Source organism: Leptolyngbya sp. KIOST-1, from assembly GCF_000763385.1.
Taxonomy (GTDB): Bacteria; Cyanobacteriota; Cyanobacteriia; order Phormidesmidales; family Phormidesmidaceae; genus Nodosilinea.
This window is the reverse complement of the sequence record NZ_JQFA01000002.1, coordinates 57672-170820: the sequence shown is the minus strand read 5'-3', so window position 1 is coordinate 170820 and position 113149 is coordinate 57672. Positions and strand designations below refer to the sequence as shown.

The following is a 113149-nucleotide window of genomic DNA, read 5'->3' as shown; positions in this document are numbered from 1 at the left end:
AGCAGTAGTAGAATACGAACAAGTTATTAACGTTTGTAACAGACCTCTCAGGAGTCAAGCATGGGCCGCAAACAGGCGATCGTGATCGGGGCGGGTGTCGGCGGGCTGGCCATGGGCATTCGCCTGCAAAGCCTGGGGTTTGACACCACCATCGTCGAGGCGCTGGATGCTCCCGGCGGGCGGGCCTACGTGCGCCGCGAGCAGGGCTTTACCTTCGACATGGGGCCGACGGTGATTACGGTGCCCCACTTTATTGAAGAGCTATTCTCGCTGGAGCGCGATCGCGCCAACCTGCTCTCCGAAGACTTCCCCTCCACCATCGTCGATGAGAACAAGCGGATCAAGGAAGGGGTTTCCGGAGGCCCTAACACCAGCCGCTACGTCAAAATTGTCCCCATCCTGCCCTTCTACCGCATCTACTTCGACGACGGCACCTTTTTTGACTACGACGGCGACGATGCCCACACCCGCGAGCAAATCCTCGCCCTGGGGGAACCCGGTGACCTGGAGGGCTACAAGCGCTTCCACGAGCAGTCCCGCGCCATCTTCGAGCGGGGCTTTTTGGAGCTGGGCTACACCCACTTTGGCGACCCAGTCACCATGCTCAAAGTCGCCCCCGATTTGCTAAAGCTGGATGCGGTGCGCAATCTGTTTCGCTTCAGCAGCCGCTACTTCAAGAGCGACAAACTGCGTCAGGTGTTCACCTTTGAGCCGCTGCTGGTGGGGGGCAACCCCCTGTCGGTGCCCGCCATCTACGCCATGATCCACTTTGTGGAGAAAACCTGGGGCATCCACTTTGCCATGGGCGGCACTGGGGCGCTGGTGCAGGGGTTCGTGAAAAAATTCCAGGACCTGGGCGGCCAGATTCGGTACAACGCTCCGGCGACCCAGATCAACGTCACCCGTAGGGAGGGCAAAAAGGTAGCCACGGGGGTCACCCTGAAGGATGGCACGGTGCTGAACGCCGACGCTGTGGTTTCCAATGCCGACTGGGCCACCACCTACGGCAAGCTGATCGAACCCCAGTACCGCTTCTGGAACAGCGACCTGCGGGTGAAGCTGTCTCAGCAGTCGATGTCGGTGTTTGTGATCTACTTTGGCTTCAAGGCCGACGGCAACGAGACCGACAAACTCTGCCACCACACCATCATCCTTGGCCCCCGCTACGAGGAGCTGTTGAAGGATATCTTTGGCCGCAAGATCTTTCCTAAGGATTTCTCCCAGTACGTTCACCTGCCCAGCCTCACGGACCCGTCTTTGGCCCCGCCCGGTCACCACGCCGCCTACACCCTGCTGCCCATGCCCAACAACAAGTCGGGCATCGACTGGAACGAAATGGGCGATCGCCTGCGTGATATCGTCTTCGACTTCCTCGAAGAGCGCGGCTACCTGCCCAACCTGCGTGAGCGGCTGGTGTGCCACAGCTACATCACCCCCGACTACTTCGAGGGCACCCTCGATGCCTACGTGGGCAATGCCTTTGGCCTGGAACCGCTGCTGGTGCAGTCGGCCTTTTTCCGGCCCCACAACCGCAGCGAAGACATCAACGGGCTATACCTGGTCGGGGCCGGTACCCAGCCCGGTGCGGGCACCCCCAGCGTGATGATGTCCGCCAAAATGACGGCCCGGCTGGTGGCCGAAGACTACGGGGTCGATGGGGCGATCGTCGGCGGTAAGGCCAGCTCCGAGCGCACGCCCCAGATCGTGTAGGGTACATTCGCGGCCTGGGGACTCGATGGAACCAATAACCCTGGGCCTGGGCCGCAATGCACCGTCCGCAGTGCGTGAAGGTGTATTGCGGCTTTAAGGCATAGGTGGGTCGCTTCTGCCAGAGGATGTAAAGCCGCGAATGCACCTTACGGGATGGGCAGGGCCGATCGCGGGGCTGGCCTAAATTTCGGGCAATATCGACGGTTCCCGGTCTAAACTTATTGAGCCAGAGCTATCGTGTGGGAGTAAGCAAGTCATGAAACGGCGAAAACTACTGGGTTATGCCGGAGCCGGGTTAGGGGCCAGCCTGGGAATGGGGATGATCGACCAGGCCCAGGCCCAAACCACAGGAGTCACAATCCGCAGCCTGGGCCATACGTCCTTCCTGTTTACCGGCGGCGGGCGACGCATTTTGGTTAACCCCTTTCGGCGAATCGGCTGTACCGCGGGGTTTCCTTCCCCAGCCCAACCCGCCGACATTGTGATGATCAGCAGCCGCCTGTTTGATGAGGGCTACCTCAATGAACTGCCCGGCGAGCCTCGCGTGCTGACTGACCCCGGTGTCTACGACTTTGAAAACCTTCGTATTCAAGGCATTCTCACCCCCCACGATCGCCAGGGGGGGCGACACTTCGGCAACAATACGGTCTGGCGGTGGGCCCAGGGCGGGGTGAATATCGTCCACATGGGCGGTGCCGCTGCGCCCCTGCGGGTAGAAGAGCAGATTCTGCTGGGTCGTCCCGACATCATGCTGGTGCCCGTGGGCGGTGGTCCCAAGGCTTTTGATGCTGCCGAAGCGGTACAGGCCGTACAGGTGCTGCGACCCAAAATTGTGATTCCCACCCACTACCTGACCACCGTGGCCGGGGCAAGCTGCGAACTTGACCCGGTGGACAACTTCCTGGCCCTCATGCCGGGTACCCCGGTGACTCGGGCGGGGCAGGGGGCGCTAACGGTGCGGCCCAACGACTTGCCCAGCCAGGGTATGCGGATTCAGGTCTACCAGTATCCAAGGGCCTGAGGCGCGTTAGAACGGTAAGAGGGAAGAGTGGATTAACTGCATCGCTCTTTGCATCCACCCTTCCACCCATCCACCCCCTACCCCCTACCCTTCCACCCATGCCCACTCCCTATGCCCATCGTCGTCAGCGTGTCATGGACCTCATTGGCCACGGTACCGCTGTCTTTGCCAGCGCCCCCCCGGTGGTGATGCACAACGATGTCGACTACCCCTTTCGCCAGGACAGCAATTTTTACTACCTGACGGGGTTTAATGAGCCGGGGGCGGTGGCAGTGCTGGCTCCCCACCATGACGAGCACCGGTTTGTGCTGTTTGTGCGGCCCAAGGACCCGGAAAAGGAGACCTGGTCGGGCTACCGGCTGGGGGTGGAAAAAGCAAAGGAGCAGTTGGGGGCCGATCAGGTTTACCCCATTGCCGAACTGGACGAGCACCTGCCCAAGTACCTGGAAAAGGCCGATCGCCTCTACTTTCGCTTTGGCCACGACGAGGCGCTAAATCAGCGGATTCTGAAGCACTGGCAACGGCTATTGGCTACCTACTACAAGCGCGGCACCGGCCCAGTGGCGATCGAAGATGCCACGCTGATGATGCAGACCCTGCGTCGGGTGAAGTCTGCGGAGGAGCTGGATGCGCTGCGGCGGGCGATCGCGATCGCTGCCAAGGCCCACAACCACGCCCTTGAGATCGCCCGGCCCGGTCGCTATGAGTACGAAATTCAGGCGGAGATGGAGCACATCTTTCGCCTGGAGGGGGCGATGGGGCCTGCCTACACCTCGATCGTGGCGGCGGGGGCCAACGCCTGCATCCTGCATTACGTGGAAAACAACTGCCAGATGCAGGATGGCGATTTGCTGCTAATCGATGCGGGCTGCGCGGTGGACTACTACAACGCCGACATCACCCGCACCTTCCCCGTGGGGGGGCGATTCAGCGACGAGCAGCGGATTTTGTACGAACTGGTGCTGGAGGCGCAGGAGCGTGCGATCGCCGCCGTCAAGCCCGGTGCCCCCTTCAACGAGTTCCACGACGCTGCCACCCGCACCATCACCGCAGGGCTGGTGGACCTGGGCCTGCTAGCGGGCGATATCGACACCCTGATCGAAGAGAAAAAGCACAAAGCTTTCTTCATGCACGGCACCGGCCACTTTCTGGGCCTAGACGTCCACGATGCAGGCATCCTCCGCAACCCCGACAAAACCTGGAAACCTTTTGAAGTGGGCAATGTGGTTACCGTTGAACCGGGAATTTACATTTCCCCCACCTATGAACCCGTCGAAGGGCAGCCTGCCATTGACGATCGCTGGCGAGGTATCGGCATTCGCATTGAAGACGATGTATTGGTAACCGAAACGGGCTGCGAGGTGCTCACCGAGGCGGTGCCCAAAGCCCTGGAGGCGATGGAACGATAGACGCGTGTTCGTTCTACCGCCTGCCCCCGAGAACCCGTTGCGTCGCTCTTGGGCAGGCTTTGTCGCCAGTACCCATCAACAACAGCATTAGCCGCTAGCAACCCATCGGAAACCCATAGTAGAGCCGAGATAGCCTGAGAATTGACCACTGATTTAAAATCCCCATGGGAAAACCCCGATTCAAAATTGGGATCATGTAGGGGAAATCAATTTTGAGTTTCTAAAACTGCCCTATCCTCTGCTAAGATGTAAAACTGCAAATGCAGCACGGGCGATTAGCTCAGTTGGTAGAGCGCCTGCCTTACAAGCAGGATGTCACTGGTTCGAGTCCAGTATCGCCCATACGTTTCAGCCCTCAGCAAAAAGCGTGAACTAAATATGAACTACTTTTTGTGGCCAACTATCCTGTATCGGAGGATGGTTGTTTACTAAGCGTGGTTTGGCTACAGAGGTCATATCGAGTTCGAGTTCATGCTTGTAAGACAGTAACTCGTAGCTCGAAAAGCTTGCTGGGCAAGGCTTTCAGAGTCAGGATTTTTTTGAACTAACTAAGGATTCTTGGTTTGAGGTTTGGCAAGCCGTAGAAGTGGTGGCTGCCAGGCACCTCTCTATTGGACTCGTACCTTTCATAGAAATTCTTGACCGTTAACCTTTTGTCATGTGAGTTAGCTTTCAACCCACGGCAACCTGGTTGGAGGACTCTATGATGATTGGAAATTGTGGGTGCCTGTGATTGATGATTCAACGTCCCGTACAGATCCTCAGTGGCCAGGGGCAAGTCGTCAGTGGGCTGATTTGTACCATGCAGCAGCGTCATCAGGATGACTTTCAATCCACCTGGCAAGGCATTCTGGATGTGACAGACCAGCCCGATGCAGGGTGGTTATGGGACTACAAGCGCCGCCAGTCAGAACAGGAGGGCCGCTATGAGGCCTATGCGCTGGAAGCCGAGGAACTGACCCAAGGGCTCATGTTCCTTGAAACCCAATGGCACCGATCGCAGGTGCAGCCATCCTCCCGTCTGGTTTATGTGGAAGCCCTAGCCTCTGCCCCGTGGAATCGGAGCAGTCTGGAGCAGCCGCCTTTTTTCCAGGGTGTAGGGCGGTCGCTCTTGTTATTTGCCCGCCAACGCAGCCTGGAACTGGGCTACGGAGGCCGAGTGGGACTCCATGCCCTGCCCGAATCGGAAGCGTTTTACCACCGTCTGCAAATGCCGGACTATGGGGCTGACCCAGAAAAAGAGGGCTTGGTATACTTCGAGTACGGCGCGATGCGGCAATGAACGGTTCAATAATCCAGATTCTTCCTATGGATGAGCGCAGACTAGCAGAACAATTCGCCCAGACCGGCAACCTAATGGATCTATGCGCTAGCGAAGACTGGCTCAAGGAATCGGCCCAGGCTGAAGCGGATTGTGGCGGCAGAGTCGAAGCTGGTTTGACCTTGCGAGAGTATGCCGCTCGCCTGGGCGCACCTACGATAGAGCAGCTTCAGATGGTCAAACTGCAATCTACTCTGTTCTCAGTACTTCGCACCTGGATGGAATCGTGGGAGCTGGGCCTGAGTTTTGAGACCACCTACACAGAAGCGCGTCGGCTCATTCGCCACCGTCTCCAGCACCTCAGCCCAGAACAACAGGACTGGGCCAAGAGGCTACTCGCTGGTCCAGAGCAAAATCTGGCTTTTGACCAACAATCGGTGCGCTCAGAGGCGATCGCAATGCTGGGCGATATTTTGACCCAGGATGACTGGCAAACCCTAGCCAACACGGCTGCCCAAGGAATGGCGATCGGGGTTCTGCAAATGCGCCAGCTTGATATTGTGAGCGCAAAAGCCAGCTAAGCCAACGAACTCAGCTGGCCTTCTCGAGCAAGCAGCTAACCTTGCTGACTTGGCGGTGTAAGCCATAGCATCTTTGGCTGGCTCATTACCAACACTACGATAGAGCGGGCATAGCAGGCCATGGACATGAAGAAAAATAGGTAGATGCCACCCTTGCTTTAGTTACTGCTGGATGGGCCGGTGCTGCTAAGCACCTGGGCCAAGTCCCCCAGTTCACTACCATCCATATCTACTCCTTGCTCAAGGTTAGGCGCAGCCGTAGCCCGAGGAATTGGCGCACCAGACTGCAAGGCATCAGCAATCCTGGACAGGCACTGTTCAAGAACAGCTTCCAGACGGCTGAAGTCTCCAGCGGGTGCAGTAGGGCTGTTAGCCGTTGGATTGGTAATGTGGTAGCGATCGCACAAATCAGCAATCTGCTTCGCCAGTCGCTCCACACAATGCCGCGCCATTTCTTGAATCTCCGAGACCGATAGCTCGCCGTGGAACTCCTCCGCTAGGGGACGGTAGAACGCCATCATGGCATCCATCCCCTGCTGTCGGCCCTGACGACCGGTGAAGTGCGGATTGTTTAGCAGGTAATTCAGCACCACCGCTGTCGCCGCCGGGAACTGGGCGTTATAGATAAACTTGACCCGATCCGAATGGGTTTGTCCGTCCTGACTCATGACGCCACCCGCATCCGGTTCACATCGCCAAGCAGCGCCTGGAACAGACCAAAGCCATCGGTCATCCGCATCGGCAGTGAGGGCATTTCCACCGCTTCTGGCAGTTGAGCTTTGACCAGTTGAGTCAACGCTTCTTGATGCTCCCAGGCAAACGAGAGGCGGAGCGCAAACCCACGCTCTTCAAAGAACTGCCGCAACGGTTCTCGCATCAGGTAAGCGGCCCCGCCCGCTAACACCACATCCCCCTTGCCAGTGGCCAGACTCGGCAGCAGGTGATCGGTAAAGTGGGATTCTAAACTGGCCAGATACGCCGCTTCCACCTGGGCGATCGCCGCCGAGAAATCAACTGCCGTTCCTTTGGCCACCGAATACTGCTGCGCTTGCCCTGTCTCCAGCGCCCTCAGCAGCACGTCGTATTCTGTCACTGACACCCCCACCGCATTAGCCGCCTTCTCAAAGGACTCCCAAAAGCCAGGAAACTTGGAGGTGGATTTGGCTGAGTTCAGTGTCCCCGTTTCAAAGGCCAACTGAGTGCCATTGCGGTGTCCCAGCATCTCAATCCAGGTGGTGCGCTGGGCAATGGATACCCCAGATTGCTGAAGCTGAGCTTTGCGCTGGACGTAGATGCCATAGCCCTCGGGGCGGAAGCTGAGCGTTAGATTGACTCGATACTCTACCTCATCTTGAAATCGGAATCCTTGAGCCAAGGTCGTTAGTCGAGACGCGATCTGCTGACGGGTGGCCAATTCATTAATCGGCAACAGCACCCAGATCACTGCATCAAACCGAGCTGGAAAGCTTTCGGTTTTGGCGATCGCCCCCAGCGCCCCCACAATTCGTTCAGGAGCCTTCAGGCTCTTGTCTTCCTTGAAACTGTTGTAGTCGAGAAACCGCTGAGCTGCCTTGCCCACAAACGTCAACACCTCTCCATCCCTGTACCAAGCACAATCTTGCGGACGGCCTCCAGGGCTGATCGATTCGACCCCAGCGGCTTCGCGTTGGGCTACTTCCGCCTCCATCCACAGGGCATGGGTTTGCCCGTGGAGCAGCTTGTAGAAGAACTTGCCGCCCGACTTACCCAGGTCACAGGCCAATAAAAGCATCGGAGCATGAGAATTCATAGGACATTACCTAATCACTGACCCAATTATCAGCATTAAATCAGCTAAAACCGTGCAACTTTGCGAAACTTTGTGAAAAGCGCGAATCCAAACAAGAGAGAATGTGACCCTTTGGGATTGATGCCCGCAATGCTGACTGAGTGGAATATAATTTGTTGTATCAGGATGCTGCGCCCCTATCGGGGGCTTCGCGGAGAGGCCACACAGTACGCCAAGGTTTTGGCAAAAACCGGGCAACGGCCCTCCCCCTAGGGTTTCTACCGCTTTTGAAGACGCTATCGCTTTCGCTCCAGGGTGGCGTCATCTTTTTAACCCAGCTTCTCCATGCTTTCCACGAGCAACCTCTCTGCGGCTCAGGCGGAGACCTATTACACCCACGAGGACTATTACTCGGCGGAAGAAGCGGCTCACCCGACGAAGTGGGTGGGAAAGGGGGCTGCGTCGTTGGGGTTGGCTGGGGTTGTCAATCAGCAGGAATTCAGCCAAATGCTATCCGCGCAGGCTCCCGATGGGCGATCGCTGACGGGGAAAGTGGTTAACCCAGAAAAGCGGCGGGCGGCGACAGACTTTACCTTTAGCGCCCCCAAGAGTGTCAGCATTGCGGCTTTGGTGCAGCAGGACGAGCGGGTGTTGGAGGCGCATCATCAGGCGGTGGCGAAGACACTATCAGTTTTGGAGGAGCGCTACGCCCAGACGAGGGTTTCAACCGAGGCCGGACGGGCGAAGGTGACGACGGGGAATATCGCCGCAGCAGTGTTTACTCATTCCACCAGTCGGGAGGCGGAGCCGCAGCTGCACAGCCATTGTGTGGTGATGAATGCGACGCAGTTGGCCGATGGACGGTGGTTTAGTTTAAGCAATGAGGGGGCGATCGCCAACCAAAAGCTCCTGGGCCAGATTTACCAGAATGAGCTAGCCGTAGCCTTGAGGCAGCAGGGGTACCAGATTGAGCCCAAAGCCCATGGGCAGTTTGAACTGGCGGGATATTCGCCAGAGTTGCTAAAGGCCTTTTCGACCCGCAGACAACAAATCCTGAAGCTGATTGAGAAGTGGGAGACGACCGGCTCTGAGAACAACTGGGCCATGCGGGAGACAGCGACGTTGGTGTCACGGAAGCGGAAGCCCAAGGAGGTGGACGAGGGATTGCTACAGCGGGGGTGGAATGCGCTAATTCAGCTCAAGGGGCTAGAACTGCCGGAGCTGCCAGAAGGCAGTACCCCAGCAATTGGCGATCAGCCATCGGCTACTTCAGTAATTGACGCGGCAATCCAGCACTGTGGGGAACGGGAGTCGGTGTTTCGGCGGACGACGCTGGAGCGCTTTGTGTTTGAGCACGAGTTAGGGGTGCAGGGGTTTGAGGCGATTGAGGGAGCGATCGCCAACAGCCCTGAACTCATCCGGGTCGCCGACGGCAAATTCACAACCCAAACGGCGCTGAATCTGGAACTCGACACCATCCGCCTGATGCAGCAAGGACAGGGGCAGGTGGTACCGATTGTCCCCAGCAGTACCCAGGTGGACAGCCTGCTTAGCCATTCCCTGAACCCGGAGCAGCAAAACGCGGTGGAGATCGCAGCAACCACGCCGGATAACGTGATGGCCTGGCAGGGAGTAGCGGGGGCAGGCAAGACCTGAAGTGACCCCCGATTTTCGGACACAAGGCTAAGAGCAGTATCCTTGTTCCACAGGAGGGGGCAACTATGAGCGCAAACCGACGACAGTACACAGCTGAATTTAAGGCCAAAGTGGTGTTGCAAATGCTAATGGGAGAGAAAACGTCAGCCGAGATTTGCCGAAGCCACAAACTCCATTCCAGCGTGCTTAATCGCTGGCGAAAGGAATTTTTAGATCACGCGACCACGATATTTGAGGCCGATTCAGGCCATGAGGCTGACCAACAACGGATTGCCGAGCTGGAGCGATTGGTGGGCCAATTGACGATGAAATTAGAGATTGCAAAAAAAGCCTCGCAGTCCTTCAATCAACTGGCCCAGCGAGGCCACAATGCTATCTTTGCTGATGCCCTGGAGTACGACTTTGGCCTGCTCGATCGCATGTACAAAGAGCACGAGCCTGGTCAGGTTCCAGTCAAAATGGAGGAACTGGCTGAGCACATTCGTAGCGCCGATGGGTTTGTGGTGGTAACGGGCGAATACAACCACTCTGTTCAGCCGGGGCTGAGCAATTTGATGGATCACTTTCTGGAAGAGTACTACTTTCGCCCGGCGGGGATTGTGTCGTACTCGGTGGGGGGATTTGGCGGGGTGCGGGCCGCTGTGCACCTGCGGGTGATGCTGGGGGAGATGGGTATGCCCACCATTTCGTCGATGTTTGCGATCTCAAAGATTACCGAGGCGATCGACGCCGATGGCAAGGCCCAGGATGAGTCATTGATCAAACGCCTGGGTTCCTTTTTAGACGAGCTGGAGTGGTACGAAGAGGCCCTCAAGCGGCAGCGCGACGAAAAGGGAAGGCCCTTTTAGACAACTTGCGAGAGGGATGGTTTTCGACTCGAACCCTTCCAAAGAGGGAGGGTAGCTCTAAATTCCTACGGAATCATGAAAATTGTGGGCAATGAGAAGGTTGCGCCCAGGCTGGCCGAGCAGAGGTAGTGAATGTTGGGAGCAGCGGCGATCGCCCCTTGCAGCGCGGCCATTAGCACCCCGTGCTCGGCCCCGTAATACACGGCATCGGTGCCCAGGTCGGTGGGTAAAAACTGCACCACCCGACCGTAGTCCCCGTCGGAGAGCTGCACTTTGTCAAAGTGGCAAATGTGCGGCCCGATCTGGGGCCACAGCCCCAGGCCCTTAAAAATATCGGCTGAGGTCAGTGAAAAGGCGTAGGCCCGCTGCCGGGAAGCGGCCCCCGCCGCCGTTTGGGCTTCGATCACCGCCACCTGCAGGCCGCTGGGGGCCAGCGTTGCCGCCAGAGTCAGCCCCACAATGCCGCCGCCGACAATGGCCACATCGACCGCCAGTTCAGAGCGTAGATCCGCCGGGCGATCGGCGGAGACCGGAGAGCGAAAGTGAGGAGTGGTAGCGGTCATAGGGGCAGGGTTCACCGTGGCTATAGATCTATTCTGGCCCCATGATCTATCAGAAATCAAGGCTAGCCAGGGCAATGGCGAGGTTCGGATCGGCGGTTGAAAGGAGTTTCCCCAACGGTGGGCAATGCCTAATCCTGACCATACAACAGGTCCATATCCGGGGCTTCTGTGCAGTAGAAGTGCACCCAGACGTAGGCGTGTTGAAACAGGGCCACCGCCAGGGCCGCCTGAGACCCGATCAACAGAGCGATCGCCAATACGAACAAAAATGGAATGAACAACAAAAGAAAAAGCATGATATAAAAGAGTAGATCTCTTAATTCCCTTGATCTACTGTCCGAATCTAAGGGTTCACTTCAAGTTATGCGCTAGAGATGGGTGACTGAAGCCACTGTGGTACCTCTAAGTTTTGAATTATCGACTGGGAAAGAGGGGCGATCGCCTTCCATAGCGCCCAGGGGCAGTGGCTTAGCAATGGGGCCGTCTCAGCGTTGCCGAGGGTTTTACCCCCGCAACAGCCGTAATCCGCTCAGGGTGACCATCACCGTTGAGCCTTCATGGCCCAATACCCCAAAGGGCAGCGTGATATTTCCGGCAAAATTGAGCCCGAGCAAACCCACCACAAAACCGAGGGCAAAGACAATGTTTTGCTTCACCACCCGCTGGGCGCGACGCCCCAAAATGTGGGACATGCTTAAACCCTTGACGTCTAGGCTATTGAGATAGTGGAAATAGCGTCACCGTGGGGTGCCAGTGCAGATTAGCGGTTGGGGGTGGCCCAGGCCGTAGCCCTGGGCAAAGTCTACGCCGAGGGCGGTGATGCAATCGAAAATGGCGGTGTTTTCGACATACTCAGCGATGGTTTTGAGGCCCATGACGCCACCGATGGTGCTGATGGCTTTGACCATAGCGTGGTCAACCTGGTCTTCGAGGATGTCTTTGACAAAGCCGCCGTCGATTTTGAGGTAGTCCACGGGCAGGGTTTTGAGGTAGGCAAAGGAGGACATTGAAGTGACCCCCGATTTTCGGACACAAGGCTAAGAGCAGTATCCTTGTTCCACAGGAGGGGGCAACTATGAGCGCAAACCGACGACAGTACACAGCTGAATTTAAGGCCAAAGTGGTGTTGCAAATGCTAATGGGAGAGAAAACGTCAGCCGAGATTTGCCGAAGCCACAAACTCCATTCCAGCGTGCTTAATCGCTGGCGAAAGGAATTTTTAGATCACGCGACCACGATATTTGAGGCCGATTCAGGCCATGAGGCTGACCAACAACGGATTGCCGAGCTGGAGCGATTGGTGGGCCAATTGACGATGAAATTAGAGATTGCAAAAAAAGCCTCGCAGTCCTTCAATCAACTGGCCCAGCGAGGCCACAATGCTATCTTTGCTGATGCCCTGGAGTACGACTTTGGCCTGCTCGATCGCATGTACAAAGAGCACGAGCCTGGTCAGGTTCCAGTCAAAATGGAGGAACTGGCTGAGCACATTCGTAGCGCCGATGGGTTTGTGGTGGTAACGGGCGAATACAACCACTCTGTTCAGCCGGGGCTGAGCAATTTGATGGATCACTTTCTGGAAGAGTACTACTTTCGCCCGGCGGGGATTGTGTCGTACTCGGTGGGGGGATTTGGCGGGGTGCGGGCCGCTGTGCACCTGCGGGTGATGCTGGGGGAGATGGGTATGCCCACCATTTCGTCGATGTTTGCGATCTCAAAGATTACCGAGGCGATCGACGCCGATGGCAAGGCCCAGGATGAGTCATTGATCAAACGCCTGGGTTCCTTTTTAGACGAGCTGGAGTGGTACGAAGAGGCCCTCAAGCGGCAGCGCGACGAAAAGGGAAGGCCCTTTTAGACAACTTGCGAGAGGGATGGTTTTCGACTCGAACCCTTCCAAAGAGGGAGGGTAGCTCTAAATTCCTACGGAATCATGAAAATTGTGGGCAATGAGAAGGTTGCGCCCAGGCTGGCCGAGCAGAGGTAGTGAATGTTGGGAGCAGCGGCGATCGCCCCTTGCAGCGCGGCCATTAGCACCCCGTGCTCGGCCCCGTAATACACGGCATCGGTGCCCAGGTCGGTGGGTAAAAACTGCACCACCCGACCGTAGTCCCCGTCGGAGAGCTGCACTTTGTCAAAGTGGCAAATGTGCGGCCCGATCTGGGGCCACAGCCCCAGGCCCTTAAAAATATCGGCTGAGGTCAGTGAAAAGGCGTAGGCCCGCTGCCGGGAAGCGGCCCCCGCCGCCGTTTGGGCTTCGATCACCGCCACCTGCAGGCCGCTGGGGGCCAGCGTTGCCGCCAGAGTCAGCCCCACAATGCCGCCGCCGACAATGGCCACATCGACCGCCAGTTCAGAGCGTAGATCCGCCGGGCGATCGGCGGAGACCGGAGAGCGAAAGTGAGGAGTGGTAGCGGTCATAGGGGCAGGGTTCACCGTGGCTATAGATCTATTCTGGCCCCATGATCTATCAGAAATCAAGGCTAGCCAGGGCAATGGCGAGGTTCGGATCGGCGGTTGAAAGGAGTTTCCCCAACGGTGGGCAATGCCTAATCCTGACCATACAACAGGTCCATATCCGGGGCTTCTGTGCAGTAGAAGTGCACCCAGACGTAGGCGTGTTGAAACAGGGCCACCGCCAGGGCCGCCTGAGACCCGATCAACAGAGCGATCGCCCACAGGCCCAGAAAGGCAAAGACATACATGGCATTGCCGCTCCAGGCAAAGGCTCCCTGCTGTACCAGCGGCATGGTCCGGTAGTGCGATCGAAAGTGGTCGCCGCCAATGGCGCGGGGAAAGAATACGAACAAAAATGGAATGAACAACAAAAGAAAAAGCATGATATAAAAGAGTAGATCTCTTAATTCCCTTGATCTACTGTCCGAATCTAAGGGTTCACTTCAAAGATCGCCCCTTCGATAGTGGTAGAGCACTTGACTGTCAATCGAGTGGTCATCAGTAATTTGCTGCGCAAGGGGTAGGATTATAAGGCTTCAGCTAGGCTAAGCCCCCAAAATGCCTCAGTTACCCGAATCACAATCTATATTGAACCTTTCTGAATTGGAGAAGGGCTTACCGGCTATCACCCCGGCTTTTGGAGCCGCCCTCGCAGAAGCCGGGGCAATTTGCCTCAGTGAGCAGGGGCATCAGCCTGGCGTTGCCCTTGAGGTAGAAGGCAGCTTTTCCGACGCCTTTGTACTCTTGTGGCCCCAGGTCACCGATCAAATGCGTCGCTGCTGGAATGATCAGGATTACACCACTGAGCAAGGGGCTTATGGTGTTGCACTGATTTTGATCCAGCGACTTACCAGCTTCACGGTTGTGGAGCGCTCTCGTCGGGGAACCGGCTTTGATTATTGGTTGGGGAATGTGTCCGATTCAGCTGAATTGCCCTTTGAGAAATCTGCTCGACTGGAGGTGTCCGGCATTCGTCGGGGCGAACGGCGGCAGGTTCGCTCCAGAGTTACACTGAAAGGGGGACAGGTACAGGCCGTCGACGACCTCTCACTAGCCTACGTTGCGGTCATTGAGTTTAGTCAGCCTTTAGCTTGGGTTGTGGAGCAATGAGTCAGGTTCAAGACCTTCACCGGCAAGCGATGGATTTGGCCGAGCAGGCCGACCTAAAAAGGCTGCGCGGAGATACGTCCCAGGTTCAGGATCTGCTGCGGCAAGCGTTGGAATTAGAAGCCGAGGCAGCGGACATGGTAGCTAATGATGTGACGGCTGAGCCGACCCGCTCTGTCTTGCACCGTAGTGCAGCCACCCTAGCCGTCGAGTGTGGCGAGTTGTCCTTGGCGGAGAAGTTAATAGCCAGAGCTTTAGCTGGTGCGCCTCCATCGGATATTGCTTCAGAACTGAAAGACTTGTTTATTCAGATTAACCTGCGCAATTATCTCGATCGCCAGGGGGTGACGCTGACAGAAGATCAGTTGCAACTTTTGTCGCGCTGATTGGGCTGCGATCGCCCTTAACTGGCCAATAACTCCCCCTGGCCGTGAATGCGGTCGCACCACTGCTGAGCCAGCACCGCCATCTCCTGACGCTTAGCCTCATTGGCCCACAACTCAGACCAGCCCAGCTTCCATCGACTCAGCAACCGTTGCAGGTCAACTAAATCACTGGCAAAGGCGATGTCGGTTTCCAGATTAATGCCAAGCACCGCCCACTCAATAAAGAACTGACTTTCCCTAACCAGGTGCTGGGCCACTGACTCCTGGGTACAACTGCGAGCCAGAACCTGAATGCGCGTCAAGTTCAGCGCCAGACTGTCGAACTGAGTCGCCTGGCTAGCCTGGAGGTACTGCGCCTTGAGAATGTCCCAGTTTATGGCCATTGAACGTCGCCCAACAGAGACTGCACTAGCTGACGGATATCATCCCGCAAACCAGAATCTTGAATCGTCATCGAACGGTTATTGGCGCTAGGGCGAATGTTGATCAGCGCCTCATAGCCCACCGTCTGGCTGAGCGGATACCAATCTGCCCCCCAGACATAGCGCTGCTGGCTGCCATCCTCTAGCAGAACTATCTCGCAATCGGCGTGCAATTCGCCTCCTCCAGCCAGGATGAGGCTTTCAACATAATGTAAATTCCCAACGCCTCCAGCATCTGACGCATCTGCTCAGGTTCCGCTCTTTGGCGAATGATGTGGACCATAACGCACTAACTCACAGTACTGAACAAGTGTACTGCTTCCCATCCATCTCGGGTGCATTCGTTCCTGCACCATAGCCCCATCCAAAGCTTCGCAGCATTTCCGGAACCAGGCTCCAAGCCGACTCCTAATTCAGCACCAAAACTACTATCGTTTTCGCTGCTGATTGCTCAAAAGTCCTTGCTGATAGGTCTGGATGGCCTTCAGGTGAGCATTTGGGTTACCCCGATTCTGCACCCAATCCTTGAGCAGATCCAGGTTATGGCGCACACAGCGACTATTAATCCTGACCCAATGGACGCCCTCAATCCACTCGCCATTGAGCCGATACTTTTTCAACGTCGAATCACTCAGGCTCAAGCATTCGGAAGCCTGACGCTTATTGACAAAGAGCTGCATCACTCCAACTCCTGACTAACGTACTGGGACACAATTCCTGAAGGGTGGGTAGAACCTGATTTGAAAAACTCTGTGGATAGAAATGGTTAGAACAGCTGAAATCAAAGCTGTCCTAGTCCAACTCCATCCCCGGTTGCTGCTGCGGTCTGGGTCTGGACACCTGCTGCTGAGCCGACGGCGTCACCCGCAACTGCTGCAGCATCTTAATCACCGTTCCCTTGGCATACTGCGTCATCGGCGCAGCCGGTACGCGATTGTGATGGATCTGGTGCTGAATGTACGGGCTCTGAAGCAACAGCACCGCCACCTCTTTTGGGGTAAGCCCCGCCTTGAGGCCTTGGAGCGCTACTGCATCATCCAGCTTGATGGCCGCCCAATCATTGTCCGCAAACTGTTGATAGAGTCTGGTGTAGTCCAGGCTCTCCTCGCCAATCACCTCTCGCGCCAGCGTCAGGTATTGCTGCCGGGCTTGGTGTCCTGCCTCAGTTTCCGGAGTTTTGGGAGTTAGTTCCATCGTCATCCTACTTAGCTGGAGAGGCGGTTAACCCGGCAAACATGGCATCATCGACACCCACTCCTTCGAGCGAAGCAGGAGTGGCAGATCCACCTGATGGGTGACTCTGAGGCATCGTAATCGCTCCTGACTCCACCAGATTCAACATGGCCGCAGTCACCGCCTGCTGAATCATCTCCTGCAGTTGCTCCTGCTGCGGGGTGTTTTCCGTCTTGGGCGGCTCCACCCCAAAGGTGTCGCTAATCAGCGCCATCTGATGGGCCAACGCCTCCATCGACTCTCGCGCCAGGGCATGGAGGTCTTCCTCGGTAGCATCCGTACAGGCCTGGTAGGCAAACGGTTTCCAGAAGGCCGACATCGCATCTAACCCCTTGTGCTTGCCTTCGCGACTCGACATCAGCGGATTGTCGATCAGGTAGCGAAACACCACCCCAATCGCCATCTCCCGGTCAGCATTGTAGGCAAACTGAATGCGCTGGCGATCGCTTTTGGTTCCCGTCCCGGCTTTGCGTGGCATGACCGTCTCCTCTAGGGGGCAACCGGCGTCGATGAGCCGATGAGTCCTAAGAATAAACCATAACCATCCGCCATTCGACCGGCCAGGGTGGGATTCTGGCTAAATTCTGGCAGAGTACTAACCACCTGGGTTAAGGCAGCATCGGTGCCGTCGATGAACTCCACCCGCCCCAGCGACCGAAGGTCGTCAAAGAAGTCCACCAGCGGCTCGTAAATCATGCGAGAGGCCCCACCACTAATCACCACATCGACCGAATGCTCTGTTATCCGCTTTAGCAGGTTATCGCGCAGATAGGTCATTACAGCTTTGCGGTAGAGGGTTTGCACCGCAGAAACGGCCTCTGAGAAATCCACCACCCCAGCCTGGGACGGAGCGACCTGGTGAGGGTCACCCGAACTTAGGGCTCGCATCAAAGCAGGGTAATCGGGGGTGGTTACTCCAGCTGACCGTGCTCCTTTTTCAAAGAAAAACCAAAAGCCAGGGCCATCTGAGTTGGTGCCGTTCATGTTCAGTGTGCCGTTGTCAAAGGCCAGCAGCGACAGGTTACGGTGACCCATCATCATGACCGTGGTGCGGCGTTGCTCAATCACCTCGCCGATTCGAGCCAGGTGCTGCTTACGGATGAGATAGAGGCCAAAGCCTTCGGGATAGCACTTGAAGGTCAGATCCACCTGCTGGAATTTCCCGCGACAGGTAAAGCCCTTTTGACACAGATCTCTGAATCGAGTCACGATCACTGACTGAGTCGAGAATTCACCCAACGGTAGGGCCAGCCAGACCACGGCCTGATAGCGACTGGGCAACTGTTCAAGTTCGGCGATTACCCCCAACGCTGCCGCCAGTTTATAAACCGCCTGCTCATACTTTTTAGCGGACAGGCTATTCATCTCCAAGAACGCTTTAGCCGCTTCACCCACCATTACTACATCATTATCCAACTCTAACCAAGCCATGTCTTGAGGACGACCAGCGGTACTCACCCCGGATAGAACGACTGAAGATAACCCATCTGCCACTTCCGCTCCCATCCAAATCGGAGCGCATTGATCTAATTGGACCTGGTAGAACAGCTTGGAGGCCGACGAGCCTAGATCAGCGGCTAACTGAACCATAGGGGGGATAACTGCAGAAAGTTTCATTGTGAAACCTAGAACGCTACTCCTTCACCATAGGGCTATCTAACCTCAAAGGATTCAAAAGGTTAATTAAATTTACTTTTAAGCCAGAAATGCTCGAAAAATGGTTATACAATGTTAGCTAGATCAGGTCATGTTCTCAGTGCTACGCCCCCTCTGAGGGGCTTCGCGGAAAGGCTACACAGTACGCCAGGGTTTTGGCAAAAACCGGGCAACGGCCCTCCCCCCAGGGTTTCTACCGTTTTTGAAGACGCTGCCGCTCTCGCCTCAGGGTGGCGTCATATTTTTAACCCAGCTTCTCCATGCTTTCCACGAGCAACCTCTCCGCCGCTCAAGCGGAGACCTACTACACCCACGAGGACTATTACTCGGCAGAAGAAGCGGCTCATCCGACAAAGTGGGTGGGGAAAGGGGCTGCGTCGTTGGGGTTGGCTGGGATTGTCAATCAGCAGGAATTCAGCCAGATGCTTTCTGGGCAGGCTCCGGACGGGCGATCGCTGATGGGGAAGGTGGTCGATCCAGAAAAGCGGCGGGCGGCAACAGACTTTACCTTTAGTGCCCCCAAGAGCGTCAGCATCGCAGCCCTGGTGCAGCAGGATGAGCGGGTGTTGGCGGTCCATCATCAGGCGGTCGCGAAGGCGCTGTCGGTGTTGGAAGAGCGCTATGCCCAAACTCGAATTTCGACAGAAGCAGGGAGAACCAAGGTGACGACAGGGAATATCGCCGCAGCGGTGTTCACTCATTCCACCAGCCGGGAGGCGGAGCCGCAGTTGCATAGCCATTGTGTGGTGATGAATGCGACGCAGCTGGAGGATGGGCGGTGGTTTAGTTTGAGCAATGAGGGGGCGATCGCCAACCAAAAGCTCCTCGGCCAGATCTACCAGAATGAACTGGCCGTCGCGCTGAGGCAGCAGGGCTACCAGATTGAGCCGAAGGCTCATGGACAGTTTGAGCTGGCTGGGTATTCTCCAGAACTGCTCAAGGCATTCTCGACCCGCAGGCAGCAAATCCTCAAGCTGATCGAGGAATGGGAGGCGACGGGGTCTGAGAACAACCGAGCCATGCGGGAGACAGCCACATTGGTATCGCGGAAACGGAAGCCCAAAGAGGTGGACGAGGGACTTCTACAGCGGGGATGGAATGCCCTGATTCAATTGAAAGGCTTGGAGCTGCCGGAGTTGCCTGAAGGCGTTGCCCTGTTACCTGAGACATTCTCATCGGCTAAATCGGTAATTGACGCGGCGATCCAGCACTGCGGAGAGCGGGAGTCGGTGTTTCGGCGGACGATGCTGGAGCGGTTTATCTTTGAACACGAGCTGGGGGTGCAGGGGTTTGAGGCGATTGAGGGAGCGATCGCCCACAGCCCCGAACTTATCCGAGTCGCCGACGGCAAGTTCACCACCCAGACAGCACTCAATCTGGAACTCAACACCATTCGTCTGATGCAGCAGGGCCGGGGGCAGGTGGGTGCAATTGTCCCCAGCGGTACCCAGTTGGACAGCCTGGCTAGCCATTCCCTGAACCCGGAGCAGCAAAACGCGGTGGAGATGGCGGCGACTACACCAGATAGCGTGATGGCGTGGCAAGGCGTAGCGGGGGCAGGCAAAACCTATGCCTTGAGTGTGTTGAAAGAGTTGACTCAGGGGCAGGGGTACGACATCCAAGGGCTAGCCCCTAGTGCTGAAGCCGCCCATGTGCTGGGGGAATCGCTAGGAATTGAAACCACTACGGTCGCTGGGCTTTTGGTGTCCCAACCGTTGGATGCCCCCCCAAATCCAACGCTCTGGATTGTGGATGAGGCGGGATTGTTGAGCATGAAGGATGCTCATGCTCTCTTGCGACGAGCGACGTTGGAGCAAGCACGAGTCCTTCTGGTCGGGGACACCCGGCAACTCTCAGCGGTGGAGGCAGGCAATCCCTTCAAGAGTTTGCAGGCGAGGGGGATGGCGACGGCGTATCTGGAGACCCATCGGCGGCAGCAGAATGGGGTGCTGCGATCGGCTGTGGAGCTGGTGGCTCAGGGGCAGGTCAGTGAAGGCATTGAGCTATTGGCCCAAGCGGGCTACGTCAAAGAAGAGGCTCAAGCTCAGTCGAGGATTCAGCAGGTGGCCACCGATTACCTTGCACTGACGGTAGAGGAGCGGGAGGCCTCGCTGGTGCTGGCGGGGACGAATGTGGAACGGTTGGCTCTGACTCAGGCGATGCGATCGGGATTGCAGGAGCAGGGTGCTTTGGGCGCAGATGGCTTTGTGATGCAGAGCTTACGGCGGAAGGATCTGACTACGGCTCAGGCCAGCTATCTCAAGGCTTATGTACCGGGTGATGTGCTGGTGCCAATTCAGGACTATCGGAAGCAGGGGTTGATTCGAGGGGAGCAGTACCGAGTGATTGCAGTGAATCCCGAGGCTCAGCAGGTGGTGCTGGAGACGCCGAGTGGATCAGTACTGTCGGTTGATCCAGCAGCTTGCCCGCGCAAGACAATGTACACGACGCAAGCGATTCCGATCGCAGTGGGCGACAAGCTCAAGTGGACGCGCAATAACTCCAAAGCCGGAATTCGCAATGGGCAGGGGTTCATGGTGACGGGGCTAGATGCCGATGGGACGGCGACGATTCGAGATGCGGCGGGCCAAACCTCCACTGTCAACCTGAGTGGGAACCAGCACATCGACTACGCCTGGGTGAGCACCACCTACAGCAGCCAGGGTAAGACAGCAGAGCGGGTGCTGGCGCTGCTGGGCGAAACAACGAATCGAGAAGCCTTTTATGTAGCGATTTCTAGGGCTAAGCAGGCAGTGACGTTGTACACCACCAGCCAGGCCGACTTGGTGCGGCTGGCCCAGGTGTCGCGGGCCAAGGAGAACGTGAGTGACTACGTGCCCTTAACTCAACAGGTGATTAACCATGGACAATTACTCCAACGGGAACAACGGGAACCAGAGCCTATCCCCAGCTTTGACCCCAGAGCAGTGGGAGAGCGTATTGGGAACCGTGTTGCGGAGCAGCTTAGAGCCGCTGCGGGCCGAGATCTGCGTGAACACGCAGCGAGTGCTCCACCTCGAAGACCACGTCCAGACCTTGGGCGAGGATTTGGCGATGTGGCCGCAGTCCTGGAACCAGAGCTTGGGGTGCTTGGTCGAGCAATTGCAGCGTATCGTCAGCGACGAGACCTCCTCCGATGCACAGGCGACCTTGCAGGAGCAGTTGAGGCTGTTAATTGCGGCTTTGAGCAGTTGGAACGGGCAGCTCAAGACCGAGTTGGCCTTGCAGCAGCAGTTGATCTCGTCGCTAGAGCGGTTGGACGGACGGTTGGACGAGAGCAGCAAAAGCTAGAGGCCCCCGAACCGAAGGTGATAAACATGAGGGAGCAGCTTCTAGCGCGGTGGGAGCGCTACTCGGCGGAGTTGCCGTCAGCGAGTTTGGAGTTGCGGGTGGCCCAGCGAGCGTTGCGGGATGGGTGCTCGGCTAAGGAGGTGACGCTGATGCTGGTGGCAGGGAGTGAGACGGTAAGGCTGATTCACGATCGCCAGGGTAGAAAGGATGCGATCGCATTCGCCCAGCACTTGGTTGCCGTTGCTAGCAATCACCAAACCCTATCGATAGTTACGAAGCACTATAGCTATGGGCTGGAGATAGGTGACTGACAAGATTTGAAAGGTTGATGTGTCCTAACTGTAAATCGAATCCAAGATTAACGGATTCATTACATGAGCTTGACTACATGGTCGCTAGGATGAATGGCAGGTTAAGGTAAAAACTCACTTGTCAACAATGTTTCAGGCTTTTCTGAACATCCCAGTAAACAAGGTATTGAGCTTTTTGAGTGTAAATACTCACTGAAGTATTCTGACTATCCAGGTTTATATCTAGAGTCTGATGCTTTTGCCACCACCATATCTAGTGCTTGACAGAACCTGAAAAAGAGTGACCTGCCACCCATCGGTCGCTAGTGAGACTTCCTCGCACAATGGCCTGTGCTATGGCTGCCCATCGGTCAGTATTTGACCAAGACTCGGGCTTTGATCATATGAGCCAACATATCAGTGGGCTATTGCTGAGTGAAAACAAAACATAGCAAGGGATTCATAGCCAGTGGGTATTTTCGGCGGAGCAGCGGTCAGTCGTCGGGAGCTCTGGAAAGCAGGAGGCGATAGTCAAGACCGGCCCAGAGGGTTATCGCATTTACCCAGCATCATGCTGTACTCATTCCGAACATTAAAGCAAGAAAGCGTCACCCAGGGGTAGGGCGCGATCGCGCCCTACCCCTAGCTAGCCTAGGCGGGCATAAGCACGGTATCGATGATGTGAATAACACCGTTGTCGGCGGCCACATCGGCAGTGGTTACCGTAGAGTCGTTGACTTTTACCCCATTAGAGGCGTCGATGTTAACATCGGTGCCCTGGACGGTAGTGGCGGTCTTGAGCTTAGAGACATCCGTAGCCATGACCTTGCCGGAGACGACATGATAGGTGAGAATTTTCTTCAGCTTAGCGGTGTCTTTTAGCAACCCGTCTACGGTGCCTTCGGGTAGCTTAGCAAAGGCGTCGTCGGTGGGAGCAAAAACGGTGAATGGGCCTTTACCTTTGAGGGTATCGACCAGGCCAGCGGCCTTAACAGCAGCCACAAGGGTACTAAATGAACCAGCACTTACGGCAGTATCTACAATGTCAGCCATGGGGGTTACCTTAGTTTGTACTTCAGTTAACGAGGTCATCTGTCACGAATGAGCGGCTAACAATTACTACTGTGACAGCCCCATGGTTGATTTCGAGGTGTATTCGTTGTCTGAGAAATAAACAGAGCGGATGCCCGCCTGAAGCCCACCGACAAAGCCTGGCCCGCCTAGGTCGTTTCCTAGATCTTGGCTGGCCCCTGAATAGAGGGAGCTATAGCCAGGGTCTGGGCTCCATGCCGCATCGCGGCAATATCTGCCTCTGCTCAGTTACGAGAGATTGGCAGTAGTGGGCAACCAGCAACCCCCAAAGATCGTCGGCATCGCGATCGGAAGGAAAGGGTAGTTGCACAAGTCGAACCGCTGTAACCGCTGGTGAGCTAACGACTGTTTTATTTTAACCAGCCTGGCGGAGACCGTTTGAGCCACACAGCTTTGCGCAGCTTTTTGGCCCCTTGCCCTAGCCGGGGACCAGTGGGCAACAGCAGCCCCTGCTAAAAACCCAGCCCATTGTCTCAATCGATAGCGTTGTCGTCCATCACACCCAACGTTGCGTGCCGTTCAACTCAAAAGCTCATATTTGCCGCCCCGCTCCAGGGCTTTTTGGTAGGCCGGGCGGGTGTGGATACGATCTAAGAATGCCATGAGTTTGGGGCGGCTGGCGTCTAGCCCCGCCCGAGTTGCCGCCGCCTCTAGGGGAAAGCTGAGCTGAATGTCGGCGGCGGTAAAGTCTTCCCCAGCAAACCAGGGGCTCTTGCCCAGTTCCGCCTCCATAAAGTCGAGGTGCTGAGTAATTTGAGGATTGATAAACGAGTCTTTAACTTTGCTGACGATTCCTCGGGCGACGGGTTTGGCAAAGAAGGGCATCGGGCTGTGCTCAATTTTGTCAAAGATGAGCTTGATCAGCAGCGGCGGCATGGCCGACCCCTCGGCGTAGTGCAGCCAGTAGGTGTAGCGCAGGCGCTCAGGGGTTCCAGGAGCCGGAATCAGTCGCCCATCGCCGTAGCGATCGACCAAATATTCGACGATTGCCCCCGATTCGGCCAGGGTCAGGTCGCCATCGGTAATCACTGGCGATTTGCCGAGGGGATGCACCTGCCGCAGCGACGGCGGAGCCAGCATGGTCTCTGGGTCGCGCTCATAGCGCTTGACCTCGTAGGACAGGCCCAGTTCTTCGAGCAGCCAGAGCACCCGCTGGGAGCGGGAGTTGTTTAAGTGGTGAACGGTAATCATCGCGTAGCGTTCCTCGGTTGGTCATTTAGCCATACCCCATCTGACGGCTTTTAACAGCCCTCTAACGGTAGATAGCCCCATGGATGGTGGTTCGAAAGAACTCTCCCTCTAGGCTCAAACCGCTCACGGCCAAAGTATGAGCCCACCCGCTTCTAAAACAGGATATTGGTGAGCTGTGACTGAATTTCAGCCGAATGGCACTGACATAAGAGAGCAGAAAAGGCTTCAAGCGCTTGATCTGTAAAGATCGAAGCGTCGAAGCCCAAAACCATGCCTCTATGATGCCGAATCGTGCGGAAGTCCTCAAGGAGAAATACCAAAACAGTATAATGCTCTGTTATCCGCTTTAGCAGGTTATCGCGCAGATAGGTCATTACAGCTTTGCGGTAGAGGGTTTGCACCGCAGAAACGGCCTCTGAGAAATCCACCACCCCAGCCTGGGACGGAGCGACCTGGTGAGGGTCACCCGAACTTAGGGCTCGCATCAAAGCAGGGTAATCGGGGGTGGTTACTCCAGCTGACCGTGCTCCTTTTTCAAAGAAAAACCAAAAGCCAGGGCCATCTGAGTTGGTGCCGTTCATGTTCAGTGTGCCGTTGTCAAAGGCCAGCAGCGACAGGTTACGGTGACCCATCATCATGACCGTGGTGCGGCGTTGCTCAATCACCTCGCCGATTCGAGCCAGGTGCTGCTTACGGATGAGATAGAGGCCAAAGCCTTCGGGATAGCACTTGAAGGTCAGATCCACCTGCTGGAATTTCCCGCGACAGGTAAAGCCCTTTTGACACAGATCTCTGAATCGAGTCACGATCACTGACTGAGTCGAGAATTCACCCAACGGTAGGGCCAGCCAGACCACGGCCTGATAGCGACTGGGCAACTGTTCAAGTTCGGCGATTACCCCCAACGCTGCCGCCAGTTTATAAACCGCCTGCTCATACTTTTTAGCGGACAGGCTATTCATCTCCAAGAACGCTTTAGCCGCTTCACCCACCATTACTACATCATTATCCAACTCTAACCAAGCCATGTCTTGAGGACGACCAGCGGTACTCACCCCGGATAGAACGACTGAAGATAACCCATCTGCCACTTCCGCTCCCATCCAAATCGGAGCGCATTGATCTAATTGGACCTGGAGGGATTGCTACAGCGGGGGTGGAATGCGCTAATTCAGCTCAAGGGGCTAGAACTGCCGGAGCTGCCAGAAGGCAGTACCCCAGCAATTGGCGATCAGCCATCGGCTACTTCAGTAATTGACGCGGCAATCCAGCACTGTGGGGAACGGGAGTCGGTGTTTCGGCGGACGACGCTGGAGCGCTTTGTGTTTGAGCACGAGTTAGGGGTGCAGGGGTTTGAGGCGATTGAGGGAGCGATCGCCAACAGCCCTGAACTCATCCGGGTCGCCGACGGCAAATTCACAACCCAAACGGCGCTGAATCTAATGAACTGCCCGGCGAGCCTCGCGTGCTGACTGACCCCGGTGTCTACGACTTTGAAAACCTTCGTATTCAAGGCATTCTCACCCCCCACGATCGCCAGGGGGGGCGACACTTCGGCAACAATACGGTCTGGCGGTGGGCCCAGGGCGGGGTGAATATCGTCCACATGGGCGGTGCCGCTGCGCCCCTGCGGGTAGAAGAGCAGATTCTGCTGGGTCGTCCCGACATCATGCTGGTGCCCGTGGGCGGTGGTCCCAAGGCTTTTGATGCTGCCGAAGCGGTACAGGCCGTACAGGTGCTGCGACCCAAAATTGTGATTCCCACCCACTACCTGACCACCGTGGCCGGGGCAAGCTGCGAACTTGACCCGGTGGACCCGAGTCGTCAAACGTCGTCCCAAACCGTTCCCAAGAATGCAGGAACCCCGCTCAGTTCTGAAAGCTAAGCTGGTAGCTTGATAGGGCTTACATCAGTGCCATTCAATTTCAGCCAGGTTTGCATCCTCACGATTGCTCAAAATCACAATCAAGATATGGTCGTAGGGGTAGCGCGTGATCAGGCTAGAAAAGCCGTTGATGCCGCCTACATGACTGGCCATTGAGCGATCGCCCTCTTTACCGATAAACCATCCATAGCCAGGGCCAAACCCTCCACCATTAAAGATCGGCACAAAGGGAGTAAACATCTCGGCAAGTGAGGCTGGGGAGATGAGTTTATCGGTATACAAAGCTTGATCCCAGCGGTAGATATCGGCAACGGTAGAGTACAACCCTCCAGCCGCAAAGGGAACAGACATATCGATAAAATCAGCCTGATGTGATCCATCGCGATAGCCCACCGCCAGGTCGCCCGTATGGTGGTCATAGCCCGAATTGACCATCTGTAGCGGGGCAAAAATGTTGTTTTGAAGAAAGGTTTCGTAGGTGCTGCCCGAGGCCTGCTCAATGATGGCACCGAGCAAAATGTAGCCCGAATTGCTGTAGCGAAACTTTTCGCCGGGCAGAAACTCTAGCGGTTGGTCTCGAAATCGGGCGATCGTCTCGGCAGGTGATGAGGGCAACCTCATGGTGACCTCGTGACCCGGCAAACGAGAAAAGTCTGTAACCCCAGCGGTATGGGTCAAGAGCTGGTGAATCGTGATTGCCTGCCAGCGGGCCGGGCAGTCTGCCAGGTAGGCGCAAATGGGGTCTTGCACCTGGAGGGCACCCCGCTCCTGCAAGATCAAAATCGCCATCGCCGTAAATTGTTTGGTCAGGGAGCCTAGGCGAAATTTGGTTTGGGCGGTGTTCAAACGGTGGCGATCGCGATCGGCCTCGCCATAGCCAGCGCTGAGCAAAATTTCGCCATTGCGAGCCATCAGCACCGCCCCGCTAAAGCCCGCTTCGGTGGCCAGGTCGCTCAGATATTGGTCGGCCTGGGCCGCCATCGTCTGCGCCGACAGAGACGTCAGGGCTGAGGGTGGACTGGTTGCGGTGGATGGCAGTGGCCCACGGCAAACGAGCCATGCGGTGACCAGAACGAGCAGCAGAAAGCGCGTGAAGGTGCCGGAAAAGACTCTACTCATGGTGCGGCCCCCGATTTGGTCCTCGTCTAGAATGTGTCTGGGTTAGCCCCAGCCGACTCCGGCGGGGGGCATAGGCAACGCTACCGGCAATGACGACTAACAAAGCGGGAGCCGCCAGCCAGAGCCAAAAGCCGGGCAGCAGCTGCACTAGCTGAAGCTGGCTAAAGGGGTTGCTGCCGTTGGGTAGCGGAAACCGATAGGCAGACAGGGTACCCGCAAAGCCGATGAAGACGGCGAAGAGAGCAGATGCGATCGCGCCCCCATAACGCCCTCCCACAAATAGCCCGCAGGCCAGCCAATACAGCGGATTTGCCAACCAGGCGATCGCAATAAAGAAGGGTGGGGTGTTCATCGGGTGCCTCTATCGGCGCAATAACGGGCGCGATCGCAGACTACTAGTCAAACAGACCCTCGACGGTTTGGCGAAAGGCAATCAGAGCGTGGGTCTCTTGAAAGGGCTTTAGCTCCTCTAGCAGCTGGTCAGAGAGGGCTGAACTGACGATGGTTTTGATTTCGATATTGGTGTTGTAGCCCGCAATATCGCCCATGCGTCTGCCGTGGCTACCGGCCCCTTTAGCGGGCACAATCGTGTAGCCCGACACCTCTAGCTGACCCAGCAGGTGAATTAGGCGCTCTTGCAAAACCGCTTCGCCAATAATGGTGACGAGATTGCCTTTGGTTAGAGAAGATGACATATAGACCTCCAAGAATTTCTAAAAAAGCAGATTTAAGGATGTTTGTAGATTGGGGAGAGCAACCGTGGCCCAACCGAAATGGGCTTTGTTGGGTTGCACTACGCTTCACCCAACCTACGGATCAATGGGGAACGAAGCCGTTGGCTGCGACTTCGACCGGGATAGCCTGCACCTGATCGAGCAGGTGGTGCAGGGTTTTGCCTTCGATCGCCTCAGTTTCTAGCAGTTGCATCGTGATAGTCTCCATCAGCTCGCGGTTGTGGCGAATGACGTCTAGGGCCTGCTGGTGAGCGGTCTCAACAATGGCTTTGACCTCGCGATCGATCGCCTGGGCAGTCTCTTCGCTGATCGGGCGGCGACCGTTGGCCATGCCCCCGTCGAGAAACATCGGGCGTGCCCCCTGCTGGTAGGCCAGCGGCCCCAGCACCTGGCTCATGCCAAAGGCGGTGACCATCTGCTCGGCCAGATCCGTGGCCCGCTGCAAGTCATTTGAGGCTCCGGTGGTAATGCTGTTGAAGACAATCTCTTCCGCCGATCGCCCGCCCAGCAGGGTGGCAATCTGCCCTCGCAGCTCGGCTTCATCCATCAAAAAGCGGTCTTCGGTGGGCAGTTGCAGGGTGTAGCCTAGGGCCGCCATGCCCCGCGACACGATGGAGATTTTCTCGACCTTGCCGCTGCCGGGCATCAGCGAACCCACCAGAGCATGGCCGACTTCGTGGTAAGCGACAATTTTCTTTTCTTTGTCGTTGAGGATGCGGCTTTTCTTCTCCAGGCCTGCCACTACGCGCTCGATCGCCTCGGCAAAGTCAGTCTGAGCCACAGCTTGACGATGGTTGCGGGCGGCCAGTAATGCCGCTTCGTTGACCAGGTTGGCCAGGTCGGCGCCAGCAAAGCCGGGGGTGCGGGTGGCGATCGCATGTAAATCCACATCGTCCCCTAGCTTCACTGTCTGGGCATGGATAGCGAGAATGGCCTCGCGGCCCGACAGGGCGGGGCGATCGACCAGCACCTGGCGATCAAACCGACCGGGGCGCAGGAGCGCTGGGTCGAGAATTTCGGGCCGGTTGGTGGCCGCCAGCACGATCACCGTGGCACCTTCGGCAGCAAAGCCATCCATTTCAGACAGCAGCTGGTTCAGGGTTTGCTCGCGCTCGTCGTTGCCGCCGTACATGCCGTTGCTGCTGCGCGACTTGCCGATCGCATCGAGCTCATCAATGAACACAATGCAGGGGGCCTGCTTCTGGGCCTGCTCAAACAGGTCGCGCACCCGCGACGAGCCCACCCCCACAAACATCTCCACAAACTCAGAACCCGAAATGCTGAAGAAGGGCACCCCCGCCTCTCCGGCGACGGCCTTGGCCAGCAGGGTTTTGCCCGTGCCCGGCGGCCCCACCAGCAGCACCCCCTTGGGAATGCGCGCCCCAATCTGGGTGTAGCGCCCCGGCGTTTTGAGAAAGTCAACGATTTCGACCAGTTCGGTTTTGGCCTCGTCTACCCCGGCCACATCGGCAAAGGTGATCTTGGCAGCTTCGCCTTCGACATAGACCTTGGCCTTGCTTTTGCCGATGGAGAGCATGCCCTGGGGGCCACCGCCGCCGCTACTGCGACGAATAAAGAACTGCCAGATGCCCACAAAGATCAGCGGCGGAATCACCCAGCTCAGCAGGCTACCCACCCAGCGATTTTTAGGCGGGGCCGTAGCGGCAAACTCAACTCCGTTTGCTTCCAGGGTATTGGGCAGACTCAGGTCAAAAATCGGAGTAGTGGAAAAGACTTGCCCAGCCGCCTCGTCGCCTGTGGGCTTGAGCTGGTACTGAATCTGGTTTTCGCCCACCTGCACCCGCGCCACTTCCCCCTCCTGTACCTGGTGAATAAACAGGCTGTAGGGCACCCCCGGAATCTGCGGCCCGAGGATGCGGGGCAGAATGAAGCTGGCCACCAAAAACACGACGCCCAAAATCAAGAAAATATTGTTGAAGAGGCGAAACTTTGGTAGCGTCGGTCGATCTTTGATGGGCATTTTTTACCTGGAAATGGGGCGAGGGATTCTTTGAGAATGACGGCTTGGTGTTTGATTTCTGGTTTGAATTGATGGAGTGCGATACCAAATTTTAAACACCCAAAAAATCATCGTCCCAGAGGTTAGAACGATGGAAGATGAAAATTTTCGATGTCAATCCTATGTCTCAAGGAGTAGGCACTGCTCACCCCTGAGATATAGGGTTTAAACCCCTTCAACTGGGTAGTGGGCCAATCGCTAGGCGGGCAGTCCGCCGATCAGTTCAGCGATGTTTTGATAACCCGCTGTTCTCAGTTGATTAGCCGCCACGGCGGTTTGGGCATCGGTCTCACCGTAGACGTAGATGTCGCGGATGAGTTCGAGGTTGGCCTGGGCACGGGCGACGAGTTCGCCCAGGGGCATGGCGATCGCCCCCATAATGTGGCCATGGTTAAAGGCGTCTCGATCTCTCACATCTACAATGGTGAGGGCGGGTTCTCCCCAGGTCAGTCGCTGGCGGAGGGCGACGACGAAAGACTTATCTTGCAGAGCGTCGGGAATGGGAATAAACGGAAAGAGACGGGCCATAGGTTCCTAAAAGAATTGAGTAACGTTGAATTTGGAGGTTTAGGAGGGAAAGTCGTAGCGCTTGGGGTCTTTCTTGGCCTTCTTAGCGCTGGCATCAGCCTTCGGCTTTTTAGCTTCCTTATTACCTTTCTTTTCCTTTCCCATAACCACCTACCTTGTTAAAGATTTAAAGCCTCGCTGCTGGGAGCGATGTTATGACCGACGTTATAACGAGCTAGACGCCTAAATTATTGGCCGTCTCCAGGATTTCGTTATGCATTCTGCCGTCAGGCATTTTTGCCCCAGTTAAGTTGGCACCGCTTAGGTTTGCTCCCTTCAGCATGGTCCAGTTGAGGTTGGCATTGAACAGATTGGTGCCACTCAAGTCGGCGTCATTCAAAAGTGCGCCAGCCAAATCGATATTAGTTAAATCGGTCTTGGCCAAATCAAGCCCTCTTAGATCGTGCGATCTAAAATTTCTCTGGCCGTCTGCATATCGTCTTAAAAGTTCATTGGCATCCATACTGGCTGCCTCGCAACGTGTAGCGTTGTCGCTGTGGTTATTTACCATTCTAGTAGGTATTGATTGGTTTAACCGATCGCGTTCAATTCTGAGGAAATATAGTGAGCCAATGCGGAAGGGTGGGTCTGCTCCCCTCGCTCTTTGGGAGATGAGTTGAAGGTGAAGGCGGTCAATTTGCGCAAGTAGGATGCACCCCTGGGGGGACGGAGCTGACAGCCAGACTGGCTCAGCCATGATCTCGGCCGATAGGGGTTTAGGCTTAGTGGTGCAGAAAACTTTTTTGAGTCTTATGATGGACGGCCCATGCGGTTAAAATGGCCTCTGAAACCCATTGCCTTCGTTCGATCTCTTGAGAAATCCTAAATCTGCTGTCTCAGCGAGAATCCTTTATCCATAAGGGTTTCAGGAGTTTTCTGCACCACTAAGGGGGTTTAGGTGATAAATCAAACGCCCACGGCGGGCGGAGTCGTCGTACTGTTTGTATTGAGAGCGGCTTAGCTCGGTTTTCAGCACAATTTGTTTTGGCCCCAGCCCAGGTATGTCTCTTCAACAACCTTTCTCCGCCGATGACGCGCCACCGGTTCCGGCCCAGCCAGAACAGTTTCCGGTGGTGGCGATTGGGGCGTCGGCGGGGGGGCTAGAGGCCTTTACTCAACTGATCAGCCATCTGCCCACTACTACGGGCATGGCTTTTGTGCTGGTGCAGCACCTTGACCCCAGTCAGCCCAGCCTGCTGAGCGAGATCATAGGTCGCACCACCGAGATGCCGGTGCTGGAGGTGACCGACGGCATGGCGATCGCCCCCAACCAGGTCTACGTGATGCCGCCCAACCAGGCGATGACGATTGAAGCAGGGGAGTTGCGGCTGCAGCCTCGACCGCGGCGCACTGCCAGCCGCCTGATCGACAGTTTCTTTAGCGCCCTGGCCCAGGAGCGGGGGGCCAAAGCCATTGGCGTGGTGCTCTCGGGGGCCGATGCCGACGGCACCCTGGGCCTGGAGGCGATCAAGGCGGCGGGGGGCATCACCTTTTCGCAGTCAGAGGCGTCGGCCAAATTTAGCAGCATGCCCCACACGGCGATCGCCACCGGGCAGATCGATTTTATTCAAACCCCCGAAGAGATTGCCCAGACCCTGGCCCACCTCAGCGCCCACCCCTACGTCAGCAGCACCAGCCCGACGGAGCCAGCGCTGCCCCCGGAAAACATCATCAGCACCACCGCCCTGACGGCCATTCTCACCCTGCTGAAACGGACCACCAAAATTGACTTTGCCCAGTACAAGCCCACCACCGTCAAGCGGCGCATCTTTCGCCGCATGGCCCTGCACCACATCGAGGGCCTGGAGAACTACAGTCAATACCTCCAGGCCAATCCCGAGGAGGTGCAGGCCCTGCACCAGGAAATTTTGATCGGGGTGACCAGCTTTTTTCGGGATGGGGAGGTGTTTGCAGCCCTAGAGCAGATCGTGTTTCCGGCCCTGCTGCACGACAGTCAACGGCTGGCCCAAGCGGGCCGGGGCGACTCCAATTTGCCCCTACGCATTTGGGTGGCGGGCTGCTCGACGGGCGAAGAGGCCTACTCGATCGCCATCTGCCTGCTGGAGTACCTGGGCCGCCACAGCACCAGCCCGTCCATTCAAATTTTTGCCACCGATGTCAATGAGCGAGCGATTGAGGTGGCCCGCTTGGGCTGGTACTCGCCCAGCCAGGTGAGCGATGTGTCGCCCGAGCGGTTGCAGCGGTTTTTTGTGCCCGCCGATGGGGGCTATCAAATCAACAAAATGGTGCGGGAACTTTGCATTTTTGCCTGTCAAAATCTGATCACCGACCCGCCCTTTTCGCGCCTCGATCTGATTAGCTGCCGCAATGTGCTGATTTATTTGGGCGCGGCATTGCAGAGCAAGGTGCTGCCCATATTTCACTACGGTCTCAAGCCCGACGGCTTTTTGCTGCTGGGGTCATCAGAGACGGTGGGGGAATGTGGCTACCTGTTTTCTTTGGTCGACAGCCGCTACAAACTCTACACGAAGCAGTCGTCGTCGCTACCCTTGAGCGTTAACTTTGAGCCCACCACCTACACCCCCAGTGTCCAGGCTCCTCGGCCAGAGCCACCCCGCGATCGCGGCCAAGAAATTGACCTCTATGGCCTGGCTGACCAGACAGTGCTCAACCGCTACGGCCCAGCTGGAGCATTGGTGAATGACCGGCTAGAAATTTTGCAGTTTCGGGGGCAGACCGGAGCCTATCTGGAGCCTGCCCCCGGTCGCGCTAGCCTCAATTTGCTATCCATGGCCAAGGAGGGGCTGCGGCTCGACCTGCGCACGGCCTTTTACCAGGCCAAGCAAACTAGCCAGACGGTGCAGCGGCGATCGCTGCTGATCGAAGCAGGCGATCGCCCCCGCCCCGTGCAAATCGAGGTTTTGCCCCTCAGCCCCCAGCTCGCTGACAAAGCCTACTACCTGGTGTGCTTTACCGATTTGGAGCCAGAGAGCATCCCCGCCGAGGTTGATATCCCTGCTGCCGATCTGGAGAACCAGTACCGACAAGCAAACCTCGCCCTCCAGCAGGATCTCGACACCACGCGATCGCACCTGCAATCGATTATTCAGGAGCAGGAGGCCACCAACCAGGATCTGCGGGCCGCCAACGAAGAGATTCTTTCCAGCAACGAAGAGCTGCAAAGCACCAACGAAGAGCTGCAAACCGCCAAGGAAGAAATTCAGGCCACCAACGAAGAACTCAGCACCATCAACGACGAACTCTACAGTCGCAACGCCGAGACCACCCGCATCAGCGACGACTTTCAAAACCTGCTCAGCAGCATTCACATTCCCATTCTGATGCTCGAAGACGACCTCAGGATTCGTCGTTTTACCCCCACGGCGGCGGCCCTGTTTAACCTCATTCCTGGCGATGTGGGCCGCCCCCTGGGCGACATTAACCACCGTCTGTTAGTGGACGACCTAGAGGCCCGCATTGTGGCGGTGATTGACACCCTGGAACAGAGCAGCCAGGAAGTGCAGGATCGCTCAGGCCGCTGGTACGACCTGCGGATTCGCCCCTACCGCACCCTCGACAACCGCATTGATGGAGCGGTGGTGGTGCTGGTAGACATCGACAGCCTTAAGCGCAGCGCCGACCAGCTGCGCCAGGCCCGCGACTACGCCGACGCCATTGTGCAGACCGTGCGCGAAGCCCTGGTGGTGCTCGATCAAGACCTGCGCGTGGTGACGGCCAATCGGCAGTTTTATCAGACCTTTCAGGTCAGCCCCGGCGACACCGAGGGGCAGCTGATTTTTGAGCTGGGCAACGGCCAGTGGGATATCCCTCAGCTGCGATCGCTGCTCCAGGAACTACTCCCCCAAAACCGCCAGGTCGAGAATTTTGAAGTGGTGCACCGCTTTGAGACCATCGGCCTCCAGACCATGCGGCTCAACGCCCGCAAGATGGCCCAGGTCAACGGCGATGACCTGGTGCTGCTGGCGATCGAAACCGTGCCGAGCGACGCTGCCGCCCAGGGCGAGTGAGCAATCTGCTTAACTGACAAACGCTAGTTAAGGGAGAAAACGCTAGAGGTTGGCCGGGTAAAACGCTGTGGCACCCAACGCCAGAGCCAGCGCACTTGAGTGCATTCCCTGGCTGACTGACACAACGCCGAAAAGCTTTGATTGCTCCTAGGTTGGGTGGCGCGATCGCAGAACCCAACCAGCCCAAAATCCTCGGCAGATGTTGGGTTCTGCTGCGCTGCACCCAATCTACATTGGAGATGTGTCAGGCAATCAGGTGCATTCCACGCTGACTCTGGCCGCCCCCTCATCCCCTAACCCATCTCCCAGAAGGTGAAGGGAGTCGATCCGCCCCTCCCCTCCGGTTCCCGCTCCCCACAACAGCCTATGGACTGCAACCTTTGATTTTCATTTATTCAGAGTCAAATTAATGACAGCCCTTAACTGATTTTGTCAGGCAATCAGGAGCTTTTAAAAGTTTGGCTGAGATGGTTTAGCCGCCTGATTGTTGGACTCAGCTTTACAAAAGATTGATTTAGCGTATGAATTGTATAGGTTCATACTCGCCGTGGGGCAACAATAGCCAATGAATCAGCGGCAAATTGGCAGCAATTATGATCTATAGCGGTTCTCACGCGGTTGAAGGACAGAATCGTAGGGTGCGTCATCGCCTGGCGTAATGTACCAAGCCCAGACCCTGTGGTGCGTTGGGCTTCGCCACAACACACCCTACTACGTTAAGATGCACCTCACCCGACAGGGAACCGCTATAAAGTCAATAAATATTAGTGACCATGCTCACAAAAATGTGAAAAGTTCGCTCCATAAGCAACTGTACTTATTGATATATTTTGGTATAATAAAATTAGAAAAGAAAGCGCTATTTCCTAAGCTTAAATCAGGCCATTAACTCAGGCCATTAACTCAGGCCATTAGTTCAGGCCCTTAAATCAAACCCTTGAGGGAGGAGCCAACGGTTACTATTTTGAATGACTGCCCCGTCCCCAGGGAGCCTGGCCTATGAGTATCTCTCGCCAAATCGAGGCAGTCTATCAGCGGGCCCTGCGGCTGCGGGAGCAGGCCACCACCAACCCCGTCGATCCGTCCCTGCTGGAGCTGGCCCTCAAGGATCTGTACTTTGTGCTCGAAGAGCTGCAGGCGGTCGATGCCGAGCTGCACCAGCAAAACCAGGTGCTCAGCGACACCCGCCACCAGGTCGAGCTCGAACGCCAGCGCTACCGCACCCTGTTTGAGCTGGCCCCCGACGGCTACTTGGTCACGGACGAAACCGGCAAAATCTACCACGCCAATCGGGCGGCAGAGCGGTTGTTTGCCCTGCCCCAGGCGGGGCTGGTGGGCAAACCGCTAATGGTGCTGATCGAGCAGAATGACTGGTTAGAGTTTCAGCGGCGGCTGGCCCAGCCCGACCCCAACCGCGCCTGGGAAGTCAGCCTCAAATCGCGGCGGGGAGAGATGGTGCGGGTGGCGATCGCCACCAACATCCTCCAGGACAGCCGCCCCAACAGCCAGCAGAGCGCCACCATTCTCTGGTCGCTGCGGGAGATCTCGCCGCACCGACTAGAGCCCCAGCCACCGGCGGCCCAGGCCGATCTCAAGGCGCTGATCGCCGCCCGCACCGCCGAGCTCACCCAGACCAATGCCCAACTGCGCCAGGCCCTCAGCGACTGCCGCCAAGGGAAGGCCCAATGAACACGCTGTTCGATCGCATCGATGCTGTGCAGCAACAGGCCCTGCTGCTGCAAGAGCGCGCCAGTGCGTCCCCCATCAATGCCGAGCTGCTGGCGGTGGCCCTGGACAACCTCACCCTGGTGATCGAAGAGCTGCGCACCGCCCATGAAGAGATGATGCTGCAAAACCAGGCCCTGGCCGACTACCGCCAGCAGCTGGAGACCGAGCGCCAGCGCTACCAAGATCTGTTTAACCTCGCCCCCGACGGCTACCTGGTGAGCGATGCCAAGGGCATGATTCAGGCGGGCAATGTGGCAATCACTGCCCTGCTGCGCCTGCCCCAGGAGTCACTGGTGGCCAAGCCCATGGTGCTGTTTCTGCCGATTGAGCACCGCCGCGCCTTCTATGCTGTGCTGGCGCAGCTGGGCCGCACCACCCAGGCGCTGCCCACCAAAACCTGGGAGACCAAGCTACTGCCCCGCCAGGGGGCCGCCGTCGATGTCGCTATTACCGTCTCCACCAGCCACGAGAACGGCGAAGCCCGCCTGCACTGGCTGGTGCGCGACATCACCGAAAAAAAGCAGGCCGAGGCCGAAATGCGCCGCCAGGCCTTCTACGATCCGCTCACCGGCCTGCCCAACCGCGCCTTTCTCGACACCTACCTGCCCAAGGTGCTGGCCCAGGCCGATCGCCAGCAGACCCAGGTGGCAGTGGCCTTTTTAGACCTCGACCAGTTCAAAACCATCAACGACAGCCTGGGCCACGGGGTGGGCGACCAGCTGCTGCACCAGGTGGCCCAGCGCCTGGCCCACTGCCTGCGGGGCGAAGACCTGCTGGTGCGCTGGGGCGGCGACGAGTTTATTCTGGTGCTCTCGCAGCTGGCGGCGGCGGAGTCGGTGGGGCGCACCTGCGATCGCATTCTGGCCAGCCTGCAACCCGCCTTTGCGATCGACGGCCAGCCGCTGCACATCGGCACCAGCATTGGCATCGCCCTATTTCCCCAGCACGGCACCGACCCCACCACCCTGCTGCGCCACGCCGACCAGGCCCTCTACCAGGCCAAAAACCAGGGCCGCAACACCTACCGATTCTATAGCGATGGCTATTGCGCCTAGGACATCTACCCTGGTCGTTAGCCAGAACTGGGGTGACGCAATGGTGTATAGCGGGCTTAACAGAATGTCCTGGCGGTTATGGCGATGGCTATGTGGCGCTCAATGACGCTAACTGGCAATGGTGCCGTCGGGCAGAATGGTGTGATCCAGCTGCGCCTTGTTGAGGGTGCCCCCAGTCAGGGTGGCCCCAGTGAGGTCGGCTTTGCCCAGGTAGGCCCCTTCCAGATTGGCATCGCTGAGGTCGGTATCCCTAAGGTTGGCCCCCGTCAGGTCGGCACAGCGCAGATCTACGCCGCTTAGATCGGCCTGGTACAGGTTGGCATTTTGCAGCTCTGCTCCCCCCAGACAGGCCCCACTCAGGTCTGCCCCACTCAGGTCTGCCCCGCTCAGATTGGCCGCGTTCAAATTGGCCCCGCTCAAATCTGCGCCGCTCAAATCGGCATGGGTTAAGCAGGCCTGCACCAGGGCCGTCTGGGACAGCTTAGCCTGGTTGAGCTTGGCTTTGTCAAAGCGGGTTTCTGTCAGCTGTGCCCCACTTAAGTTAGCATTCGCCAGTTCCGCCCCAACCAGCTTAGCCCCAGCCAACTGAGCATTGACCAGGCAAACTTCCACCAGATTGGCGTGGCTAAAATCTCGATGCCCTGTGGCGTACAGAGCAAGAATTTCCTGGGCATTCATTGCAATCCTCCAGTTTTAGGGCAACCATCCGCCAAGTTCTAGCTCACAGAAAATGAAATCCAGACCAAAACAGCCACAAATACAATGGCTGTCGCACCCAAAACAAGGTATCGGCGCTGCTGCCGGGGCGAAGGGTAGGTTGCAGGGTACACTCTGGGCTCGGTAGCGAAATTATTAATTAGCCCCTCATCGTCCACCGTCGTACCCGGAATCGCCTCCCCTTGAGTGGCCTGCTCGGCATCGTGATGACGAATATTAGCCTGAATCTCAGCGGGAATCAGCTCGCTACCGTCGCTGGCAGATTTTGGATCTACAGGCTTTGGATTTAAATTTGCATTAGTCATGGAACCTCCTGATTAGGCACTTTAAACGTTCAACAAAAAAAACTAGACACCGATGAAAATCATTCTATTGCCTTACAAACATCTACAGTAAATCCCAATTGAGTGAGGACATATTGGCTAAGTTTTAGCCCCCTACTTCTTGCTGCAAAGATTCATTCTGCACCCCCATAATAAGGGGAAGAGAGAATCATCACGACGCACCTCACCCGACTGAAACCTGCCATAGACGCTGCTTAGAGAGGCAACAGCCTACTGTTCACTGACCTGCAATAGCCTACACTCAGATCGAGTGATTCGATTCCTGCCGAGGTGGGGCGAATGGATTTCCAGATAAGATTCTAGAAAAGCCTCAAACAAAACTCGCTCCTTGGGAAAAACAATCCGCTCAAAATGGTATTCTGACTCGCTTACAATGCGAATGATTTGCGTATCTACTGTGTCGTTAATGTAGTAGCAAAGGATGGGCGATTCGCCTTGTCTCTGAACTGGAGCTAGCGGTTTAGACTTCAAGAGAGAAAGAATGTAAGTCATGGTTTTGAAAAATTTTCATCATATAGGCAACCGCCTATACACTTCCCATCCACGTGTCTGTTTTGATGTATGATTTGCTTGAGAATGTAGTCAATATTCACATTGCCACAGACAGATCCAATCAGGCACCGCTATAGGACAGCATGGTGGCGATGGCGCGCTGTTTTGTCCAGACTTTTCGCTTTTCCACCCAGTCCTGGATGTTGACTTTTCTTGTGGATTTTGATAAGTGAACCAAATTCCAAACCTCATCGACTAAGTGATCGATATCAATCGGCTTGGGCAGATAGTCTTCGACCATTGTGAGCAGGCTTTGGGCAAATTTGGCTGCGCAATAGGCTGAAACTATCAGCACTGGAATGGTTCTATCGCGGCCCAGAGCTAAGATTTTAATTTTCTGGATCAGCAGCAACACATCCTCCTCAAAAAATCTGACTTCACAGATCACGATATCGGGAGTTAGCCACTCTAGGAAGGTCATGGCACTGGCAATAGACTCAGTTTCTGTCACCAGTGCGCCGTAGATCTCAAACAAAACCTTGTAGAGATATCGGCTATCAGCATCGTTGTCAACGATCAGTATCCGCACATCCTTGAGTATTCCAGGGTTAAAGGCGATCTGACTTTCACTGGACATATTAATGACACTACAGGAATGAATGATCAGGACGAAAAACTGCTACAGAGTTCTAGTTGATCTAGGCCATGAATGAGCCGCTATCCCCCACTAAAGGCATGGCTTGGTAGCAGTGGCTACAGCGCCAATACACCTGGTTTGAGCTGGCATGCCGAAGCAATACATTTGAGCAGCAGAGGCACAGGTGTCTCACACCTAGGGAGCGCTTTGGGGCGATCGCACTGGGGTAACCGTAGGTTTTCTCTAAAGTCGATACAGCTGTGGAAACGTTGGTGGTCATAAAATCATCTGTTTAAAGGTCAGGCTAGGATAGCCTACTGAAATACCTGAATCAGGTAGTCGAAATACGCGCCCACCTCACCGCTGTCTGCGGCTGACAGCAGCTTGGCGGTGGCGGTTTTCATGGCGCGAATGCTTTCGCCTACTTCCGCCAGCGGGGTGCCCAGGGAGTTGTACATCTGGCGGACGCCAATTACACCAATCTCTTCGATGGGGGTGGTGTCTCCGGCGGCGACGCCGTAGCTGACCAACCGCAGGTAATAGTCCATATCCCGCAGGCAGGTGGCGGTCATGTCATTGCCATAGGCGTTGCCGCCGGGGGCCACTAAACTGGGGTTCCTTTGAAAGAGTTGGTTGGCCGCCTGTTTGACAATGCGATCGCGGCCATCCGCCAATGTCTGCACCAACCGCACCCGCCGGGCACCGCTGGCCACAAAGAGCTTGATTTGATCCACTTCCCCAGGGGTCAGGTAGCGGCATTCGGCATCGGCATTGACAATTAGCGTTTTAACAATGCTCATTTTTTTAGGGCCTTTTCGATCTGTTTGACCACAGGCAGTTTGGTCTCGCGATCGCTAAACATTTTGTCGCGATCGGCCGTACCTTGCACCTCGTTAATTCCCCCCTCAGCGGGCTTATCCAGTGGGTTCATCTCCATCGCTGGGGTGTCAGCCGTAGCTTCACTTTTCTGGGTGATTTCATCCAGTTGTACAGTGCCGTTGTTGGAGCCTTCACCGGACAGGCTTTGGGCCGCGAAGGCGGGGAAAGCCAGGGTTAGGGCGATCGCCACAAAAATTAGCGCAGAGGCCAAAATTCGTGCCGGACGCAGGTGAGAGAACCAATCAGAAATATATTTCATAAAACGCTTCCTCAAGAAATAAAGTTGGCTCCGGATCAAGGGCAGCAGGGGTGCAGCAAAGGGAGCACACATCGATAGAACTGTGACCCACCAGGGGTAGGGGCATGGGGTATAGCTCAGATTGTCCACCCCAGCTAATTGATGACAGCCGAGGGTCTTTTTGTCCGCAAGCCCCTCCACCCAGGCGGAGGCTAAACCTTGGCCATCGCTTTTTTCGGCTGGGGCTTTAATCCATCGGATTCCAGGGCCTCGCCCTCAATAAATGAGCGCAAAGTCCAGGCAATTTCTTCGTGCTGCACCATTAGCCCGGTGAGAAAGTCGGCGGTGCCGTCATCCTTGAAGTCATCGCTACACTGCTCGATGTGCTCCCGCAGGTTGCGCACAATGTGCTCATGGTCAGCCAGCAGGTAAGATACCATGCCGGTGGTGTTGGGTACGTCACCGCCGTGCTCCTTGAGAGAGCAAATCTTTAAGAAGCCCTCCATGGTGCCAATGGGATAACCACCCAGGGTTCTGACCCGTTCAGCAATGACATCGGCGTTAATGGTGAGCGCTTCGTAGTGGTCTTTCCACAGCTGATGTAGGGTCATAAATTGTGGCCCCACCACATCCCAGTGATATTTCTTAGTTTTGACTAGAAGTAGGTAGGTGTCCGCTAGGTTGCGGTTCAGCAAATTAATGACACCCTGGCGCTGTTCGCCGTTGAGCCCAATGTTGACTTTTTGCATTGATAAATCTCCTAATTTGAGTGGTCTATGATCTCACGATATAGGGCTGATGATTTACTTCCTGAATGAGTTGATTGAGTAGGTCACAAAAGGCAATCCCAGTTTATGGAACAACAAACTGAGCGGCGGCTAGGAACCCAGCAATTGCCGAGGCTGCTAGGGAGAATACAGCTGAGCCAAAGACCCACCAAGCTGCCCCCGCCGCCATTTTGCGGGTTGCTCGCACTTGTCGTTGGGCTTCATCTTTGATGGATTGCAGTCGCCGTTGGGTTTCCTGCTGCACCCGCTCGACCTGGTGAAGCACGTTGTCCCGGGCAGCTTCTATCTGGTCAATAATGCCGTTGGCATCGGCCTCAGAGATGTCGTCGCGGGAGCTGAGCACTGCCACGAGGGTGGCTCGGTCGAACTGGGTGAGGCGATCGCGCAGGGCATCTAACCCCAGCTGCGGATCATCAAACAGCTGGCTAAAGTCTCGCTTAATGCCGTCGTAGTTGAGCTCGGGGCGTTCTAACCCATTTAGGTAGCTGCGGACGTTGTCGAACCCCTGGTCGATGGTGGACTGCACCGCGCGCTGTACGTTCTGAAGCTGTTCCACCACCGCCCGGAAGTTTGCTTCCACCTGATCGGCAATGCGATTGGCCTCTTCTTCGGTCATGTCATCCCGTTGGGCCAGCAGGGCTACAAAGGTAGAGCGGTCGAAGTGGGAAATGCGATCGCCCAGGCTGCTTAGCCCTGCCTGGGGATGCTGCAACAACAGTTTCAGGTCGCGCTTAATACTCTCAGGATTTAGCTCGTCTTTCTCGGTGTTTTGCAGGTAGCTTTCCAGGTTTGCTTCAAAGTCCACGGCCTGCTGCTGAACTCGGCTGGCCAGGCGGCGGGGCGCTTTGATTAGGCTGCGAATGGCGGCTAGCACTTGGTCAATGGCGCGATTCACTTGCTCCTCCGACAGGTCATCCCGCTGACTCAGCAATTTGACCAGGGTTTCGCGGTCCACATGGGACAAGCGCTCCTGAAGGGCCGCGCCGCCCGCCTTTGGATCATTTAGCAATGTAGACAGATCCTGCTGAATCCCTTCGGGGTCGAGTTCATCCAAGTTGGTGTTGCGGAGATAGTCAGCCAGGGCTTGGGTGGTCTCGTCGTACTGCGCTTTGGCTTGGTGGGCCAGCTTGTGCGGAGCCTGCAACAGGGTATCCCGCACTGATTCCACTTGATCGATCACCTCGTTCACCTGGGCTTCGCTGAGGTCTTGGCGCTGACTCAGCAGCTGCACGAGGGTCTCGCGATCGAACTGCGACAGACGCGCCCGCAGAGCACTCACACCGGCTTCTGGATCGTCAAACAGCGTTTTGAAGTCCCGCTGAATGCCCTCTGGGTTGAGTTCGTCCTGGTGGGTATGGCGCAGATAGTCGGCCACCTTCTGGCGAAGTTCTTGGGTTTTTGCCTGCGCCTGGGTTTGCCCGGCCTGGGCCTCAGACAGCAGGCGATCGCGGCTTTCCTCCAGCCGATTCGCTAGCTGATTGGCCTCTTCGTCGCCCAAGTCCGATCGCTGACTCAGCATTGCCGCTAGCGTGCCATGGTCAAATTGCCGGAGGCGATCACCCCAGTCATCCACCTCCGCGTTGGGGTCGGCTAGCAAGGTGGGAAAATCGTGGGCGATCGCCTCCGGGTTGAGATTTGCCTTGTCAGTATTGTGTAAATAGGTCTCAACCCGTCTCCGGAGGGCCGCGGCGCTTTCCTGGGCGGCTGCCCCCTGCACCTGGTTAAACACCTCAGTCCGAATGGCGTCTAAGTAGTCCGCCAAGTCCTGGATTTTGTCCGCCGTAAAGTCGTCCCGCAGGCTGAGTACCCGGACGAAATAATCGCGATCGATCAGCAGCAGCTCCTGGCGGATGATGCCGGCATCGGCATCGGCATCGTAAATCACGTCGCGAAATTCCTGCTTCACCGTTTCCCGGTTTAGTTTCCAAGGGGCGGACAACAGCAGGTAGTTTTCGATGTCTGCCTGAATCACACTAAACGGCTGACTCGCAGATTTGCCGTTGGCGTTACCGTTATCACTGGACCGCAATACATTGCTGCCAAAGGTCCGCAGTTGGCCAGCAATTTTCTCGACATCGATATCCGACAAATCGACATTTTGCAGCACTTGGTTGAGCAGCGCTGTCGTGCCAAACTGAAGGGCTTGGCTGGTCAGGCTACCGCTGGGCTGGCGCTGGGCTGATGTGGTGGTGATCAGGTCATTTAACTGCTTACTCAGTTCACCCGATTGCAGATCTTCTGGAGTCGCCGACTTTAGCTGCGTCAGCAAGGCCTGCGGATCGAGCTGATCTTTAGAACCGACCACCTTTTTCCAGGCGGCTTCGAGCTGATCGGTGATGTGGTTGACATCGCGCTTTGAGAGATCGGTGCGACTGCTCACCAGCTGCACAAAGGTGTCGCGATTGACCTGTTTAAGCAGATCACTGTCGGCGATCGCCCCTAAATTCGCATCCTTTAGCAAGGTTTCAAACTGTCTGCCCAGCTGATCAACATTCAACTTCGGTAGCTGCGCCTTGTCTAAGGAACTTTGCAGCGTTGCCCGAACCGTGTCAGGATCAAGCCCTGCGGTCAATTCCCGCCGTACCGCCGCCGTAATGTCTTCGGCGCTGGAAACCATCTGGCTCTTCGCCATGGTTGCCCCCACCATCGCTGCACCTGCGCCCAGCAAGCTCTGCACGCCAGCCGTCGCGGTGCTGATCACCGAGCCCAGCAGGGAACCCAAGGCTGTGGAGCTCAGCCAAGTCAGGGCCGTGAAGAAAACGGCCCAGATGATCACCCCGGCGATCGCCCCCAGTCCAGGACTGCTCAGCAGACTGAGCTGGATCGCCAGAAAACACGCGGCAAATAGGGCAATGCTGACGCTTACCAGTAGACCCAGTCCGATTTTGGTTTCAATGCCGCGAACGGTATCGCCCAGACTCTCAGCATCACTACCGCTAGAAGAACTATCCGGGGCGGCAATGACGGCGATCGCCAGGTTGGTCAAGAGCAGTTGAAAGGCAAAGGCCATCACCACCCCTGCTACCAAAGCCAGCAAAACATTTGGGCTTGAAAACAAAGCGACAGACTGCCCTGGAGATAGCTGCCCAAGCACCTGACTGGGCGCTAATGTGGCCGCCCAGCTACCAGAGTTGCCAACATCGAAAGCCAAGGTAATTACTGTCATGATCGCCACACTCGTTACTAGGAAAAACCTACGCATTCGCCGCCGTGAAAGCATCCTCTTAGCTCCAAAAATAAAGTTAAACCCCAGTCTTATGCATGCCTAAACAGTCAATTCCAGCTGTCCTTCTAGTTGATATCTAGTCAACAGCGGTGCAGATTCGCACCAGAGAAAAAAGCAAGATTGTCTTTCAGTTTTGGCTCAGGCTCTCGCTCTTCTTAGCCAGCGTGAACCTGAATTTTACGTTCGCTTTCCATGGGATTAACAAGGATTTGAAACGCCATGGCTAGCCTCAATTATCTCAACAGTTTTCTCGATTTCCTAAGCTAACTAGCAGCCGTTGATCCCCCTATTCCAGCGCCGACGATAGCCACATCCACTGAAATAGAGTTGCTAAAAGCTGGATAGGTCGCGGTGGGCGTTGAGTCATCTCAAAAAGAGACTTGCTTTCCCGATGAGTTGGTCATCATAGTTTATGACCCAGTTCTAAAAGAACCCATGGCTCGATGATCACGGCTATCTGCGTCAGTTCGGGTCTCTTACCTAACCTACAGAGGCTGGGAATGATAAAGGCTTCATTCCTAAGCTGAGACGCGCAGCAGCGTCTCTGAACATTGAAAAAGCTGCGCGTCTCAGCATTGGTGGGGTCAGTTGGGATCAACTGTTGCTTGGACATCGACTGACTGAACACCCTCAAAGGCCATCACTAGGGGTTCAATCTCGTCAAACTGTTCTTGGCTCCGCACGGTGCCATCGATCGTTGCCCTGCCATTGCTATCGTCAACACTGACAGCCAATCGACTGCCTGGCAGGGCACTTTCCAAGGAATTGCGCACATCAACCGCTAAATCCCCTGTGGTTTGCTGTTCACCCTCGGCCGCAGGATTCATGCCATCGCGCTGGTCACGGGCGCGGGCATCAGATTCCCTTTGGTCGGTGCGTATGCCATCATCTGTGGCGGTGGTGTCAGACCTATCGCTACAGGCCGTAGCCCCCAGCAACAGCAGACTACCCAACACTAGCGGGATTATTTTTTTCATGACTGAAACCTTTTCTCTGGGGGGATCATTGAAATCAAAATTGCGATCGCTAGGGTGGGCATTGCCCACCCGACGTCGTCTGTCATGGCTAGAGCTAAGGTTGGCTATTCAGCCAGCCACCCCTAACGCGAGCCCGAGGGCATGCCGGCAGCATCTCTTGGATCGACGCCTCTTGAATCGACGCCTCTCGGTGGGGTAGGGCGGTTGTGGGTCGTGGCCGATCGATCGGCCATCGTGTAGACATTCCATTCGCGAATGTCTCGGCGCTTGAGGATGGGTTCAGCGCGGGCCATGTCGCCAGCTGTGCCATCGATGATGACGAGATACTTACCCTGTGACAGGTGCTCGTCGTAGACCTTAGCTCGGTCTTCAGGAATACCCATGCCCACCAGTCCGCCCACCAAGCCACCGGTAGCCGCGCCGATTGCTCCACCGGCAACCGTTGAGGCCAAAGCCGTAGCGGCGGCTCCAGCTAGCATAATCGGGCCGACGCCAGGAATGGCTAGCGTACCGAGCCCCACCAGCAGACCCGTAAGTCCGCCCACCGCGCCGCCGGAGAGCGCGCCGGTTGTAGCCCCATCGTCGGCGTGGTTACCGTCATCGGCCTGGATATCTTGAACCTGAACGGTGCCGGTTCGACCCGATTGGTTGAGATGCTCGGAGTCTTGGCCAATAATGGATACGTTATCCATCCCATAGCCTATATCTTTTAGTTCTCTGAGCGCTTTCTCAGTAGTTGGATAGTCAGCAAAGACGCCGACGCCACGCTTGTCATTCAAAACAGCCATTTTATGTGCCTTATGTTAAAAACTTAGCTAGTGCTATGACATCCCCACGGGATCGTAGGGTGAATTCAGCTTTGCAGCCTGTACCTAATCTCTTTCCCCGGGGGGGGAGGCCCTGAAATTTCAGAGCTCTTTCTCCAGAGGGGAAAGGGGACGGGCCAATGTGCCAAGCTAGAACGCCCTCGACCCTGGTTGAACATCAATGGTTAGTCAACCATTTTTCTGACCTTATCTTTGCCATCTTCCACGGTGTTGCGCACGTCTCCCTCGGCTTGCTTAGCTTTGCCCTTGGCCTGGGCCTCATGGTTGCCGGTTAAGTCACCCGCAGTTTCTTCAATTTTGCCTTCAACTTTTTTGGCGTTGGCCTTGGCTCTATTTTCAATGCTCATGGAGGTATCCTTTTTTAGGTGTTCTAGATAGATTTGATGGAGTCATCTCATCCATCTATGACTCCATTGTGATAGACGGAAGTTCTATTTAATGGATGAGTTGTTTGAGGCGTAGCTATGGTTTGCTAAATTGATAAATTCAGTAATCAAACATGCCATTGCCTCAGAGCTTTATCAAGTCCTATCCAGACTTTTCCTGCGTAGAACCCTTGATAAACAAGGGTGTAGACAAGGGTTCTAAAAGGTGCTCTGCCTGGCAGGGCAGGGCCGCTAGAATTTAAATAGTACGACGCCCAACTAGCACGTTATAAACGATGCCAATCAGCGCCAGAACCAGCAGCAGATGGATTAAGCCGCCGCCGATATTGACAGCAAATCCTAAGGCCCAAAGCACAACCAGAATAGCCACAACGGTCCAAACTAGGTTCAACATCTTTCTACCTCTACTAAATTAAGAGTTGGCGAAAACGTTTCGGCCATTCAATCAGGGATTTAGGTATGGCGAGCAAGCATCTTATCACTTGCCTAGAATTGTCTGATCCACGGGCAGACGGGGCTAAAAACTCTAGTTAAAAAGGGATTGAATCCTGTCTTTGATGGTTTCGATGACGCTGCGATCGCGGCCTTGGGCTTGCTTGACTTTGCCCATCATTTGATCTTTGGCATTGCCCGTCGCATTGCCAACCGCCTCTTGAACCTGACCTTCGACCTGTTTGGCCGCGGCTTTGGTTCTGCTGGGTAACTCGAACTGATCCCTGACATCTTCAGCCGCGTTGCGCATCTGGCTTTCCGCCTGCTTGGCTTTGCCCATCATCTGGTCTTTTGGATCGCCCGTCACGTTGCCGATGGCTTCTTGAGCTTTGCCTTCTAGGTTTTTGGTGATCGCTTCGGCTCGGTTCATGGCTGCGATCTGAGGCGGGCTAGCCTGGGATTCAGGCAGGGTTGCGGCCCAGGCGCTGGAGGTGCCAAAGTTAAACACCACCGTGGCTATCAGCATGACGGTTAAAGCCGCTATCACAAAAATGTTTCTAACTTGTCGGAATGAGATCATGGTTTCCTCTGACACAAAAATGTTCACGAAACTCAGTAGATCACAGAGCTCCCATAGCCCACCCTGCGGGAAGCAAGCTACCCCCCCTCTCCAAGGGCTACTACATACACATAAGTCATAGACTGACCGAATTGCCTTCGTTCTGGCCCCCTAAATCCCCCAATTCTGGGGGACTTTGAAGTCCGGTTCCCCCGAAATCGGGGGCGCAGGGGGGCCAAAGTCGGCAAAGTGGGGCGTTTCGTGAGATGTGTGTACTTAGTAGCTCTCCAAAGGGGAGAGGGGAGCAGGAAAATCTCTCAAAGTCCCTGATTTAGTCAATGATTCGTTTGATGTCATCTTTGACATCTTCTGTGGCGTTGCGGAGGTTGAGGGCTACTACATACACATAAGTCATAGACTGACCGAATTGCCTTCGTTCTGGCCCCCTAAATCCCCCAATTCTGGGGGACTTTGAAGTCCGGTTCCCCCCGAAATCGGGGGGCAGGGGGGCCAAAGTCGGCAAAGTGGGGCGTTTCGTGAGATGTGTGTACTTAGTAGCTCTCCAAAGGGGAGAGGGGAGCAGGAAAATCTCTCAAAGTCCCTGATTTAGTCAATGATTCGTTTGATGTCATCTTTGACATCTTCTGTGGCGTTGCGGAGGTTGGCCTCCACCTGCTTGGCTCTACCTTTAGCTTGGGCCTCGCGGTTGCCGGTCACATCGCCAACGGCCTCTTCAAGCTTGCCCTCAACATTTTTGGCGGCGGCTTTTGCTCTATTTTTAATATTCATGGCTACATCCTTGATTCAGTGTGTTGGGTCTGAATGGAATTGGGTAACCTATTCGGACTAAGTACAGTATGGTGAAGAAGTGGTTGATTTCATGGTTGAGTTAATTGAATTCGATATTTTGGGAAAAGATTCTTTAGAGTTCTTGCGCTTTAGGTAAAGTTTGTCCGGTTTAGGGAATATAGAAAAGCTCTAGGATCAGACGCTTTCGATGGATTGACTGACAAAATTTTTGAGATGCTTATCCTCCCACAACTGAGGTTGGATTATGCTGCGCTCATCGCCCACCTACATCAGAGTTTTTGTCCTGGCTGACTGACACAACGCCGAAAAGTTTTGAGTTCTCGTAGGTTGGGTGGCGCGATCGCAGAACCCAACCAGCCCGAAGTCCTCGGCGGATGTTGGGTTCCGCTTCGCTGCACCCAACCTACATTGGAGATGTGTCAGGCAATCAGGTTTTTGCCAGTCAATCGGTGCTTTTGCGGAGGATTTTGAGCGATCGCAAGTCCGCTAACCGCTTCCGTTTGGGAATAACCCGATCGCCCCTCTCCTGGGAACATCCCCGGAAGAACACGGATCAGCTATTGTTGTCGATATTTTTTGACGCAAAATTATCGGATGAAAACCTGGTTAGGGTCTGGGTATAGTTGGGGTCTTGGGTGCCCAAAAGTCGATCCCAAAAGGTGAAGTAAAGCCCGTAGTGAACGGTGTATTTGAGGTGGTGGATGGAGTGGTGGGTGGGGCCAATCACCCACTGCCCCAGCCAGTGGTGGGGAAACGGGGCGGGCAGACGGTCTGGCCCCAGGTGGTTGATCACCGCCCACACGGTCATGGTGGTGAGAACGGCAATCATGGTGATGAAGTGCAGAGGCAGCAGGAACACTAGGCCGACTAAAAACAGCGCCTGCACCACCGCCTCCAGCGGGTCAAAGGCGAAGGAGGTCCAGGGGGTGGGGTAGCGCGATCGGTGGTGCCCCCGGTGGAACCAGGGAAAGAGTTTGGGGTGGTGAAACAGGCGGTGGGTGAAGTAAAAGTAGGTGTCTTGCAGCAGTAGCGCCGCTCCGTAGCTGGCCCCCAGGTACCAAAGTCCGTAGGCGCGGGGGTCGCTGTAGAGGCGGGTGAGTCCGGCACCGTGGGCAGAGAGCACGATCGCGGCGGCGATGGCAAACACCACCGCCGCGATCGCCGACAGCTGAATGTCGTGGCGAATGAGCCGCCAGGGGGGAGACTGGGGGAGCCGTCTGGAAGTCTTCCCGGAGACATAAAACGCCCAGTAGGTAAGCCCCGCTACGAGGAAATAGCGCCCGAGAATAATCCCCAAAAAGGCGAGACTGTAAAACTCAAAGGAAGTTGCTCTCAAGCGGGTTCAATCCTTGTCATGGTCGCTGTCGATGACGTTACAGTGCGGCAATTCCCGACTGGGGAGCGCGCAGGTCGTCCAGGGAGAGCTGAGGGCTGCCGGTGTAGACCGAGTTGAGCAGCAGATCCAGCACCTGGGCCTGGCGGGCGCGGGCGATCGCCTGGTGGGTAATCAGCTCGCCCACATTCAGGATCACCTCATCCTGCTGATCCAAAATGACGCGGGTCACGGGTCGCCCCAGGGCCGCCTGGATGCGTCTGGCTTCCATGGCCTGGGCGCTGCGGTGCTGCAGGGCGCTGGCGGTCTGCTGCACCTGGTGCCACAGCCCCCTGGCCTCGGCCTGGAGCTGGCTGCCGGTGTTTTGCAGGCGATCGCCCGCACCCGCCGCCGCCTGCCCGGCGCTGCCCTGAAGGGCAGCGCCCGCCGACAGGCCCACCGCTTGCAGCAGCGAATCCTCGCGATGATAGAACTTAGCCCGCTCAATCACCGCCGGGGTGACAATTTGCCCCGGTGCCACCAAAATCGAGCCGGATTCATTGCGCACCAGGTGCTGCGATCGCCTGCCCTCGGCCTGCTCTACCGTGACCCTGGCCACCGCCGCTGTCAGCTTGGCCTCCAGGGGCACCGTCCAGCTGCCCCCCACGGCGCGGTAGAGGTCATCGAGAATGCCCAGGAACTCGGCGGCATCGGCTAGTTCGTGGGTGATGTGCTGTCCCTGGAGGGCAAACAGGCTGCCCGTGGGGGTGATCACCTCGCGGTTGGCGACTTTGCCGGTGACAAAGGCTTTTTGCGCTGCCGGATCGATGATGGCGTTGGTCATGGCGGCTGCCGTGGTGCGGCCCAGTCCGTGCAGGGGTGGGGCCAGGTCCTGGGCAGTTTCGTTGGCATAGCGACCTAGATCCTGGAGGCGCTCGTTGGTGAGTTGAGCGCTTTCTTGGAACCGATCGCTGGCGGTTTGCCCCATTTCGTGTAGGGTCTCGCCCGTGGCCTGGGTGGCGGCTTGAAGGCGATCGCTGGCGGTCTCCCCAAACTCGTGGAGTCGTTCGCCCGCCCCCTGGGCCGTTGCCTGGAACCTGTCGCCTGCGGTGTGTCCCATCTCTCGCAGGGTATCGCCCGTGAGCTGGGCGGTGGCCTGCAGCTGCTCACCCGTGCGCTGACCCAGCTCCTGGAGGCGATCGCCCGTCACCTGGGCACCCTCCTGCAGCTGGTCGCCGACGGTCTGCATCGCCCCCCGCAGGCCGCCCACCTGCTCTTCCATTAGCTGGGCGGTGGCGACGGGCACAAAGGCCACATCGCGGCCAATCTTGAGGGTGTCAACGGCGGGCACAAAGGATCGCCCCGAGTAGGCATCGGCAAACAGCCCGCCCGACACCTCGTAGCCCTCCACCCGGCCATTGGTCTCATCGAAGTACAGATCGACAATCACCCCCAGATCGCGGCCATCCAGGGTGAGCAGGCGGGTGCCCTTGAGAATGGTGTTGTGGTGGATAATGGGGCCGACATCCGGCAGCCGGTGGGCATTGGCGATCGCCCCCTGGGAGGAGGTGATCACCGCATCGACGCCGATCGCCTGCACGTCGCCGAGCAGCAGCACCTGGGCGCGCTTCAGCCAGCCCCCCTCCCGCACCAAAAAGCCCAGCAGCTGGTGGCTTTCTTGGTCAAAAATCAGGTCTTTCACCACATCAAACTTTTCCCCAACGTCGTAGGAGACGATGGTTTTACCGATCACGTCTCTACCTTTAAACATGATGTAGAAGTCCTTTTTTAAGTGAATTTTGATTAAACGGTGTTGATTAAGTGATGCCAAATTCTAATCTGAACATCCCCGATCTGTAGGGACATTGCACTGCAATATTCCCAGGGGCGATGCCCCTGGGGGTATCGGTGGAGAGTTGGGGTTGTGTGCCTGGGTTGGTGCTAAACATGACCTTGGCCATGGGGTATCACCCCGGAGATTCATGGAATGCGCTAGGGGCGATCGCGCTGTAGCGACGGTTGACCCCAGGGCGATCGCTCACTGCCGAACCCAGGAATGACGTCAATCACGCCGAGATATTCCAACGATCCAGCGGTTGCGATCGCTGCGATTACCACCAGAGTCATGTACCAACTGTTGTTTGACTGTTTACCGATAAGGCGGGGCATGGCTGGTCTCCCTCGCAGTTTTGCGGTTGACGAATTAGCCGATTAGCGGTTACGTAAATTATGCTGTAGGAGGGGTTGAGCTACGGTTTGAGCCCGGTTTGAATTGATTGATTTAGTTGAAAACGTAGCAATTTTCTTCAATTCTTTCCTTGATAATTAAGGCACGCCCTCAGGAGGCTGGACGTTTGATGGAATCGGCAAAGTTAGGCAAATGGTGGGATTCCCTCAACGCTAGCTTTTGGTTTGTGCCGTCGCTCATGGTCGGTCTGGCCATTGGGCTGTCGTTTTTTACCATTGGTCTCGACCACCGCCTCAAGCCTGACATCATCAGCAATGTGAGCTGGGTGTATTCCCTGGGGCCAAGCGGGTCGCGGGCGGTGCTCTCGGCGATCGCAGGGTCGATGGTGAGCGTGGCCACCACCGCCTTTTCCATCACCATCGTGGCGCTCCAGCTGGCCTCGTCCCAGTTTGGGCCGCGGCTGCTGCGCAATTTTATGCAGGATACCGGCAACCAGGTGGTGCTGGGCACGTTCATTTCCACCTTTGTGTACTGCCTGATGGTGCTGCGCACGGTGAATGAGTCCGAGGGGCGCGAGTTTGTGCCCCATGTGGCGGTCACCTGTGCCCTTGTCCTGGCGATCGCCAGCATCGGCGTGCTGATTTATTTTCTGCACCACGCCGCCTCATCCATTCAGGTCGACAACATTATCAAAGCCGTCGGCGAAGACTTGGAGGCGGCCATCCAGCGGCTGTTTCCTGAAACCACCGAGCACAGCTTCTCCAGTCAGCCAGCCGCCGATATGCCCGCCGACTTTAACCGCCACTCCTACCCCGTCAACGCCAAAGATGACGGCTATCTTCAGGCGATTGATCAGGGCCAGCTGGTGCAGATCGCCACGGAGCACGACCTGGTGATTCAGGTGCAGTCGCGGGCCGGTCGCTTCGTGGTGCAGGGTAGCGAACTGGCGCGGGTCTTCCCCAAAGACAAGGTCAATAAGCCGCTGACCGCCCAGATTGAGAAGGCCTTTGTGCTGGGATCTAAACGCACCAACCAGCAGGATCTGGAATTTTCCATCAACCAGCTGGTGGAGATTGCGGTGCGAGCCCTGTCCCCAGGCATCAACGATCCCTTTACCGCCGTTCGCTGCATCGACCAAATTAGCGCCACCCTGTGCCAACTGGCCCGGCGCGACATCCCCTCGCCCTACCGCTCCGACGACCAAGCCCAGCTGCGATTGGCGCTGCCATCCCTGACCTTTGTCGATGTCACCGATGCCGCCTTCAACCAGATTCGGCAGAATGGGCGATCGAGCGTGGCGGTGACCCTGCGGCTGCTGGAGGCGATCGCCGTCATTGCCCCCTTCACCTACCGCCCCGCCGACCGCGCCGCCCTCCGCCGCCAGGCCCAGATGATTGAGCGCGGCAGCCAGGATGCCATCGCCGAAGCCCTCGACCGCCAGGATATTCAAACGCAATACGCAGCCACTATCCGTGCGATCGAGCAGCTCTAAGGAAAGTGATCTGAGTTGCAGGTTGTAAGCCCGCTACTCTAGTTGCATGGGCAGGCGGGGTTCCGCATCGCACAATAGACCGAGGGCGATCGCCACAAGCAGTCCTACTGCCAGCCCATAGGGTCGTAGATTACTACCATCCGGCATCACCATGACCGGTATGACCCAGGCCCAAGCATTGACCGCAGTATGCAGCACGAGAGCAGGCAACACACTCCCTTCGGTATGGTTAAATAGCCAGGCAAACAGCACCGATAGAGCTACTGTGCTCACCATAAATAGCCCAGCTGGAATGTGACTTTGCGCCGTGTCGGCCATATAAAACAGTGGCAGGTGCCACGCGCCCCACACCATGCCCAACACAAGGCTAGCCACGCGCCAGCTATAGCGCTCTTGCAAAACAGGCAATGCATACCCTCGCCAGCCAAATTCCTCACCCAGCGGGCCGCCCAGCACCAGCACCAGCCCAAAGTTCACCACGGCTAGGAGCACACGCCCGGATGCGGGGGACGGAGCGATCGTGCCGCCCAAGGCGATGTGCCCAGCGGCGGCCAATCCCATGACCGCCAGGGGCAAGAAAAACGAGAGTGCTAGCCAACGCCAGCCAACCCGCCATTGCAGCGATCGCCTGAGCCAACGATGCAGCCCATCCTGTCCACTGGAATACCTCACCACTGCGATCGCCGCGATACCAGGGCCAAAACTCCCCGCGAAAAACAGCACCATACCTAAAGTGGGCAACTGAGGTCTGACAACCGCAAACAGCAGCCAGCAGATCCAAGACCAAGCAAACGCCAAAGCAAAGAATGCCAAAAGGCGCGGGTAAAAGCCAAATTTATTGCGATGTGTCATTGGTGTTATTGACCTATTATTAGCCCGCATAAACCCGTTTTTGGCGAGAGAGACTTGCTTTTCCAAACACTGCAATCAGGATAATAGCCACCACACAATTTACAAGAGCGTATGCGATAGGGGATACCCCAGGTATAAATGCGCCAAAAATATTCCCTGAACCATGCAAAAGCGCCACTAGCAAAATATTGCCTTTAGTACTGTTGTAAATCCAGGTGTATACAAAAGCATCTGCCACGATGCTGATAAACCAGAGAAAAGGGTACTCAGACATCGCACCCGACAAAAAGAAAAGTGGTAAATGCCATAACCCCCATAATGTGCCCACAATCAGAGTAGAAACCAAGGCATTATGTCGTTTTTGCAAGCGTGGTAAGGCAAAGCCACGCCACCCAATTTCTTCGCAGGTATTGGCGAGGAAATTGACCGTGAAACTGAAAATGACATAGGGAGATAGAACGGCTGGTGGCATGGTGATGGTTACGGACAAGCCCAGTAATCTTGTGATAACTTGCGCTGTAATGAGAAGAACCGCAGGCCCCAGCACTGCGACGACATACCAAACTGGGGCAACCCGCCATCGGATCAGTCCCTTGAGCAAATCTCCAACCCCTGCCCAACCATACGCCACCTGTGCCACAATCACAGCCGCAAGTGCAGGGCCAATGGCATAAAAGATGGAAAGAACTAGGAAGTAAGTGCGGTAAAGTGGGGCAATATCTCGCGAGGCTAAGACCACTGATACCATGCCAATCCATGAAATACCAAAGGCCAGGACATAAAACCAGGTAACAGGATATTTTCTCATTTTCCACTATCTCCTTTGACGTCGACTTGTTGCTGTAATCGCGGCTCGATTGAGAACGCCAACCAACACCACAGGTACAGAAAAATAAATCCAGGGATGACGATCGCTAAAACAACCGTGACGATCCGGATCACTGCAAGAGGCTGATGCCAACGCTGGGCGAGAGCTGAACAGACGCCTGCAATTACTTTGTGGTGGCGACTCCGGTAAAAAACAGCAGGGGTTTCGCCCGAAGTGCCGCCTGTAGTTCGCGATCGCCGATGTTGTAAAATTCCGGAAATCAGCAACCCGATCACGCCTAAAATCGCGGATGGAATGGCAAAAATTGCCAGCCAGTGCGCCATCGCTAGCCCAGAAATAACGTCTCCCAGCCAAACTGGGGAAGGACAGCGAAAGCGGATTGCCTCTGCCGAGCAACCAAAGCGCTTAGCCGATCCGAATGCGCCCCAAGTCAGGAGAAACGGAGAAATTCCATAGACGACGCAAAGGCTCAACAAAAACAAGTGCCCGCGGGTCGAAAGCCTTCGGAAAAATGCGATTGTGGCGATCGCAGGGCCAACCAATAAAAAGAGAAATGCAATAAGCGCCACAATATAGAACCTAAGTAATGGGATGAAATACGCTCAAACCAGCACAGCCTCAGGCGATCGCCTGAGCGACCCAGGCATCTCTGTCCAGTTCTTTGAGTTGGGCGGATTGTGCCTGAGTCATGGTTCAGTCTCTAAAGGGGGGCGTGGTCACACGATCGCTGCGAGTGAGAAAACGGCCATTGAAGCGCACCGGCAATGGGTCGCCGGACAGGGGCATAGCTAAAGAGCCCGATCGCTGGGCGTGAATATGAAGGTGGGGTTCGCCGCTGGCCCCAGAATTGCCAACCTCGGCAATGGCGTCCCCGACGGCAACAGCCATGCCCGATTGCACCAAGAGACTCTGGGGACGAAAATGGACCAGGATGACCTCGTACGCGCCGCAGCGCAGAATCACATGATTTCCAGCCCGGTTGATCAGGTCAATCTCTGGGATGGTCATATCTGGGAAGCCGTCAATCGCCTGCACCACCTGCCCTGCACAGGGAGCAAACACTGGCGCACCGTAGATCAAGTACTCCGCAGGGTGCTTAGGAACGATGCCGGGCGATCGCAACCCCCACCGATTAACCTGAATGATATCGGTACCGTAACTTTGGCCCCGATAGGCTCGAAAACGCGGTACTGACTCGTCTAAGGTTTTTAGGTGAGCATTGATGCGAATATTGCTACCGCCATTGACGATCAGAAAATTGTCACCCCGCAGCGGAAAGGTAAGGTCGACAGCGGTTGCAGCCGCAGGAAACTGCCCCGTCCAACTGAGCACCGCCTCATTGCCTGCGTACAGCCCAAAGGCGACGAAGCCCACAATCATCACCCACCCCGGCCAGCTCAATGGCATGCGGCGCTTGGGCTGTTGCCTCAGAAACCCCAGCCCCAACGCCAGCACAAATAGCACTCCATAGAGATAAGGCGTCCACCAGGGTGGAAAAATCCAGATACCCATACGGGCGATCATGACCAGGGCGACTCTTTGACTGACAAAAGTTTCCTGAGAGCTGCTGAACAGCTTGTGGCGCGGTAGTTTCAGGGATTGGAGGAAGAAGTGGGGAGCCAGCGTTCTAAGCTTAGATACCACTCAAAAGCGTAGATGCTGTGAAAAAAACTCCCCTCTCTACAATGCCCTGAATGCCTGGTTGGGTCAATCGGTGTCCTGGGCGCATCGTAGCCATCTGACGACCTGCCTGTGGATGGTAGTGGCCTTGCTCCAGCGTGGAGAAATCAACCTGACGCGCTGGCTGCCCTATGTGCCGTGTCGAGGGGTGCAGGCGCAAAGTAAACAACGACGGCTCAGCCGCTGGCTGCACAATAGCCGTATCAACGTCCATCGCCTGTACAAGCCCTTGATTCAGGAGGCATTAGCCCATTGGGATGAGGACTGTTTATATCTGAGCTTGGACACCTCGCTGTTCTGGGATGAGTATTGCCTGATTCGGCTAGCGGTGGTGCATCGAGGCCGGGCGTTGCCCGTGGTCTGGCGGGTGCTCCAGCACCGCAGTGCGTCTGTGGCCTTCGACGAGTATCAGGAGATGCTCTACCAAGCCGCCCACCGATTGCCCCAGGGAGTGAAGGTGGTCGTGCTGGCTGACCGGGGCTTCATTCACACCGATGCTATGAGCGCGATTACGGCTGAACTCGGGTGGCACTACCGCATCCGCATCAAGCGCGATACCTGGATTTGGCGGGCCGGTCACGGGTGGTGTCGATTGAAGGACATTCGTCTTCAGCGGGGGGAGGCCCTCTGTTGGCACACCGTGAAGCTCCACAAAGGGGAGTGGTACGGCCCGGTGCATATTGCCTTTGGCTATAACAACCTCAATGGCGAGTTCTGGGCCATCGTCAGCGATGAACCCACCCGCCTGCACACCTTCGAGGAATACGGCTTGCGCTTTGACATTGAGGAGGCCTTTCTCGATGACCAATCCAACGGCTGGAATCTCCAAAAATCTGAAATTCGCTCCCTCTGTGCCCTCTCCCGGCTTTGGTTCCTCTTGGCCGTCGCGACCCTCTATGTCACCGCCCAAGGCCTCGAGGTCGTCGCCGCTGGCAAACGGCGCTGGGTTGACCCCCATTGGTTTCGCGGCAATAGCTACTTCCGCATTGGATGGGATTGGCTGAAAACCGCACTAGAAAATGGGTGGCCACTCATCCGTCATGTCTGGTTCACCCACAACCGCGATCCTGAACCCGCGATGGCCTCTCGCAAACAGCATGAGCAGCGCACCTATCGAATCGAGTTCAAAATACACACGTACTCCTACGCCGCCGATTAGTTTTGTCAGTCAACCAGCCAGGGCGATCGCCGTCATTAGAGATTGAATCCCAATACCCAACAGATTGCGAGGCGGCACAAAGGCCAACCACCCAATTAAGAGTAGGGGAACCAGAATCTGGATCAGGATTAAGATCGTCATCGCTGACCTCGTTATTACATCTTTTTAATCAACCCGGATTTCCTCAAATCGGACTTTTTGAAACTAGAAACTATTACTGATAGATGGCATCATCAATGGTGGCTCGGAAGAACTCGCCTTCTGCCTCAAATCGCTCGGTGCCAAAATACCACCCAACCCGCAGACGGGTTGGAATCGTGTAGCCGCAGAAGGTGCCTTCTTCTTCTACAATCGCCCCGAAATCCACATAGCGCTGTTCCGCACCGTCTGGGTTGCCCCAGCGAGGCAGTTTCGCAGTTTTGAGTCGCCCTGCCTGGTCAATGGTCAAGTCAAGTTCTGCCTGTTCACCCTGGGCCATAAAACTGGCATGGAGGTGCGAGGCCTCTGGGCTACTCCAGGTCACATCACCCAGACAAAGCGCCGATGGCAACAGCATTAACTCAGTGTGGAAGCGCCCCGCCGCCGATCGGGTAATATCATCACCGGTTCCGGTCATCACCGGGAACAGCCCCAACAGCTTCCACTGCATGGCCCCAACGCTATCAATGATCCGATCTGATCCCACAATGGGTAAGCGGTTCATCCAGGCGGTGGCACTCCAAATAAAGCCGCGATCCCAACAGACAACTTGCTCTGCGGTGAAGGGAATCCAGCTCTTGAGTTTGATTTCACCATGCATTTTGAGCCGCACGGCTGATGCGATCACAGTTCCAGGTGCGATCGCATGGTCAAGATACCGTCTTGCGGCTTCTGGCAAATGAGCAACGTCACTGGGGCTGAATACATGCTCCTGAGATAGTGCTAACCCCCACAAGGCATCAAGGGAAAGCTGGTTAGTTCTCATATGGCCATCCGATGTAATTACTAAAGAGAAAGAGACCTGAAAGGCTTATCCCCCAACCATATCTATTTCAGAAATTAAATAGGATTGCTATATTGATTAGGATTTTCTGAAAATGCTCTCTTGAGGATCAGGTAAAATCCAACATCATTCCCAAAAAACATTACAGAATCGAGGGCGACAAACTCCCATCCTTCCATAGAGAGACGATTAAGGTGACTCTCAATTTTCCTGGCTTTTTGTCTGGTCGTCAGGCACAGCCAATCGCTGATTACTTTATATTGTGTTGCCACGGGCTCTTCTCCCTGTCTTTTGTGTGATTACACCAGGCTTGTCAACCTATTGCAACTAACCTCGAAAACTAATATCTCCCCATCTATGTCAAAGTTGTGTTTGATTTAATAGGGTAAATTTATTAGCCACAAGACTTAACATGAGAACTTTGCTAAAAACCAGGATGGAGCGATCGCATAGTCTTTTTTCGACATACCATTGTCTATTTAAAAAATGCATAAAAACTTCGTACAACCAACTGTACTGGGGACGCATCTAGAGCTAGGGGGACTACCAGCCAAAGCTAGCAATCCCCCTTAGCTTCCCCTTTTGGAGGGGAACTTTGAAGCGAACTCAGACCCCCCTTTTCAAGGGGGGCAGGGGAGATCCCTCAACTGTTGCATATACCCAGTTACCTCCGCCTCGCAGTACTAGATCCTAAACCCTGGCTGGGGCGTACTTGGAGGTGGTGCGAGCGCCGCGAGTGCCCACATTGGCACCAAATAGAGCCGACCCCAGGGCCAACAGCGAGCCAATAAAGAATGACCAGCCCGCTTTCGCCGCATTGCCCGCAATATCTCGGGTTTGATCGGCGGTAACATTGGGGGCTGCGTCCGGTACCGTCAGCCCGCCCTGCTGGGCCTGGTTAATGGCTTCACCGGCGTTGGAGGCCACAATGCCAAAGGCACCGGAAACCCCAGCGGAGAGCAGCCAGGCGCTAATGGCCAGGGTGGTGGCCCACAGGATCGTGGCATTGAGCAGGGCGCTGCTTTTGTTCATCGGGCCAGCGGCTCGCGCAGTCACCCACCCGCCCACAAACAGGGCAATCAGCAGGCTAATAATCGACCAAATCCCCACCGCCGAGCCGACATCGCCGAGGTTAGAGCGGGGCGCACCGGAATTGGCAATGGTGGTGAGGCCAACGGCAACCCCCAGGGCACCGAGAACAAGCTGAGTGGCGATCGCCGTAAACAAACCGGCAAAAATTGGTCCCCAGCGCACAATGTCGTGATATTCCCGACTTGAGCTGACCACGGCAGGCTCGCCATAATTTCCCAAGGGCTGGCTGTCCCGGGGTTGATCGCCAATAGGTTGATTAGAGTAGGTCATTGTCATTTCCTGATAAAGTAAACGCCGATCAGTAATCGAACGATCCAGTGACAGCACGCGTCAGTTTTTTTGCTGCCGCTGCAAAGGGTTTACATCAACTCAATAGTTGCGGCCGATTAAACGTTTTTCTGACACCAAATCCAGCTTGTATACCCTCCGACTTGCGTGGACATTGCAGTGCAATGCCCCTACGGGATCTTTGTTTTGAATTGGGCTCGAGCGAGGTGAATTGGATAGCAGACTCTCGCAGGGGACTGCCCTGGAGAATTTGGCTTACGGTCGACGGTAAAAATCGATTGACTGAGAAACGGCAACGGAAAACTGCCTGAGACAGTCGAAGAGCTAAGCAGATTTGATGGCCATGCCTCCATACTACAGCGTCAATAAAAAACAAGAACCCGTCTTTCGACACAGATTTAAAAGTGTTAAATTTTCCTTCAAAGTTTCGATATTGAGTTGATATAAATGGCGAATAAATTTATCTTACCGGTGTCAATCAGCTGATCTTTCTGGCATCTAGTGATTGACCTGATGCTGCTGTTGCTGGCGACGGATGGAAGGCAGGCTATACCAGGGCAGATTGGGGTATTCGTGGTGCTCCCAGTGGTAGCCAAAGTGGTAGCAGGTCAGCAGTGAAATCACAAACGGATAGTTGCTGCTAACGGCATGGTGGGTGCCCCCAGCGGTTTCTGAGCGGTGGGGGAGATAGGTGCCAAAAAAGAACAGCTGCAATGAGCTGAGCACGATCGGCACAAACCAGAACAGGGCTAGATTGGCGATCGCAATGTGCAGCCCAAACCGAGCCACCAGCACGATGGCGATGATTTTGAACAGCATGGCGGCTCTTTCTCTGCCGTTCATATAGCCCTCCATAAATCGCCAATACCAGAGAAAAAAGCTGCGGTGAGTGCCATCGTGGAAGTCGGGATCCTGGGCTTGGCCAGGATATCGGTGGTGCTGCCAGTGGTTGAGCGAGAGCTTTTGGTAGGGCAGCAGGGCGTAGAGCGTGACGGCTAGGCGCCCAATGGCGTGGTTCAGGCGGCGATCGCCCGGTGCAATCACCCCGTGAATGGCATCGTGGGCCAGAATAAACAGGCCGGTTTGACTGTAGGTGCGCCCTAAAACCGCCGGCAGAACCCACAGCCATTGACGCTGCCCCAGGTCAACCGCCAGGAGCAACCCCAGACTTAACATCCAGACCAACACCATCCCCGAGGCAATTAAAACCCCCGCCAAAGGATCTGGGTTTGGGTCATGCCGCATATAAATCGGCCTCGCTCAGCAGTACCGTAGTTTCTCCACCAACTCTGCCAAAGTCCGGCTCTGGCCCCGATGTCATCTCAATGGTGTAGAACCAGGTTTCAGCCTCATATATAAAGTTTTTCACAGAACCCTCGCCACCCCAAAAACTGACCTGCTGGGCCCGGCAAAAGCTAGGTAATCCAATCAATCCCTGATCCATAGGACGCCCTCCACAATTTCTCACGGTAATAGAGGGGCGCTTGATTACTGGATTAAATCTAGTTCCCCCCGAGTTTGTGTCGAGTAAAATAGAGGGAAAGCGCTCAGGAGGCCAACCCGATGGCCAAGCAACGACGGAAGCGTGGAACCGCAGGCGATAAAACGATTTGTCTCCCCATTGCAGACGACCTCGACTACGCCACTTTGGTGGAAGATCGGGAGGCCTTTCGTCAGTATCTCGACGAGCAGATTGCGGCTCACCCTGAACTGTTCCCCGAAGGCATTGAGGCCGGTTATCGCTTTCACGGATGGGTCGAGTCCTCCCGCCAGCAGATTAAGACCCGACGGATTTTGCTGCCGAGGACGAAGGAGGCCTATCAACTGCGTCCGGATTTTGTGATGCCGTACATGAGCGAAACCGCAGAAATGGCGGATAAAGCCCTCTACCTGAGGAAGCATGGTCTGGCGTTTGAGGGCATTGCCGAATGTCAAAGCGCAGGTGAATGGCGGTGGCCACCTTGTTCACGTTTTGGCCCCCCGCCCCCTGGGAGCGAACGGCGCTCAGCTCGATTTCGCTGAGGGGAATAGCGGTGCGGGGCGTGATTTGCAGCATGGGAGACAGCGGGCATCTATCTCCACCATAGCCCCATCCCCAGCGGAAAGGAACCGAGCCGGGAGGCAGACTGCGCTGGCTGGGGAATGCTTGAACCAGTCGTTCGCTGAGTATCCTGGTATGTGGATCAAGTCTGTCACTGACCGATCGCTTTGGAGAGTGGGGCCAGGGCGATCGCGCTATTGGCTACTGGGGCTAGTGAGCGCGATCGCCCTGTTGCTGCTTGCGCTCGCGGGTCCAGCCCAGGCGGCTTATCCTGCTTTTTTAGATGCCTATGTCAACGACTATGGCCAGGTGCTCAGCGACGGCGAAAAGAGCTTGGCCAGGGCTCAGCTAGACCAGTTTCGCCGTCGCACTGGAGTCCACGCGGTGCTGCTGACGGTAAACTCGATCTACGACTACGGCACGGGCGATGCCGCCCTCGAACCCTTTGCCACCAACCTGTTCAATACCTGGGGGATTGGCGATGCCGGACGCAACGACGGCATTTTGCTGCTGGTGGCCCCCGGCGATCGCCAGGTCCGCATCGAGCTGGGCATGGGCTACGATCGCAGCTACGACCGGGTCGCCCAGGCCATCGTAGACGACGCCATGCTGCCCCAGTTCAGGCAGGGCAATATTGGCCAGGGCACGCTGATCGGCGTCAACCAAATTGTCCAGAAGTTTGACCCCAGCAGTCCGCCAGCGGTCAACCCGGTGCTGGCCTACCTGCCTCCCGAACTAACCGAATGGGTGTCGCCCCAGGTTGCAATTGGCGGCGGCCTGGCGGCGGGCGGAGTCGGCCTATTTGCGGGAGGGTTGGCCCTCAAGCGGCTACAGCGATACCGCCCGCGCCACTGCGGCCTGCTGCAGGGCGTTCACACAATAACTGGGTGCGCAATCTGCTGATTGCCTCATCGTTGAATGGCAGAAGGCCGTTGCCCAAGAAAGCTGACACAAAATAAGTTGGAACTAGGATTAAATTGGTTGACCCCCTTGGCCCAGGGTAAACTTCAGTAAGCTTCGGGTTGATTTGGGCACCGCGATCGCTGCTTCCAATACTGAAACCAAATCCTATCTGTATATCCCCGATTTGTAGGGGCATTGCACTGCAATGCCCCTACGAGGTAGGGAGCTGAGGGCCCTACCCCTCACTCCCCCTGCCATTCCCGATCCTCCAGCTCCTTCTGGGGCAGCAGCAGCGTGGCTTCAATTTCCTGTCGAATGGTTGCGGTCACTTCGCAGTTGCTGTTGAGGCAATCCACCAGCAGCTGGTTGGCGTCGTAGTAGCGCTTGAGCACCTGCTCTTGCTCGGGGCTAAACTGCCAGGGGTGGTGAATATTGCGGTAGTGCATAATCGTGCTTTTGAGCTGCTCCACCCAGGTCGAGTAGTTGTCTTGCCACCAGGCTTGCAGCCGCTCCTGGTGTTGGTTAGAGGCGGGCAGCTGGTCTTTAATTTGCTGTAGCGACTTGTAAAACCCCGCATCGAGCACCATAACCAGAATATTTTTGAGGGCTTCGCTACAGGCATGGGCATAGGCAAAATCTTGGCTGTGGTCAATGGCAAACTCCATCAGCAAATTTTCCAGCGCCGCATCGAGAAAGATGCCCTGGTCGAGGGTGCTGGCCAGGGCAAACTGGTCGGCGGCGCGGGGGCTTTGGGCCAGGGCCAGGTAAAAGGCGCGGGTGGTGGCCAGCTTGGGTTCGGGGGGAACCGTCTGGGATTTCTCGCTGGCCCACCGCAAAAAATCTTGCAGGTGCGGGTCCTGGGCCACCAGGGCGTCGATCTCCTGCTTCATCAGCTGCACCAGGGAGTCGGCGCTGCGCAGCATGGCGGCAGTGAGCAAAAATACCTCGTGCCAGTGGGGGTCGGTGATGTGGCTGACCAGCCCGCCCAGGGCCTGTTCCAGTGCGCTGAGGTTGTGGGTGGCGACGATCTTGCGCGCCGTTAAGTATTCCTGAAACGCCAGGTAGGAAAACGAAAAAATCCCCCGCGCCCGCTCGATCAGCAGCCCGTGCTGGGCCTCGATCGCCTTCAGCATGGCCTCACTTTCCAGCTGGAGTTCTTCGGGCTCCAGGTTTGCCCCTGGCAAATTTTGCAGGTAGTCTTCGATGTACTGCTCGATGGTGCGCTGCTCAAAAAAGTACTGCCCCTGCTCGAAGGTGACGGCGGCCAGCTGACTCAGCAGCCGCATTTTTTGGGGCAGCAAAAACCCGCGATAGGCGTCGTCGCGCTCCACGCCCTTGGTCTCATCCCACTTGCCCAGCAGCAGGTCGAGGCCCTGTTTATAAAAGGCGGTGCGCTTGCTGGGAAACTGCCCTTCCCCCTGAAACACCCAGCAGGCCAGGTGCAAAAACAAAGGCGTGACCACCAGCTGGCGAAACTGCCAGTTTTCGGGCAAGTCCAGCTTTTCCATAAACTCCGCCGCCTGGGCCTGTCCTTCGGGGGTGGCGGCCCGGCCCAGGGCCACAAACCACTTTTGGGCAAAGGTAGCAATCTGCGCCGGGCTAAAGGGGGCGATTTCGACATCGGTAAAGCCGCGCAGGGCCAGCTTTTGGGCTGCCGTGCGGCAGGAGATTACGTAGCGATTGCGGTGGTACTGGTCGGAAAACCGGCGGATCTCTCGCAGAACGGCGTTGATATCCTGGTTGAGCACCTCATCCAGGCCGTCCATCAGGATCAGCAGGCGGCCTTCGGTGAGCAGGGTTTCGAGCTGGGGGGCGGTGATACCGGTGGTCAGCAGCGTTTGGTGCAGATAGCTGAACAGGCTGAGGTCGTCCCCGCGCTTGGTGGCTTCGGCAAACTCCCGCAGGGCCATAAAGACGGGCACCTGGTCGGCGGCGAACTCGCCCTAGTTGCACTGCACCGCCAGGTGTTGCAGAAAGGTGGTTTTGCCCACCCCCGGCTTGCCCAGCACCCTCAGCTTGGCGTAGGTTTTGACCGCCTCCAGGCCCGGCATTTGGGGAATGTCGACCCCCCCCAGCCCCACCCGGTCAAACTCGGTCGGGGCCAGGGTATTGAGCTCGGCGATGTCCAGCCACTGCTGGTTGGCGACGGCTTCGAGAATGTTGACATCGACGTAGATGTCGTCGATGTTGACCGGGCGGCCAATGTCAAGCAGCTGCAAAATGCCGCACTGGTGCTGGATGGTGTCGTAGTGCTGCGATCGCACCTCGGCCACCAGTTCATCCACTGTCAGCGGCGGCGGCGTCAGCTCCTCCCCCGGTTCCAAAAAGTCGGCGGGCGGGTCGGCGGCCACCTCTCGCCAGTCGAGGTCGAGCACCTGGCACAGCTCCATGAAAATCTGCCGATCCACCGGCTGCCCGGTGAAAAAGCGCCAGATCGGCTGCCGGGTCTTGAGGTTGACCTCCCCGGCCAGGTTGTCCTGGGTCCATCCTTTGAGCGCAAACGCGCGCTTAGCCCGCTGAATCCCAGCGGGCGATGCTCGGAGCGATCGCTTGGCCATACAGCAAAAAAAGTATCCTAAATGGCGAATTTAAACGGAGATAAAAAAGCGGTCTTTTATATGAGCCCTATATTAGCGGGTTTATTCCCTAAACCTCAATCACCACCCGCAGGTTGCCCCGCTTGCGCACCACACGGCAGGCGGTGGCCTCGTGGGATCGCTCAAACTCCAGATCCAGCAGCGTCTGCCCCACCTTAAAGTTGTCGATCGCCATGTAGCTGACCGAGGCGGGCAGGGTGGGCTGCACAATCCGCAGGCAGTTGTTGGCCGCATCGGGCACCAGGTTGACCATAATCTGCAACAGCTGAAACACCGTGCCCGTGGCCCAGGCCTGGGGCGAACAGGCCACCGGGTAGCGCACCGGGCGACTGTTGGGGGTGCGCTCAAAGCCGCAAAACAGCTCCGGTGGGCACTGGTAAGGTTGCACAAGGGTCATGTCAAAGATGCCCTGGGCAATTTCCAGCGCCTGGTCGGTGTAGCCCAGGGCGCGCAGCCCGGCGGCAATCATGCCGTTGTCGTGGGGCCACACCGAGCCCACGTGGTAGCCCATGGGATTGTAGGCGGGGTTGCTGCTGCTGAGGGTGCGAATGCCCCAGCCGCTAAACATGTCCGGGGCCAGCAAGCGCTCCGCCACGCTGCGGGCTTTTTCTGGCGAGAAAATGCCCAGGCCCAGGCAGTGGCCAGGGTTGGAGGTGATGCTGTCCACCGGGTTGCCGTGGCCGTCGAGGGCAAGGGCCACATAGCCCTCATCCTCCAGCCAGAAATCTTGAGCAAAGCGAGCTTTGAGGCTGGCGGCGTCGCTTTGCCAGCGATCGCGCAGATCGGGGCGGTCCTGCAGCTCGGCCAAAGGGGCCAGCCGCACCTTGGCGGCGTAGACATAGCCCTGCACTTCGGAAAGGGCGATCGCCCCCTGGGCCAGGTTCCCCGCCGCATCGACGATACAGTCGCCGGAGTCCTTCCAGCCCTGGTTGCGCAGGCCCCCCGGCGATTTGCAGAAATAGGTGACATAGCCCGTGGGCTCCATACTGCGATCGATCCAGTCCATGGCGGCCAGGGCGTGGGGCCACAACTGGTCGAGCAGGGGGCGATCGCCCTTCCAGGCGTAGTAGTCGGCGTAGAGCATCAGCCACAGGGGGGTGGCATCCACCGTGCCGTAGTAGGGGGTGTGGGGCACCTCGCCGCTGCGCGACATCTCGCCAAACCGCAGCTCATGGAGAATTTTGCCCGGCTCTTCTTCGCGCCAGTCGTCATTTTTTTGGCCCTGGTACTCGGCCAGCACCGTCAGGGTCTGCCGCGCCAGGGCGGGGTTAAACATCAACGTCTGCATCGCCGCAATCAGCGAGTCGCGGCCAAACAGCGTGGCAAACCAGGGAATGCCCGCCGACAGCACCTTGCCGTCGCCAAAGGTCTGCCCCAGCAGGTAGGTGTCCTGCTCGGCCCGCTCGATGATCTGGTTCAGCGCCCGGTTGTCGGTGCGAATGTGGGTCACCCCCTCGCGCCACTGCTGCTCCTCCATGGTTTCCGCCGCCACCGCCTGGCTGAGGGTGGCGGGCAGGCCCACGGTGGAGGCCGGGTGGCCGTCGAGAAAGGGCTGCAGCCGGTAGCCCAAAATTTCGGTGGCCTGGGGTTGCAGCTCCACCCGCCAGATCGCCGTATAGCCCTTCAGCTGGTCGGGGGGCCGCTGGTAAAACTGAATTCTCGCCTCCATCAGCAGCTGGTCAACCCCCTGGTAAGCCAGGGTGAGTTCGTCCCCTGCCCCCGGCACCGCGCCATCGGGCAGGGAGGGCATGGGGACCGCCGCACCCTCCGGGAGGCGAACGGATCGCAGCAGGGTGCCTGTTTGCTGCCGCACCCGCCCCCGAATTTCAAACAGGTCGGCAAAGTCGGCGTCAAAGCTGAGGCTGAGCTCGAATTCTACCGGCCCGGTACTGTAGTTGGTCAGGGTGAGTTCCTCAAACAGCCCCCCTTGCAGCACCAGATCCCGCTGAATGCCAATGGTCTCAGCCCGAATTTCGCGGCGGCCATGCTCTGGAGAGATATACGGGTTGGCGCAGAGGGCCGACAGGGCAAACCCCCGCTGGGCGGTGCTGCTGAGCAAAATCGGCGGCAGCCCCTCCACTTGCAGCTCCAATCGGCTGAGAAACCGGGTGTCGCGGCAAAACAACCCCAGGCTAGAGGCGGACTGGTCATCGCCACAGGCAATGTTGCCCAGGGTGTCGGTGATGATAAACAGGTCGTTGTCCTTGAGGGTCAGCGTCGGCTGCTGCCGCCGGGTGGTGGTGCAGGGCCATTCCGGGATCGGCACCTGCTGGGCCGGGGCAAAGGTGCGCCCATCCACCTCGACAATCTTGAGGGATGAATGGTTGAGGGCGGCAGTTGAGCTGGTTTCTAGCGCGTCCTGAGGGAAAGACTCGGTCATGGTTGAGATCCTTGTGGGGTGGGACGGGAGCAGAGCTGGGCGGGCACTGCCCACCGTTGAGAGGGAAATTATTTCAGTAACGTTAGCTTGGGATAATGCCATCCCCTCCTTGGAGGGGTGCCCAACGGGCGGGGTGGGTGAACTCTCCTGCACCACACAAGTCCCTAGGGGCAGGGAGGCGACATGGTGGGGCATGGACTAACCCACCCCTACCCCTCCCGGGAGGGGACAGAGGGCCTGCTTTTTCAGGAATTTTTTATGCCGAACTCAGGCTAAGTAGACGATAGATCGGGGCGGCGGGGGCGCATATCGCGATCGCGGGTTTCGCTGACGGAGCGATCGCGCTGGCCGATCACCGCGCGGTACACCGCCTCGTAGCCATCTACCATGCGCCCCACGCCAAAGTTGAGCGCCACATGGTCGCGGCAGGCCTGGCGACTAATCTGGTGAATTTGCCCCACCGCCGCGACGCAGTCTTCCACGCTGTGGCACAGAAAGCCGGTCTCGCCGTGGGCCACCACCTCCGGGGCCGAGCCCAGGGCCATGGCAACCACCGGGGTGCCGCTGGCCATGGATTCGGCCATTACCAGGCCAAAGGGCTCGGGCCAGGTAATCGGAAACAGCGTTGCCGTGGCGTGGCCGATCAGGGGTTTTTTCTGCGATTGGCTGACCTCGCCCAGGTACACAATTTGCTCGCCGTCGATGTGGGGGGCCACCTCGCGATCAAAAAAGGCCTGATCTTCAGCATCGACCTTGCCCGCCATCTTCAGCGGCCAGCCAAGGCGCTGGGCGATCGCGATCGCCAGGTGGGGGCCTTTTTCCACCGACATACGGCCCAAAAAGGCTAGGTAGGGCGGGGCTTGGGGCTGGGGGTAAAAATTAAACTGCTCTAGGGCGATGGCGTTGTACACCGTCGCCACATAGTTAAGCCCCAGCTCAGGCCGCTGCTGCGATCTGGACACGGTGACTAAATTCTGCTGCCGATACTGGCCAAAAATTTGCTCAGAGGCGGCGGTAAACGGCCCGTGCAGGGTGTGCACCACCGGGGTTTGGCTATGGTGGGTGGGGGCTAGGGCCGCCGCATCCATGTGGGAGTGAATGATGTCGAAATCGCTGGCGTGGCCAAAGACATGGCCCAGCTGGCGCTGCTCGTAGCCAGCGTAGGCGGGGGGCAGCACGCCGAGGGGCCGCAGGGCGCGATCGCACCCCGGCTCTAGCAGCGCCTGCGTCTGCGAATCGCCCGAGGCAAACAGCGTCACCTGGTGCCCTCGGCGCACCAGCTCTTCGGTGAGCAAACTCACCACCATCTCTGTGCCTCCGTAGGCCAAGGGGGGAACCTGCTCCCACAGCGGGGTAACCTGGGCAACGCGCATAATGCCTCTAATAATGTGCAACCATCCTGCTCAGCACCCAGCTGAGGACCTTGATCTACCCACAACAGTTCAGCCCAAGACCAGCCCAACTGCTGAGGGCACCATTCTGTCTACTCAAAGCCCTTTAAGAATCACCCTGGATTAAAAAATAGTGGCCTGCAAAGGGCATCTCGACTAATTACTTTATTGCTAATGCTTAAGGCCTGAAATTCTTGTGAACTCTTTGATTTTATTGACAAGTTCTATATTTTTTTAGATACTCTGAAGTCTAAAGCTATAGGCCGAGTGCAGCGCACTCGGAAGCTAGCAAAGCTTACTGCTGTTATGGCTTACTTTGCTTTACTCAATTGATCAGGTTCTCTATTTTCTAATTTGCCAAAGCGCTGAAGTGGCAGGCATAAACAACTGAGGTGACTGCCTAACATATTCTCTAACGGCCATATATTTACTCAGGCATACCCAAACTTAGCAACTTTCTAACGCTTTGGCTTGGCACCTGTCCATGAGAAACCTGACAATGATACACAGTGCTCACCGAATTAGCTGCTCATGGCAATATATGGGCAAGCTCTGATTGACTGACAAAAGTCAAGGTGTAGGTTGGCGTTAAGCGAAACAAAACCCAACACCAGAGACGATTTCGACGGGTTATACTAGCACCAACCCATCCTACGGCAGGACAAGGGTTGCAGGGGTTTTATCAGTCAATCAGGGGCAAGCTATACCTCTGAAATAACCTTGGATAGCGCCGCCAGTTCAAATGAAGAGGGAAAAAAGGCGTCTATTTAATTCATACTTACTATTGTAGCTTGTTTACAGCCAAGGCATTCAACAACTTCAAATAACTTCAAAAATTATAGGCATACCGTCTTAAATCCTAAACTGCGAGTAACCAACACCAGCGATCACCTGAGTGCCGTAGAATTTTCGCCAGTTCTGAGCCTCGAGCTATCACAAAAAGTCCCCGACAGCGATGGTCCTTGGGCAGGGTTTACAGGGTTAGACTGAGGCAGATCGAGGGACGGTAAATCCTGTGAAGGCACCACTGCCGCCTGCTCCTGCTGCCATAGCGGATCTGTGCCAGGTCGTAGCCCTTGGCTAGTAGGAGCACCTGTCCGAAAGGGTTCTACATCAAACAGGCTCTGCACCCGAAATTCAGGTTCTTCAGTGGCTGGAGCAGTAACCACGGTTTCAGAGTCAGGCTGCGGTGTTGCCTCTACAACAAGGGCGGCGATCGCCCCCTCCCCATCAACAATCACCACCTCCCCCTGCTGGGTCAACCTGTCCAAGTACTTGTGCAAACTCTCCACGGGAAACCCTGCCACTCGTACCCGTCCAAGTTCCTTTACCCCAGACTCCATGCTGGTGCCAATCATCTCCAGATGCTCGATCAAGGGCCGAGCCCTGTCAAAAAACGCCTCATAAAACCGCTGATCCGGCAACTTCACCAGCACGATCGCATCGGGATACTGGTCTTTCACTTCCAGGTATTGCCGCATATCGCTGGGCATGAGCGATCGCTCATCCCCCTGTCCTTGCTCCACTTCGGGCGCTGCCTCAGCCTGGATCTGGGCCTGAGCCGCCTCAGCAAACCCCTGCTGCACGATATTCTTGGAGAAAATCTGAGCAAAGGCGCGGTCTGGAATCCGTGACTGCCCGCTAGGTTCACGGGGAATCAAATCCTTTAGGTCGGGGCATCGGCCTAGGTGAGTTGGCGAAAGCCTTAGGTTTGGAGTTCGGTAAGGTACTAAAAAAGACCCGTTGGCTTAGCTAACGGGTCTTGGGGGGAATGTAGTTGTTGTGTCAACAATCGCTAGGCGCTGCGGCGGGTGCGGCGCTTGTATTCCGACTTTTTCTTGTAGCCGATCGCCTGGGCTTCGTCGCTGTTGGGGCCATACTGGCCGCGCACGGTTTCTTTCATCGCCATCACCATGTCGTGAAATTCGACTTCGGCCAGGCGGGCGGCATCGGAGGCGGCTTTAATCGCGGCCATGAGTTCGGTCTCGTTTTGCTGCTTGGCCAGCATCGCCTCGTAACCGGCTTTGAGGGCTTCGGGGGTAGCTTCGCTGCGGACGGGGATATAGTTCTTGATGAAGCTCAAACCGTGGAAGGAATCAATGTCGGCATTGATGGTTTTAGCCGAAACGCGACGGGAAAAGTCAACGGTGTTCATGTTAGATGTGCCCTGGATGAGGGTGAGTAGGTTTGCATAGACGGGTTTGCCTGCAACGCAGTCGCCGGTCTGGGGCGATGACCGGGTGAAGTGACTTGAGTTGTGGCAATGCGTAACTGTGAGACGACGGCAGGGGTTGGCGTCTGGGTGTCTCGCCTAAGGGCAGATTGCCCAGGGAGAACCCACAACGCTTGGCAGAAATAGCAAGATTGTGACCAGAAATGAAGGGTTTTGATGAAGAACGGGTGAATTGAGCGGCATGGAGCTATAAGGACAGCGACAGCACCGGTTGTTTTGGCTGGGCAAGGTAGAGGTTTTAACCCGTTCGGGTTGATTTAGAGGGATGGCGGCATGGTTTGGGGCGGAAGTACTAGGTTTCAGTCTATGCAATCAGCGATCTGCATTGATGATGGAAGCATCGGCTCCGGCAGTGGAAAGAGTTGCAGGGGTGGAAGGACGATCGCGATCGCTGGAGGGTGCTAACGCTGGGCCTGATGGATGACTGAGGCGGTTGGGGGAATCTTTCAGCGGTGCAAAACCATGATCGCCATCCCCTGATGCAGCTCACAACCGAGCCGATGAATCTGCTGGTCAGTGCAATAAGGGTTTTGGGGGCGCGAAGAAAGCATAGGGGGAGGCCAATCAGGTGTCTGGAGCGGTGGGTGAACCTGAAGGGACTCTTGAACAGCGATCGCGGGCCAGAAACCAAGGTTTTGAGTAGGGCAAACAGCGGTTGAGTGCTGCCATTCAAGGTTTCACCAACGGTAACAATTCTTACTTGCGCCTGGTGTGGTATTCGAGTAGCTTACTGTGCTAAGGCTGTGTGCGTGCAGTCTGTCTTCCCAAAAATTTGGTCAACGGTACCGGAAGGTGTGGGGACACCAACCGGCACCTAACCCCCAAGGCTGATCAGACCAGTCTCGGAGGCTGAGGCTATTATTGCTTAGGCCGCCCCGAACTGCACAACGTCTGGGGCGGCCAAATTTTTGGGGAATTTCCTACCCACTGTTGTTTTGGAGGAATTCCTCATGTTGTGTTTGCCGTATTTGGTGGCGCTGGCCCGGCGGGGCGAGGCGACGAACCCGTTGCTGTTGGCGAATCCGGAGGCCCAGCCGGGACGGGAGCGGTTGCGCCATTTGGTGATTGGGTCACCGGAGGGGGTGCGATCAGCTATCCACCAGCTGCATGTGCTGAACTATGCCGAGCAGGTCACCTGGAGCCAGTTGGTGACGATCCCACCGTCGGGGATTTTGATTACCCCAGAGCAGGGGGAAGTGTTTAGCCTGCTGAGGCGCGATAGGCAGTTAGATTAACTGTTGCACCCCTGGGTTGCATTTCTCTGTTGGGGTTCATCCACAGCAAAGAATGCAATCCTTGAGGTGCCGTCGTAAAGACTTCGAGGTGAGCCACTTGCTAAGTAGGGGGGCAGACTAAGATAAGAAGCGAAACTGCTTACTGTCTAGCCTGTCTCCATTTTTGCAAGCCCTGGTTTAGCGCATGTCGGGTCTCAACGAGGCTGATACCTGTAGAAAGTACGTCTTGCCCCGCCTCAGCGATTGGGAGCGAGAGCCCCACCAGATTGCAGAGCAGTACCCCATTGATGCGGGCCGCATCTTAACTACAGGCACCCGTACCCGCCGTCGCCGCCAAAAGTTTGCCGATTATTTGCTTTGCTACAACCGCGACACTCCTCTGGCTGTGGTTGAGGCCAAACGAAAAAACAAGTCGCCCCAAGACGGTTTGCAACAAGCCAAAGCCTACGCAGAGCTGCTAGACCTCAAGTTTGCCTACTCGACCAAGATCAATGTTCCCAAAGTCTTTCGCTCGATGCGGTCGGGCTGATCTCGGATGTATGGGAGAGCTACGCTGGGATTCCGGCCTGTGGTTGGGCCACGCTGGCGCGAGTAGAGCGGGTGTTGCGCCGAGAGCGGTTGGCACAGCCCGAGAATGCGTATGGTTATGACTGGATCACCTTGGAGCGGTTGACCGTGCGGTTTACCGATGGCTCGGAAGGCGTTCTGCCGTGCTGGTATAAGGGGTATGGCGAGGGCTTTGAATGTCAGATTGAGCAGATTGCCTAACGTTAGGCGGTACATGGATAGGTCTACGGATCGCTCAGTGGCCCTTAACCTTTCTCTTGTCCAGCAATTATGCCTGTGTTGAGCGATCCTAGAACCCAGTCCTTCATAGAATTCCCTGCATTCCGTGGGTTGGCCTGTAGAAAATGTAAACACTTACATCAGGCTGCTCCGGTCTATAGGGAGTTAGCGATGTAATAAGGAGCAAGCGGAGAAATTTGCCCCCTAGGCTGCGTTAACCATCTCCATGGGAATGCTCTTAAGAGAGCCTGCCCTCACGGTCTCAATAAGATGGCTGATTCCCGTTGTTCCACGCCAAAGCCCTTTTCCCATGCTGCCAACTGTCTTTGATACCTGTGTCCCCAGGGATGAGATTCGCTCTGGTGACCTCTCCCTCGACTTGTTCGCAGCCAAGCTTCGGCCTGTGGTGGAGGGCAAGGCTCCCCAGATCTATCAAAAACCTGCGGTTTTTCTAGCCAACACCTTTCCAACCGATGGCCTGAAAACTCTGATTACCGAGGTCTTTGGACGGCTGACCGAGCGGTTGATTGGATCTCCAGTGATTCGGCTAGAGACCAGCTTCGGAGGCGGCAAAACCCACGACGAGATTGCCCTGTGGCATATGGCTAAGCAGGGGCGGCAGATCGATGGGCTCAACCGCTTTGTGGACGATATTTCGCTGATTCCAGATCGCCCCATTCAGGTGGCGGCGGTGGATGGACGGGATTTAGACCCAGAGGCGGGGGTGTATCACCCCGAAACGGGGATCACCACCTACACCCTGTGGGGCGAAATTGCCTACCAGATCGGTGGCATAGACGGATACCAGCTGCTGCGGGGGGCAGACGAAAACCGCATTAGCCCTGGCACCTCGGTAATCGATCGCCTGATTGGCCAAGAACCGACGCTGATTATTCTCGATGAGATTGCTCGTCACCTGCGGGCGGCCAAGGCCAAAACGGTGGGGCAGAGCACCCTGGCCGATCAGGTGGTAGCCTTTTTGTTCTCGCTGATGGATCAAGCGGCCTCCTGCAACAACCTGGTGTTTGTTTATTCCCTGGCCTCAGAGTCCGATACCTTTGCCAAGGAAACAGCCGAAATTCAGCAGGAGCTGATTCGGGCCTCGGCGCGGCAGGAGCGGGTGCTGAGCCCCAGCACCGACATTGAGGTGTACAACATCGTTCGCCAGCGGCTATTTGCCAGCATCAGCGCCGAGGCAGCGGAGAAGGCCGCTGAGGATTACCTCCAAGCCTTTCGGGCTAGCCGGGCAAACCTGCCCGATGGTTGTAAAGATGCCACCTACGCCAGGGCGATCGCCAACAGCTACCCCTTCCACCCCGAGCTGTTTAACCTGCTGACCAAAAAGATTGCCTCCATCCCTGAGTTTCAGCGCACGCGGGGAGCCCTGCGGCTGTTTGCGCGGGTGGTGCGCTACCTGTGGCAGCACCCCGAACAGCGCCTGCCGATGATTCACCCCCACCACCTACCGGTAGGCCTAGAGGAAGAGATCACCAGCGACCTGACCTCGCGGCTCCAGCGGCCCCTGATGCGTCTGCCAATCGCCGCCGATATCTACAACCCCAATGGCCGTGAAGCCCACGCCCAACTGCAAGACCAGGAGTGGATTACCGCTGGCAAGCCGCCTTTTTCCACCTGGGTAGGCCGCACGGTGTTCCTGCACTCCCTCACCCAGGGCATCTCCTCGGGCATTCGCCGCGCCGAGCTAAACCTGTCGCTGCTGACTCCAGGTGTGGATATCAGCTTTGTAGACCGCGCCCTAGAACGGCTGAGCGGTGTGGCCTGGTATCTGGATGTGGACCCCATCACCTCCGTGGCCCGGTTCAAGGAAGAACCCTCGATCAACAAGATCATTGCCGAGGAGAAAGAGCAGGTCGGCATCACCGAGGCGAAGGAGGAACTCCGCACCCGGCGCGATACCATCTTTGCCACCAAGTTCTTTCAGTTGGTGGCTGGCCCCGAGGGTGCCCACGATGTGGACGATGACCCCAGTACCATTGCCCTGTGCATCATCGACTTTAACGAGGCGAAGATTAGCAGCTCCACCGACGGCCCGCCCGCGCTGATCGAGCAGATTTTTAACAACACGGGCGAGTCGGGTAAGTTTCGCACCTTCCGCAATCGGCTGCTGTTTTTGCTGGCCAACGACCAGGAGCTAGATCGGGCGATTGACATCACCCGCGAGTTTAAGGCGGTGCGGGCTATCCTGCGCAGTCAGAACCGCATGGACGACCTCTCCCAGAGTCAGCAGGACCAGATCAAGCAAAAGGAAGGGGAGTTGGATTTGGCGGTGCGGGTGGCTTTGACCAACGCCTACCGCCACCTGTTCTACCCGGCTAATGACCCCGTGAAAGCGCCCAAGGGATTGATGCATTACCCTTTGCCCGCCCAGGATGCCAGCACCGTGAAGGGCAACCGCAACCAACAGGATGTGGTGCTGAAGGCGCTGAAGGACTGCGGCAAGGTGCGGGGCGAAGATGCCGCCCCCTATGCTCCTGCCTACCTACTGCAAAAGGTGTGGCCCACGGGGCTCGACCACTGGACGACGCGCCAACTGCGAGAACAGTTTGCTAAGGACTTGGCTCTGAACATGCTGCTCGATGCGGAGGTGGCTAAGCTTCGGGAGACGATCCGCAAAGGGCTGAGCGAAGGCCAGTGGGATCTCAAGGTGGGAGAGCAGCTCTACATCAAAACCGATGGGGCTGCGGTGGGAATGCCCACCACGATTGAGTTTTCTGAGCGGGCAGAGCTTTACCGGCGGGGGCTGCTGAAGCCGCCTGAGCCGAAGGTGGTGGAGTTGAGTGCTCAGCTGTTGGCCGGGGGCGGCGACGAGCGGACGGTGCAGGTGCGCTGGCGGGCCAAGGAGGCGCTGAAGGTCAGCCTGTACCAGGATGGTAGCCTGGTGGGCGACCAGTTTTTGCCTTCGGATGAGTACCAGGGGCAGATTGCCAAGACGACCCAGTTTAGGGTGGTGGCGGACTACGGCACGGGGGAAATCGGTGAGGCGGTGCAGACCGTAATGCTGTACCCGGCGGGGGGCACCAAGCCACCCAATGGCGGCGAAGGGGGTGGGGGGTATGGAACTCTACCGTTGTTAGAGAAGCCCACTGAAAAAGACTTAGAGGGCAGCCCCAACAAAATATTCAACGATTTGGCGGATTGGTTGAGGGATTATCAGCCGCAGGCGATCGCCGCCCTAGACTTCTCAGTGAGCGACGTGACGGACTACCGCAAGATGGGCACGACTCTGCCCCTGCTGGCTCGCTACCCAGTTGAAATCCAGCAGTTTGTGACGGTGCAAACCGGGCAGCAGTTTGTGCGGCTAGAGTACCAGGGAGATGTGCGCGGGTTCCAGAGCTTTTTTAGCACGCTGAATGGCATGCTGAACCTGCCGGAGACCCAGGCTAGCCTGACGCTAACCGTGAGACTCAAGCTAGATGCCCCTATGGCTCCAGAGGGGTCGGAGATCCAGGGGCTTCAGCAGGCACTAACCCGTAACCCAGTTGAGCGGATGAATCTGAGAGTCAGAGTAGAATACTAGACCTGACGTCTTCTTCCCGGTTTGTGGGGTTCACGACACCATGCAAGAGTTTCAGCTTCGAGTTGTCCCCCTGAGCAACAATGATTTTGCTCTGGAGCTGTACCAGTGCGCCTACAAAAAGGCAGGGGAGAAGAAGCGCCCGGCTGCCAAGCGAGTAGGGAGGCTGAAGGGTAAGCCGCTGGTGCAGGCCCGGCAGGCCATTTACCAAGCGCTGAAGGCGAATAACTATGACCCCAAGACCCTGAGCTACAAGCGGCAGGCTCCCTATGTGCTGAGTGAGGCGTCGGGGGTGAATCTGGCGCTGCTGTTTCAGGCGTTGCAGCCGTTGTCGAAGCCGGAGCGAATTGCCAATGTGACGGAGGGCATTGCGGCGATGAGTAACGAGGAGGCGCACTACTGGTTTGGCAAGGTCAGCAATGGCAAGAAGCGCCCAGCCCTAAAGGCGATGCGGGTCTTGCTAGGGGATTAGGCTTTGAAGTTACCCTACGGGAATGCCGCTAATCCGGCGCAAATCGTGGAGAAGCTGGAGACCTACGCCTTGAACTTCAATCACTCTAGCGGGAAACACACGGCCAGATTGTTTCAGTCAAAATTAGGAATTACCCTAGATAATAAGGCCCTTCTGGTTGAAGCGCTCATTGTGGCAGCGGCGGCAGAACCCGCATTGCTCACGACCGCTGACCTGTATGGAGAACGCTACGTGATTGATTTCTCGATGACGACAGCGGTGGGAACCTCTATGGTGCGGAGTGCTTGGATTATTCAACCCGGCAAAGCTTATCCGCGACTGACCAGCGTTTATCCGATTTAAGCGAGGAGACATTATGAAGCCCATCCATCTCCATGACATGGTTGCCCTGATGGAAGATATTCCGGCTCAGCGTTTTCCTTTTGGGGGGCAAATTTTACTGCGGCGAGGACAAGTCGGTACGGTGGTTGAGGAGTTGGGAGATGGCGAGGCCTTTGAAATTGAGTTTTCTCGTTCGGATGGTCAGGCCTATGCCATATTGGCTATTAGAGCAGAGCAACTATTGCCGCTATATTACGAGCCTGTGGAGCTAGCTGCCGCTAGCTAATGATGCTTTCGCCCGTCAAAGATAGCTTCAGTTATGAAACTTTCAGACCTTGATGCCAATGCTTTGGCGGCAATAAAAACGATTCGATGGGATCGCATTATTGAGAAGCACGAGGGGCCGGAAAACTGGGCCTCTGTGTTGGAGTGGTATGACCCAGAATTTATGATGATTGAGGGACGGGCGGTCTTGCTGCCGGTTGAGCGATCGCACCACGACAACATCACCATTCTTCGTACCATCTGGAGCGAGGATGGCAATTCCCTAACCCTATTTTTGAAAGACACCACCTACGGCGACGACTGGTTTATGAGTGGGTATATGGCGGTGTGCGATCGCATCCCCAACCAAGACTTCTACCTGGCCATTCTCTACCATGAGTGGTTCATCATTGAGCCCTTAAATATATCGACTAACAGCTAACTTAAAAGAAAAGATAGGATAAAACCATGACTCAAAGCACAGCCCCATCCATTAACGTTCAACAGGCAACTCAGGCAGCAAAAGACTACCTCTCAGGACTTCAGGGGTTTATGGGAGGGCTGGTTAATGATATTCGCCTCGAAGAGTCTGAGATATCTGAGGACGATCAGCTGTGGCATATAACGCTGAGTTTTACACGCCCAGCCGACAACCAACTGGTGCCCACTCAAGTTCAGCGAGAATACAAGGTATTTGAGGTCAGTACAGCAACAGGGCAAGTCAAAGCCATGAAAATTCGGACGCTATGATTGAGGAGATAAAAGCTCTACTGAGTCGGTATCGTTCATTGGGGCTACTCATAGACAGTAACATTCTGCTGCTGTACGTTGTGGGGCTTGTGAACCGAGAACGAATTACTCGATTCAAACGCACTCAACAATTTATCCCAGAAGATTTTGATTTGCTGTCGCAAATTATGGCTTCTTTTCAGACCATCGTGACTACACCCAATATTTTGACTGAGGTCAATAGTTTTGTGAATCAGCTAGGAGAGCCGGAACGATCGCGCTGCATATCTTTGTTTGGCCAAGCTATCACAAACATGCAGGAAGATCACCAAGCTAGCGCCACATTGGCTACATTTCCTGAATTTCAGAGATTTGGTTTGACGGATTGCGGCATTGCCAGCGCAGCTCGCGATCGCTATCTAGTGCTGACCGATGATCTACGGTTGACGGCACATCTCCAAAGCAAAAATATAGATGCTATTAATTTCAATAACATTCGACCTCTGAGCTGGCCTTAAAAGGCATTATACCAAATCCGAGTCACACAACCCCGATTCGAAACCGATACCTCGTAGGGAGCATTGCACTGCAATGCCCCTACATACCGGGGGTATACAGATAGGATTTGGTATTAGACAGTCAGCCAGCCTTGGGCTTTTAGGTGGTTCCAGGCCATTGTGAGATGCTGGGGCTTAAAGAGATTTCTTTTACGATCGCTCCATTCCTGCACTCGCTCGATCGCCACCTCGCAATCGACAGCAGCCCGAGGATCTTCTTGAGCCACCCAGTGCAGGGTTGCCAGCATTTCCATGCCGTAGGGGGTTTCAAACCCTTCGATGAGCTGGCTGACTCGCTCTAAATAGGGGTCAGCATTTTGGCCCTCAGCCAAGAAACTTTGGGCCGCCTCGTGCCCTTCGGGCAAAACCTGAATCTGGGCACGATCGTTGCCATCACCGTAGCCACGAATGTAGTGGCCCTCCATGCCTTGTAGGGCGTGGCCCAGGTCATGGGCATAGGGGCCATAGTGAAAGCGTTGGTAAGCCAGTTTTTGCAGCGTAGGCTCTCCAGCTACCTTAAGAAAATACGCCAGCTTTTGAATTTCGATGCGGCTGGCGCTATACCCCGGTAGCCCGTAGAGTTCTAGAATCCGAATTAGGGAGGCTCTAAAGGCTGTCATTGGGGGCTTTGAGGTGGCGATCGCCATCGCTTCAACCGGCGGTGCCCCAGCCGGTTCAAACACAATCACCTCAACATGGGGCAGCGGTTTGAAGGCTTCTAAAATCAGCGGTTTGACCTCGGCCCAGTCTAAGCCCCCGTTGCCGCAGCCCAGGGGGGGGATGGCAATTGATCGAATCCCCAATTGTTGAACTTCTGCTACTAAAGCGGTTAGCCCGGTCTTGATATCGTCAAGCTGGGAGGGTTGTCGCCAGTGGCGTTTGGTGGGGAAGTTGATGATATACCGGGGATTTAGCAGCGAGTCGGTGGCGACGGTAAACATGCGGCCTGGCTCGACCTCATTGTTTTTGCACGCTTTTTGATACTGCTTAAAGTTGTCTGGAAACGCCCGCTTAAATTGCAGCGCAACTCCTTTGCCCATGACACCTACACAGTTGACGGTGTTCACCAGGGCTTCTGTTTTTTCGTCTAGGAGGTTGCCACGCTTTAGCTTAAGCATTGTGCCGTCATGTTGTTAGTTCAATTGTACTGAATGGAGGGGCTGGGTTCAAGATCTGCCAGGGGTGGTCGAGCCGCCTGCATTTTACGTGTAATACCACTGGGGGCGCAGGCGGGCGGTCATCGTTTGCCCAAATTGTCGCAAAATTTGGTTCACCTCGGCAGCGATCGCCTCATCCATCACCCCAATGCCGCGAATCAAAGGCCAGGGCACCGCTTGGTGTACCAAGAACTCGGCCTGGCGGCGGCGCTTGCGATCGCCATCCTCTTCGGTATCTCGCCAATACTTGGTTTGCATGATGTCCCAGTCGATGGCAGCGTCGATTTCGTTGAGGTCGTCGTAGAAGCTGGTGTAGCCCATGACGGCATGACCATCGCTAAACACAAACCCCAGGCCCGCCTCTGCGATCGCTTCGGCGGTGGTGACCAGGTGCAAGATAGACTGCTGACCGCTGGTGTAGCCGGTGACGTTGCCGATGTGGATTGCCCCCAGCATGGGCGAACGGGGGGCAAAGTAGAAGGGCACGTAGTCGTGCAGCACGCCGCCAGGGCCACAGGGCACGGTTTTGGAGTAACGCCTGTCTTGAATGTGCTCGTAGGCAATGGAGGTGTAAGCAGCCTCGCTGGCTTGCAGCCTATTTTTGGCCAGCAGGGTACCGGCCTGCACAATGGTGGCCAGGTTGCTGATGGGGGTAATGTGGTAAAGCCAAACGGGCATTCTACACAGGGCGGTGGTGAGTGCTCCTTAGCGTAGCAATGGGTGGGGCCGGGCGATCGGGCTGGGGCCAGGGCTGTTAAGCAATACCGGCTAAGTCCGGGCAGTTTTTTTTCGCTTCGTACAATGGGATGAGCCATGGAGCCTAGCATGACCGAACCAAAACCCACCCGCCCTGCTGTGTTCATCGAGAAGATCTTCCCGGTGACGCTGCTGAATAGGCAGGTGTATTACGAGCATGGGGGCAACCCGTTTAAGGGGCTGCATCGGTGGTATTCGCGCAAGCCGCTGTCGTTTAGCCGGGCGAGTGTGTTGGGCTCGCTGCTGCCGGATACGGTGACGATGGAGGAGTTTGAGTATCTGCTGGGGCTAAACCGGCGGGTGGATGGGCACTCGGACAGCACGACGAAGCTGTATAAGACGCCGCCGAGCCCGGAGCGGATTAAGCAGGTGCATGACCTGTGTGAGCAGACCTGGGGCACGCGCACGCCGACGGTGCTGGATGCGTTTGCGGGGGGTGGCAGCATTCCGTTTGAGGCGGTGCGGTATGGGCTGAATGTGCTGGCGAGCGACCTGAACCCGGTGGCGGTGGTGACGATGAAGGCGGCGATGGAATACCCGCTAAAGTTTGGGCCAGATTTGCAGCATGAGATTGATAAGTGGGTGAAGTGGGTTGGCGATGAGGCGGAGAAGCGGTTAGCGGAGTTTTTTCCGTCGCAGGAGGGGGAGACAGTTCAGAACTATTTGTGGGCACATACGGTGGTGTGCCCGAGTTGTGAGTCGGTGGTGCCGTTGAGTCCAAACTGGTGGCTGTATAAACGACCAGAAAAGCAGAACTTGAATAAGTGGTGTGCGGTGAAGCCGATTCCAAATCTGCCGGAAAAACGAGTGGATTTTGAGTTAGTGAAGGGGCCAAAGGGAAAGGGCACAACGATTCAGACGGATGAAGGGGATTTTGCTCCAGAGGATTTTGCAACCCTAAGCCGTGGAATTGGGAAATGCTGTAACTGTGGAAATGTCATTGAGGGAGATGTAATCAAGTCTCAGGGCTCCACAACTGAGCTAGGACATCAACTTTATGCAGTTGCTTACAAGCAAGGGGAAAGCAGTCTTCTATTCAGAAGTCCGTCTGAAATTGATTTATGTGCCATCTCAAAAGCCCAAGACTACTTAGAGAAAGAATGGTCTAATCTTGTTTTATCAGGAATGTTACCTGAAATTGAGCTGGAATATGCTCACGAAACTCATGAAAGACAATCTTTGCCTGAGTATGGCTTGACGCATTGGCATAAGTTTTTTAATCCTCGACAATTATTAACTTTAGTGACTTATGTTGAAATTCTCAATGATGTCAAGGGAAAAATAAGGTTAGGGTATGAGCTAGATCAGGTAAACGCAATTTCTACATATCTAGCTTTTGTTTTTGATAGATGCGTTGACAGGAATTGCAGGCTCTCTATTTGGCATACGGCGAGGTCATCAGTTGAGAGAGCTTCTACCCAGCATTCGTTAAACTTAACATGGAATTATCCTGAAATAAATGGTGCTTTAGAGCTTTGGCGATCATGCGCTGATGCTTTTATTTCAGACTACGAAATTCTCTGTAAACAAATTGGCTCGGATCGTCCCAACCTTTTGAATTTCCAGCCAAATCCCCCATCCCCCATCCCCGTCGCGCAATCGTCCCGATTGCAAATCTCACTAGAAGAAACTATGGGGGAAAGCAAGCCGGAGGCTTGCGCGACGATTGAGGGGAACGATCTCGTCGCGCAACCGTCCCGGTTGCAAATCTCAAAGGAGATATCTATGGAGAAAAGCAAGCCGGAGGCTTGCGCGACGATTGTGATGGCTTCGGCGGATAACCTCGCCCATATTGCAGACAAATCTTTGGATGCGATCGTTACCGACCCGCCCTACTACGCCACCATTCAATATTCTGAACTGTCCGACTTCTTCTACGTCTGGCAAAAGCGAGTTCTCGGCGATATCTTCCCCGAACTCTACCTTTCAGAACTCACCGACAAAGACCGCGAAGCCGTCGCCAACCCTTCCCGCTTCCGCAACATGGGCGAGTCTGCCGAAGAACTCGCCAACCGCGACTACGAAGCCAAAATGGCTCTCGCCTTTGCCGAATACTACCGCGTCCTCCGCGACGACGGCGTCATGACCGTCCAGTTCAACCACAAAGACTCCGGTGCCTGGGACGTGCTCGCCAAATCCCTCATCGACGCAGGCTTTGAAATCACCGCCAGCTGGGCCGTCAGCACCGAGAACCCGCAAAACCTGCACCAGGCCCAGAAAAACTCTGTCTCCAGCACCGTGCTGCTGGTCTGCCGCAAGCGCGACCCCAACGCCGGTTCCGCCTGGTGGGATGACCTGCGCCCCGAACTCGCCAACCTCGTCGAGCAACGCGCCCCCGAATTTGAAGCCAACGACATCGGCGGCATCGACCTCTACCTCAGCGCCTTTGGCCCCGCCCTCAACGTCTTTAGCCGTGCCTGGCCCGTACTCGACAGCTCCGGCGTCGAAATGCGCCCCGAAGTCGCCTTTGGGGAAGCTCGTAAAGCCGTAGCAAACTACCGCTTCCGCAAACTGCTCGAAGCCGACACCGCCGGGTTTGACCCCCTCACCCAATGGTACATCCTCGCCTGGGATGCCTTCCGCGCCCGCGAGTTCCCCTTCGATGAAGCTCGGCAGCTCGCCCTCGCCGTCGGCGGCTTCAACGTCAGCGACCTGGCCAAAACCCACAAGCTGATCGACTCCGCCAGCGGCACCTGCAAACTGCTCACCCCCCAGCAGCGCCTCAAAAAACGCGCCTTCTCCACCAACCCCGACGAGTTTACCGCCGCTGCCCTAGTCGATGGCCTCCACGCCATCATCGCCCTCTACCTCGAAGAGCAAAGCATCGACCCCGTCCGCCGCTTCCTCAAAACCACCGGCCTACTCAGCAACGACCTCTTCATGCGCGCCTGGGAAGTCGCCCTCAAGGCGATCCCCCACATCGGCGACGAACGCAAACGCATGGTGGAAGAGAAGGCGCTGGCCGACCTGTGGCTAGCGATGGACGAGATTCAGGCCAAGGTGCTCTACGTGCAGCCAGAGCTGGCGCTTGAAGAAGGGCAAATGGGTTTGTTTTAGAGAGTCATCTACCCACAGAGGTTGGTATAGCAATGAAAGAAGCCGTTGTTTTTGTTTCAGGGTTTGATGCCCAGTGTCAAAACTATTATCTCGATAACTATTTGGGCCAAGGTCTGCTAACCCAGCTCGAAGATATTGACATTAAGCTCGACCCTGAAGATGTTAAAATCCCTGGGCAAACCGGCAAGCGATTTCACTGTCAATTTGATGATACTCAAAAGACCATCGACATCTACGAAGTCTATTGGAATGACTTGGTCGATCGCTTAAGCGCCAAAAGCACCACCCAAAAGTTTGGCCGGGGTATCAGCATGTTCTTTCACTGGTTTAGCCAGGGTTGGAAGATCATGAAAATATCACCCGTTTTCTTTCTACAAGCCAGTACCATTCTGGTGCTGGTACTGCTTTGGTACTATGGCATTATTGTGCTAGTCTTAGCAGCCCTTGCAGAACAGCAAGCACTGGCTTCTGTTCCTTTTTTGCAAGGCCTTTTGGGGCAAATCTCTGGGTGGGCTACCACAGGCTGGGGTTGGCAGGTTTGGCTATTGATTAGCGCTTTACTTGCTCTATTGCCCGTGTCGATTAGTCTCATCATCGATTTGACTGATTTCTTTGTCAGCTACCTTCAAAATGAATCGCACAAAGGCAAACCCCCGGTAAGAGCACTCCTGCGCACTCGGGTTAAGCAGGCGGTAGATAACGTCGTTAGCGAAGGCTCCTACGATCGCGTCACAGTGCTCGCCCATAGCCTGGGTGGGCTCATTGCCACTGATTTTTTAGCCGACTATCGCGATCGGCAGAGTAGACAGTTGCGCTACATCACCTGGGGCAGCGCTCTCGAAAGCTCTTCCTCCGCAACCGATTGGGTAGAGTCAGAGATTAAGAAGTGCCTCGATAGCCCTCACATTGAGAAATGGGAAGACTTTTACTCTAACCAAGACTGGTTTTGCTCAAAGGTGCCCGTGTCTGGCAAAGAACCCACGCCTAAATTAGTCTCTAAAGAGGTTTCCTTTAAGGTGTCTTTGGTCAAGCAGATCACTGGAGAGTCTCATATGGAGTACTTTTTCGATCCAAAGGTGCTGAGACATTTTGTCATGGGTTGACCCTATCTTTGAAGTGACGCTAAGACCGCTATTACAACCTGAGGAGGTAAGGATGAAGGTTAAGGGTATTAAGCGGGGCAATACTATCGAACTCATCGATCAGGCGATTGACATCCCCGATGGCACAGAAATTACGGTGATTATTGAGGATCAATCACCTACTCATCCAGAAGACTATCTAGAACGGCTGCGCAGGGTCATCGCTGAACCGTTTTCAGACGATTTCTTAGAGGCGATGGCGGTGGTTGAACACGAACGTCAACTGTCTAGCGAACTAGCACGCCTGAACTTACAGTTGCAAGCCACTGCCGACGATACTCCGCTCACCGAGCTGATTGGCTCTGCCCCCGGCAGCTTTGCCACCCCAGAGGAGGCCGATCAGTTCATTCGCCAGCAGAGGGATGAATGGGATTACTAGAGGCCATTCAGGGCGATCGCATTTACCTCGACACCAACGCCTGGATTTACGCGCTGGAGGGATACTCTGCGTTTCGCCCAGAGTTAACGCAGCTCTTTGGGCAGATCCAGGCTGGGGCATTGCGAGGCGTGACCAGCGAGCTGACTTTGGCGGAATTACTGGTGAAACCCTTGCGAGATCAAGATTTGGCTCAGCAGGCCAGATACAAAAAAGCGATCGCGAATCGACAAAACTTCTTTATCGTGCCCGTTTTACGGGATTTGCTGGTTGACGCTGCCGGGGTGAGAGCCAACACTCAGCTCAAATTGCCCGATGCCATCCATGCCGCCACCGCCCTTAGGACAGACTGCACCACGTTTTTGACCAGCGACCGCCAGCTCAAGAAGCTGACAGATATCCCTGTGGTGTTGCTATCGGAGGTCATTACTGTCTAATGCCTCACACCAACCCTCACCGCCTGAACGACTACCCTTGGCGCATCAGCTACGCCAGCGATACCAGCAACCCCGTCGCCGACTTCTACATCCCCGCGCTCGAACGCTCCACCCAGTATGATCGCAAATCCGGCTTCTTCAACAGCGCCATCCTCAGCCAGGTCGCCGGAGGGCTGGGGGCCTTCCTCCAAAACGAAGGCCACATCCGGCTGATCATGAGCTGCCACCTCAGCAAAACCGACCTTCAGGCTATTCAGCAGGGCTACACCCTCCGCGATGCCGTTGCCGCCCGCCTCGATGCCAACCTCACCCCACCCACCAACTTTGCCCAGCTCAAACGCCTCGAAATTCTCAGCTGGCTGATTCAGAGCGATCGCCTCGACATCCGCATCGCCATTCCCCTGCGCCACGACGGGCAACCCCTCGACCCCGACGAGGCCATCAACACCCACTACATCTATCACGAGAAAGTCTGCCTCTTCACCGACGCCGACGGCAACCAAATCGCCACCACTGGCTCCAACAACGAGTCCAGCGGCGGCTGGAACTTCAACGTCGAATCGTTCCACGTCTTCTGCTCCTGGGAGGGCGATCGCGACCTGGCCCGCGTCCAGGAAGAAACGCTGCGGTTCGAACAGCACTGGCACAACCAAATCCCTAGCGTGCGCGTGTTTGAAGTGCCCGAAGCCGTCAAACGCAAGCTGATCCGCTACGCCCCACCCCAAAAGCCAGTTTGGACAACCGACGACGAATTTAACCAGCGCCCCCTCACCCGGCAAGAGCGGGAGCAGCTAGCGCTTCCTGACCCAGAGCCTGCAAAGGAAGAGGAACCAGAGGCCCAGATCGATGAGGCCACTCTGGCTAGGGAACGGGAGATGTTTCAGGCAATCGCCAACATCCACCAAGACCCCGGCTGCCTGAGCGCCTGCCTCAGCTCCATCCCTATCCAGCCCTGGCCCCACCAGATCAAAATCCTCAAACGTGCCGCCGCCGAATTTCCCCGTAGCTTCTTGATCGCCGATGAAGTGGGCCTGGGCAAAACCATCGAGACTGGGCTGATCCTCCGCTACCTGCTGGTGTCCCAAAAGGTCAAGCGCGTCCTCGTGCTGGCCCCTGCCAGCGTTCAGCCCCAGTGGCACGAAGAACTGCGTGAAAAATTTAACCTCCATTTCTGGAGCTACATCCAGGGCGAGTTTAAAGACCCCTACGGCTACACCACCCAGCCTACCGGCAACCCGTGGAATAGCCAAAACTTGATTCTGGCCTCCAGCCACCTAGTTCGCCGCAAAGAGCGCATGCAAGAACTGCTCGATGCCGAACCTTGGGATCTAGTCATTCTCGACGAGGCCCACCACGCCCGCCGCAAATCGCCCCAGGCCCGCAAAGATACCCCCAACCGCCTGCTGCAACTGCTGGAGCAGCTGCGCGACAAAACCAAAGCGCTGATTTTGCTCTCGGCCACGCCGATGCAAATTGACCCCATCGAAGTCTTTGACCTGCTGCATGTGCTGGGGCTAGAGGGCCACTGGGCCTACGGCGATACCTTCTGCGACTACTTCTCATCGCTGGATAGCAAGCCCGATCGCCACCTGCTGAACTTCTGGCAAACGATGTCTGCCGACTACTTTGCCCGTGGTGGCCAGCTCTGCCCCCGGCTTCAGCAGCACCTCCACCAGCAAGACCGGATGCTAGCCAGTCAAGTCGAGGATGTATGGCGAGGTCGCATCAAAATCATCAACGAACGCCCCTACCTGCAAGACGAAGCCTTTATCGCCGCCTCCCTCCAATTCCTCTCCAATAACACCCCCCTCAAAGACATGATGTTCCGCCACACGCGGGATACCCTGCGGGAGTACTACCGCCTCGGCTTGCTAGAAAAAGACGTCCCCCGCCGCGAAGTGTGCGACAACGCCATTACCCTAGAACCCACCCGCGAAGCTGACCTCTACCGCCAAGTCAGCGACTACGTGCGCCACTTCTACCGCCTCGCCCAAAAGGAACAGCGCAAAGCTCTGGGCTTTTTGATGACCCTATACCGCAAGCGACTGACCAGCTCCTTCTACGCCATCCAGCAATCCCTCCAGCGGCGGCTCGACTCCCTTCTCACCCAGCAAGGCAGCGGCCTCACCGCCGATGACCTGGCCGATTTGGACGATGCCGACGATGCGGTGATCGAAGGGCTAGAGGGCTACATGGAGCCCGTAGACCCAAGGGAGATTGAGCACCTAGAAGCCCTGCTGCGACAGTTTGAGAACACCGGGGAAGATACCAAGCTGGCCCACTTCATTGCTACCCTGCGGCAGGAGCTGGTGAACCGGGAAAGCGCGATCGCCTTCACCCAGTACACCGACACCATGGACTTTCTGCGCGAGCAATTGCGGGAACTCTACGGCAACCAGGTGGCCTGCTACTCCGGGCGGGGTGGCGAGCTGTGGCGCGATGGCCAGTGGGCAGCGGTGCCCAAGGAGCTGATCAAAACCAAATTTCGCGATGGCGAGATTAAAATTCTGCTCTGTACAGAATCTGCCAGCGAGGGCCTGAACCTGCAAACTTGCGGGGTGCTGTTTAACTATGACCTGCCCTGGAACCCCATGCGGGTGGAGCAGCGTATTGACCGGATTGGCCAACGTTACCCAACCGTCACCATCCACAATTTCTATTACGACGGCACGGTGGAAGCGAAGGTGTATCGGAAATTGCGCGATCGCATTGGGGCCTTTGAGTCAGTGGTCGGCAACCTCCAGCCCATTCTGGCCCAGGTGCCCACCTTCATCGAGCGAGCCACCATGAGCGTCGATGCCGAAGAAGAAGACGTGCTGCTCTCTGAGTTCGACAATGTCCTGGCGGCTCCGCCTCAGCGTCCAGCCCTTGATGACATGGTGAAGCGCGATGTAGAGGCCGACCTGCAAGACATTCGGCGACCGTTACCTCCCACTGCCATTAACCCAGAGGCGATCGAAGAGGCATTCACTCAATCGGTTCTCCTACAAACGAAGGGAGTTCACTTTACACCCGTAGAACCTGGAATTTGGCAGATGAGTTATGGCCAATGGGCGAATCCGGTAACCTTTCAGCCAGCCCTCTTTGCCGACAAACCCTCTCTGCGGCTAATGACCTGGGGCGATCCGCTCTTTCACCAGCTCCTGATCCAGGTGCTCTAGGTGCATAGCGTTATGTCCGCTGAAAATACTTCACCAGCATTTTCATCAACTCTCCAGGCTGACATCGCAGGGGCCTTTCAGGGGTAGGTGCTGGCATGAAATCAGTCCACTCAAAGATCTCAGCAAATCCACACAAATGCATCTGCTGAAGCATGGCCTGAATCGCCTCCCGAGACCCGATCGCCAAAAGCTTCACCGGCTCCCGATCAGGCCGAGGGTAATTGCTCAATTTTTGCCTAATCTCAACGCTGACCAAAAGGTCGTGCTCTACCCCGCTAACCTCCGAGCCAACAAATCCTTGGGGAATCAGCATAGATATAGCCTCCAATTACATTAGAGCGTTGTCTTATGTGACAACGTTAGCATATGCGACAACGAGTCGCACCTCATCCTCTGAAATGATGAGGGCATGGGTAAAGCAGGCTACGTTCTCAAACAAGTGCTGGAGCAGTACAACATCACCCAGTACCGGCTCGCAGCAAATCTGGGGATTGACCGCACCAGTGTCTACCGCTGGTGCAGCGGCAAAATTGACCCCACTGGCGACACCATTTTGGAAATCGTCCGTGTCCTCAAAACTATGAGCCCAGAAGCAGCTGAAGCCTTCGTCAATCAGTACATCAGCAGCGAACTCGACGAATAGCGCTCTGGCAGGATCAAGGTGTTACCGGTCTATCCCTCTAGAGCGCGGTATGTTCCGTTGCGGCTGCCCTACCTGAAGCGCCTGAATTGCCTGCACTTGGGCCACCGTCCCTCGGGCATACTGCTCAATCGTGGGCGGGGCCACCCCCTGCAAATCTTGCTGGAACCGGGCATACGGCCCCTGGTGTAGCAGGGCCGCTACGGCCTCCCCCGATTCCCCCGCTCCCAGCGCCGCCGCCGTCACCTTCTGGTCAAGCTGAATCGCAGCCAGATCACTGCTCACATAATCCCGATAAAGGTCAGGGTAGCTCTGCATTTTCCCTGTCACCGAGCAGGCGTATTCCAGATACCGTTGCTGCTGAAGGCTATCCACGGTTTTCTGGGCGTACTGGAGTAGTTTGGGCAGTGCTTCCTTCTTCTCATCCTCAGACAAGCCCAAAATCTGCTGCTGGGTAAACGGCCCTTGGGCCAGCAGTTGAATTACCTGACGGGGAGCCTTGCCTGTCTGTAGTGCCGCTCTGGCCACCTCCTGATCCAACCCCTGGGCAGACGTGGGGTTGTCGCTATAGCGGGTGTAGAGGCTGTCGTAGTCCTTAGCGTCCTTGAGGGAAGCCTTGGCCAGCGCCAGGTACTGCTGGCGCATCAACCGCCCCTTCTCGGTCTCGGGCTCCTTTGGCAACAGAGGCTCACTCATAGGGCATCGGTGAACTCATCGAGCAAGTCAGCCGGAGCTGCAACCGTCACCGGCTGTACCAAAGCGGATCCCCTAATCATCTCGGTCTGCAAGTTTTCCGCCTCAGGCCCGCCCACCAGTTCAGCTGTGTCAGGCCGAGCCAGGCCCAGCTCAAATTCCTCGCGCAGGTGTTGAATCTGAGCTTCCATCTGCCAAATCGATTGCTGTGCCAGGTCACGCAACTCGGCCTCAGAGTAATTGCCGGAGTGCCGGTAGGCGAAGGGCAGCCAGAAAGCACGGGTCGCCGTAGCCGCTTTCTCTTTACCGTTGTAGGTGTCGTGGATCAACCAGGAGTAGGTGATGCCGTTTGGGGTGGTGCGATCGGGCTCAAAGATAAAGCGCACCCTAGACTTTTTATCAGGGTTTGCAGGATCTGGGCTTAGGGAAGGGCTTCGTCCTCGGGGCATGGGTCAAAACTAAGCCGATATAGGCTTCTCAAACTTTGTCAGCATCTCGTAAGGTGAACGACCACTAACAGCAGTCCTTCCTTCGTATTCTACACTGGCAAGTCTTTCAATGCTGACTTGATGCCAGCCATCTATCTAGGTAAAGCAGCATTACTGAATATCTACAGGATCTAAAAGCTATCAAAACGCCTTCCAGTCAAGACTTAAAGCCATGCCGACAAGCGTACCGCACACTCCTAGTGTAAAGTTTCACAAATTAATCAGCACAAAGTCAGCTTTTCTCAAAGGACTCACCGTAGAATCGGTTCATCAGGTTTGGTGAGGCCAGCGATTTTAGTTATTTGGAATCGATTTTGGGGCTCTCACCCAGTGCGCTACCTTCACTTTGGCATCGTTATGCCCTGATATTGTGGAGGCATTTAGATGGATCACTCTCAGCACAGTCAAGATGTGGTCTTTAACCAACTTGTTCAAAAGTTAGAAGAAGCAACTGTCGAACTTAGAGCCCTACAGTCAGCAAGTCATCTCATCCGAGATGATATTCGAGAGCTGCATGAAAGATTGGGGGATAAACCTCAATTTGGTAAGGTACTATCTCTCAAAGACGCTTGGCCTGTGCTTGGCTATAAAAAATATGCTCAATGCCTATACATGATACGGTGCGGCCATTACCGCAGCGGTATAGAAGCAATTGACAGGCGTGCTCCTGGTACAACAAAGGCCAGTTGGTATTTGAATATCGATGCTTGCAATAAACGAGATTTAGTTGCTCCACACAAAAGACATCCTGGCAAAGTAGTATCGTAGGAGCTATTTACCAAGATTATTATTCTTCAAGGCTTCAAAATATGCCTGTGCAGCCCTTACTTTACTAATATGCTTTTGATAAGTGCCAAGATTCAATGTAGCTGAGTGTCCAGCCATTTGGGCCGCAACAGCGGTAGGTAACCCCAGATCAAGCGCCGCCCTTATATTCCACGCATGACGCAAGTCGTAAGGCCTAAACGGAATTTTGTATCGGGCGAATTGGGTAGACGTACGATCGCCATAGTCTTTGTTAAGACGAGCAGTAATCTTTGGTTTTTCTATATTCATCAGATCCCAGCGTTCAACCCATGAGAGCGGGAGTGGAAAAACCTCTCGGTTACCTGTCTTCGTTGCATCTGGGACGAGTGCAATAGGCCATGACTCGCCCTCGTACTCTTTATATATAATTTCACACAAAAATGCCTCGTGATCCCGTAAACCGTAGGTTGCCATAGTTCCTGCAATCCACTGCCAGCCCCGGTTTTTGATGTTGTCTATTGCTGCAATAATCTGATCGTCAGGTGGAATATTGCGAATCACTTTATTTAAGCTATAGTTACCCTGCTTCGACCTAAGATTGCACTCGATACCAGCAAAGTCAGCTAGCCGTTGCAATTTCTGGCAACCAATCTGCAAACTCCGACTGTTGGGTTTCCACCTCAGAGTAGTCTGCTCAAGTAGGTCTGCTGTGAGCTTGCGTTCTGGAGTAAGCCATTTAAATGCCGGATACCAAAATTGTTCCTTCCAACTGAGGGCAATCGCATCCTTTTCACCTGTCTGGGACTTTAACCAGTCTTGGCGGAATCTCTCGATCCAATAGCCACACGTCTCTTTGCTACGATCAACCTCCTGAGCAACCACATCCCATTCAAATCGCTTCTGGTCAAGTAGCCCACCGATGCGCTTTGCCTCAGACTCTGCAAATTTTAACCCTGTAGGGTTAGCATAAACGTCCAGGCTGAGATATTGCTGATAGGGCTTTTGTCGCTTACTACCAGGCTTAGGAGGTAACACTGCTCGCAAGCTCAGCTTTTCCTGGCGGGCCCCTCGGGCGTAAACACGAACACCAATCTTGGCAGCCTTCAACCGCTCATTGATAGCTTCAATCGTCAGCGATTTTTGGGGCATCACATGACCTGCCGTGAACTAAACGTGAACTACTTTTATTCCGTTGTGTGCAATTCTCTCTGCTGTCTCACATTAGAGCACCCGGCTGTAACTCAGCCATGCCAGCTATTCTAGCCTATATGCAGGATCGGAGGGAGCTACGAAATCTCGATGCTGACCTGCCTTACAAGCAGGATGTCACTGGTTCGAGTCCAGTATCGCCCATACTTTCCAGTGGACCGTCCTGGGATAAGTCCTCGAGAAAAAATTGGCTCAGGGTTGTAGAGCCCCTTGAATAGCCTCCTTCACATCGGGAATAAACACCGCATACATGCCCCGTAGGTCGCCCACATTAAAGTCAAAGGCTAAATCTTGGGGATAGTTGTCTTTGACAAATTGGGGGCGTTGATTTTGCTGTCCGTGACAGGCTAGACAACTGGCTTCGACATTGATACGGCGGTAGTATCGAATGCCAGGTTGGCCCTCCAGGATGGCGTTTTCCCAGAAACCCATGCGTTCTGGGTTTTGCTCAAATTGGGCCAGGGCCATACGGGCACGGGGGGCGTCGGGGGCGTGGGCGGGGTTGCGGTATTTGGTGGCCATTTGTTTCACTTGCCAGCCATTTTCTTGACTGAGTTCCCTGGCTCGCATTCCCACGGGGCGACAGACTTCTTTCATGGTTTCCATCGTAGGCGCTTCGGTTTGACCTTCCAGGGATGAGGCCAGGCCGGAGCGGAGCATATCAAGCTGTTCCACCTCTTGCACAGCTTTGGCTAGTTCGGCGGGGTTGATGGCGGCGTGGGCGGTGGCGGGCTGGAGGAGCATAAGCGCGATCGCGATTCCCACTGCAGCAATCCATCGATATAGTGACATCATTGACAGTCTCCTAGGTCAGGCTTACACAGAGGCACGGGCCGGGGTTTTCTGGGGCGGGCCGTCGATGGGCTTAACCAAATCAACGCCAAACATCGCCCGCAGCCCCAGCCGTTCGTACCAGGGCACGGCGGCCCCCAGGCGCATTTTGGTCATAAAGTACTGTTCAAACAGGGCCTTACCCCAGACCACCCATTTCCCCTGCACAGCGTAGGAATAGCGCCGTTGGCCGGTGGCCGAGTCGGGCAGCACCGGGGCCGCCACGTAAAGAATGCCGGTGTCACCAAATTCGGCAAAGCAAATGGCCTCCAGGGTCGGGGTTTGCAACGGCTTTTGGAGGGCGCCTAGCTGCACGGCAATGTTATGGGAAACCGCCATGCCCATGGCCTCGGTCATTTGCCCACTCTTGGGTAGACCAATGGGGACGCGAAACTGTTCTGGCTGAGCTAGATTAACGCCAACTCCCAGGGCATAGACCGAGGGGAAATTGGGATGCTGGTAGGTGGGCAGTACGGGAATGAACCCCTTTTCATTGCCTAACCCAGGGGTATTTTGAATGAATGACGCCCCTCGAAAGGCGGGAAGCACCATGGCGTACTGCTGGGGCAAGGTGCGACCATCGTCCAGGGTGATGCGGTCTGGGGAGATGGCGGTAATCGCGGCGTTGGTGATCACCTCAATGCCGCGTTTGCGCAGCAGGGCTTCGGTCAGCCGTTGGGCGTGGTTGACGTTGCTAACCCCCAGGTGGCCGGCGTAGGGTTCGGGGGTGACCAGGGTGAGCGTGGCGCGATCGCGCAAACCCTTTTTCCGCAGAATCTGCTCCGCCATCAGCACAAATTCGTAGGCCGGCCCAAAGCAGCCCGCCCCCGGAGCGGCCCCCACCACCAGCGCACCGGGGTTTTCCAAAAACTGGAGCCACGCGGCCTGGGCCTCCTGGGCATGGGCGGGGGAGCAAATCGAGTGGGTGTAGCCGCCGTGGGGGCCAAACCCTGGAATGGCGTCGAAGGCAAAGCTGGGGCCAGTGGCGATCGCTACATAGTCGTAGTCGAGGGTTTGACCACTGTCTAGGGTGATGCGTTGCGCCGTTGGGTCCAGGTCGGTGACTTTGTCCGCAATCAGCTCCACACCGTGCCGCTGCGCCAGGGGGGCCAGATCAAGCTGAAAATGAGCGAGGGGATCGATCCCTAAACCAACGCGCACCAGCCCTGGAATAAAGGTGAATTTAGGCTGATCACTGATCAGCGTGACCCGGTCTTGAGGGGGCAGCAAGTGGCGTAGTTCGTAGGCGGTGGGCAATCCGCCCAGTCCGGCACCGATAACAACAACATGGGCCATGGGAAACCTCGATTCTGCCTGGGGCAGTCTACCAATCAGCTTTGACGAAGGGATGCCCTCTGAAATTCTACTTTACCACTTAATAGCTAATAAGTTATATTACTAAGGAGTATTGCAAATCCGCCCCGGTCATTCTCCCTGGGTCGCTATCGCTAGCGTGGGAAGCCTCTTTATGCAGAGTTCTGTGAGAAAAGCATTTTTTGGGCTGTTGTGGTTAGGGGCCGTGATTCTAGACCTCTGGCTCGGATTAGGGCTCTTCAACCCTCCCAGCGCGGCGGCGGCCATTCGCCAACTGGAGGAAGCCCCGGGGCAGGTGGTCTACCAGTCGCGGCAAACGCTGAAAGACCAGCATGGGAACAGCTGGCAGGCGATCGCCTTCAAACGCATCCGCCCCGGCGGTACCACCAGCGTTGCCCTGCGCCTGGTGGGCTTTCCCGGTCTGGTCACCATTGATCGCAGCCAACCCCTCACCCTGACCAATTCCCTGGGCCAGACCCTGACGGCGGCGGATGCCTCTGGTCCGATCTTTACCAATGAGGCGGCTCCTGAACCCAATGTTGGACAGTACGATCTCCAGCCCTTGCTGCCAGAGCTGCGAGCTGAAATTCCGTTGCGGTTGACCCTGTCGACGGTGGGCGGAGATGGGATTGATTTGAGGGTACCCTCGGCCTTGATTGAAGAGTGGCAAACCGTAGCGCGGGCTTAGCTGGCACAACCGATCACGAGTTTCGGAGGCTACGGGCAATCGTACTTGACGGTGCAACCGATCCCAAAGCCTGAACTATCCGGAGGTCCACCCCTGATTTTCATGGTCATCATTGAGAATCTCAAAATCCTTTTTCTGCGAATAAATATACTTGAACTTATGTGTATGCTTTTTGAAGAAAATGACTGAATTGCGACGAATAGATTTTATCTTTTAGAGGTAGCCAGTTTGCTGCTTTATTTGTTTGGTAATGAATAAAGCGCCGGGATGATTGATTGATATTTTGTGGCTTTCCTATGTCCTGATTGCTTGGAGGAGAGGGCCAATACTGAAAAACTCCTGGCTGTCCTAATAGGGGCAAGTTATGCATTTGACTTGAGTTAGTGCAGAAGCCATCGGGCTTCTGCGTTAGCTTGGGTTCATTTTGGCCATTTATTCTATGGCCAAGCCATTTCCTGGGCCTTGGTCAAGAGGCTAAGGACTGCATTGCTGAAAATCTGCGGCTAGGCTACGACGTTGTTTATTTGGGAGAATTGTATATATGAGTATTGTGGCTAAGGTGATTGCTCAGTCAGATGAGGCCAATCGTTTTCTCAGCAGCGCCGAGTTGGCAAAATTGCAAGACTTTTTTGGCAATGGAACAACTCGGATTAGCGCGTCGCAAAAATTGGCAACCAATGAACAAAAAATAGTTGACGAAGGCAGCAAGCGATTCTGGGCGCAGTGCCCCAACACCCCGAGCAACAGCGGCAATCCCCAAAAAACAGCGCTCTGTCAGCGGGATCAGGGTTGGTACATTCGCCTGGTTAGCTACTGTGTGCTGGCAGGTAACTCTAAACCCTTAGAGGATATTGGCCTGGACGGCATGCGGGACATGTACGTCTCCCTGGGCGTGCCCCTGACTAACCTCAAACTGGCGATGCGCTGCCTAAAAGACGTAGCCATGAGCACCCTATCGTCCGAAGAAGGTGCGCTGGCTGCTCCCTACTTCGACCAGCTCATTCGAGCGTTTTAGCGCCTGGCTTCCGGGAACTGGGACCGATTTTTGTCATCGATTTTGCCATTGAGTTTACGACCTAAACGAGAGAATCATGCAAGACACCATAACCGCCGTTATCAACCCCGCTGATGAGAAAGGCAGCTACCTGGAGGGCGCTGAACTGGAGGCGCTAAAGCAGTATTTTCAAAGCGGGACGCTGCGGGTGAAAGCAGCCAGCCAGATCGGCGAAAGTGCCGCCAGTATTATCAGCGAAACCGTAGCCAAGAGCTTGTTATACGGAGACATTACCTGCCCTGGGGGCAACATGTATCCCACCCGACGCTATGCAGCTTGTCTCCGGGATTTAACCTATTTTCTGCGCTACGCCACCTATGCCATGCTAGCGGCAGATGCCTCAATTTTGGACGAGCGGGTGCTGAATGGCCTAAGGGAAACCTACGGCTCCTTAGGGGTACCCATTGAACCTACGATTCAGGCCATTCAGACGATGAAGGAAGTGGTCACCCAGCGCGTTGGCGCTGATGCGGGTCAAGAAATGGATGTTTACTTAGACCACATTATTTCGGGCCTGAGCTAAGGGAAATAAGGGTGTCGGGTTCGCGATTTGCGGGTCTTTAAACACCTAACGCCACCCGACACCTGAGCTTCTTTCCCATCACCTATCTCTTTCTGACCATCCCCTAACAGTCAAATCATTGCCATGTACGCTGTTAACAAAACCCAGGAACAGTATCCCTGGTGGGCGGGCAACGCCCGATTCATTGACCTATCCAATACGTTTATTGTGGCCCACGTGGCCCAGGCTGCCCTGATCATGCTGTGGGCCGGAGCGTTTACCCTGTTTGAGCTGGCGGTTTACAATCCTGATGCTCCCATGTACAGCCAGGGGTTGATTCTGTTGCCTCACCTGGCCACCCAGGGCTGGGGCGTTGGCTCTGGTGGGGCGATTGCAGATACCTTTCCCCTGGTTGCGATTGGGGCGATTCACATCGTGGCGGCCGGCGTATTGGCCGGTGGAGCCTATTTTCACCGGACCCGACTGGCCCCTAGCCTGGCGGCCGAGGGGGGGCGCGCTGCCAAGTTCCACTTTGAGTGGAATGATTCTAAAAAGCTCGGGTTGATTCTAGGACATCATCTGGTGTTCTTGGGGCTGGGTGCCCTCCTGCTGGTCATTAAGGCCATGGCCTTTGGCGGGCTGTATGACGCCAACCTTGGGGAAGTGCGTCTGGTTACAGCCCCCACTCTCGATGTGGGTACGCTGTTTAGCTACCGCACTCACCTGTTTGACGTCAACAGCCTGGAGGACCTGGTGGGTGGCCACATCTACGTGGCGGTGCTGCTGGTGCTCGGTGGCGCTTGGCACATTCTGGTGCCGCCGTTTAACTGGGTGCGGCAGCGGTTTCTGTTTTCTGGCGACGGCATTTTGGCCTACTCGCTGTTTGGTATTGCCCTGGCTGGGTTCGCAGCCTCGTACTATTGCGGCTTCAATACCCTGGCCTACCCCACCGAGTTTTATGGGCCGCCCCTGGCGCTGAAATCAGCCCTTCTGCCCTACTACTATGACCCCAGCGGGGCAATGGAGTCAGGCTATTCTGCGCGCACGTGGTTGGCCAACGCCCACTTTTACCTGGCCTTTTTCTTTCTGCAGGGGGGGCTTTGGCACTATCAGCGGGCCATGGGCTTTGACCTGGGCAAAGCCGTGGCTAACTGGCGGCAAAATATTGCCGCTACAAGCGATAGCCCTGCCCTGGTCTACCAAAACCCGGTGCGGCCAGAACCCCAGCCCTTGTTACAGGTGTGCTACGAAGCTCCCCAAGCGGAACCTGCCCCCCTCCTGGCCATGGAGCAGGCGTTTGCTGACTTCCTCTATCAACCTTCTCGGGGGGTTGAACCGCCCAGTTTGGCCACGGTAAACGGCGTCCGGACGACCCTATATCAGACCCATTACCAGGCCCGCAGGCAGACGTTCTATCAGTCTCCTGCGCCGGTGGAGGATAAGGCCCGGTTTGGCTATGGGGGCCGCCAAGAGCGCCTGTATGAACCGCCGCAGGTGCCCCAGGGAAAAGCGGCCTATCCCACCCCAATCAGTGCGGTTATGTATGAGCCGAGCCAGACCCGCAGTAACGGAGCCCACTCTGCCAGTGCCGAAACAGCGGCCCCACTGATTAAAGCTTGATTTTGGATCACCGCGCCTAGCTGTCTCCCGGCCCCATTGCAAGGGGTGGGGAGACTTTTTGTGTTCTATGTCTACACGTAGCCTGAACGGGTAAACCGGTTATCCCCCGCCCCGCTGCACATAGAAAAAAATGGCCTGCAACACCCCGATTCCAAAGCCCAGAATGCCACCCAGGTTGACAATCGCCTGGAGTTCATTGCGCACAATGCCCTGAATTGCCATCTCCAGTTCCCTGGCGGACGTGCCGCGCACCCGATCGATAATCACCTGATCAATATTGAGAATGGGGATGATCTGCGCCACCAGAGACTCTAAATCCCGCTCCAGGTAGCGCTCTAGGATCAGCGCTAGCTCTTCGCTTACGGGGTCTAGGGACTGGGTGATCACCTCAGAATTCTGCAGCCGGTTGAGCAACTGGGTGGCCAGCATTTCCCAGTTGACCGAGGCCCCCAGCCCGCGCACAAACTCCGGTCCCAGGGTGCGGATGTAGCTTTGGATCGACTCGCGCAGGTTGCGCCGCACCTGGCGCACGGTAGACACCGGCAGGTTTTGCAGAGAGACCCGCTGCAGCGACTCCTGTAGCCGCTTTTTCACCTGTAGAGCCACCACCAGTTCGGCAATGCGGGCGTTGCTGAGCTCGCGCTCGTCAAGGCAGAAGGCCCGCAGGCGGCTGAGGGCATTGCGGACGCCGAACAGGTTGGCCACCACCCAGTAGGTGCCGCTGGTGCGCTCGCGAAAAATGGTGTCGATGACTTGAATGTTGCGATCGGTGAGAAAGTCAACCACGAGCTGGCGCAGCTTGTCGGGGGGGAAAACGCCCGAGAGCAGCCAGGTGACGATCTGGTCGGCCTGGTCGGCGGTCAGCCTGAAGTCGATCAACACCTGATCGAAGAGCTGGTTGAGCTGGGGTTCCAAAAAATCTTCGCGGCGGGCCCATACCCGAATTAGCCGGGGCAGAGATTTGCCGAACAGGTCTTGCAAAATGGCCCCGGCAATATTGGCGGTGCGCACCTGGGCCCGGCTCTGGACCTGGTCGAGGGCCAGCTGCAATAGCCACTTGATTGCCGCCTGGGTGCGATCGGTCTGCAGCAGCCGTCGGGCCAGGTTTTGCAGCTCTTCGGGCGTGAGCAGCGACCCCATAATAGTGTCGGAGATGCGTTTGGCCAGGCGCTCCTGGTTGCTGGGAATCAGCCCTGGGGTAAAGGGTAGCCGCCGCCCGGCCAGGTAGAGGGGGCGGTAGGGCCGAAACAGCATCTTAATGGCAATGTCATTGGTGAAATAGCCGATGGTACCGCCGATGATCGGCGGAGCCAGCAGTAGCCACAGCTCAGATCCAGTCATGGCGACTCTACCACCAGGACCCCCATCAGCCCGCCAGCTATGGTGTAGTGAATGGCAGACGCAAACCCAGCCTGGCGGGCCAGGGTCACCTGCTCTGCTCCGGTGGGAAAGCGATCGATACTGGGACCCAGGTAGGCATACTCGTCGCTCAGGCCCATCTGCTCGGCGGTGGGCACCACCAGGGCATTGAGGTACCAGCGCTGAAACTGCTCGGCCAGCTGGCCCTGGGGCCGATGGAAATCGAGAATGGCGGCCCTGGCTTCTGGCTTGAGCACCCGCTGCAGCTCGGCCAACCCCTGGGGGATGTCAGTGAGGTTACGCAGTCCGTAGCCCATGGTGGCGGCATCGAAGCTGTTGGCCTCAAAGGGCAGGTCCAGGGCGTCTCCCTGAACCCAGTGCAGTGATGCGGGGGCGTGGGTACGGCGATCGCGTTTCGCCGCTACCGCCAGCAGCTCTGCCGAAAAATCGAGGCCGTAGACGGTGCCCGTGGGGCCTACGGCCTGGGCCAGCATCAGGGCCAGATCGCCGCTGCCGCAGCACACGTCGAGGACCCGGTGGCCAGGGGCAGCCCCACTCCAGCGCACGGTCATCCGCTTCCAAACCCGATGCAGCCCAAAGCTGAGGCGTTCGTTCAGGCTGTCGTAGACCGGGGCAATGCGATCGAAGAGCGTCTGGATGTCGGTGGCAGAGGGAGAGGGGGACTGGGCAGGGGCCACGGCAGGTACAGCTAAACGGGCTACCCTTTACTTTAGCGCTGCACCCGGGTCTCAGCTACGGCATTCCGTAGTGTTTGTTACAAAGGCGGCGGCACTCCGGGCGGCAATTTCCTCGTTCAACCCAGGGCCCAAGCGCCCCCGGCCCAGGACCAGCGCTGCTGGCTACAGCGTATTGCAGTTAGTGATCTGCACCTGTCCAGCTACCGCCACCGGGGTGGGGTCGGGGGTGCTGGCCGTGTTGCCCTGGCAGATTACCATTCCCAGCCGCGCCCCTCCCTCCGGGTCTACGGTGGTAAACACAACCCCGGCGTAGCCCCGCAGGGCCGGGTTCGTCGGTATGGCCTGGGTCTGGGTCATTTCAATGCCGCTGGCTGGGGACGTGACCGTGTAGGTGTACTCGGCGGGAGCGTTGGCATCGGCAAAGCCCAGTTCGGCGGTCGAGGTGGCAAAGCGATCGTTTTCAATAAAAAAGGTCTGCTGGGCCCGGTTGACCAGGCCGATGTACATCAGGGCTCTGGACTGTTTGGACCGGGCGGCCTGGCTCAAAAAACTGGGCAGGGCGATACTGGCCAAAATCCCTAAAATGACGACGACGACCAGTACTTCGATCAGGGAAAATCCCTGCTGGTTAGCCTTGTTACAGGGGGGATAGGACCTGCTGAGGTGACGATTGAGGGCAGCCATAGCCGATATACGGTAGTGGAGGTTGCCCAACCTTCTACGCAATTACTCGGAGATAACCGGGGAAAATGGGTTAACTTTACCTGAGCTTCAAACAGACCTGGCCGGCTCCGGTAGACGAAATGGGAGCGCTGCCCTACCGCCCCTGGGTTGAAAAGGGACCTAGCTCTGCCAAAACGGTCTAAACTGTCAGACTATACCCATGAACCTGAGCGATTTGGACACCCTTTCTCCGACCTCGACCTCCCCGGATACCCTGCGCGTGTTTATGACCGGGGCTAGCGGCTGTATTGGCCACTATATTCTTGACCTGCTGCTGACGAGCGATCGCTACGAGCTGTTTTTGCTGTTGCGCCACCCTGAAAAGCTGCAGCTGCCGGTGCAGGATAACCCCCGGGTTCACATTCTGCGCGGTGGGCTGGAGAACATTGAGCCGCTGACGGATTTGCTGCCCACGATCGATATCGCTATTTTGACGGCGGCGGCCTGGGGGGGTGACCCTGGTTACGTCGAGGCGATCAATGTCGATGCCAATCTGGCGGTGATGTCCCACCTCGATCCCCAGCGCTGCCAGCAGGTGATCTACTTTTCCACCGCCAGCATTTTGAACCAGCAGAGCGATCCGCTGCCCGAGGCGGGGGCGATTGGCACCGAATATATTCGCAGTAAGTACGAGTGTCACCGTCGCCTGCCAGAGCTGGCGGTGTACGACAAAATCACCACGGTGTTTCCCACCCTGGTGTTTGGCGGTGACAGAAACAAGCCCTACTCCTTTATTTCGGCAGGGCTCAGGGATGTCACCCGCTGGGTGGGGCTGGTGCGGTTTTTTCAGGCCGACGCAGGGTTTCATTTTGCCCACGCCCAGGACATTGCGACCGTGGTCTACTACTTGGTTGGGCACCCCTCGGCCAACGGGTACCGAGAGTACGTGCTGGGCAACCCGCCTCTGACCGTCAACCAGGCCGTGGAGCAGATCTGCGACTACTTTGGCCAGCGCATCTGGTTTCGGATTCCGCTGTCTTTGTGGCTGGCCGACGTGCTGATTAAAATCTTTCGGGTGCAGATGGCCCCCTGGGATTATTTCTGCCTCCGCTACCGTCACTTCATTTATGCCGGAGCCGTCAGTCCCGCCACCTTTGCCCTGGAGCCCTACTGCACAACCCTGGCCGACCTCATGCGCGTCCACGGTATTCACGGGGTGAAGAAGCGGAAGAAGGTGAGGTAGGGGCCGGGGGCTAATGAGGCTACTTTAGGCGCTACTTAATCGTCAGCCGAAAGGGCATGATGGCGTAGATGCCGCGCGGGTCGTTGAGGGTGCGAAGGAGCTGAGCGTCGTCAACGAACGATAGCACCTGGGTGGTAAGGGGGTCGTGGGCGATGGCTGGGGTGGTTTCGGTATTCAGAAATACCCGTAGAAACCGCTGCCATTCGTCGGGTTCGGGGTACTCCTTCAGCCGCCAGTCCTCCTCCAGGCTGGCCAGGTCCGCGGCGGTGACGATTGCCGTATTGATCCCCCCCAGCTCGTCCACCAGGCCCAGATCCAGCGCCGCTTTGCCCGACCACACCCGCCCCTGGGCCAGCTCTGCCACCGCCGCCCGGTCCAAGTTGCGCCCCTCGACCACCCGATCTAAAAAGCTGTCGTAGATGGCATCGACCGTGCGCTGCAAAATGGCCAGCTCCGCCTCGGTTTTGGGCCGGGTGCTGGTAAAAATATCGGCCAACTCGGCGGTTTTGACCCCGTCCCAGTTCACCCCCACTTTGCCGCCCAGGTCTTCCAGGTTGAGAAAAATGCCGAACACCCCAATCGAGCCAGTGATGGTCGTGGGCTGAGCGACGATCGCATCGGCCTGGGAGGCGATCCAGTAGCCCCCGGAGGCGGCCACGTTGCCCATGGAGACCACAACCGGCTTGTCCGCCTCCCGCAGGAGCCGCACCTCGCGCAGAATGACCTCCGAGGCGGTGGCGCTGCCGCCGGGGCTGTTGACTCGCAGCACCACGGCCTTGACCTCGTTGTCCTGGCGCAGCTGGCGCAGCTGGCGGGCCAGGGCATTGGCCGCAATTACGCCGCTCTGGCTCAGGTCGCTGTCGTCACCGCCATCGATAATGGCGCCCTCGGCGTAGACCAAGGCCACCTGGTTGCTGGAGCGGCGGCTGGTGAGGGGATCGGCGGCAGTTTTGGCATAGTCGACCAGGTCTACCTGGCGAAAGTCGAGGTCGTCTTCACTGGCGCTGCCGCTGAGGTCTCCGCTGTCGGTCAGGGGGCCTTCCCCTGTGAGCCCCCGCAGGGCGGTGATTACTTCGTCTTCGTAGGCGATCGCGTCGACGAAGTTCTGGGTCTTAGCCTCCTCCCCAAACAGGAACCCCTGGCGGTTGGCGACGGCCTGAAACTGCTGGGGCGTGAGGTCGCGGGGCGCAGCGGCGGTATCGAGCAGATGCTGCCACACATCCCACAGCAGCCGCTGGGTCTGCTCCCGCTCCTCAGCGCTCATCGTGCTGCGAATCAGCGGTTCTACCGCCGACTTGTAGCGGCCCACCCGGGTCACCTGCACCCCGACACCCAGCTTTTCCAGGGCCTCAGCCTGGTACATGGTTTCGGCGTAGAGGCCGTTCATTTCGATGTCCCCAAAGGGGTTGAGGTACACCGTGTCGGCCAAAGCCGCCAGGGCGTATTCTTGCTCATCCCAGGCTATGTCGTAGGCCAGAATTGGTTTGCCCGCCGCCTGGAAAGCCTCGATGGCCGGGTGCAGTTCCGCCTGGCTGGCCAGCCCCACCCCTATGGCGCTGCCACCCTTTAAATAGAGGGCGACGATGCGATCGTCGGTGGCGGCAGACTCCAGGGCCAGCACCGCCTCCCGCAGGGTGAGCCGACCGGGGTCGGAGCCGCCAAAGACCAGCGCACTGGGGTCAACCGTGGCAATGGAGTCGGGGATGACCGTGGAGAGGTCATAGACCAGTACGGTGTCTTTATCGAGGGCGAGGCTATCGCTGTCGCGGCTGAAGCCAGCCATCAGTACCCCCACCAGCCCCATCGCCCCCAGGGCGACCAAAAAGCCCAGCAGCAAAAAAAATAAAATCGACCCGGTCAGGCTGGCCAGGGTGTACTTCAAAAATTGCCGCATGGGTTAATGAGGGATAGACAGTTACGAAGCCAGTCTAACGGTACACATCGGCGTCTTCGGCATCGTCGTAGGTGTCGAGGGCCGTATCTTCAGGATTCTGGTTCATTTCTTCTTTGAAGCCGCGCAGGGTTTTGCCCAGGGCGCTGCCTAGCTCAGGAATTTTCTTGGGGCCAAAGATCAGCACGGCCACCCCAATCACAAGGGCAACTTCAGTCCAGCCGAGGTTAAACATGGTGGTAGCGGGGGTTGGAGGTTTGTATAACTATACAGCCTGGGACCAGTCTACCGACGGGGCAATTGCCTCGGCGCTGGCCCCAAACGGGGCATCAATTCTGGCTATAAGCCGTTTACTGTCGGCCTCAGACGCCAATGGATAGCAGCTCCTAGGGGCTGTCATCAAGTAGCTGCCAAACGCCTAAAATTAAAGGTTGCAGCCCCTAACCTGGCTTTTGGGTCAGGCGTGGCAAAGCGTGATATACCGAGCTTTTGACCACAATTGATGACACGCCCTAGATTGCCGCCGCCGTCTGGGGGGCAAACCGAAAGCCAGCCTGGCGAATGCGGTCCATGGCAACGGCCAGGCGATCGCATTCGGCAATCAGGCTAACCCGAATATAGCCCTCCCCGCCGGGGCCAAAGGCATTGCCGGGGGTGACCACCACGCCGGTTTCCTGCAGCACCGCCAAGGCAAAGTCGGTGGAGGTGCTGTCGGGGGGGCAGGGTACCCACAGGTACATGGTGGCCTGGGGTTTGGCCACCGTCCAGCCCAGGGAGGCAAACTCGTCGATCAGAAAGTCGCGACGGCTGGAGTAGCGCTGCTGCACCTCCTCCAGGTAGTGGTCAGGCAGGGACAGGGCGGTTTCCGCCGCCCGCTGCAGGGCCGCAAAGATGCCGTAGTCGAGGTTGGTTTTGAGGGTGCGCAGGCCCTGAATGATGTGGGAGTTGCCCACCACAAAGCCCACCCGCCAGCCCGCCATGTTGTAGGTTTTCGACAGGGTATGAAACTCAACCCCCACCTCTTTGCCACCGGGAATTTCCAGCAGGCTGGTGGGCTGGTAGCCGTCGAAGGCCAGTTCGGCGTAGCAGAGGTCGTGCACCAGCAGGATCTGGTGGCGGTGGGCAAATTCCACCGCCTGCTCGAAAAACTCGCGGGGGGCGGTGGCCGCGGTGGGGTTGTTGGGGTAGTTAAAGAACAGCGCCTTGGCCCGCTGGGCCACCTCCACCGGAATGGCGTCGAAGTCGATCAGCCAGTTGTTGGCGGCAGAGAGGTGCAGGTTGTAGATCTCGGCTCCGGCGATCGCAGGCCCCCTAAAGTGTGCCGGGTAGGCCGGGGTGGGCACCAGCACCAGGTCGCCGGGGTTGATAAAAGCCATCGCCAGGTGGGTAATCCCCTCCTTGCTGCCCAGCAGGGGCAGGGCCTCGGCGGTGGGGTCGAGGGCGACGCCGTAGCGGCGGCCGTACCAGTCGGTAATGGCGGTGCGAAAACTGGCGGTGCCCTCAAAGGGGGGGTAGCCGTGGGTAGCGACATCGCCAATGGCGGCCCGCGCCGCCTCCACCACCGGGGCTGGGGTGGGGCCATCCGGGTTGCCCATGCCCAGGTCGATCAGGTCCAGCCCCTGTTCGCGGGCGCGGGCCTTCAGCTCATCGAGACGGGCAAAGACGTAGGGGGGCAGGGCGCTGAGGCGGTGGGCGGTGGGCATCCAGTCGAGGGTCATGGCTGCACCTCCGGGGCAACGCTAGAAGGACGAAGGGGGGCAGAGGGCCGAGCTTTTTCGCGCAGCTCAGGGCACAGGGGCGATACCATCGCCGCCATTACCGCCGCCGGGGCCACCGTAAAGGGCAGGTGGTGAATATCGGACCCCTCGCGGCAGGCAAACTCCGCCGCCTGCTGCAGCTGGTGGAGGGACATATCGCCCAGCCCCAGGTCGCTCAGGGTTTGGGGCAGTCCAGCGGCCCGGTAAAAGGGCAACAGCTGCTGCCGGGCGGCCCGGGCCAGGGCGGCGTTGCCCCCCATTTCCTCCAGCCGCAGCTGCACCAAAATACCGTAGGCCACCTTCTCGCCGTGGAGAATGCCGTGACTGGCGGGCAGCTGGGTGAGGCCGTTGTGCACGGCGTGGGCCGCCACCGTGCGGCACTGGGCACCGCCCACCCCGCCCACTACCCCGGCCAGCAGCACGGTGGCGTCGACCACCTCCTGCCACTCAGGGCCACCCCACTGGCGCAGGGCCGCCGGGGTTTTTTGCAGGAGAATATCGCGTAGCACCCGGGCCTGCTGCACTGCCGCCACGATCAGGGTTTGCTGGCTGGCCCCGCTACTGACCGCTGCCTCGTACCACTTGGCCAGGCCGTCGCCAATGCCCGCCACCAGGGTACGGCGAGGGGCCGTGCGAATCAGGGCGTAGTCGAGCACGAGTAGGCTGGGGCAGGTGGGCAGGGCCACATCGTAGCGAAAGGCACCCTGGTCGGAGTAGACGTTGGACAGAGCGGTCCAGGCGGCGCAGGTGGCGGCGGCGGTGGGCACCGTTACCACGGGGGAATCGATCTGGTAGGCCAGCAGTTTGGCCGTGTCGAGGGCCTTGCCGCCACCGATGCCGATTACCAGGTCAGCCTGATGCTCAGCGGCGATCGCCCGCAGGCGCTCCAGGGAGCTTTCGCTACAGTCCTGGCCGTAGGCAGCAGTCTGAGGCGTCAGGCCCTGCTGCCCTAGCGCCTCGACCAGCGGGGCGGCCAGCTTCAGGCTGTGGCCGCCGCCTACAATCAGGGGGCGCTGACCCAGGCGGGCGATTGCGGCCCCCTGGTCAGCTAAAATGCCGTCGCCGCGAACAACCTGGGCCGGGGCGATGGCGAGGATGGGAAGGGGGGAGAGGGTGGGCATAGGCAGTGGGGAGGCGGGAGAGAGTGAGTGGATGAGGGACCAGTGGAGGTCAGCCGGGAGTAGACGGGCCAGGGCTGTAGATCTGCACCTGAAACGCGTCCTCTGCCCCCTTGGGATTGGGTTGAATTTGCCCCAGGTAGACCAGTTTAGAGATGCCGCCGGGTTCGTGGGCAATGGTGCGGGCGCGAATGGTGGCGACCTGACCGGGCAGTCCCAGCCGGTAGGGCTTAAACAAATTGCTGGCGGCCTGCCGCAGGGTGGCATCCAGGGTTTCCGGGGCAATCTCCTGGGGGACAGCAATGACAATCTGGCTGGCCCCGGAGTCGTAGACCGTGGTGTAGGGCACCGCCCCGGGCACCGCCGTGCGGCTGAAGGGCTCAAAGCTCAGGCCGAGCAGACCCACGGTGAGCACTCCGGCGAACCCGGTGGCCCCCACCAAACGGAACCGCAGGCCCCACTTAAACACAAAGGCAAACCCCGTCAGTGCGGCCAGGGCCAAGGTCATCAAACCAGCCCATCGGGTGGCCTCTAAAAAATCATCTGGGCTGAGCATCGCGCGATCGCATCCGTAGAGGTAACGCAGTAGAGTAGGTGGCTGATCCAAGATATCGCAGAAGCCCCTCCCCCAGCGGGAAAAGTGCCTGGCGGTGCCGCGTCGTTCCATCGCTGGAGTCGCGCGCCCGGAGTCCTGTCCTCCTCACCCGCCTGGTATCGAGCCATACCTTTATCTTTTCTGATCCTATCAGCAGTTTTCCCGTCTTTGCGGTGCTGAGCAATGGGCCTGGGCGATCGCAAGTTTGGTCAGGCCGCAAAGCGCTGCCTGCGATCGCCCACAGCGTTCCGGCTAGCTACGGGCAGAGCCACCCCTTCTTTGGCATGTTCAGGGCCAATTAACGGCCATTTTGCCGGCTGTTCTGGCGCTGTTCCGGCACTTTTCTGGCCCTGTCAAAACTCAATAAAATAATCGGCACATTAAGTTGTAAACCTACCCAAGACAGGGTAAAACTTGAAGCCGTAGCAATAAACAGATGGCGGCAGCGATGACACAGGTAGCAGGCACAGATCGACGCGTGGGGCGGTGGAGCATACGTGGGGTAGGGCTTTTGCTGCCGCTGCTGCTGCTGGGCTGCGGCTCGTCTAAAGTAGCCCAGTGCAACCAGCTGGCCGAAGTGGTCAACCAGACCCAGGGCTTTATGCAGGAGTTTGAGGCGGAAATTCAAACCTTCAGCGAGAGCGCTGCCCAGGTCAAAAACCTGGACGACATCAAGCTGGCCGCCAGCCAGTACACCACCGCCGTCGACAAGGTGGTCACCAACCTGAACGGGCTGGTCAGTGACCTCCAGACCACCAATCTGCGCGATGAGGACCTGAGCCAGTTCAGGGACGAATATGTCGTTGTTGTGCAGGGGTTTAGCGCCGCCCTGACCGACGCCCGCGAGGCTATGGATCTGGTGGTGCAGGTGGAATCAGAGGCGGAGCTACCGGCCAAAATTGAAGAGTCCCAGCAGCAGACCATGAGCGCCGTAGCCTCCATCGAAACGCTGTCGCAGACGGAGTCGCAGCTGATCAACCAGGTCAACGGCTACTGCGGTGCCGCCCAGCCGGTCGAGCCCGTGCAGCCCACTACTCCAGCGCCTCCTCCCGAACCCGGCTCCTAGTCTGCCGGAGTTATAGCGGCTTTCCTGGGCAAGGGAGAGCGGTTTCAGGTCTGTGGTTCAACGCCGGCTGTAGACCTGAAACCCTGGGCCGTACCCCCACTGATCCGCCACGTTTAGCTGGGCCGGCTACCCGGATGGGGCATCCATACAGCCCCCCGATCGGCCTGTTTTCAGCCCCCAGTTTTCAGCATAATGGCGGGTTGAACGGCCCGGCTGCGAACTTTGTGCGGCATTTTCAGCAACTAAACCTATACTTTTGGCTAAGTTACCCGCCCCGTTTCAGAGCAGCCGCAGAGCCCGCTGGCATAGGCTATGGTTAAAGCTGTGGCTGGCCCTGCGGGAGGCGGCTGGCAGCTAATTGATGACTATCCCTAGCTATCCCTCGGGGGCAGTAGTGCGCCCAGTTGGTCATCCAAACAAGCGGTTGGCTGCCCCAAACGGCGATCGCACCGTTTGCCTGGAGGCTGTGTCGGTTCCCTGCCAGTTCCTGTGCCCCGTCAGTTCCTGTAAGTTACTGAGGCTAAAAATTTCGTAATTTCCCAGTCTGAGTAATCGCCATCCTGTGACCTACCAGTCCCAAGTTCCACCCGATCTGAAGCACGACCTGCTGCGAGCCGTAGACAACAGCCCCGCAGACTGGATTTTGCTCAACCTGGCCCTCAGCACGATGAAGATGGGAGGGCATCGCTACGGAGCTTTCCTAGACGCCGCCACCACCGCGGCCAAGCTGGCCATCTACAGCACCTTTATTGAGCAGGGCAACAACATTCGCAAAACCGGCTTTTTGTACCACGTTGAGCCCAAACGGGTGAAAGCCATCGTGCAGGAAATTCAGGCAGCCCTGGCCGAAGGTCAGAGCCTGAAGGTGCTCAATTCCAAAGAGCCCTACTACTTAATTGCGCTGCCGTTTCTGTGGCAGGAGCACTTTCCCTGCCCCGCCAACGAGGCCAGGGTGCGGATTCAGGGCCTTACCCCTGGTGAGCGCAAACGCATTGAAGACAGCCTGCCCGCCAGCGTTCCCAAGGCCCGAATTTTAGACCAGGTCGAGTTTAACGAGCTGATGGAATTGCTCCACCACATGTCGCAGGAGGAGCTACCAACGGGGCAGCGGATGCCCTTTAGCGATGCCCTGATGTCCCACATCAAGTTTCGGCTGCTGCATTCGGGCACCGTTATCCAAATTGATTCCCCCCTGGTGGACATTCCCCTCTACGCCTTGGCCAGCGAGTCCTACTCGCCCAGGGGAGAGCAGGAGCGGGTGTTCGCCATGATTGACGATGTGGCCCGCTATTTTGGCCTGCTGCAAGCCTGGGTGCGCGAAGAAACCGGTGTACTGCGCGGGGTGGAGGTGTTTGACGTCGCCCCCCAGCAGCGCCAGGCGGCCCTGGAAGAACTCGACACCCTACTGCGGGCCTGGGCCGACAAGTACCACCAGGATGGCGGTATGCCCATGGTGCTTCAGTTCGCGGCGGGCCGCCGGGATTACGACTAGCTGGGCCATCCCACCCTCCGGGTGAGCTAAGCTGAAAGTGTCGTAAAGAAATGTAACACTATGGACCGTGACGCAGGGCCACCGGGTCGCCGGGTCGTCGTTATCGGGGCAGGCATTGGCGGGCTGACGGCGGCGGCCCTGCTGGCCCACCGAGGCTATGCCGTGCGGGTGTTTGACCAGGCCCAGGTGGCGGGGGGCTGTGCCTCAACCTTCCGGCGGCGGGGATTCACCTTTGATGTGGGGGCTACCCAGGTGGCCGGGCTGGAGCCGGGGGGCATTCATCACCAAATCTTTGCTGAGCTGGGCTTGCCCCTGCCCGAGGCGACCCCCTGCGACCCCGCCTGCGCGGTGTTTCTGCCGGGGGAAAGTGAGCCCATCCGCGTGTGGCGCGATCCGGTGGCCTGGCGAGCCGAGCGCCAGCGGCAGTTTCCTGGCAGCGAGCCCTTCTGGCAGCTGATGCAGCGGCTGTTTCAGCCCAGCTGGCGGTTTCAGGCCCGGCAGCCGGTGCTGCCCCCTCGCAGTCTGTGGGACCTGGGTCAGCTGACCCAGGCGCTGCGCCCCGATACCCTGGTGACGGTGCCCTATACCTTTGCCACCGTGGGGCAGGTGCTGAAGCAGCTGGGGCTGGGGAAAGATCGCCGCCTCAAGACCTTTCTCGACCTCCAGCTCAAGCTCTACTCCCAGGTCGGCGCCGACGAAACCGCCGTGCTCTACGCCGCCACCGCCCTGAGCATGGCCCAGGCTCCCCAGGGGCTGTGGCATCTCCACGGCAGCATGCAGGTGCTCAGCGACAGCCTCGAAAAAGCGCTGGGGCGCGACGGCGGCCTGCTGCAGCTCAACCATCGGGTGCAGCAGGTGCAGACCGAGCGGGGTCGGGTAAGCGGGGTCCAGGTCACCGATCAAAAAACGGGGCGCACCTGGGTCGAGCCCGCCGACCACGTGGTGGCCAATGTCACGGTGCAGAATCTGGTTCAGCTGCTGGGCGAAGACCCAGCGGGCAGGGGCGCGAGGGCGCTGGCGCTGGCCGGCTACCGACGCCGGGTGACAACCCTGCCCCCGGGCAGCGGGGCCTTTGTGCTGTACCTGGGGGTCGAGGCCGCCGCCATTCCCGCCGATTGCCCTCCCCACCTGCAGTTCTTCTACAACTACGACGGCCCGATCGCCGAAAATAACACCCTGTTTGTCTCCGTCAGTCGCCCTGGTGACGGTCGCGCTCCGGCGGGGCGAGCCACCATTGTAGCCTCGTCATTTACTGACCTTGGCCCCTGGTGGCAGACCCACGACTACGGGGCGATGAAGCAGGCCTACACCGAGGGCGCGATGCAGCGGTTGTCGAGCTACTTTGACCTCCGGGACGACCATATTGTCCATGTCGAAGCCGCCACCCCGCGCACCTTTGCCCGCTTTACCGGCCGCGATCGCGGCAGCGTCGGCGGGCTCGGCATGCGGGTGAGCACCTTTGGCCCCTTTGGCTTTGCCAACCGCACCCCGGTGGGCGGACTGTGGCTGGTGGGGGACTGTACCCACCCGGGGGAAGGGACAGCGGGGGTGAGCTACTCGGCCCAAACCGTCGTGAAGCAGATTGTGGCGTCCTAGGTAGAGGTCGGGCGGCATTAGCGGGCAAATCCTCAAGAAAACTTTAAAAAATGCATTCTGGATAGCTGGGAAAATTGTTCCTGTCCTGGGTATTATTGACAGAACTATGGCCGTAGTTGGGAATCAGCCT

General features: G+C 56.8%; 115 protein-coding genes, 1 tRNA gene and 4 pseudogenes. 47 read left to right on the top strand and 73 right to left on the bottom strand.

The annotated features are described in order from the left end of the window. Window positions 1-60 precede the first annotated feature (60 nt). The 6 genes from crtI to NF78_RS00830 all read left to right on the top strand — a co-directional run bounded on the left by crtI (window position 61) and on the right by NF78_RS00830 (window position 5982). Window positions 61-1710 carry a phytoene desaturase family protein gene (gene crtI / locus NF78_RS00855; protein WP_035984375.1) on the top strand — a complete coding sequence of 550 codons (1650 nt, stop codon included), beginning with the start codon at window positions 61-63 and terminating at the stop codon, window positions 1708-1710. 256 nt (window positions 1711-1966) lie between these two features. Further along, window positions 1967-2731, top strand: coding sequence for an MBL fold metallo-hydrolase (locus NF78_RS00850; RefSeq protein WP_035984373.1), 765 nt, complete (start codon window positions 1967-1969; stop codon window positions 2729-2731). 98 nt (window positions 2732-2829) lie between these two features. Further along, window positions 2830-4140, top strand: a complete 1311-nt coding sequence (locus NF78_RS00845; RefSeq protein WP_035984372.1) for an aminopeptidase P N-terminal domain-containing protein — start codon at window positions 2830-2832, stop codon at window positions 4138-4140. Between the two features lie 269 nt (window positions 4141-4409). After that, window positions 4410-4482, top strand: a tRNA-Val gene (locus NF78_RS00840). A 394-nt stretch (window positions 4483-4876) separates the two neighbouring features. Then, window positions 4877-5422, top strand: coding sequence for a hypothetical protein (locus NF78_RS00835; RefSeq protein WP_052049503.1), 546 nt, complete (start codon window positions 4877-4879; stop codon window positions 5420-5422). A gap of 26 nt (window positions 5423-5448) precedes the next feature. Next, entirely contained in the window at window positions 5449-5982 is a 534-nt protein-coding gene (locus NF78_RS00830; RefSeq protein WP_072016108.1) for a hypothetical protein, read from the top strand. Window positions 5983-6140: 158 nt separating this feature from the next. Here NF78_RS00830 and NF78_RS00825 read toward each other — a convergent pair whose 3' ends face one another. Together NF78_RS00825 and NF78_RS00820 are read right to left on the bottom strand one after the other, a co-directional pair. Further along, window positions 6141-6650 (bottom strand): hypothetical protein, encoded by a 510-nt coding sequence (locus NF78_RS00825; protein WP_035984370.1) that lies wholly within the window; start codon window positions 6648-6650, stop codon window positions 6141-6143. Continuing rightward, window positions 6647-7771, bottom strand: a complete 1125-nt coding sequence (locus NF78_RS00820) for a hypothetical protein (protein WP_156119583.1) — start codon at window positions 7769-7771, stop codon at window positions 6647-6649. The genes NF78_RS00825 and NF78_RS00820 overlap by 4 nt, the downstream gene beginning before the upstream one ends. Before the next feature lie 324 nt (window positions 7772-8095). On the opposite strand from NF78_RS00820, the gene mobF (NF78_RS00815) reads away from it, so the two are divergent. From mobF (NF78_RS00815) to NF78_RS00810, 3 genes and pseudogenes are all read left to right on the top strand, one after another. Further along, entirely contained in the window at window positions 8096-9406 is a 1311-nt protein-coding gene (mobF, locus tag NF78_RS00815) for a MobF family relaxase (RefSeq protein WP_035984368.1), read from the top strand. A gap of 65 nt (window positions 9407-9471) precedes the next feature. Further along, window positions 9472-9738, top strand: a pseudogene (locus tag NF78_RS32075) (transposase); the annotation flags it as partial. Continuing rightward, window positions 9712-10254 (top strand): NADPH-dependent FMN reductase, encoded by a 543-nt coding sequence (locus tag NF78_RS00810; protein WP_052050579.1) that lies wholly within the window; start codon window positions 9712-9714, stop codon window positions 10252-10254. The pseudogene NF78_RS32075 and the gene NF78_RS00810, both read left to right, overlap by 27 nt. A 65-nt stretch (window positions 10255-10319) precedes the next feature. Here NF78_RS00810 and NF78_RS00805 read toward each other — a convergent pair whose 3' ends face one another. From NF78_RS00805 to NF78_RS00795, 4 genes are all read right to left on the bottom strand, one after another. Beyond that, entirely contained in the window at window positions 10320-10817 is a 498-nt protein-coding gene (locus tag NF78_RS00805) for an FAD-dependent oxidoreductase (RefSeq protein WP_225885192.1), read from the bottom strand. Window positions 10818-10945: 128 nt separating this feature from the next. Then, entirely contained in the window at window positions 10946-11113 is a 168-nt protein-coding gene (locus NF78_RS30640; RefSeq protein WP_156119582.1) for a hypothetical protein, read from the bottom strand. 207 nt (window positions 11114-11320) lie between these two features. Further along, window positions 11321-11509 carry a hypothetical protein gene (locus NF78_RS00800; RefSeq protein WP_035984366.1) on the bottom strand — a complete coding sequence of 63 codons (189 nt, stop codon included), beginning with the start codon at window positions 11507-11509 and terminating at the stop codon, window positions 11321-11323. 45 nt (window positions 11510-11554) lie between these two features. After that, on the bottom strand, window positions 11555-11824 hold the full coding sequence (locus tag NF78_RS00795) for an EAL domain-containing protein (protein WP_035984364.1): 270 nt from the start codon (window positions 11822-11824) through the stop codon (window positions 11555-11557). 68 nt (window positions 11825-11892) lie between these two features. On the opposite strand from NF78_RS00795, the pseudogene NF78_RS32070 reads away from it, so the two are divergent. Together NF78_RS32070 and NF78_RS00790 are read left to right on the top strand one after the other, a co-directional pair. Continuing rightward, a pseudogene (locus NF78_RS32070) lies at window positions 11893-12159 on the top strand (transposase); the annotation flags it as partial. Further along, the gene (locus NF78_RS00790; RefSeq protein ID WP_052050579.1) at window positions 12133-12675 is read left to right on the top strand and encodes an NADPH-dependent FMN reductase; all 543 of its coding nucleotides are present in this window, start codon (window positions 12133-12135) and stop codon (window positions 12673-12675) included. The pseudogene NF78_RS32070 and the gene NF78_RS00790, both read left to right, overlap by 27 nt. A 65-nt stretch (window positions 12676-12740) precedes the next feature. Here NF78_RS00790 and NF78_RS00785 read toward each other — a convergent pair whose 3' ends face one another. Beyond that, window positions 12741-13238, bottom strand: coding sequence for an FAD-dependent oxidoreductase (locus NF78_RS00785; RefSeq protein WP_225885192.1), 498 nt, complete (start codon window positions 13236-13238; stop codon window positions 12741-12743). A 128-nt stretch (window positions 13239-13366) separates the two neighbouring features. Further along, window positions 13367-13657, bottom strand: coding sequence for a methyltransferase (locus NF78_RS00780; protein ID WP_052049498.1), 291 nt, complete (start codon window positions 13655-13657; stop codon window positions 13367-13369). A gap of 175 nt (window positions 13658-13832) precedes the next feature. Between NF78_RS00780 and NF78_RS00775 the strand changes: the two genes are divergently transcribed. Beyond that, complete coding sequence (locus NF78_RS00775) at window positions 13833-14384, top strand: hypothetical protein (RefSeq protein ID WP_035984363.1); 552 nt, start codon at window positions 13833-13835, stop codon at window positions 14382-14384. Then, window positions 14381-14767: a hypothetical protein gene (locus tag NF78_RS00770; protein WP_035984362.1), complete on the top strand. Its 387-nt coding sequence runs from the start codon at window positions 14381-14383 to the stop codon at window positions 14765-14767. The genes NF78_RS00775 and NF78_RS00770 overlap by 4 nt, the downstream gene beginning before the upstream one ends. Before the next feature lie 17 nt (window positions 14768-14784). On the opposite strand, the gene NF78_RS00765 is transcribed toward NF78_RS00770, so the two are convergent. The 6 genes from NF78_RS00765 to NF78_RS00740 form a co-directional block, all read right to left on the bottom strand. Next, window positions 14785-15150, bottom strand: a complete 366-nt coding sequence (locus NF78_RS00765; protein ID WP_035984360.1) for a hypothetical protein — start codon at window positions 15148-15150, stop codon at window positions 14785-14787. Beyond that, window positions 15141-15362: a DUF5674 family protein gene (locus NF78_RS00760; protein WP_263970521.1), complete on the bottom strand. Its 222-nt coding sequence runs from the start codon at window positions 15360-15362 to the stop codon at window positions 15141-15143. Before NF78_RS00760 ends, NF78_RS00765 begins: the two co-directional genes overlap by 10 nt. A 255-nt stretch (window positions 15363-15617) precedes the next feature. Continuing rightward, entirely contained in the window at window positions 15618-15869 is a 252-nt protein-coding gene (locus NF78_RS28760) for a hypothetical protein (RefSeq protein ID WP_072015933.1), read from the bottom strand. A gap of 112 nt (window positions 15870-15981) precedes the next feature. Continuing rightward, entirely contained in the window at window positions 15982-16383 is a 402-nt protein-coding gene (locus tag NF78_RS00750; RefSeq protein WP_156119581.1) for a hypothetical protein, read from the bottom strand. A gap of 7 nt (window positions 16384-16390) precedes the next feature. Then, window positions 16391-16900: a hypothetical protein gene (locus tag NF78_RS00745; RefSeq protein WP_035984356.1), complete on the bottom strand. Its 510-nt coding sequence runs from the start codon at window positions 16898-16900 to the stop codon at window positions 16391-16393. 11 nt (window positions 16901-16911) lie between these two features. Then, window positions 16912-18012 carry a hypothetical protein gene (locus NF78_RS00740; RefSeq protein WP_156119580.1) on the bottom strand — a complete coding sequence of 367 codons (1101 nt, stop codon included), beginning with the start codon at window positions 18010-18012 and terminating at the stop codon, window positions 16912-16914. Window positions 18013-18338: 326 nt separating this feature from the next. Between NF78_RS00740 and mobF (NF78_RS00735) the strand changes: the two genes are divergently transcribed. After that, the gene (gene mobF, locus NF78_RS00735; RefSeq protein WP_052049497.1) at window positions 18339-21680 is read left to right on the top strand and encodes a MobF family relaxase; all 3342 of its coding nucleotides are present in this window, start codon (window positions 18339-18341) and stop codon (window positions 21678-21680) included. A gap of 630 nt (window positions 21681-22310) precedes the next feature. Here the strand turns inward: mobF (NF78_RS00735) and NF78_RS00730 are convergent. The 3 genes from NF78_RS00730 to NF78_RS32065 form a co-directional block, all read right to left on the bottom strand. Next, window positions 22311-22712 (bottom strand): fasciclin domain-containing protein, encoded by a 402-nt coding sequence (locus NF78_RS00730; RefSeq protein ID WP_035988250.1) that lies wholly within the window; start codon window positions 22710-22712, stop codon window positions 22311-22313. Window positions 22713-23270: 558 nt separating this feature from the next. Then, on the bottom strand, window positions 23271-23942 hold the full coding sequence (locus tag NF78_RS00725; RefSeq protein ID WP_035984354.1) for a glutathione S-transferase: 672 nt from the start codon (window positions 23940-23942) through the stop codon (window positions 23271-23273). Between the two features lie 152 nt (window positions 23943-24094). Continuing rightward, entirely contained in the window at window positions 24095-25045 is a 951-nt protein-coding gene (locus NF78_RS32065) for a hypothetical protein (protein ID WP_225885191.1), read from the bottom strand. A 24-nt stretch (window positions 25046-25069) separates the two neighbouring features. On the opposite strand from NF78_RS32065, the gene NF78_RS00715 reads away from it, so the two are divergent. Both NF78_RS00715 and NF78_RS00710 read left to right on the top strand, forming a co-directional pair. Further along, window positions 25070-25414 carry a hypothetical protein gene (locus tag NF78_RS00715; protein WP_225885190.1) on the top strand — a complete coding sequence of 115 codons (345 nt, stop codon included), beginning with the start codon at window positions 25070-25072 and terminating at the stop codon, window positions 25412-25414. Next, a pseudogene (locus NF78_RS00710) lies at window positions 25408-25650 on the top strand (MBL fold metallo-hydrolase); the annotation flags it as partial. The gene NF78_RS00715 and the pseudogene NF78_RS00710, both read left to right, overlap by 7 nt. A 201-nt stretch (window positions 25651-25851) precedes the next feature. On the opposite strand, the gene NF78_RS00705 reads toward NF78_RS00710, so the two are convergent. The 6 genes from NF78_RS00705 to NF78_RS00680 form a co-directional block, all read right to left on the bottom strand. After that, window positions 25852-26946, bottom strand: coding sequence for a serine hydrolase domain-containing protein (locus NF78_RS00705; protein ID WP_081972448.1), 1095 nt, complete (start codon window positions 26944-26946; stop codon window positions 25852-25854). Then, window positions 26939-27298: a hypothetical protein gene (locus NF78_RS00700; protein ID WP_052049494.1), complete on the bottom strand. Its 360-nt coding sequence runs from the start codon at window positions 27296-27298 to the stop codon at window positions 26939-26941. Before NF78_RS00700 ends, NF78_RS00705 begins: the two co-directional genes overlap by 8 nt. Window positions 27299-27341: 43 nt before the next feature. Next, entirely contained in the window at window positions 27342-27641 is a 300-nt protein-coding gene (locus NF78_RS00695; protein ID WP_035984350.1) for a P-II family nitrogen regulator, read from the bottom strand. Between the two features lie 121 nt (window positions 27642-27762). After that, window positions 27763-29661, bottom strand: a complete 1899-nt coding sequence (gene ftsH / locus NF78_RS00690; RefSeq protein ID WP_035984349.1) for an ATP-dependent zinc metalloprotease FtsH — start codon at window positions 29659-29661, stop codon at window positions 27763-27765. Between the two features lie 237 nt (window positions 29662-29898). After that, on the bottom strand, window positions 29899-30228 hold the full coding sequence (locus tag NF78_RS00685; RefSeq protein ID WP_035984348.1) for a rhodanese-like domain-containing protein: 330 nt from the start codon (window positions 30226-30228) through the stop codon (window positions 29899-29901). A gap of 214 nt (window positions 30229-30442) precedes the next feature. Further along, window positions 30443-30730 (bottom strand): pentapeptide repeat-containing protein, encoded by a 288-nt coding sequence (locus NF78_RS00680; protein WP_035988243.1) that lies wholly within the window; start codon window positions 30728-30730, stop codon window positions 30443-30445. Between the two features lie 538 nt (window positions 30731-31268). Between NF78_RS00680 and NF78_RS00675 the strand changes: the two genes are divergently transcribed. The 3 genes from NF78_RS00675 to NF78_RS27855 all read left to right on the top strand — a co-directional run bounded on the left by NF78_RS00675 (window position 31269) and on the right by NF78_RS27855 (window position 37039). Beyond that, entirely contained in the window at window positions 31269-34256 is a 2988-nt protein-coding gene (locus NF78_RS00675) for a chemotaxis protein CheB (RefSeq protein WP_052049493.1), read from the top strand. Between the two features lie 999 nt (window positions 34257-35255). After that, entirely contained in the window at window positions 35256-35945 is a 690-nt protein-coding gene (locus NF78_RS00665) for a PAS domain-containing protein (protein WP_052049491.1), read from the top strand. Continuing rightward, complete coding sequence (locus tag NF78_RS27855; RefSeq protein WP_052049490.1) at window positions 35942-37039, top strand: diguanylate cyclase domain-containing protein; 1098 nt, start codon at window positions 35942-35944, stop codon at window positions 37037-37039. The genes NF78_RS00665 and NF78_RS27855 overlap by 4 nt, the downstream gene beginning before the upstream one ends. 108 nt (window positions 37040-37147) lie before the next feature. Here the strand turns inward: NF78_RS27855 and NF78_RS00650 are convergent, their stop codons facing one another. From NF78_RS00650 to NF78_RS30625, 17 genes are all read right to left on the bottom strand, one after another. Next, complete coding sequence (locus NF78_RS00650) at window positions 37148-37717, bottom strand: pentapeptide repeat-containing protein (RefSeq protein ID WP_035984344.1); 570 nt, start codon at window positions 37715-37717, stop codon at window positions 37148-37150. Window positions 37718-37755: 38 nt separating this feature from the next. Then, on the bottom strand, window positions 37756-38061 hold the full coding sequence (gene psb34, locus NF78_RS00645; protein ID WP_035984343.1) for a photosystem II assembly protein Psb34: 306 nt from the start codon (window positions 38059-38061) through the stop codon (window positions 37756-37758). Window positions 38062-38310: 249 nt separating this feature from the next. Next, a complete protein-coding gene (locus tag NF78_RS33310; RefSeq protein ID WP_072015932.1) occupies window positions 38311-38592 on the bottom strand; it encodes a DUF1830 domain-containing protein in 282 nt (93 codons plus the stop codon). Between the two features lie 121 nt (window positions 38593-38713). After that, window positions 38714-39229 carry a response regulator gene (locus tag NF78_RS00640; RefSeq protein ID WP_035984341.1) on the bottom strand — a complete coding sequence of 172 codons (516 nt, stop codon included), beginning with the start codon at window positions 39227-39229 and terminating at the stop codon, window positions 38714-38716. A gap of 314 nt (window positions 39230-39543) precedes the next feature. After that, complete coding sequence (locus tag NF78_RS00635; RefSeq protein WP_035984340.1) at window positions 39544-40029, bottom strand: allophycocyanin; 486 nt, start codon at window positions 40027-40029, stop codon at window positions 39544-39546. After that, a complete protein-coding gene (locus NF78_RS00630; RefSeq protein ID WP_035984338.1) occupies window positions 40026-40367 on the bottom strand; it encodes a hypothetical protein in 342 nt (113 codons plus the stop codon). Before NF78_RS00630 ends, NF78_RS00635 begins: the two co-directional genes overlap by 4 nt. A gap of 191 nt (window positions 40368-40558) precedes the next feature. Beyond that, entirely contained in the window at window positions 40559-41095 is a 537-nt protein-coding gene (locus tag NF78_RS00625) for a Dps family protein (protein WP_035984336.1), read from the bottom strand. A gap of 103 nt (window positions 41096-41198) precedes the next feature. Then, the gene (locus tag NF78_RS00620) at window positions 41199-44171 is read right to left on the bottom strand and encodes an MFS transporter (RefSeq protein WP_225885189.1); all 2973 of its coding nucleotides are present in this window, start codon (window positions 44169-44171) and stop codon (window positions 41199-41201) included. A gap of 773 nt (window positions 44172-44944) precedes the next feature. Continuing rightward, window positions 44945-45406: a BON domain-containing protein gene (locus NF78_RS00615; RefSeq protein ID WP_035984334.1), complete on the bottom strand. Its 462-nt coding sequence runs from the start codon at window positions 45404-45406 to the stop codon at window positions 44945-44947. Window positions 45407-45459: 53 nt separating this feature from the next. Further along, window positions 45460-46029 carry a signal transduction histidine kinase (STHK), LytS gene (locus NF78_RS00610; RefSeq protein WP_225885188.1) on the bottom strand — a complete coding sequence of 190 codons (570 nt, stop codon included), beginning with the start codon at window positions 46027-46029 and terminating at the stop codon, window positions 45460-45462. 299 nt (window positions 46030-46328) lie between these two features. Further along, window positions 46329-46511, bottom strand: coding sequence for a CsbD family protein (locus NF78_RS00605; RefSeq protein ID WP_035984331.1), 183 nt, complete (start codon window positions 46509-46511; stop codon window positions 46329-46331). A 277-nt stretch (window positions 46512-46788) separates the two neighbouring features. Beyond that, entirely contained in the window at window positions 46789-46944 is a 156-nt protein-coding gene (locus NF78_RS30630; RefSeq protein WP_156119579.1) for a lmo0937 family membrane protein, read from the bottom strand. A 132-nt stretch (window positions 46945-47076) separates the two neighbouring features. Beyond that, window positions 47077-47529, bottom strand: coding sequence for a CsbD family protein (locus NF78_RS00600; RefSeq protein ID WP_225885187.1), 453 nt, complete (start codon window positions 47527-47529; stop codon window positions 47077-47079). A 618-nt stretch (window positions 47530-48147) separates the two neighbouring features. Then, complete coding sequence (locus NF78_RS00595) at window positions 48148-48330, bottom strand: CsbD family protein (protein WP_035984330.1); 183 nt, start codon at window positions 48328-48330, stop codon at window positions 48148-48150. A gap of 574 nt (window positions 48331-48904) precedes the next feature. Continuing rightward, window positions 48905-49687: a sterol desaturase family protein gene (locus NF78_RS00590; RefSeq protein ID WP_052049486.1), complete on the bottom strand. Its 783-nt coding sequence runs from the start codon at window positions 49685-49687 to the stop codon at window positions 48905-48907. A gap of 37 nt (window positions 49688-49724) precedes the next feature. Then, window positions 49725-51434, bottom strand: coding sequence for a PRC-barrel domain-containing protein (locus NF78_RS00585; protein WP_035984328.1), 1710 nt, complete (start codon window positions 51432-51434; stop codon window positions 49725-49727). Between the two features lie 221 nt (window positions 51435-51655). Next, window positions 51656-51832: a hypothetical protein gene (locus NF78_RS30625; RefSeq protein WP_156119578.1), complete on the bottom strand. Its 177-nt coding sequence runs from the start codon at window positions 51830-51832 to the stop codon at window positions 51656-51658. Between the two features lie 188 nt (window positions 51833-52020). Here NF78_RS30625 and NF78_RS00580 point away from each other — a divergent pair, with 188 nt between their 5' ends. Then, a complete protein-coding gene (locus NF78_RS00580; protein ID WP_035984327.1) occupies window positions 52021-53343 on the top strand; it encodes a DUF2254 domain-containing protein in 1323 nt (440 codons plus the stop codon). Window positions 53344-53376: 33 nt separating this feature from the next. Here the strand turns inward: NF78_RS00580 and NF78_RS00575 are convergent, their stop codons facing one another. The 4 genes from NF78_RS00575 to NF78_RS00565 all read right to left on the bottom strand — a co-directional run bounded on the left by NF78_RS00575 (window position 53377) and on the right by NF78_RS00565 (window position 56536). Continuing rightward, on the bottom strand, window positions 53377-54069 hold the full coding sequence (locus NF78_RS00575; RefSeq protein WP_225885186.1) for a CPBP family intramembrane glutamic endopeptidase: 693 nt from the start codon (window positions 54067-54069) through the stop codon (window positions 53377-53379). A 145-nt stretch (window positions 54070-54214) separates the two neighbouring features. Further along, window positions 54215-55003: a type II CAAX endopeptidase family protein gene (locus NF78_RS00570; RefSeq protein WP_035984323.1), complete on the bottom strand. Its 789-nt coding sequence runs from the start codon at window positions 55001-55003 to the stop codon at window positions 54215-54217. Next, complete coding sequence (locus NF78_RS28750) at window positions 55000-55593, bottom strand: PspC domain-containing protein (protein ID WP_225885185.1); 594 nt, start codon at window positions 55591-55593, stop codon at window positions 55000-55002. The genes NF78_RS00570 and NF78_RS28750 overlap by 4 nt, the downstream gene beginning before the upstream one ends. A 124-nt stretch (window positions 55594-55717) precedes the next feature. Then, window positions 55718-56536, bottom strand: coding sequence for a M23 family metallopeptidase (locus tag NF78_RS00565; protein ID WP_197064723.1), 819 nt, complete (start codon window positions 56534-56536; stop codon window positions 55718-55720). A 244-nt stretch (window positions 56537-56780) separates the two neighbouring features. On the opposite strand from NF78_RS00565, the gene NF78_RS00560 reads away from it, so the two are divergent. Then, window positions 56781-57863: a transposase gene (locus tag NF78_RS00560; RefSeq protein WP_035984321.1), complete on the top strand. Its 1083-nt coding sequence runs from the start codon at window positions 56781-56783 to the stop codon at window positions 57861-57863. A gap of 9 nt (window positions 57864-57872) precedes the next feature. Here the strand turns inward: NF78_RS00560 and NF78_RS32730 are convergent, their stop codons facing one another. The 7 genes and pseudogenes from NF78_RS32730 to NF78_RS33305 form a co-directional block, all read right to left on the bottom strand. Continuing rightward, window positions 57873-58004: a hypothetical protein gene (locus tag NF78_RS32730; RefSeq protein WP_263970520.1), complete on the bottom strand. Its 132-nt coding sequence runs from the start codon at window positions 58002-58004 to the stop codon at window positions 57873-57875. 73 nt (window positions 58005-58077) lie between these two features. Further along, window positions 58078-58827 carry a DUF6920 family protein gene (locus NF78_RS00555; RefSeq protein ID WP_035984320.1) on the bottom strand — a complete coding sequence of 250 codons (750 nt, stop codon included), beginning with the start codon at window positions 58825-58827 and terminating at the stop codon, window positions 58078-58080. A 74-nt stretch (window positions 58828-58901) separates the two neighbouring features. Next, window positions 58902-59117: a hypothetical protein gene (locus tag NF78_RS30620; protein ID WP_156119577.1), complete on the bottom strand. Its 216-nt coding sequence runs from the start codon at window positions 59115-59117 to the stop codon at window positions 58902-58904. Between the two features lie 418 nt (window positions 59118-59535). Next, the gene (locus NF78_RS00550) at window positions 59536-60207 is read right to left on the bottom strand and encodes a hypothetical protein (RefSeq protein ID WP_035984319.1); all 672 of its coding nucleotides are present in this window, start codon (window positions 60205-60207) and stop codon (window positions 59536-59538) included. Window positions 60208-60723: 516 nt separating this feature from the next. Then, entirely contained in the window at window positions 60724-61470 is a 747-nt protein-coding gene (locus NF78_RS00545) for a fatty acid desaturase (RefSeq protein WP_072015929.1), read from the bottom strand. Beyond that, complete coding sequence (locus tag NF78_RS32725; RefSeq protein WP_263970519.1) at window positions 61460-61594, bottom strand: hypothetical protein; 135 nt, start codon at window positions 61592-61594, stop codon at window positions 61460-61462. The genes NF78_RS00545 and NF78_RS32725 overlap by 11 nt, the downstream gene beginning before the upstream one ends. A 558-nt stretch (window positions 61595-62152) precedes the next feature. Then, a pseudogene (locus NF78_RS33305) lies at window positions 62153-62281 on the bottom strand (peptide chain release factor-like protein); the annotation flags it as partial. Window positions 62282-62401: 120 nt separating this feature from the next. Between NF78_RS33305 and NF78_RS00530 the strand changes: the two are divergent. Then, entirely contained in the window at window positions 62402-63169 is a 768-nt protein-coding gene (locus NF78_RS00530) for a TPM domain-containing protein (RefSeq protein ID WP_081972444.1), read from the top strand. 242 nt (window positions 63170-63411) lie between these two features. On the opposite strand, the gene NF78_RS00525 is transcribed toward NF78_RS00530, so the two are convergent. The 6 genes from NF78_RS00525 to NF78_RS00500 form a co-directional block, all read right to left on the bottom strand. Further along, a complete protein-coding gene (locus tag NF78_RS00525) occupies window positions 63412-65091 on the bottom strand; it encodes an NACHT domain-containing protein (RefSeq protein ID WP_263970517.1) in 1680 nt (559 codons plus the stop codon). 21 nt (window positions 65092-65112) lie between these two features. After that, complete coding sequence (locus NF78_RS32715) at window positions 65113-65727, bottom strand: hypothetical protein (RefSeq protein WP_263970516.1); 615 nt, start codon at window positions 65725-65727, stop codon at window positions 65113-65115. Between the two features lie 88 nt (window positions 65728-65815). Further along, window positions 65816-68146: an amylo-alpha-1,6-glucosidase gene (locus NF78_RS00520; RefSeq protein ID WP_081972443.1), complete on the bottom strand. Its 2331-nt coding sequence runs from the start codon at window positions 68144-68146 to the stop codon at window positions 65816-65818. Window positions 68147-68418: 272 nt separating this feature from the next. Next, entirely contained in the window at window positions 68419-69519 is a 1101-nt protein-coding gene (locus NF78_RS00510) for a glycosyltransferase family 4 protein (protein WP_035984313.1), read from the bottom strand. 905 nt (window positions 69520-70424) lie between these two features. Beyond that, entirely contained in the window at window positions 70425-71198 is a 774-nt protein-coding gene (locus tag NF78_RS00505) for a hypothetical protein (RefSeq protein ID WP_035984312.1), read from the bottom strand. Window positions 71199-71332: 134 nt separating this feature from the next. Further along, on the bottom strand, window positions 71333-71692 hold the full coding sequence (locus tag NF78_RS00500; RefSeq protein WP_035984310.1) for a hypothetical protein: 360 nt from the start codon (window positions 71690-71692) through the stop codon (window positions 71333-71335). A 1028-nt stretch (window positions 71693-72720) separates the two neighbouring features. Between NF78_RS00500 and NF78_RS00495 the strand changes: the two genes are divergently transcribed. The 9 genes from NF78_RS00495 (at window position 72721) to NF78_RS00455 (ending at window position 79630) form a co-directional block, all read left to right on the top strand. Continuing rightward, window positions 72721-73005, top strand: coding sequence for a hypothetical protein (locus tag NF78_RS00495; protein WP_052049478.1), 285 nt, complete (start codon window positions 72721-72723; stop codon window positions 73003-73005). Between the two features lie 184 nt (window positions 73006-73189). Further along, window positions 73190-73534, top strand: coding sequence for a type I restriction endonuclease (locus NF78_RS00490; protein ID WP_035984309.1), 345 nt, complete (start codon window positions 73190-73192; stop codon window positions 73532-73534). Window positions 73535-74101: 567 nt separating this feature from the next. Then, window positions 74102-77329, top strand: coding sequence for an ATP-binding protein (locus NF78_RS00485; protein WP_035984307.1), 3228 nt, complete (start codon window positions 74102-74104; stop codon window positions 77327-77329). A gap of 40 nt (window positions 77330-77369) precedes the next feature. Further along, window positions 77370-77798, top strand: a complete 429-nt coding sequence (locus NF78_RS00480) for a hypothetical protein (RefSeq protein ID WP_035984305.1) — start codon at window positions 77370-77372, stop codon at window positions 77796-77798. A 3-nt stretch (window positions 77799-77801) separates the two neighbouring features. Continuing rightward, on the top strand, window positions 77802-78140 hold the full coding sequence (locus tag NF78_RS00475) for a DUF6883 domain-containing protein (protein WP_035984304.1): 339 nt from the start codon (window positions 77802-77804) through the stop codon (window positions 78138-78140). 13 nt (window positions 78141-78153) lie between these two features. Further along, on the top strand, window positions 78154-78405 hold the full coding sequence (locus NF78_RS00470; RefSeq protein ID WP_035984303.1) for a DUF4926 domain-containing protein: 252 nt from the start codon (window positions 78154-78156) through the stop codon (window positions 78403-78405). A gap of 33 nt (window positions 78406-78438) precedes the next feature. Continuing rightward, a complete protein-coding gene (locus tag NF78_RS00465) occupies window positions 78439-78825 on the top strand; it encodes a hypothetical protein (protein ID WP_035984301.1) in 387 nt (128 codons plus the stop codon). Window positions 78826-78851: 26 nt separating this feature from the next. Next, complete coding sequence (locus NF78_RS00460) at window positions 78852-79133, top strand: hypothetical protein (protein WP_035984299.1); 282 nt, start codon at window positions 78852-78854, stop codon at window positions 79131-79133. Next, window positions 79130-79630, top strand: coding sequence for a PIN domain-containing protein (locus tag NF78_RS00455; protein ID WP_035984298.1), 501 nt, complete (start codon window positions 79130-79132; stop codon window positions 79628-79630). Before NF78_RS00460 ends, NF78_RS00455 begins: the two co-directional genes overlap by 4 nt. Window positions 79631-79743: 113 nt before the next feature. On the opposite strand, the gene NF78_RS00450 is transcribed toward NF78_RS00455, so the two are convergent. Both NF78_RS00450 and NF78_RS00445 read right to left on the bottom strand, forming a co-directional pair. Then, window positions 79744-80787: a macro domain-containing protein gene (locus NF78_RS00450; RefSeq protein WP_035984297.1), complete on the bottom strand. Its 1044-nt coding sequence runs from the start codon at window positions 80785-80787 to the stop codon at window positions 79744-79746. Window positions 80788-80871: 84 nt separating this feature from the next. Then, window positions 80872-81504, bottom strand: a complete 633-nt coding sequence (locus NF78_RS00445) for a DUF4433 domain-containing protein (RefSeq protein ID WP_035984294.1) — start codon at window positions 81502-81504, stop codon at window positions 80872-80874. Between the two features lie 147 nt (window positions 81505-81651). Here NF78_RS00445 and NF78_RS31710 point away from each other — a divergent pair, with 147 nt between their 5' ends. Genes NF78_RS31710 through NF78_RS00420 form a run of 5 tightly spaced genes read left to right on the top strand, consistent with a single transcriptional unit; the run spans window position 81652 to window position 89755 of the window. Next, window positions 81652-84639 carry a DUF1156 domain-containing protein gene (locus tag NF78_RS31710; protein ID WP_035988214.1) on the top strand — a complete coding sequence of 996 codons (2988 nt, stop codon included), beginning with the start codon at window positions 81652-81654 and terminating at the stop codon, window positions 84637-84639. A gap of 32 nt (window positions 84640-84671) precedes the next feature. Then, on the top strand, window positions 84672-85742 hold the full coding sequence (locus NF78_RS00435; RefSeq protein WP_035984293.1) for a hypothetical protein: 1071 nt from the start codon (window positions 84672-84674) through the stop codon (window positions 85740-85742). A 52-nt stretch (window positions 85743-85794) separates the two neighbouring features. Next, the gene (locus NF78_RS00430) at window positions 85795-86160 is read left to right on the top strand and encodes a hypothetical protein (RefSeq protein WP_035984292.1); all 366 of its coding nucleotides are present in this window, start codon (window positions 85795-85797) and stop codon (window positions 86158-86160) included. Continuing rightward, window positions 86148-86594, top strand: coding sequence for a type II toxin-antitoxin system VapC family toxin (locus NF78_RS00425; RefSeq protein WP_035984291.1), 447 nt, complete (start codon window positions 86148-86150; stop codon window positions 86592-86594). Before NF78_RS00430 ends, NF78_RS00425 begins: the two co-directional genes overlap by 13 nt. After that, entirely contained in the window at window positions 86594-89755 is a 3162-nt protein-coding gene (locus NF78_RS00420) for an SNF2-related protein (RefSeq protein ID WP_035984288.1), read from the top strand. Before NF78_RS00425 ends, NF78_RS00420 begins: the two co-directional genes overlap by 1 nt. A gap of 10 nt (window positions 89756-89765) precedes the next feature. On the opposite strand, the gene NF78_RS00415 is transcribed toward NF78_RS00420, so the two are convergent. Continuing rightward, window positions 89766-90068 carry a hypothetical protein gene (locus NF78_RS00415; protein ID WP_052049476.1) on the bottom strand — a complete coding sequence of 101 codons (303 nt, stop codon included), beginning with the start codon at window positions 90066-90068 and terminating at the stop codon, window positions 89766-89768. Between the two features lie 96 nt (window positions 90069-90164). Between NF78_RS00415 and NF78_RS00410 the strand changes: the two genes are divergently transcribed. Further along, the gene (locus NF78_RS00410; protein WP_035984286.1) at window positions 90165-90398 is read left to right on the top strand and encodes a helix-turn-helix domain-containing protein; all 234 of its coding nucleotides are present in this window, start codon (window positions 90165-90167) and stop codon (window positions 90396-90398) included. A 21-nt stretch (window positions 90399-90419) separates the two neighbouring features. Here NF78_RS00410 and NF78_RS00405 read toward each other — a convergent pair whose 3' ends face one another. Next, window positions 90420-91091 (bottom strand): hypothetical protein, encoded by a 672-nt coding sequence (locus NF78_RS00405; RefSeq protein ID WP_035984285.1) that lies wholly within the window; start codon window positions 91089-91091, stop codon window positions 90420-90422. Next, entirely contained in the window at window positions 91088-91474 is a 387-nt protein-coding gene (locus NF78_RS00400) for a hypothetical protein (protein WP_035984284.1), read from the bottom strand. The genes NF78_RS00405 and NF78_RS00400 overlap by 4 nt, the downstream gene beginning before the upstream one ends. Before the next feature lie 486 nt (window positions 91475-91960). Between NF78_RS00400 and NF78_RS30615 the strand changes: the two genes are divergently transcribed. Then, window positions 91961-92344, top strand: coding sequence for a hypothetical protein (locus tag NF78_RS30615; protein ID WP_156119576.1), 384 nt, complete (start codon window positions 91961-91963; stop codon window positions 92342-92344). Window positions 92345-92347: 3 nt separating this feature from the next. Here the strand turns inward: NF78_RS30615 and NF78_RS00395 are convergent, their stop codons facing one another. The 3 genes from NF78_RS00395 to NF78_RS00380 all read right to left on the bottom strand — a co-directional run bounded on the left by NF78_RS00395 (window position 92348) and on the right by NF78_RS00380 (window position 95659). Then, a complete protein-coding gene (locus tag NF78_RS00395) occupies window positions 92348-93472 on the bottom strand; it encodes a hypothetical protein (protein WP_035984282.1) in 1125 nt (374 codons plus the stop codon). A 252-nt stretch (window positions 93473-93724) separates the two neighbouring features. Next, window positions 93725-94324, bottom strand: coding sequence for a DUF3365 domain-containing protein (locus NF78_RS00385; protein WP_263970515.1), 600 nt, complete (start codon window positions 94322-94324; stop codon window positions 93725-93727). A 24-nt stretch (window positions 94325-94348) separates the two neighbouring features. Then, window positions 94349-95659 carry an NAD(P)/FAD-dependent oxidoreductase gene (locus NF78_RS00380; protein WP_035984279.1) on the bottom strand — a complete coding sequence of 437 codons (1311 nt, stop codon included), beginning with the start codon at window positions 95657-95659 and terminating at the stop codon, window positions 94349-94351. Window positions 95660-95843: 184 nt separating this feature from the next. On the opposite strand from NF78_RS00380, the gene NF78_RS00375 reads away from it, so the two are divergent. The 4 genes from NF78_RS00375 (at window position 95844) to NF78_RS00360 (ending at window position 99541) form a co-directional block, all read left to right on the top strand. Further along, entirely contained in the window at window positions 95844-96365 is a 522-nt protein-coding gene (locus NF78_RS00375; protein WP_225885184.1) for a DUF3122 domain-containing protein, read from the top strand. Window positions 96366-96906: 541 nt separating this feature from the next. Continuing rightward, on the top strand, window positions 96907-97380 hold the full coding sequence (gene apcD / locus NF78_RS00370) for an allophycocyanin subunit alpha-B (protein WP_035984276.1): 474 nt from the start codon (window positions 96907-96909) through the stop codon (window positions 97378-97380). 76 nt (window positions 97381-97456) lie between these two features. Beyond that, a complete protein-coding gene (locus tag NF78_RS00365; RefSeq protein WP_035984275.1) occupies window positions 97457-97942 on the top strand; it encodes an allophycocyanin subunit beta in 486 nt (161 codons plus the stop codon). Between the two features lie 123 nt (window positions 97943-98065). Further along, window positions 98066-99541: a chlorophyll a/b binding light-harvesting protein gene (locus NF78_RS00360; RefSeq protein WP_072015928.1), complete on the top strand. Its 1476-nt coding sequence runs from the start codon at window positions 98066-98068 to the stop codon at window positions 99539-99541. A gap of 99 nt (window positions 99542-99640) precedes the next feature. Here NF78_RS00360 and NF78_RS00355 read toward each other — a convergent pair whose 3' ends face one another. The 3 genes from NF78_RS00355 to NF78_RS27850 form a co-directional block, all read right to left on the bottom strand. Then, window positions 99641-100882, bottom strand: a complete 1242-nt coding sequence (locus NF78_RS00355; protein ID WP_035984273.1) for a DUF445 domain-containing protein — start codon at window positions 100880-100882, stop codon at window positions 99641-99643. After that, on the bottom strand, window positions 100879-101598 hold the full coding sequence (gene ubiE, locus NF78_RS00350; protein WP_035984271.1) for a bifunctional demethylmenaquinone methyltransferase/2-methoxy-6-polyprenyl-1,4-benzoquinol methylase UbiE: 720 nt from the start codon (window positions 101596-101598) through the stop codon (window positions 100879-100881). The genes NF78_RS00355 and ubiE overlap by 4 nt, the downstream gene beginning before the upstream one ends. Window positions 101599-101760: 162 nt before the next feature. Beyond that, complete coding sequence (locus NF78_RS27850) at window positions 101761-102282, bottom strand: type IV pilin-like G/H family protein (protein WP_052049474.1); 522 nt, start codon at window positions 102280-102282, stop codon at window positions 101761-101763. Window positions 102283-102481: 199 nt separating this feature from the next. On the opposite strand from NF78_RS27850, the gene NF78_RS00340 reads away from it, so the two are divergent. Further along, on the top strand, window positions 102482-103504 hold the full coding sequence (locus NF78_RS00340; protein ID WP_052049473.1) for an NAD-dependent epimerase/dehydratase family protein: 1023 nt from the start codon (window positions 102482-102484) through the stop codon (window positions 103502-103504). A gap of 31 nt (window positions 103505-103535) precedes the next feature. Here the strand turns inward: NF78_RS00340 and sppA are convergent, their stop codons facing one another. The 5 genes from sppA to NF78_RS00315 form a co-directional block, all read right to left on the bottom strand. Next, the gene (gene sppA, locus NF78_RS00335; protein ID WP_035984268.1) at window positions 103536-105398 is read right to left on the bottom strand and encodes a signal peptide peptidase SppA; all 1863 of its coding nucleotides are present in this window, start codon (window positions 105396-105398) and stop codon (window positions 103536-103538) included. Between the two features lie 34 nt (window positions 105399-105432). Beyond that, window positions 105433-105630 (bottom strand): twin-arginine translocase TatA/TatE family subunit, encoded by a 198-nt coding sequence (locus NF78_RS00330; protein WP_035984267.1) that lies wholly within the window; start codon window positions 105628-105630, stop codon window positions 105433-105435. Window positions 105631-105907: 277 nt separating this feature from the next. Further along, on the bottom strand, window positions 105908-107113 hold the full coding sequence (locus NF78_RS00325) for an aspartate aminotransferase (RefSeq protein WP_035984266.1): 1206 nt from the start codon (window positions 107111-107113) through the stop codon (window positions 105908-105910). Next, window positions 107110-108273 (bottom strand): iron-containing alcohol dehydrogenase family protein, encoded by a 1164-nt coding sequence (locus tag NF78_RS00320; RefSeq protein WP_035984264.1) that lies wholly within the window; start codon window positions 108271-108273, stop codon window positions 107110-107112. Before NF78_RS00320 ends, NF78_RS00325 begins: the two co-directional genes overlap by 4 nt. A 49-nt stretch (window positions 108274-108322) precedes the next feature. After that, the gene (locus NF78_RS00315) at window positions 108323-108826 is read right to left on the bottom strand and encodes a Ycf51 family protein (protein WP_035984261.1); all 504 of its coding nucleotides are present in this window, start codon (window positions 108824-108826) and stop codon (window positions 108323-108325) included. A 38-nt stretch (window positions 108827-108864) separates the two neighbouring features. Between NF78_RS00315 and NF78_RS30610 the strand changes: the two genes are divergently transcribed. The 4 genes from NF78_RS30610 (at window position 108865) to crtD (ending at window position 113019) form a co-directional block, all read left to right on the top strand. After that, the gene (locus tag NF78_RS30610) at window positions 108865-109167 is read left to right on the top strand and encodes a hypothetical protein (protein WP_156119575.1); all 303 of its coding nucleotides are present in this window, start codon (window positions 108865-108867) and stop codon (window positions 109165-109167) included. 146 nt (window positions 109168-109313) lie between these two features. After that, on the top strand, window positions 109314-109931 hold the full coding sequence (locus NF78_RS00310; RefSeq protein WP_225885183.1) for a hypothetical protein: 618 nt from the start codon (window positions 109314-109316) through the stop codon (window positions 109929-109931). Between the two features lie 562 nt (window positions 109932-110493). Then, a complete protein-coding gene (gene hetR, locus NF78_RS00305) occupies window positions 110494-111423 on the top strand; it encodes a heterocyst differentiation control protein (RefSeq protein ID WP_035984260.1) in 930 nt (309 codons plus the stop codon). 60 nt (window positions 111424-111483) lie between these two features. Continuing rightward, on the top strand, window positions 111484-113019 hold the full coding sequence (gene crtD, locus NF78_RS00300) for a C-3',4' desaturase CrtD (protein ID WP_035984259.1): 1536 nt from the start codon (window positions 111484-111486) through the stop codon (window positions 113017-113019). The last annotated feature ends 130 nt before the right edge of the window (window positions 113020-113149 follow it).

Coding starts and splice junctions, on each gene's coding strand:
- crtI (WP_035984375.1), top strand. CDS start 61: ATGGGCCGCAAACAGGCGATCGTGATCGGGGCGGGTGTCGGCGGGCTG.
- NF78_RS00850 (WP_035984373.1), top strand. CDS start 1,967: ATGAAACGGCGAAAACTACTGGGTTATGCCGGAGCCGGGTTAGGGGCC.
- NF78_RS00845 (WP_035984372.1), top strand. CDS start 2,830: ATGCCCACTCCCTATGCCCATCGTCGTCAGCGTGTCATGGACCTCATT.
- NF78_RS00835 (WP_052049503.1), top strand. CDS start 4,877: ATGATTCAACGTCCCGTACAGATCCTCAGTGGCCAGGGGCAAGTCGTC.
- NF78_RS00830 (WP_072016108.1), top strand. CDS start 5,449: ATGGATGAGCGCAGACTAGCAGAACAATTCGCCCAGACCGGCAACCTA.
- NF78_RS00825 (WP_035984370.1), bottom strand. CDS start 6,650: ATGAGTCAGGACGGACAAACCCATTCGGATCGGGTCAAGTTTATCTAT.
- NF78_RS00820 (WP_156119583.1), bottom strand. CDS start 7,771: ATGAATTCTCATGCTCCGATGCTTTTATTGGCCTGTGACCTGGGTAAG.
- mobF (WP_035984368.1), top strand. CDS start 8,096: ATGCTTTCCACGAGCAACCTCTCTGCGGCTCAGGCGGAGACCTATTAC.
- NF78_RS00810 (WP_052050579.1), top strand. CDS start 9,712: ATGAAATTAGAGATTGCAAAAAAAGCCTCGCAGTCCTTCAATCAACTG.
- NF78_RS00805 (WP_225885192.1), bottom strand. CDS start 10,817: ATGACCGCTACCACTCCTCACTTTCGCTCTCCGGTCTCCGCCGATCGC.
- NF78_RS30640 (WP_156119582.1), bottom strand. CDS start 11,113: ATGCTTTTTCTTTTGTTGTTCATTCCATTTTTGTTCGTATTGGCGATC.
- NF78_RS00800 (WP_035984366.1), bottom strand. CDS start 11,509: ATGTCCCACATTTTGGGGCGTCGCGCCCAGCGGGTGGTGAAGCAAAAC.
- NF78_RS00795 (WP_035984364.1), bottom strand. CDS start 11,824: ATGTCCTCCTTTGCCTACCTCAAAACCCTGCCCGTGGACTACCTCAAA.
- NF78_RS00790 (WP_052050579.1), top strand. CDS start 12,133: ATGAAATTAGAGATTGCAAAAAAAGCCTCGCAGTCCTTCAATCAACTG.
- NF78_RS00785 (WP_225885192.1), bottom strand. CDS start 13,238: ATGACCGCTACCACTCCTCACTTTCGCTCTCCGGTCTCCGCCGATCGC.
- NF78_RS00780 (WP_052049498.1), bottom strand. CDS start 13,657: ATGCTTTTTCTTTTGTTGTTCATTCCATTTTTGTTCGTATTCTTTCCC.
- NF78_RS00775 (WP_035984363.1), top strand. CDS start 13,833: ATGCCTCAGTTACCCGAATCACAATCTATATTGAACCTTTCTGAATTG.
- NF78_RS00770 (WP_035984362.1), top strand. CDS start 14,381: ATGAGTCAGGTTCAAGACCTTCACCGGCAAGCGATGGATTTGGCCGAG.
- NF78_RS00765 (WP_035984360.1), bottom strand. CDS start 15,150: ATGGCCATAAACTGGGACATTCTCAAGGCGCAGTACCTCCAGGCTAGC.
- NF78_RS28760 (WP_072015933.1), bottom strand. CDS start 15,869: ATGCAGCTCTTTGTCAATAAGCGTCAGGCTTCCGAATGCTTGAGCCTG.
- NF78_RS00750 (WP_156119581.1), bottom strand. CDS start 16,383: ATGGAACTAACTCCCAAAACTCCGGAAACTGAGGCAGGACACCAAGCC.
- NF78_RS00745 (WP_035984356.1), bottom strand. CDS start 16,900: ATGCCACGCAAAGCCGGGACGGGAACCAAAAGCGATCGCCAGCGCATT.
- NF78_RS00740 (WP_156119580.1), bottom strand. CDS start 18,012: ATGGTTCAGTTAGCCGCTGATCTAGGCTCGTCGGCCTCCAAGCTGTTC.
- mobF (WP_052049497.1), top strand. CDS start 18,339: ATGCTTTCCACGAGCAACCTCTCCGCCGCTCAAGCGGAGACCTACTAC.
- NF78_RS00730 (WP_035988250.1), bottom strand. CDS start 22,712: ATGGCTGACATTGTAGATACTGCCGTAAGTGCTGGTTCATTTAGTACC.
- NF78_RS00725 (WP_035984354.1), bottom strand. CDS start 23,942: ATGATTACCGTTCACCACTTAAACAACTCCCGCTCCCAGCGGGTGCTC.
- NF78_RS32065 (WP_225885191.1), bottom strand. CDS start 25,045: ATGGGAGCGGAAGTGGCAGATGGGTTATCTTCAGTCGTTCTATCCGGG.
- NF78_RS00705 (WP_081972448.1), bottom strand. CDS start 26,946: ATGAGTAGAGTCTTTTCCGGCACCTTCACGCGCTTTCTGCTGCTCGTT.
- NF78_RS00700 (WP_052049494.1), bottom strand. CDS start 27,298: ATGAACACCCCACCCTTCTTTATTGCGATCGCCTGGTTGGCAAATCCG.
- NF78_RS00695 (WP_035984350.1), bottom strand. CDS start 27,641: ATGTCATCTTCTCTAACCAAAGGCAATCTCGTCACCATTATTGGCGAA.
- ftsH (WP_035984349.1), bottom strand. CDS start 29,661: ATGCCCATCAAAGATCGACCGACGCTACCAAAGTTTCGCCTCTTCAAC.
- NF78_RS00685 (WP_035984348.1), bottom strand. CDS start 30,228: ATGGCCCGTCTCTTTCCGTTTATTCCCATTCCCGACGCTCTGCAAGAT.
- NF78_RS00680 (WP_035988243.1), bottom strand. CDS start 30,730: ATGGATGCCAATGAACTTTTAAGACGATATGCAGACGGCCAGAGAAAT.
- NF78_RS00675 (WP_052049493.1), top strand. CDS start 31,269: ATGTCTCTTCAACAACCTTTCTCCGCCGATGACGCGCCACCGGTTCCG.
- NF78_RS00665 (WP_052049491.1), top strand. CDS start 35,256: ATGAGTATCTCTCGCCAAATCGAGGCAGTCTATCAGCGGGCCCTGCGG.
- NF78_RS27855 (WP_052049490.1), top strand. CDS start 35,942: ATGAACACGCTGTTCGATCGCATCGATGCTGTGCAGCAACAGGCCCTG.
- NF78_RS00650 (WP_035984344.1), bottom strand. CDS start 37,717: ATGAATGCCCAGGAAATTCTTGCTCTGTACGCCACAGGGCATCGAGAT.
- psb34 (WP_035984343.1), bottom strand. CDS start 38,061: ATGACTAATGCAAATTTAAATCCAAAGCCTGTAGATCCAAAATCTGCC.
- NF78_RS33310 (WP_072015932.1), bottom strand. CDS start 38,592: ATGACTTACATTCTTTCTCTCTTGAAGTCTAAACCGCTAGCTCCAGTT.
- NF78_RS00640 (WP_035984341.1), bottom strand. CDS start 39,229: ATGTCCAGTGAAAGTCAGATCGCCTTTAACCCTGGAATACTCAAGGAT.
- NF78_RS00635 (WP_035984340.1), bottom strand. CDS start 40,029: ATGAGCATTGTTAAAACGCTAATTGTCAATGCCGATGCCGAATGCCGC.
- NF78_RS00630 (WP_035984338.1), bottom strand. CDS start 40,367: ATGAAATATATTTCTGATTGGTTCTCTCACCTGCGTCCGGCACGAATT.
- NF78_RS00625 (WP_035984336.1), bottom strand. CDS start 41,095: ATGCAAAAAGTCAACATTGGGCTCAACGGCGAACAGCGCCAGGGTGTC.
- NF78_RS00610 (WP_225885188.1), bottom strand. CDS start 46,029: ATGGATAACGTATCCATTATTGGCCAAGACTCCGAGCATCTCAACCAA.
- NF78_RS00605 (WP_035984331.1), bottom strand. CDS start 46,511: ATGAGCATTGAAAATAGAGCCAAGGCCAACGCCAAAAAAGTTGAAGGC.
- NF78_RS30630 (WP_156119579.1), bottom strand. CDS start 46,944: ATGTTGAACCTAGTTTGGACCGTTGTGGCTATTCTGGTTGTGCTTTGG.
- NF78_RS00595 (WP_035984330.1), bottom strand. CDS start 48,330: ATGAATATTAAAAATAGAGCAAAAGCCGCCGCCAAAAATGTTGAGGGC.
- NF78_RS00585 (WP_035984328.1), bottom strand. CDS start 51,434: ATGTTTAAAGGTAGAGACGTGATCGGTAAAACCATCGTCTCCTACGAC.
- NF78_RS30625 (WP_156119578.1), bottom strand. CDS start 51,832: ATGCCCCGCCTTATCGGTAAACAGTCAAACAACAGTTGGTACATGACT.
- NF78_RS00580 (WP_035984327.1), top strand. CDS start 52,021: ATGGAATCGGCAAAGTTAGGCAAATGGTGGGATTCCCTCAACGCTAGC.
- NF78_RS00575 (WP_225885186.1), bottom strand. CDS start 54,069: ATGGTGCTGTTTTTCGCGGGGAGTTTTGGCCCTGGTATCGCGGCGATC.
- NF78_RS00570 (WP_035984323.1), bottom strand. CDS start 55,003: ATGAGAAAATATCCTGTTACCTGGTTTTATGTCCTGGCCTTTGGTATT.
- NF78_RS00565 (WP_197064723.1), bottom strand. CDS start 56,536: ATGGGTATCTGGATTTTTCCACCCTGGTGGACGCCTTATCTCTATGGA.
- NF78_RS00560 (WP_035984321.1), top strand. CDS start 56,781: ATGGTAGTGGCCTTGCTCCAGCGTGGAGAAATCAACCTGACGCGCTGG.
- NF78_RS32730 (WP_263970520.1), bottom strand. CDS start 58,004: ATGACGATCTTAATCCTGATCCAGATTCTGGTTCCCCTACTCTTAATT.
- NF78_RS00555 (WP_035984320.1), bottom strand. CDS start 58,827: ATGAGAACTAACCAGCTTTCCCTTGATGCCTTGTGGGGGTTAGCACTA.
- NF78_RS00550 (WP_035984319.1), bottom strand. CDS start 60,207: ATGACCTACTCTAATCAACCTATTGGCGATCAACCCCGGGACAGCCAG.
- NF78_RS00545 (WP_072015929.1), bottom strand. CDS start 61,470: ATGCGGCATGACCCAAACCCAGATCCTTTGGCGGGGGTTTTAATTGCC.
- NF78_RS00530 (WP_081972444.1), top strand. CDS start 62,402: ATGTGGATCAAGTCTGTCACTGACCGATCGCTTTGGAGAGTGGGGCCA.
- NF78_RS32715 (WP_263970516.1), bottom strand. CDS start 65,727: ATGGCCAAGCGATCGCTCCGAGCATCGCCCGCTGGGATTCAGCGGGCT.
- NF78_RS00520 (WP_081972443.1), bottom strand. CDS start 68,146: ATGACCGAGTCTTTCCCTCAGGACGCGCTAGAAACCAGCTCAACTGCC.
- NF78_RS00510 (WP_035984313.1), bottom strand. CDS start 69,519: ATGCGCGTTGCCCAGGTTACCCCGCTGTGGGAGCAGGTTCCCCCCTTG.
- NF78_RS00500 (WP_035984310.1), bottom strand. CDS start 71,692: ATGAACACCGTTGACTTTTCCCGTCGCGTTTCGGCTAAAACCATCAAT.
- NF78_RS00495 (WP_052049478.1), top strand. CDS start 72,721: ATGTTGTGTTTGCCGTATTTGGTGGCGCTGGCCCGGCGGGGCGAGGCG.
- NF78_RS00490 (WP_035984309.1), top strand. CDS start 73,190: ATGTCGGGTCTCAACGAGGCTGATACCTGTAGAAAGTACGTCTTGCCC.
- NF78_RS00485 (WP_035984307.1), top strand. CDS start 74,102: ATGCTGCCAACTGTCTTTGATACCTGTGTCCCCAGGGATGAGATTCGC.
- NF78_RS00480 (WP_035984305.1), top strand. CDS start 77,370: ATGCAAGAGTTTCAGCTTCGAGTTGTCCCCCTGAGCAACAATGATTTT.
- NF78_RS00470 (WP_035984303.1), top strand. CDS start 78,154: ATGAAGCCCATCCATCTCCATGACATGGTTGCCCTGATGGAAGATATT.
- NF78_RS00465 (WP_035984301.1), top strand. CDS start 78,439: ATGAAACTTTCAGACCTTGATGCCAATGCTTTGGCGGCAATAAAAACG.
- NF78_RS00460 (WP_035984299.1), top strand. CDS start 78,852: ATGACTCAAAGCACAGCCCCATCCATTAACGTTCAACAGGCAACTCAG.
- NF78_RS00455 (WP_035984298.1), top strand. CDS start 79,130: ATGATTGAGGAGATAAAAGCTCTACTGAGTCGGTATCGTTCATTGGGG.
- NF78_RS00450 (WP_035984297.1), bottom strand. CDS start 80,787: ATGCTTAAGCTAAAGCGTGGCAACCTCCTAGACGAAAAAACAGAAGCC.
- NF78_RS00445 (WP_035984294.1), bottom strand. CDS start 81,504: ATGCCCGTTTGGCTTTACCACATTACCCCCATCAGCAACCTGGCCACC.
- NF78_RS31710 (WP_035988214.1), top strand. CDS start 81,652: ATGACCGAACCAAAACCCACCCGCCCTGCTGTGTTCATCGAGAAGATC.
- NF78_RS00435 (WP_035984293.1), top strand. CDS start 84,672: ATGAAAGAAGCCGTTGTTTTTGTTTCAGGGTTTGATGCCCAGTGTCAA.
- NF78_RS00430 (WP_035984292.1), top strand. CDS start 85,795: ATGAAGGTTAAGGGTATTAAGCGGGGCAATACTATCGAACTCATCGAT.
- NF78_RS00425 (WP_035984291.1), top strand. CDS start 86,148: ATGGGATTACTAGAGGCCATTCAGGGCGATCGCATTTACCTCGACACC.
- NF78_RS00420 (WP_035984288.1), top strand. CDS start 86,594: ATGCCTCACACCAACCCTCACCGCCTGAACGACTACCCTTGGCGCATC.
- NF78_RS00415 (WP_052049476.1), bottom strand. CDS start 90,068: ATGCTGATTCCCCAAGGATTTGTTGGCTCGGAGGTTAGCGGGGTAGAG.
- NF78_RS00410 (WP_035984286.1), top strand. CDS start 90,165: ATGGGTAAAGCAGGCTACGTTCTCAAACAAGTGCTGGAGCAGTACAAC.
- NF78_RS00405 (WP_035984285.1), bottom strand. CDS start 91,091: ATGAGTGAGCCTCTGTTGCCAAAGGAGCCCGAGACCGAGAAGGGGCGG.
- NF78_RS30615 (WP_156119576.1), top strand. CDS start 91,961: ATGGATCACTCTCAGCACAGTCAAGATGTGGTCTTTAACCAACTTGTT.
- NF78_RS00395 (WP_035984282.1), bottom strand. CDS start 93,472: ATGCCCCAAAAATCGCTGACGATTGAAGCTATCAATGAGCGGTTGAAG.
- NF78_RS00385 (WP_263970515.1), bottom strand. CDS start 94,324: ATGTCACTATATCGATGGATTGCTGCAGTGGGAATCGCGATCGCGCTT.
- NF78_RS00380 (WP_035984279.1), bottom strand. CDS start 95,659: ATGGCCCATGTTGTTGTTATCGGTGCCGGACTGGGCGGATTGCCCACC.
- apcD (WP_035984276.1), top strand. CDS start 96,907: ATGAGTATTGTGGCTAAGGTGATTGCTCAGTCAGATGAGGCCAATCGT.
- NF78_RS00365 (WP_035984275.1), top strand. CDS start 97,457: ATGCAAGACACCATAACCGCCGTTATCAACCCCGCTGATGAGAAAGGC.
- NF78_RS00360 (WP_072015928.1), top strand. CDS start 98,066: ATGTACGCTGTTAACAAAACCCAGGAACAGTATCCCTGGTGGGCGGGC.
- NF78_RS00355 (WP_035984273.1), bottom strand. CDS start 100,882: ATGACTGGATCTGAGCTGTGGCTACTGCTGGCTCCGCCGATCATCGGC.
- NF78_RS27850 (WP_052049474.1), bottom strand. CDS start 102,282: ATGGCTGCCCTCAATCGTCACCTCAGCAGGTCCTATCCCCCCTGTAAC.
- NF78_RS00340 (WP_052049473.1), top strand. CDS start 102,482: ATGAACCTGAGCGATTTGGACACCCTTTCTCCGACCTCGACCTCCCCG.
- sppA (WP_035984268.1), bottom strand. CDS start 105,398: ATGCGGCAATTTTTGAAGTACACCCTGGCCAGCCTGACCGGGTCGATT.
- NF78_RS00330 (WP_035984267.1), bottom strand. CDS start 105,630: ATGTTTAACCTCGGCTGGACTGAAGTTGCCCTTGTGATTGGGGTGGCC.
- NF78_RS00325 (WP_035984266.1), bottom strand. CDS start 107,113: ATGACCCTCGACTGGATGCCCACCGCCCACCGCCTCAGCGCCCTGCCC.
- NF78_RS00320 (WP_035984264.1), bottom strand. CDS start 108,273: ATGCCCACCCTCTCCCCCCTTCCCATCCTCGCCATCGCCCCGGCCCAG.
- NF78_RS00315 (WP_035984261.1), bottom strand. CDS start 108,826: ATGCTCAGCCCAGATGATTTTTTAGAGGCCACCCGATGGGCTGGTTTG.
- NF78_RS00310 (WP_225885183.1), top strand. CDS start 109,314: ATGACACAGGTAGCAGGCACAGATCGACGCGTGGGGCGGTGGAGCATA.
- crtD (WP_035984259.1), top strand. CDS start 111,484: ATGGACCGTGACGCAGGGCCACCGGGTCGCCGGGTCGTCGTTATCGGG.